Annotated in this window: 81 protein-coding genes and 1 tRNA gene (1 of these 82 cut by a window edge); 45 read left to right on the top strand and 37 right to left on the bottom strand. The window is 45.3% G+C overall.

Features of this window, described 5'->3' with window-relative positions; translation table 11 throughout:
• Positions 1-339: 339 nt before the first annotated feature.
• From QUA71_RS04990 to QUA71_RS04975, 4 genes are all read right to left on the bottom strand, one after another.
• Positions 340-687 (bottom strand): hypothetical protein, encoded by a 348-nt coding sequence (locus tag QUA71_RS04990; RefSeq protein ID WP_333282892.1) that lies wholly within the window; start codon positions 685-687, stop codon positions 340-342.
• Positions 688-722: 35 nt separating this feature from the next.
• A complete protein-coding gene (locus QUA71_RS04985; RefSeq protein WP_333282889.1) occupies positions 723-1916 on the bottom strand; it encodes a glutathione S-transferase family protein in 1194 nt (397 codons plus the stop codon).
• 235 nt (positions 1917-2151) lie between these two features.
• Entirely contained in the window at positions 2152-3033 is an 882-nt protein-coding gene (locus tag QUA71_RS04980) for a tetratricopeptide repeat protein (protein WP_445243750.1), read from the bottom strand.
• Between the two features lie 358 nt (positions 3034-3391).
• Positions 3392-6649: an ATP-binding protein gene (locus tag QUA71_RS04975; protein WP_333282882.1), complete on the bottom strand. Its 3258-nt coding sequence runs from the start codon at positions 6647-6649 to the stop codon at positions 3392-3394.
• 396 nt (positions 6650-7045) lie between these two features.
• Between QUA71_RS04975 and QUA71_RS04970 the strand changes: the two genes are divergently transcribed.
• From QUA71_RS04970 to QUA71_RS04940, 7 genes are all read left to right on the top strand, one after another.
• On the top strand, positions 7046-7981 hold the full coding sequence (locus tag QUA71_RS04970) for a circadian clock protein KaiA (RefSeq protein ID WP_333282879.1): 936 nt from the start codon (positions 7046-7048) through the stop codon (positions 7979-7981).
• A 188-nt stretch (positions 7982-8169) separates the two neighbouring features.
• On the top strand, positions 8170-8484 hold the full coding sequence (kaiB, locus tag QUA71_RS04965) for a circadian clock protein KaiB (protein ID WP_006632119.1): 315 nt from the start codon (positions 8170-8172) through the stop codon (positions 8482-8484).
• Positions 8485-8830: 346 nt separating this feature from the next.
• On the top strand, positions 8831-10393 hold the full coding sequence (gene kaiC / locus QUA71_RS04960; protein WP_190661008.1) for a circadian clock protein KaiC: 1563 nt from the start codon (positions 8831-8833) through the stop codon (positions 10391-10393).
• Positions 10394-10960: 567 nt separating this feature from the next.
• Complete coding sequence (locus QUA71_RS04955; RefSeq protein WP_333282875.1) at positions 10961-11245, top strand: hypothetical protein; 285 nt, start codon at positions 10961-10963, stop codon at positions 11243-11245.
• A gap of 181 nt (positions 11246-11426) precedes the next feature.
• Positions 11427-11645 (top strand): EAL domain-containing protein, encoded by a 219-nt coding sequence (locus tag QUA71_RS04950; RefSeq protein ID WP_333282899.1) that lies wholly within the window; start codon positions 11427-11429, stop codon positions 11643-11645.
• 115 nt (positions 11646-11760) lie between these two features.
• Positions 11761-12639, top strand: a complete 879-nt coding sequence (locus tag QUA71_RS04945; RefSeq protein WP_333282871.1) for an alpha/beta hydrolase — start codon at positions 11761-11763, stop codon at positions 12637-12639.
• A 14-nt stretch (positions 12640-12653) separates the two neighbouring features.
• Complete coding sequence (locus QUA71_RS04940) at positions 12654-14261, top strand: diguanylate cyclase domain-containing protein (protein WP_333282869.1); 1608 nt, start codon at positions 12654-12656, stop codon at positions 14259-14261.
• A gap of 70 nt (positions 14262-14331) precedes the next feature.
• Here QUA71_RS04940 and QUA71_RS04935 read toward each other — a convergent pair.
• Positions 14332-14404 (bottom strand) — tRNA-Arg (locus QUA71_RS04935).
• A 368-nt stretch (positions 14405-14772) separates the two neighbouring features.
• Here QUA71_RS04935 and QUA71_RS04930 point away from each other — a divergent pair.
• The 4 genes from QUA71_RS04930 to QUA71_RS04915 all read left to right on the top strand — a co-directional run bounded on the left by QUA71_RS04930 (position 14773) and on the right by QUA71_RS04915 (position 22195).
• Entirely contained in the window at positions 14773-17640 is a 2868-nt protein-coding gene (locus QUA71_RS04930; protein WP_333282866.1) for an ATP-binding protein, read from the top strand.
• Complete coding sequence (locus QUA71_RS04925; RefSeq protein ID WP_333282863.1) at positions 17633-19069, top strand: response regulator; 1437 nt, start codon at positions 17633-17635, stop codon at positions 19067-19069. The genes QUA71_RS04930 and QUA71_RS04925 overlap by 8 nt, the downstream gene beginning before the upstream one ends.
• Positions 19070-19196: 127 nt before the next feature.
• The gene (locus tag QUA71_RS04920; RefSeq protein WP_333282860.1) at positions 19197-19592 is read left to right on the top strand and encodes a response regulator; all 396 of its coding nucleotides are present in this window, start codon (positions 19197-19199) and stop codon (positions 19590-19592) included.
• Positions 19589-22195, top strand: coding sequence for a PAS domain S-box protein (locus QUA71_RS04915; RefSeq protein ID WP_333282858.1), 2607 nt, complete (start codon positions 19589-19591; stop codon positions 22193-22195). Before QUA71_RS04920 ends, QUA71_RS04915 begins: the two co-directional genes overlap by 4 nt.
• Before the next feature lie 102 nt (positions 22196-22297).
• Here QUA71_RS04915 and QUA71_RS04910 read toward each other — a convergent pair whose 3' ends face one another.
• The 6 genes from QUA71_RS04910 to tkt all read right to left on the bottom strand — a co-directional run bounded on the left by QUA71_RS04910 (position 22298) and on the right by tkt (position 31376).
• Positions 22298-23386 carry a response regulator gene (locus tag QUA71_RS04910; RefSeq protein WP_333282855.1) on the bottom strand — a complete coding sequence of 363 codons (1089 nt, stop codon included), beginning with the start codon at positions 23384-23386 and terminating at the stop codon, positions 22298-22300.
• A 125-nt stretch (positions 23387-23511) separates the two neighbouring features.
• Positions 23512-25014 (bottom strand): ATP-binding protein, encoded by a 1503-nt coding sequence (locus QUA71_RS04905; protein ID WP_333282853.1) that lies wholly within the window; start codon positions 25012-25014, stop codon positions 23512-23514.
• 91 nt (positions 25015-25105) lie between these two features.
• Complete coding sequence (locus QUA71_RS04900) at positions 25106-25255, bottom strand: hypothetical protein (RefSeq protein WP_333062812.1); 150 nt, start codon at positions 25253-25255, stop codon at positions 25106-25108.
• A gap of 305 nt (positions 25256-25560) precedes the next feature.
• Positions 25561-26007: a response regulator gene (locus tag QUA71_RS04895; protein ID WP_190660988.1), complete on the bottom strand. Its 447-nt coding sequence runs from the start codon at positions 26005-26007 to the stop codon at positions 25561-25563.
• Positions 26008-26055: 48 nt separating this feature from the next.
• Positions 26056-28854, bottom strand: coding sequence for a PAS domain S-box protein (locus tag QUA71_RS04890; protein ID WP_333282849.1), 2799 nt, complete (start codon positions 28852-28854; stop codon positions 26056-26058).
• Positions 28855-29360: 506 nt separating this feature from the next.
• Positions 29361-31376, bottom strand: coding sequence for a transketolase (gene tkt, locus QUA71_RS04885; RefSeq protein ID WP_333282846.1), 2016 nt, complete (start codon positions 31374-31376; stop codon positions 29361-29363).
• A 481-nt stretch (positions 31377-31857) separates the two neighbouring features.
• Here tkt and lysS point away from each other — a divergent pair, with 481 nt between their 5' ends.
• Positions 31858-33411, top strand: a complete 1554-nt coding sequence (gene lysS, locus QUA71_RS04880; protein WP_333282843.1) for a lysine--tRNA ligase — start codon at positions 31858-31860, stop codon at positions 33409-33411.
• A gap of 143 nt (positions 33412-33554) precedes the next feature.
• On the opposite strand, the gene QUA71_RS04875 is transcribed toward lysS, so the two are convergent.
• From QUA71_RS04875 to QUA71_RS04850, 6 genes are all read right to left on the bottom strand, one after another.
• Positions 33555-34154 carry a TerD family protein gene (locus tag QUA71_RS04875; protein ID WP_333282841.1) on the bottom strand — a complete coding sequence of 200 codons (600 nt, stop codon included), beginning with the start codon at positions 34152-34154 and terminating at the stop codon, positions 33555-33557.
• An 81-nt stretch (positions 34155-34235) separates the two neighbouring features.
• Positions 34236-35690, bottom strand: a complete 1455-nt coding sequence (locus tag QUA71_RS04870; RefSeq protein ID WP_333282838.1) for a TerD family protein — start codon at positions 35688-35690, stop codon at positions 34236-34238.
• 99 nt (positions 35691-35789) lie between these two features.
• Positions 35790-36362: a TerD family protein gene (locus tag QUA71_RS04865; RefSeq protein ID WP_190660974.1), complete on the bottom strand. Its 573-nt coding sequence runs from the start codon at positions 36360-36362 to the stop codon at positions 35790-35792.
• A 321-nt stretch (positions 36363-36683) separates the two neighbouring features.
• Complete coding sequence (gene def / locus QUA71_RS04860; protein WP_333282833.1) at positions 36684-37217, bottom strand: peptide deformylase; 534 nt, start codon at positions 37215-37217, stop codon at positions 36684-36686.
• Positions 37218-37304: 87 nt separating this feature from the next.
• The gene (locus QUA71_RS04855) at positions 37305-38546 is read right to left on the bottom strand and encodes an HhoA/HhoB/HtrA family serine endopeptidase (protein WP_333282830.1); all 1242 of its coding nucleotides are present in this window, start codon (positions 38544-38546) and stop codon (positions 37305-37307) included.
• Between the two features lie 149 nt (positions 38547-38695).
• Positions 38696-39796 carry an RNA-guided endonuclease TnpB family protein gene (locus QUA71_RS04850; protein WP_333282826.1) on the bottom strand — a complete coding sequence of 367 codons (1101 nt, stop codon included), beginning with the start codon at positions 39794-39796 and terminating at the stop codon, positions 38696-38698.
• A gap of 211 nt (positions 39797-40007) precedes the next feature.
• Between QUA71_RS04850 and dnaA the strand changes: the two genes are divergently transcribed.
• The 3 genes from dnaA to dnaN all read left to right on the top strand — a co-directional run bounded on the left by dnaA (position 40008) and on the right by dnaN (position 43084).
• Positions 40008-41375, top strand: a complete 1368-nt coding sequence (gene dnaA / locus QUA71_RS04845) for a chromosomal replication initiator protein DnaA (RefSeq protein ID WP_333282823.1) — start codon at positions 40008-40010, stop codon at positions 41373-41375.
• 157 nt (positions 41376-41532) lie between these two features.
• Positions 41533-41706 (top strand): hypothetical protein, encoded by a 174-nt coding sequence (locus QUA71_RS04840; RefSeq protein WP_333282820.1) that lies wholly within the window; start codon positions 41533-41535, stop codon positions 41704-41706.
• A 238-nt stretch (positions 41707-41944) separates the two neighbouring features.
• Complete coding sequence (gene dnaN / locus QUA71_RS04835) at positions 41945-43084, top strand: DNA polymerase III subunit beta (protein ID WP_190660964.1); 1140 nt, start codon at positions 41945-41947, stop codon at positions 43082-43084.
• Positions 43085-43192: 108 nt separating this feature from the next.
• Here dnaN and QUA71_RS04830 read toward each other — a convergent pair whose 3' ends face one another.
• Positions 43193-44632: an ATP-binding protein gene (locus QUA71_RS04830; protein WP_333282816.1), complete on the bottom strand. Its 1440-nt coding sequence runs from the start codon at positions 44630-44632 to the stop codon at positions 43193-43195.
• Positions 44633-45748: 1116 nt separating this feature from the next.
• Between QUA71_RS04830 and QUA71_RS04825 the strand changes: the two genes are divergently transcribed.
• The 9 genes from QUA71_RS04825 to QUA71_RS04785 all read left to right on the top strand — a co-directional run bounded on the left by QUA71_RS04825 (position 45749) and on the right by QUA71_RS04785 (position 56990).
• Entirely contained in the window at positions 45749-46828 is a 1080-nt protein-coding gene (locus QUA71_RS04825) for a permease (RefSeq protein WP_190660960.1), read from the top strand.
• Between the two features lie 186 nt (positions 46829-47014).
• Entirely contained in the window at positions 47015-47803 is a 789-nt protein-coding gene (locus QUA71_RS04820; RefSeq protein WP_333282813.1) for a TIGR03943 family putative permease subunit, read from the top strand.
• A gap of 185 nt (positions 47804-47988) precedes the next feature.
• Complete coding sequence (locus QUA71_RS04815) at positions 47989-49365, top strand: oligosaccharide flippase family protein (RefSeq protein ID WP_333282810.1); 1377 nt, start codon at positions 47989-47991, stop codon at positions 49363-49365.
• 20 nt (positions 49366-49385) lie between these two features.
• Positions 49386-50372 (top strand): hypothetical protein, encoded by a 987-nt coding sequence (locus QUA71_RS04810; protein WP_333282807.1) that lies wholly within the window; start codon positions 49386-49388, stop codon positions 50370-50372.
• A gap of 482 nt (positions 50373-50854) precedes the next feature.
• Complete coding sequence (locus QUA71_RS04805) at positions 50855-52420, top strand: hypothetical protein (RefSeq protein ID WP_333282804.1); 1566 nt, start codon at positions 50855-50857, stop codon at positions 52418-52420.
• 263 nt (positions 52421-52683) lie between these two features.
• Positions 52684-53250, top strand: coding sequence for a hypothetical protein (locus QUA71_RS04800; RefSeq protein WP_333282801.1), 567 nt, complete (start codon positions 52684-52686; stop codon positions 53248-53250).
• A 715-nt stretch (positions 53251-53965) separates the two neighbouring features.
• Positions 53966-55321, top strand: coding sequence for an ATP-binding protein (locus QUA71_RS04795; RefSeq protein WP_445243749.1), 1356 nt, complete (start codon positions 53966-53968; stop codon positions 55319-55321).
• Between the two features lie 108 nt (positions 55322-55429).
• A complete protein-coding gene (locus QUA71_RS04790; protein WP_333216123.1) occupies positions 55430-56806 on the top strand; it encodes an ATP-binding protein in 1377 nt (458 codons plus the stop codon).
• Complete coding sequence (locus QUA71_RS04785; protein WP_333282795.1) at positions 56781-56990, top strand: hypothetical protein; 210 nt, start codon at positions 56781-56783, stop codon at positions 56988-56990. The genes QUA71_RS04790 and QUA71_RS04785 overlap by 26 nt, the downstream gene beginning before the upstream one ends.
• A gap of 93 nt (positions 56991-57083) precedes the next feature.
• Here QUA71_RS04785 and QUA71_RS04780 read toward each other — a convergent pair whose 3' ends face one another.
• Positions 57084-57884, bottom strand: coding sequence for an ion transporter (locus QUA71_RS04780; RefSeq protein WP_333282792.1), 801 nt, complete (start codon positions 57882-57884; stop codon positions 57084-57086).
• Between the two features lie 25 nt (positions 57885-57909).
• On the opposite strand from QUA71_RS04780, the gene QUA71_RS04775 reads away from it, so the two are divergent.
• The 3 genes from QUA71_RS04775 (at position 57910) to QUA71_RS04765 (ending at position 60757) form a co-directional block, all read left to right on the top strand.
• Positions 57910-59505: a TerD family protein gene (locus QUA71_RS04775; protein ID WP_333282789.1), complete on the top strand. Its 1596-nt coding sequence runs from the start codon at positions 57910-57912 to the stop codon at positions 59503-59505.
• 310 nt (positions 59506-59815) lie between these two features.
• Positions 59816-60337 (top strand): hypothetical protein, encoded by a 522-nt coding sequence (locus tag QUA71_RS04770; protein ID WP_333282786.1) that lies wholly within the window; start codon positions 59816-59818, stop codon positions 60335-60337.
• A gap of 75 nt (positions 60338-60412) precedes the next feature.
• Positions 60413-60757, top strand: coding sequence for an NAD(P)H-quinone oxidoreductase subunit M (locus QUA71_RS04765; protein WP_333282783.1), 345 nt, complete (start codon positions 60413-60415; stop codon positions 60755-60757).
• Positions 60758-60976: 219 nt separating this feature from the next.
• Here QUA71_RS04765 and QUA71_RS04760 read toward each other — a convergent pair whose 3' ends face one another.
• Positions 60977-61360 carry a hypothetical protein gene (locus QUA71_RS04760; protein WP_190735248.1) on the bottom strand — a complete coding sequence of 128 codons (384 nt, stop codon included), beginning with the start codon at positions 61358-61360 and terminating at the stop codon, positions 60977-60979.
• 817 nt (positions 61361-62177) lie between these two features.
• On the opposite strand from QUA71_RS04760, the gene QUA71_RS04755 reads away from it, so the two are divergent.
• Positions 62178-64487 (top strand): protein phosphatase 2C domain-containing protein, encoded by a 2310-nt coding sequence (locus tag QUA71_RS04755; protein ID WP_333282780.1) that lies wholly within the window; start codon positions 62178-62180, stop codon positions 64485-64487.
• Positions 64488-64607: 120 nt separating this feature from the next.
• On the opposite strand, the gene QUA71_RS04750 is transcribed toward QUA71_RS04755, so the two are convergent.
• The 11 genes from QUA71_RS04750 to QUA71_RS04700 all read right to left on the bottom strand — a co-directional run bounded on the left by QUA71_RS04750 (position 64608) and on the right by QUA71_RS04700 (position 80413).
• The gene (locus QUA71_RS04750; protein WP_333282777.1) at positions 64608-65336 is read right to left on the bottom strand and encodes an LPS assembly lipoprotein LptE; all 729 of its coding nucleotides are present in this window, start codon (positions 65334-65336) and stop codon (positions 64608-64610) included.
• A 12-nt stretch (positions 65337-65348) separates the two neighbouring features.
• Positions 65349-65714: a DUF1823 family protein gene (locus QUA71_RS04745; protein ID WP_006632158.1), complete on the bottom strand. Its 366-nt coding sequence runs from the start codon at positions 65712-65714 to the stop codon at positions 65349-65351.
• Between the two features lie 150 nt (positions 65715-65864).
• Positions 65865-66893, bottom strand: a complete 1029-nt coding sequence (gap, locus tag QUA71_RS04740; protein WP_333282773.1) for a type I glyceraldehyde-3-phosphate dehydrogenase — start codon at positions 66891-66893, stop codon at positions 65865-65867.
• Between the two features lie 474 nt (positions 66894-67367).
• Complete coding sequence (locus QUA71_RS04735; protein WP_242728729.1) at positions 67368-67679, bottom strand: P-II family nitrogen regulator; 312 nt, start codon at positions 67677-67679, stop codon at positions 67368-67370.
• Between the two features lies 1 nt (position 67680).
• On the bottom strand, positions 67681-68652 hold the full coding sequence (locus QUA71_RS04730) for a sodium-dependent bicarbonate transport family permease (protein ID WP_190660925.1): 972 nt from the start codon (positions 68650-68652) through the stop codon (positions 67681-67683).
• A 203-nt stretch (positions 68653-68855) separates the two neighbouring features.
• Complete coding sequence (locus QUA71_RS04725; RefSeq protein WP_333282768.1) at positions 68856-69590, bottom strand: glutathione peroxidase; 735 nt, start codon at positions 69588-69590, stop codon at positions 68856-68858.
• Positions 69591-69818: 228 nt separating this feature from the next.
• On the bottom strand, positions 69819-70460 hold the full coding sequence (locus QUA71_RS04720) for a Uma2 family endonuclease (RefSeq protein ID WP_333282765.1): 642 nt from the start codon (positions 70458-70460) through the stop codon (positions 69819-69821).
• 42 nt (positions 70461-70502) lie between these two features.
• Positions 70503-72365 carry a tetratricopeptide repeat protein gene (locus QUA71_RS04715; protein ID WP_333282763.1) on the bottom strand — a complete coding sequence of 621 codons (1863 nt, stop codon included), beginning with the start codon at positions 72363-72365 and terminating at the stop codon, positions 70503-70505.
• Complete coding sequence (locus QUA71_RS04710; protein ID WP_333282760.1) at positions 72358-76449, bottom strand: tetratricopeptide repeat protein; 4092 nt, start codon at positions 76447-76449, stop codon at positions 72358-72360. The genes QUA71_RS04715 and QUA71_RS04710 overlap by 8 nt, the downstream gene beginning before the upstream one ends.
• Positions 76450-76473: 24 nt before the next feature.
• Complete coding sequence (locus QUA71_RS04705; RefSeq protein WP_333282757.1) at positions 76474-79278, bottom strand: tetratricopeptide repeat protein; 2805 nt, start codon at positions 79276-79278, stop codon at positions 76474-76476.
• A 277-nt stretch (positions 79279-79555) separates the two neighbouring features.
• Positions 79556-80413 carry a calcium-binding protein gene (locus QUA71_RS04700; protein ID WP_333282755.1) on the bottom strand — a complete coding sequence of 286 codons (858 nt, stop codon included), beginning with the start codon at positions 80411-80413 and terminating at the stop codon, positions 79556-79558.
• Between the two features lie 899 nt (positions 80414-81312).
• Here QUA71_RS04700 and QUA71_RS04695 point away from each other — a divergent pair.
• Positions 81313-81585: a transposase gene (locus QUA71_RS04695; protein ID WP_333282752.1), complete on the top strand. Its 273-nt coding sequence runs from the start codon at positions 81313-81315 to the stop codon at positions 81583-81585.
• 188 nt (positions 81586-81773) lie between these two features.
• Here the strand turns inward: QUA71_RS04695 and QUA71_RS04690 are convergent, their stop codons facing one another.
• Positions 81774-81953, bottom strand: coding sequence for a hypothetical protein (locus tag QUA71_RS04690; RefSeq protein ID WP_333282749.1), 180 nt, complete (start codon positions 81951-81953; stop codon positions 81774-81776).
• Between the two features lie 1633 nt (positions 81954-83586).
• On the opposite strand from QUA71_RS04690, the gene QUA71_RS04685 reads away from it, so the two are divergent.
• A complete protein-coding gene (locus QUA71_RS04685) occupies positions 83587-83784 on the top strand; it encodes a hypothetical protein (protein ID WP_006632170.1) in 198 nt (65 codons plus the stop codon).
• Positions 83785-84548: 764 nt separating this feature from the next.
• Positions 84549-84749, top strand: coding sequence for a hypothetical protein (locus tag QUA71_RS04680; protein WP_039886773.1), 201 nt, complete (start codon positions 84549-84551; stop codon positions 84747-84749).
• Between the two features lie 327 nt (positions 84750-85076).
• Here QUA71_RS04680 and QUA71_RS04675 read toward each other — a convergent pair whose 3' ends face one another.
• A complete protein-coding gene (locus QUA71_RS04675) occupies positions 85077-85826 on the bottom strand; it encodes a pentapeptide repeat-containing protein (RefSeq protein WP_190660906.1) in 750 nt (249 codons plus the stop codon).
• A 54-nt stretch (positions 85827-85880) separates the two neighbouring features.
• On the opposite strand from QUA71_RS04675, the gene QUA71_RS04670 reads away from it, so the two are divergent.
• The gene (locus QUA71_RS04670) at positions 85881-86393 is read left to right on the top strand and encodes a phosphoribosyltransferase family protein (protein WP_333282745.1); all 513 of its coding nucleotides are present in this window, start codon (positions 85881-85883) and stop codon (positions 86391-86393) included.
• A 229-nt stretch (positions 86394-86622) separates the two neighbouring features.
• Here QUA71_RS04670 and dxr read toward each other — a convergent pair whose 3' ends face one another.
• A complete protein-coding gene (gene dxr, locus QUA71_RS04665; RefSeq protein WP_333282742.1) occupies positions 86623-87813 on the bottom strand; it encodes a 1-deoxy-D-xylulose-5-phosphate reductoisomerase in 1191 nt (396 codons plus the stop codon).
• Between the two features lie 127 nt (positions 87814-87940).
• Here dxr and QUA71_RS04660 point away from each other — a divergent pair, with 127 nt between their 5' ends.
• On the top strand, positions 87941-89524 hold the full coding sequence (locus tag QUA71_RS04660) for a DUF2079 domain-containing protein (protein WP_333282896.1): 1584 nt from the start codon (positions 87941-87943) through the stop codon (positions 89522-89524).
• Positions 89525-89575: 51 nt separating this feature from the next.
• On the top strand, positions 89576-90976 hold the full coding sequence (locus QUA71_RS04655) for a DUF2079 domain-containing protein (protein ID WP_333282739.1): 1401 nt from the start codon (positions 89576-89578) through the stop codon (positions 90974-90976).
• Positions 90977-91141: 165 nt separating this feature from the next.
• Here the strand turns inward: QUA71_RS04655 and cas6 are convergent, their stop codons facing one another.
• Positions 91142-92272, bottom strand: a complete 1131-nt coding sequence (gene cas6 / locus QUA71_RS04650; RefSeq protein ID WP_333282736.1) for a CRISPR-associated endoribonuclease Cas6 — start codon at positions 92270-92272, stop codon at positions 91142-91144.
• Positions 92273-92572: 300 nt separating this feature from the next.
• Here cas6 and QUA71_RS04645 point away from each other — a divergent pair, with 300 nt between their 5' ends.
• From QUA71_RS04645 to QUA71_RS04625, 5 genes are all read left to right on the top strand, one after another.
• Entirely contained in the window at positions 92573-92935 is a 363-nt protein-coding gene (locus QUA71_RS04645; protein WP_333282733.1) for a ferredoxin-thioredoxin reductase catalytic domain-containing protein, read from the top strand.
• Between the two features lie 147 nt (positions 92936-93082).
• Entirely contained in the window at positions 93083-93490 is a 408-nt protein-coding gene (locus tag QUA71_RS04640; protein ID WP_333282730.1) for a DUF309 domain-containing protein, read from the top strand.
• Positions 93491-93795: 305 nt separating this feature from the next.
• Positions 93796-94266 (top strand): LptA/OstA family protein, encoded by a 471-nt coding sequence (locus QUA71_RS04635; RefSeq protein ID WP_190660893.1) that lies wholly within the window; start codon positions 93796-93798, stop codon positions 94264-94266.
• A 173-nt stretch (positions 94267-94439) separates the two neighbouring features.
• Entirely contained in the window at positions 94440-95168 is a 729-nt protein-coding gene (gene lptB / locus QUA71_RS04630) for an LPS export ABC transporter ATP-binding protein (RefSeq protein ID WP_190738078.1), read from the top strand.
• Between the two features lie 81 nt (positions 95169-95249).
• The gene (locus tag QUA71_RS04625; protein ID WP_333282725.1) at positions 95250-96416 is read left to right on the top strand and encodes an LptF/LptG family permease; all 1167 of its coding nucleotides are present in this window, start codon (positions 95250-95252) and stop codon (positions 96414-96416) included.
• Between the two features lie 189 nt (positions 96417-96605).
• Here the strand turns inward: QUA71_RS04625 and QUA71_RS04620 are convergent, their stop codons facing one another.
• Positions 96606-97976 carry a hypothetical protein gene (locus QUA71_RS04620; protein WP_333282722.1) on the bottom strand — a complete coding sequence of 457 codons (1371 nt, stop codon included), beginning with the start codon at positions 97974-97976 and terminating at the stop codon, positions 96606-96608.
• 476 nt (positions 97977-98452) lie between these two features.
• On the opposite strand from QUA71_RS04620, the gene pgl reads away from it, so the two are divergent.
• The 6 genes from pgl (at position 98453) to QUA71_RS04590 (ending at position 102716) form a co-directional block, all read left to right on the top strand.
• A complete protein-coding gene (gene pgl / locus QUA71_RS04615; RefSeq protein WP_190660887.1) occupies positions 98453-99172 on the top strand; it encodes a 6-phosphogluconolactonase in 720 nt (239 codons plus the stop codon).
• Positions 99173-99378: 206 nt separating this feature from the next.
• Positions 99379-100170, top strand: a complete 792-nt coding sequence (locus tag QUA71_RS04610; RefSeq protein ID WP_333282719.1) for an FHA domain-containing protein — start codon at positions 99379-99381, stop codon at positions 100168-100170.
• 97 nt (positions 100171-100267) lie between these two features.
• Positions 100268-100744 (top strand): FHA domain-containing protein, encoded by a 477-nt coding sequence (locus tag QUA71_RS04605; protein ID WP_445243748.1) that lies wholly within the window; start codon positions 100268-100270, stop codon positions 100742-100744.
• A gap of 55 nt (positions 100745-100799) precedes the next feature.
• Complete coding sequence (locus QUA71_RS04600) at positions 100800-101537, top strand: PRC-barrel domain-containing protein (RefSeq protein ID WP_333282713.1); 738 nt, start codon at positions 100800-100802, stop codon at positions 101535-101537.
• 169 nt (positions 101538-101706) lie between these two features.
• Positions 101707-102267, top strand: coding sequence for a hypothetical protein (locus QUA71_RS04595; protein ID WP_333282710.1), 561 nt, complete (start codon positions 101707-101709; stop codon positions 102265-102267).
• Positions 102264-102716 carry an FHA domain-containing protein gene (locus QUA71_RS04590; protein WP_333282707.1) on the top strand — a complete coding sequence of 151 codons (453 nt, stop codon included), beginning with the start codon at positions 102264-102266 and terminating at the stop codon, positions 102714-102716. Before QUA71_RS04595 ends, QUA71_RS04590 begins: the two co-directional genes overlap by 4 nt.
• A 137-nt stretch (positions 102717-102853) precedes the next feature.
• On the opposite strand, the gene QUA71_RS04585 is transcribed toward QUA71_RS04590, so the two are convergent.
• A protein-coding gene (locus tag QUA71_RS04585) for a DUF1997 domain-containing protein (protein ID WP_333282704.1) crosses the window boundary here: on the bottom strand, positions 102854-103065 show its 3' end. It continues 367 nt past the right edge of the window; the window shows 212 of its 579 coding nt (coding positions 368-579); the start codon falls outside the window, past its right edge — the gene reads right to left on this strand; the stop codon is at positions 102854-102856.

The following is a 103065-nucleotide window of genomic DNA, read 5'->3' as shown; positions in this document are numbered from 1 at the left end:
GTTTTAAGTCGGGAAGTTTTTCCATTCCTTTATCTAATGTCTATCTCGTCTTCTTGTCAAGGGGGTTGAGCAATTACAAGTGAGATTTGCGATAAGCTATATTATTTGGCTGAAATTACCGATCAGATTGATTCAGCAGCCACAGCTAAATATAAACTGGCACAGATTAATAAATGATTAAAAAAAAATGCAAAATAGTTAGAGTGTGTTTAGCTCCGTTCTAACCCAAAAAGTCATCACTAACCATGAGCCCAAAAGTTAATTTAACACGCGATCGCCCCAAACTCATACCCACGCTTCTGAAGCCATCTTGATTCTAACCTCAGTCAAAAGAAGTACCTACAAATCAGTATCTACGGGATTGATATCTTCCGGGGGAGCATGACGACCCCGTAATTCCTCTTGTGCCCGAATTGCCAACATAGTTGACCTATTCAAATCAAGGGCTTGCACTCTTGCTCGACCGATCGCCCTTAACCCGATCGCTTCCACAGCATTCCAAACAAAGTGAGTATTCCATCTCTGTTGACGAGGATTAAAAATATAGACAACCTCATCTTCAAGAGCGATCGCCAACTCCACCAGCCCAGTATTCTCCTCTTCAAACAGAACCCGATTAAAAATCACATCAACCTTTAGTTTCATCGATCGAGCAGATAGCAAGCTGATGAAGTAGAGCAGCAGCAACGCCCATTCCGTCTGATTCTGATCGCCCCAGAATCCTACACAAAATTAGCCGGATCTTGATCTCGCCGATGCTTCAGCAGAATCGGAGAACCTTGGCCATCACCCACCAAAGCCGCCGTTTCCTCCAAAGCTTCCCTCAGTCGCTTGGCCGCGTAAATCGACATATCCCGGGGCACATTCACCCGATCGCGCAAATACCGCAAAGCCGCATCAGAACCAGTCGGCGGCGTACAAACTTCGCCAGTCATCATCAAAGTTAAAGCACAACGCAAAGCCTCATCGAATAAGTTGTCATCGGCAGGATTGACTCGAACGATGTTGCGCTGGTGCTTAATGACGCGATGAAGTGCTTCAGCGCGCGAGGTTTCCGGTTCTGGATACATCACATCCGGCAGTCCAGCCCAAGGCCCATTATCCACGCGGGCTTTATTGAGAAGCATCTGAGGTTCGCCGTTTTCATAACACCCGCCCATCTGAGGCGGTAAATCGTGGACGTGGGTGTGAAAATCGCTTTGAGTGCCGCGATAGGTAGGGCGCGTTTCCATCGCCGCAAACCAGTCAGCAAAGCGCGGGTTTTCTTCCCGCATCGAGTAGCCTTTGTAGTAGTAAAGACTGGCATTCATCCGTTCGACGTAGGGCGTAAAGATCACATCCGCAGTGCCAAATTCATCGAGGAAATAAGGCCCCGGAGTGCTGCTGAGAGCCTTTTCTACCTGGGTGACGACGCTGATAAATTGGTTGCGGTTGTGCTGTTCTACTTTGGCTGAACTTGCTGGGTAGCACAGCCAAGAGCACCAGGCTCTAAACAGCAGTCGCTCTAACCGCCGCATGGGTATTACTGCGGGGTTTTCCATGCCCAAACCCAAGGGGCCATAGACTCGTTCCAGGGCGATTAAGATATCATCGCTTTCGGTGATGATGCGGCCGTCTAGTTCGATCGCCGGTAGCATTCCCGATGGCACTTTGCGCTTGTACCAGCTTTCCTTTTCCCCATAGCAGAACATAGTAACTTTCTCAATGCGGTAGGGGATTTGTTTTTCTTCCAGCCACAGCCAGATTTTTTGGCAGTAGGGACACCAAGCATGGTTATCGCGGTAGAGGATGACTCGCACATCCGATTCGGTTTTACCAAACAGGCGCAACCGGGCTTGGGCGTTCGTTGGCCCGTTGACGCGATCGATTTGAAAGTCTGTGAGGGCTTCTAATTCTGTCCAGCTTAGAGGGGTCATGCGATTTTAGATTTTAGATTTTAGATTTTAGATTGGAGAATTGAAGACAGCGACTGCTTCGTGGCAATAATAGAACTTACGCACAAACTCTATCTGTAGGGTGCGCTGTGCGCGCACCTTACCCCTACCCATAGCGCATTCAACTATTTTTTGGTCTTAGTCCTGAATAAGATAGTTGGTTATCCGTTAAAAAAGGCTTTGAGGACTTCAGTCCTCACTACCAACTTAACTACAATTAAGGCGACATTTGGGTAGGGGGTGGGGCGTCTTGAATTTTAGCCAGTGCTGCTTTCATTTCAGGAGTGGCTAGCAACTTTTGGGTATCTGCGATTAAACGATCGCCCCAGAGGTTTTCTTTGAGATATTCTACGGTAGCATAGCGTTTGTCGAGTTTCAGAGCTGCTTCTCCCATCGCTAAGCCTTTTGCTTGGTCGCCTTTGCCGTAGAGTGCTACTGCTAGAGCTAGCATTGCTTCTGCTGCTTTGTCGTCGATGGCGATCGCCTGTTCCCAGCGTTTGATGGCGCTATCAACATCTCCCATTTCGTATTTGACTAATCCGATATTGTTAATAGCAGGCCACAGGTTTTTTTCTAAAGCAAAGGCTTTTTCGTACTGGGCGATCGCCTGATCGAACCGCTTCAACTTATAAAAAGCATTGCCTAAATCGAATAATGCACCTGGAGTGTCGGGTTTTAACTTTAACCCTGCTTGCAAATATTCGGCTGCTTTCTCGTAGTTCGCTTTCCGAAAGTGAGCTTCTCCCAAGACAAATTTAATTGATGGATTTTCTGGCGACAGAGATTGAGCTTGCCCCAAAGCTTCAATACCTTTGTCAAACTGCTCGACTTGAAGGTACAAGCTGCCTAACAAAGTCCAAGTTTGAGCATTCTTGGGGGCTAACTGTGTGGCGAGTTCGGCTCTGGGTACCGCTAGTTGGTACTGCTGGAGTCTGGCTAGCTGGACAGCTTCTTCTGCAAGGCTCAAGGCTGTTTGTTCGAGTTGGGTCGAGTCGATTTGCAGGGTGTAAGGCAGGAGTGCCTGTGCGACAGCAGGCTCGGGCATTGTCCACAAACCGAGTGCGAGTAGCAGAGATATTAAAGGAATGCGATTAGGCACTGTACAGCCCCAGAAAAAAATATAAGGGTTTCTCGATCGCCTATAATAACTCATATTTTTGAGTTTTGATATTGCTTCTTGACTCGCAACACTTTGGGGTTTTCATTTAAATATTTCTCAAATTATGTTTACACTCAGGGTAGCGGTTTTTCTTCACTGTTTTATAGACGATTGAGAACCTCACTACAAATAGGCAAAATTATGAGTTATTAGAAACTTGAATGAGTTAATAAATAACGCTTCGCGGTTTTCCGTTAAAGAATTACCCAACTCTGTTCTCACTCAGAAATAATAGTTAGTCTTGACAGGTTTAGAGAGGAGTGAATTCCTCACTAAAAACCTGGTAATTGCTTCATTTTCAGGAATTGGAGTGAGTTAATAAAGTCTGTTGAATTTTGTCTAATAATTGTGCTGCCGATAAGGAAGAAGGCAAAATTTTGGCAGATACTTCTTGCAGTAGAAAGTCGATCGCCTCGGATTCCGAATTTACAGCAGACCGATAATCCCAGACTAAAATTGGCACTTTTACTGCCATTTGGCGCAGGTTCGATAGCGCCTGCAACATAGCGGGGGATTCTGAGGGGGCATCTCGCAAACACAGCAAAACTAAGTCAACGCTTTGATATTGCAACTGCTGCAAAACTTCTGTCCAGCAAGAAGCGATCGACCCTCGAAATCCTGCGGTGTGGATGTACTGAATCAAAGCTTGAAAGTTAGGAGTAGAAAACTGGGAATTGGGGAGGGGAATCTCGGCATTTGTCGATCGATCGCAATGTTCCAATTCTTCCGTCGGGTTCCCCCCAGAAGAGGAGTGCAAATCGGGTAAAGTCGAAATGTCTGCAAATAAAATGCTGGGCTTCCAACTCATGCCAGCAGCAACTTGAATCACTTGCCACAAAGCACTTGGTACCAACCCGGTAGGTGAAGTTTCACTGTCGCCAGGAGTGCTAGTGGCTAAACAGGGAAATACCGACAATCCTTTGACTTGATTTGCCAGTTGCGTAGTTGGAGGGTCTAAAGTCACCAAGGGGAGAGAACCCAAATTTCGAGACCGGCTTAACTGTTCGATAAAAGCTAAGGGGTTTTGCAGTTGACTTGTACCGTCCAAGACGATCGCGTCGGGCCGCCAAATTCTGGCCACGAGTTCTGCTTGGCCGAGGTCGTCTGCTTCTAAAACCCGGCAGTAGTTGGGGTTGAGCAGTAAAGCGGAACCTTGAGACGAACTGTTTTGCGGGCTGAGCCACAACACGGTTAAAGAACTCCTTACTTTGGGGCTACTAGCATTACTGTGACCGATCAAGTCTGCCAGCAGGCGGCGCAAAGCGGGTTCTTCCACCGGCAAGCTCAAAAAGCCTTCGGCTCTGTTGACACTGGCCCGTTCTTTTTCCCCTCTGGTGGCCGTGACGATCGCCGGAATCGATCGGGTATCCGGGTCACTCTTGAGGAGCGTCAGCACGTCCCAACCCGACAGCAGCGGCAGCAGCGGGTTGAGGAAAATCGCTTCGGGACTGAACCTGCGAGCTTTTTCCAGCGCTTCGGTGCCGGAACGGGCGACTATTACTTGGTAGCCGAAACCTGAGATGAGGTTGGTTAAATCTTCGATATATTTGGGAACTGCTTCGACTATTAATACTAAACGAGAGCGAGAATTGGCGCTCAGAGTCGGATATTGGGGTTTTAATAATTCTTCCTCAGCCGCTTCCTGTGCCGGGATTTCTTCGCTGCTGTTTCCCGGAGGATTTGGTGGCAGCAGCAGGGTAAATTGAGAGCCTTGGTTTTCTGAGGAAATAAACGAAACGTCCCCGCCGTGGAGCCGAGCTAGGCGTTGAGTCAGTACCAGTCCCAGTCCGGTTCCTTGAAAGCGCCTGGTGAGGGGGCTTTCTAGCTGTTGGAATTTCTGAAAGATCAGGTGCTGTTTGTCGGCGGGGATGCCGATGCCAGTGTCCCAAACAGTGAATGCGATCCAGCCTTCCCAAACATTTACTTTCAATCCGATTTTGCCGCCGAGTTCGGTGAATTTTAGGGCATTGGAAAGGAGGTTAACCAGCATTTGCCGCAGCCGCAGTTCGTCGGCAATTAAGTGGCTCAGTCCCGGTTCTATTTCGAGGGTAAACTCTATTTGGGCGGAGGGTTCTGCGTTTGCTGTACCGTCCGTTTTGCTGGGGGCGGGAGGGTTTTTTTCTTCTTGCTGTTGCAGTTGTTTTGCTTGTTCAAAGGCTCTGTGGCAGGTTGATGCTATTTCGACTGCTTCGGGAATTAGTTCTAGCTGCCCGGTTTCCATCCGGGTCAAGTCTAATATATCGTTAACAATTGTCATCAAATGCCGCCCGCTTTTATGGATTAGTTTGGCGTAGCGTGTTTGGCGGTCGTTGAGTTCTCCGATCAATTTATCTTTGAGGAGGCTGGACAAACCGAGGACGGCGGTGAGCGGGGTTTTTAGTTCGTGGCTGATGCAGGATAAAAATTCGTCTTTTAGTCGGTTGAGGTGGATTAAATCTGCGTTTTTCGCTGCTAGTTCTTTGGCGACTAAATGTTCTTCGGTGACATCTTGTCCCATTACTAAAATTAGCTGGTCTGAGAGCGGTTGTTTGACAAATTGCCAGATCCGTTCTTGACCTTTTTGTACGGGGCACTCGCAAATGTAGGTGTCTGGTTTGCCGGCCATGGGACACCAAGCTGGAGCGGTTAATGTTGAGGGGGAGGCTGCAGCGTACAGGGGCAGCGGGCAACTGGTGGCTGCGGTTGAATCGCGTGAAGCGAAGCTATCCCGCAGGGAATCGTCCGCTCTACTTGCTCCTACTAGGCTCCTGCAGTCTGTGGTGATGCCCTCTAACTGCACGCTCTTGTATTCGCTTGTTAAATGGCTTGGTTTGCGGGGCGAGTGTTTACCCAAATTTGCTGCTGGTTCTGGAACTGGTTCTGGGCCTGCTCCCAGCAAAATCCGCCACGCTGCGTTTTGGCTGACTATTTGTGCGGTGGGGGTTTGCAATCTCAGGGGCAGGGGCAGTTTTTCCAGTAGTTGGACTAGGGAGTTCAGGTTTTCCGAAGGTTTCAATCCTGCTTCTAGAAAGCGCACTTGAGCGTCTAGGGCGCTGGCGATGGCTTGGGAAATCGGCCTTAATTCGATTTCTTTGACTGCTGTGGCCTGCTCTGTGAGGCTGCAGAACGAGCTGCTGTTGAGTGCGGCGAATTGCAGCAGGCTCAGGCTGTCTAGCATTCCTAAAAATTGACCGCTGGCATCTGTCAGGGCGATCGGGTTGTTTGATGAAATGCCGGCGGTTTGGCGGTTTGGCCGGCCTGGGATGTTCTGTTCCTCTGTTTGCAGGTACTGCCAGAATTCGCTGACGCTCATAGCGGCTGGTAATGCCCTGACTGGTTCGATCGCGATCGGGCTTTCTGACAAAGGTTGCTGCCCGTCGTTTGTGCGATCGGCCGCCCGGGCCCAAAGGCTGCGGAGGTAAACTAATCCCACCGGCTGTAGCTGTTCGTTGACTACTGCGACTCGATCGCAGTTGCAGGAGCTGAAGATTGACTGCAGCGATTCTAGCGCTGCTGTTTGGAGGCACAGCGGCACTGGCTCGATAAAATTTTTGATACTGGGGCTGGTGAGTGGCATAACAAACCTGAGAGTCTGCTCGCGAGAGCAGTAATATTTTTGATTCTCAATGTAGCTGCGGATTTCTGTATCTTATTTGTTTTATATCAGTTCCCTATCAGGCTCGGGATCTGCACCGAAACCTGGGAGTTCGATGCCTACACCTGATTTGAGGCGACTAACAATTATTTTAAGGCTTAAGCTTAATTGCAGAAATCACGCTCAGGGTGCTTGACACAAAAACCACGGAGTAAACTTTGATTCTTCCTCTGGTAGAAGCGCATCACTTATTTTGCGGTTAAGATTGGTTAAAATAAATGTTGAGATGATTGTTAAAATGTTAAGTTTTTTGTAAAGGAGATATCAACTCTGAGCGAGCCAGCACTTTCAGGCAACTTAGGTGGTGCACCTACAGCTTTGCTTCCTCAACTTTCTATCGGTATTTTTGTCCGCTCTGAGGAAATCGCAGCCTCTGCGATTGAGCTTTTGAGGGGCGATCGCTATGCTTTAACGCACATTAAGTCGGCAGGGGAGTTTTTGGGGTTCCTCAAGCACAATTATCACCTTGATTGTTTGGTTTTGGAGGTGGATGGGGATCTGCGATCGTTTCTGGGCAAGCTGCAAGAACGATCGCTCTTTTTGCCTGCTGTGATTTTTTCGCCTCACGCGCAGGTAGATGGCAGGCCCGAAGCACCATATTCAGATGGTTTTGAGGCCGCCGCCAGTACCGCCAACAAGAGTCAAGACGAAAGCTGTGCTTTTTTTTATCACCCTGGTGAGGTGCAACTGGCAATCGCTCGATCGAGCGAAATAGCTGCCGGTATCGAGCGGGCGATCGCACAATTTCTAAAACTTTCAACTCCGGTTCCTGTCAATTACCAATCCGTAACGGTCGATGCGACAGCCCAATTGACTGCTCAAAGTTTGCTCAGCCGACAGCAGCGGCGGCTGGCGGAAAAATTACGGGAGCGATTAGGATACTTAGGTGTGTATTATAAAAGAAATTCCCAGATTTTTTTGAAAAATCTGTCGGGATCTGAGAAACAAAAGTTTTTGGAGCAACTCAAGTCGAGTTATCGCGACATCCTTTTGAATTATTTTTCTCAAGATACTGCGGTCAACAATCAAATAGATGAATTTGTGAATTTGGCTTTTTTTGCTGACGTTCCCGTGACTCAAATTGTAGAAATTCACATGGAATTGATAGACGAGTTTGCTAAACAGCTAAAAATAGAAGGGCGCAGCGAGGAAATATTGCTCGATTACCGCTTGACTCTGATTGACGCGATCGCTCATATGTGCGAGATGTATCGGCGATCGATTCCGAAAGAGACCTCTCCAGGTAGAATGTAGAAGGGATTCGGCATAATTTAAGAAAGAAAAGGTAGAAGGTAGAATCTAACAAAAAAGAAAGGAGCCGAGAAACGGCCGCGCGAGCGCGAGGCGGAAATTATTATAAAATAACAAAGAACAGCGGATTTAAGACAAATAACAACTACAACTAACATCTGGCAACTAATACTCAACATTTAAAAAAGTTCATGAGTCCTCTGAAGAAAACCTACGTTCTGAAGCTGTACGTGGCGGGGAATACTCCCAACTCCGTGCGAGCTTTGAAAACCCTAAAGGACATCCTAGAACAAGAATTTCAAGGCGTATACGCGCTGAAAGTCATAGATGTTCTCAAAAATCCTCAGCTAGCAGAAGAGGACAAAATATTGGCAACCCCAACCCTGGCCAAAATCCTGCCGCCGCCGGTGCGAAAAATTATTGGCGATTTGTCCGATCGCGAGAAAGTTCTGATAGGATTAGATTTGCTCTATGAAGAACTTCGCGAAGAAGACCTGAATTCATAAGATAATCAGGTGAGAGTCAGTCGATTTTAGATTTGAGACTTCGGTTTGGCGTGAAACGTTCGGCGAGCGCTCAGTCGAAGCGTCGAGTCGCGCTCAGTCGAACGCTTTTATATTTTAGATTTACTCAACAGATGAATCTGGGAGGTTGAACAAAAGTCTAAAATTTTTATCTTTCCACGACAGGAGTACGTGGCACGGTATCGGTTTTTGGGCGGGGGTCATTAGTCAGCAGTCAGCAGTCATTAGTTATTGAGCAAGAGCCAAAACTAAAAGCTGGGTACAAAGACTCATGATCGGCGGTTAATGAGTGACAACTAAAGAATACTGAGAGTTGACAAAAATCGACATGAATGAAATTAGTCAAACGGTTCAACGACAAGGATTGGGAACGGCAGGAGTTGAAAAAATTCGCACGATGATTGAGGGTTTCGATGACATCAGTCACGGCGGAATGCCGCTCGGCAGAACCACCCTAGTCAGCGGCACGTCAGGAACGGGAAAAACTTTATTTGCCGTACAATTTCTCTATAACGGAATTACCCATTTTGACGAAGCTGGAGTTTTCGTAACTTTTGAAGAATCTCCAGCAGATATTATTAAAAATGCTTGCAGTTTCGGTTGGGATCTGGCACAGTTAATCGAGGAAGGCAAGCTATTTATTTTGGACGCTTCCCCGGACCCGGAAGGTCAAGATATAGTAGGGAATTTTGATTTATCTGCCTTAATCGAGCGAATCCAGTACGCCATTCGCAAGTACAAAGCCAAGCGGGTTTCTATAGATTCAGTAACCGCCGTATTTCAGCAGTATGATGCTGCATCGGTGGTGCGCCGAGAAATTTTTCGCTTAGTTGCGCGCCTCAAACAAGTCGGAGCAACTACAGTTATGACTACGGAACGGGTGGAAGAATACGGCCCCGTCGCGCGGTTTGGAGTGGAAGAGTTTGTGTCGGATAATGTGGTGATTGTTCGCAACGTTTTGGAAGGGGAACGCCGCCGCCGCACCATGGAAATTTTGAAGTTGCGGGGTACAACCCACATGAAGGGCGAATATCCTTTTACTATGACTAATGACGGAATTAATATTTTCCCGTTGGGGGCGATGCGATTAACTCAAAAGTCTTCAAACGTGCGGGTTTCTTCCGGGGATAAAACTCTCGACGAGATGTGCGGTGGCGGTTTCTTCAAAGACTCAATTATTTTGGCTACGGGTGCAACGGGAACCGGCAAAACCCTGTTGGTGAGCAAGTTCTTGCAGAATGCTTGTATGAACGGCAATCGGGCGCTGCTGTTTGCCTATGAAGAGTCGCGTGCTCAGTTGTTCCGCAATGCTTATTCTTGGGGCATTGATTTTGAGGAAATGGAAGAGAAAGGACTGCTAAAGCTGCTGTGTACTTACCCGGAATCTGCCGGTTTGGAAGACCACTTGCAGACTATTAAATCTGAAATTGCTGAGTTCAAACCTTCTCGAATTGCTATAGACTCGCTGTCGGCCTTAGCTAGGGGTGTCAGCAATAATGCTTTCAGGCAATTTGTGATCGGAGTGACAGGTTTTGCGAAGCAGGAAGAAATAACCGGATTTTTCACAAATACAAGCGACCAGTTTATGGGTGCTCATTCGATTACGGACTCCCATATTTCTACGATTACTGACACGATTATCATGCTGCAGTATGTAGAGATTCGAGGAGAAATGTCGCGGGCAATTAATGTGTTTAAGATGCGCGGTTCGTGGCACGACAAAGGAATCCGGGAATACACGATTACTGAAAGAGGGCCGCAAATTAAAGATTCGTTCCGTGGTTACGAACGGATTATCAGCGGTTCTCCGAGTCGGATTACGATTAATGAAAAGAGTGAGCTATCGCGGATTCTGCAGGGTGTGCAAGGCCAAGACGATGAGGATATTTGAGATTTAACAGTCATTCTTTATTAAAAGAAGGTTGGGTTGAGCTAGGAAACCCAACTTTTTTAATTTGAGGAGTTTGTGAAAATTTATAGCAACCGCGACAAGGTTTTGGAGGTTCTTAATTGCTGGAATAGGAAGTTTTATTGCCTTTTGCATCAGCGCCTTCTGCTATAGCAATCCCACTAAATAGGTTTTGGTAAAAATCTAGGGGTAAGCTATTGTCCCTCTAAATTGTAGATTTCAATGATATCTCAAAAATCATAAAATCCTCTCTCTATCCGATTCTCGAACATAACAGAAAATCTTTCTGGCCTAGCAGCTTAGTGCCGCATCGTGCCTATCCCTACTAACCCTAGATTAGGGAAACTAGGGGGGATTACCTCTACAAAAATATTAAAAATAATTTTCTTCTCAAAAATCATTATTTACACCTCATCACCAGTATAGGCGTCTCCCTAGATCCACAAGATGAAATGAAGTTCGATAGCTTGCTCAAAAATGCAGATATTTCCCTATATTACGTTAAGGAATCGGGCCCAATACCTATAGTTTTTACACAGCCACAATACCTTGGGCCAAATCCAAGACCCTGGCGATCGCAAATCTCTTGAATTGTGCTTGGAAAGCCAATACTTGCTGTACGATAAACCTCAGCTCGATTGGCAAACAAGTAGCCTTGCTGGTGTTAAAGTTATAGTAGGAGGATATTCTCCTGAACGAGGTTGGATTCATCGCTATCGATGTATTCCCATCGCCAAAAAAACAGGATTGATTTTGCCCGAAGAGCAAATGGATTTTAGAGCAAGCTTGCTGGCAATATCAGCAGTGGCTAGCAGCAGGACTAATTCTTCCTAATATCGCGGTGAATCTGTCGGCACGTCAACTCAGCCAACCGACTTTAATCGCTAAGAGCGATCGCCTCCTTGAGCGCACCGATATGAAGCCAAAATATCCATAGCTAGAGATTACGGGAACGGCAATAATGCTTAATGTTGACATTACCTACAATCTTTTGAGCCAATGATCGGAGCATAATATTGAGATTTATGTCGATGATTTTGCGACTGCCTATGCTGCTTTCAACAACCTGAAAAATTTTCTGGTGAAGTCGCTCAAAATTGATCGCTCATTTGTCCGCGATTTAGCCAACGCTCCGATCGCTCGCAGAATTGCCCAACCCATAGTTGTAATCCCACATGGCTTAAATGTGAGCACAATTGCCGAAGGAATTGAAACCCCAGCGCAATTGCAATAGTTACAAGCGATCGCGTGTGAAATTGGGCAGGGTTATATGTTTAGCCAGCCTGTCAGTGCTGAGGTTGCCACTCAATTAATCCGACATCCTAAATTGTTGTCTACCACTATTTGGGATGAGCAATCCTCATAAAAGCGCGCAAAAGTCTTATAATCAATTTAATCCTCGTGTCGAGCAAATGACTCATAAAATTTTACGACGGAATAATATAAAACTGTTTGGACAAGGCACCCAGACGATGATGTTTGCTCATGGATTTGGGTGCGATCAAAATATGTGGCGTTTCGTAACACCGGCCTTCGAGAAGGACTACAAAATCATCCTATTTGATTATGTAGGTTCTGGACAGTCTGATATTAGTGCCTACAGTTATGAACGGTACAGCGACCTCAATGGCTATGTTCAGGATGTCCTCGATATCTGTCAAGAATTGGCGTTGACAAATGTGATTTTTGTCGGTCATTCGGTCAGCACTATGATCGGCCTTCTGTCCTCTATTCAAGCTCCTAATTACTTTGATCGCCTGATTTTCGTAGCACCTTCACCCTGCTACATCAATGATTTACCAAATTATTACGGAGGGTTTGAGCGCAAAGATATTGAGGATCTCCTCGATATCATGGATAAAAATTACATTGGCTGGGCAAGCTTTCTGGCGCCAATGGTGATGCAGAATCAGGATCGTCCTGAGTTAAGTGAGGAACTTGAGACAAGTTTTTGCTCCACCGATCCGGTGGTTGCAAGTCGCTTTGCCGAGGTGACTTTTTACTCTGACAATCGCACTGATTTAGCGAATGCCTCAGTACCTTCACTGATATTGCAATGCACTGATGACATGGTAGCTCCCACCGAGGTAGGGCATTATCTCCACCGCCACCTGCCTAAAAGTACGCTACGGCTGATGAAAGCTACGGGACATTGCCCGCACCTGAGTCATCCACAAGAGACTATCGACCTGATTAAGGAGTATTTGAGTGAACCTCATACTACCTGATTTGTATGGCAAATATGACCTACCAGATAGACGAGCTACTCAACAATTCACCCTGTGGATTCCTCTCGTTTGCTGACGATGGTACGATCCTAATGGTCAACGCCACCTTACTGCAATTACTCGGATACGAAACCGATGAACTGCGGGAACGGAAAATGGACTTTATTCTGCCAATGGCCAGCCGGATTTTTTTTCAAACCCATTTCTTCCCCCTGTTGAAGCTTGACGGTAAAGTAGAGGAAATTTACTTCTCATTAAGGTCAAAGCAGGGTAGTGATATACCTATGCTGATCAACGCTGTGCGTCGGGAGAAGGAAGGAAGCTCCGTCAACGATTGCATCTTGCTCTGTATCCGCCAGCGTATCCTGTACGAAAGTGAAATTATTAAAGCAAAAAAAGCAGCAGAGGCAGCTATTATCGCCCAAAAGCAAGCGGAAATAGCTCTGCGGAAACAGTACGACAAGGCGATATTACTTCAAGAAATTACTCTACACATTCGTCAATCTCTTGATTTGTCTACAATTTTTGAGATTGCTTCGCAGGAGATTCGCCTGTTTCTTGATGCCGAGCGCGTCGGCATATTTAAGTTCGCTCCTGACAGTAAATTTGGATATGGTGAGTTTGTTTCAGAATCCGTAGGCGAAGGATGTAAATTGGTAAGCAGAAATCAATTTAACGACCCATGTGCTGGTGAACAAGCTCCTGATTCATATCAAGAAGGGAGAATGCACGTAGTTCAAGATATCAATAAGATTGACCTTCAACACTGTTACCGCGCTCTTTGGAAACAATTTCCGGTTCGGGCTAATTTAGTTGCGCCGTTGCTCAATGGACAAGATTTGTGGGGGTTGTTATGTATTCATCAATGTTCTGCTCCTCGGCAATGGGAAGAATTTGAAGTTGACCTTGTTAAACAGATTGCTAATCAGTTAGCGATCGCCATTAAACAAGCGGATATTTTTCAGAAGTTGCAAAAGGAATTGGCAGAAAGGCAGCAGGCCCAAGCGCGAATGAGAGAAATTAATCAACAACTTGCACTCTCTAACGAAGAACTAGCTCGCGCTACTCACCTCTTAGAACAAGTGGTCAATATTGATGGATTAACTCAAATTGCTAATCGCCGCTGTTTTAATGACCGCTTAGAGCATGAATGGCAGCGGCTATACCGGGAACAAAAACCTCTTTCTCTTTTGTTGTTTGATGTGGATTATTTCAAACGTTATAATGATTGCTACGGTCATCTAATGGGGGATGATTGTCTGTTCAAACTTGCTCAGACTGTGCAAGAGGTAGTGTACCGTCCGGCGGATTTGGTGGCGCGTTACGGCGGAGAAGAATTTGCCATCATTTTGCCTAATACCGATATTGAAGGAGCGAGTTCGGTGGCCCAACGGATTCACGCTGCTATTAAAGCTTTACATATTCCTCACAAAACCTCTGATGTGAGTGATGTAGTTACTATTAGTATGGGTATCGCCAACTTGATTCCGATTTCGGAACTATCATCGGCTGACTTGATTGCGATCGCCGATCGTTCACTATACCGGGCCAAGCAACAGGGGCGCAATCAGTCTGCGATATGCGAGTACAGTGGCGATTCGATTTTTGACACTGACGCTTAAATCACAATAATTAAGACCGAGGACAAAAATTTGTCCTCGGTCTCAAAGTCAGTCATTCAATAAATTTCAATGAGCACGGAGGGATTTGAACCCCCGACCCTCAGGACCGGAACCTGATGCTCTATCCACTGAGCTACGTGCCCTCGACTGTTTACAGTATAACACGTCTTGCGGAAAATGGCGAGTGCCGATCGCAAATTTCCTGACCAGCCTCCAAACCGCTTGACCCCTGCGGGTTCAACTCGCCCGCGCGATCGAATATCAGGCTGTTCTCGAAGCCAGAGACTGCAACTTTTACTTAAATGGTAACAATAATACGACAATGGGTAAAATAATAGATTTTAATCGAGTAAACATTAGGTTCACATTCGATCGGGGTCGAGCATCTACCACAGCTAAAATAGCCCGCATCAATTCCCCCTACCTAAGCGCCAGTAAATAAATGGTGCTGTTATTAAGACCGGTTGTGCAAATACGGTTTTAGACTAAGTTCATCAAAACTCTCAATTTTATGGTTTCTAAACTTTTAGACAAATTACCGCTGCGAACTGTTCTCATAGTTCCATTTGTACTGCAAATCGTGGGAGCCGTGGGACTCGTAGGATATCTGTCTTTTAGAAACGGACAAAAAGCAGTTAATAACCTTGCCAGTCAGTTAATGAGCGAGGTAAGTTTGCGTGTCGAGCAAAACCTGCAAGTTTACCTGACAACTCCCCATCAAATCAATCAAAGCAAGCTGGATGCTGTCAAGATCGGGTTGTTAAAAATGGAAAAATTATCAGCTTGGGAGAAATATCTTTGGCGGCAAGTACAATTATATCCATATATCAATTTTACCTCCGTTGGCAACGATAAGGGAGATTATAGAGCCGGTGAACAACTGTCTAACGGCTCCCGAATGATTAATGTGATAGAAACATCTACTGGGTTAAATTTTAATTCTTACAGTACAAACGAGCGAGGCGATCGCACTACAGTTACCACCATTGCCAAAAACTATGATAATCGGCAACATCCTGCGTACCAAAAAGCCGTAAAAGTCGGTAAACCTACTTGGAGTTCGGTTTTTGTTTCCTTACTAGAACCGACATTACTTATCTGCGCTATCCAACCAGTATACAGCGAAAAAAATCAGCTAGAAGGAGTCTTATTTACTGCCTTGCGTCTAGACCATCTTGGGAGATTTCTCCACAGTCTCAAAGTGGGCAAATCCGGTCAAACATTTATTATAGATCGCCAGGGTACTTTGTTAGCAACTTCCACAACAGAAAACCCGTTTCGCACTAAAGGTAAGGAAAGACAATTGTTTAAAGTAGAAGAAAGCAGCAACCCTTTTACTCAAGCGACAGCTAAATATTTGACTGCAAAGTTTAAAAAATTAGACAAAATTAAAAAATCAGAGTTATTGAGCTTTGAAATAGATAACAAGCGACAATTTTTAAAAGTCTTGCCGTTCCAAGACGGCAAAGGTTTAGACTGGCTAATTGTCGTAGTTGTGCCCGAAGCAGATTTCACCAAAGAAATCGATGCTAATACCCGCACAGCGGTTTTGCTTTGTTTCGCAGCTTTAGGAGTAGCTGTGGCGATCGGCATTCTGACTTCTCGATGGGTAACAAACCCTATTTTGCGCTTAAATGCAGCAGCAAAAAATATTGCTAAAGGTGAATGGGACACAACCCTAGAAAGTGAACGCTCCGACGAATTGGGGGAATTAGCCAAGTCATTTAACAGCATGGCTCAACAACTGCAACAATCTTTTGAAACTTTAGAAAACCGAGTGCAAGAGCGGACGGCAGAATTGGCTGTAGCTAAAGACAAAGCAGAGGTAGCGAATCAAGCTAAAAGCACCTTTCTTGCTAACATGAGCCACGAATTGCGATCGCCTCTCAATGCCATTCTCGGCTTTTCCCAACTGATGACTCGCAGCCAAACTCTATGCCCAGAACATCAAGAAAACATTAGCATAATTAGCAGCAGCGGAGAACACCTGCTCACCCTGATTAATAACGTACTCGATTTATCTAAAATTGAATCCGGGCGCACCACCCTCAATCCCAAAAAATTTGACCTCTATCGCCTGCTAAACGACTTGGAAGATATGTTTGAACTCAAAGCAGATGACAAGCAGTTGCAGTTAGTTTTTTACCGGAGTACCGACGTGCCGCAATATGTAGAAGCCGACGAGGTAAAGTTGCGACAAATCTTAATTAATCTGCTCAATAACTCTCTTAAATTTACCGATGAGGGGGGTGTAGCCGTCAGAGTTAGCAAGCAGTCATTAGGCAGAAATCAGCAGGTAGAAGGGGAAAACTTTGCTCACCACGAAGTATCACAAAATACAGAAAGTCCAGCAATTAATGGTCTTAACATATCTCAATTCAGTCGCTCGAACAACCAGATTATTGCCACGCCAAATGACGATTCAGCGTCTACCTCTTCCTTCTTCCTTCATTTTGAAGTCGAAGATACTGGTCCCGGTATTGCTACCAATGAATTAGACGCTCTTTTTGAAGCTTTCGTGCAAACCAAGACAGGGAAAGATTCGCAAGAAGGTACAGGCTTGGGATTGCCAATCAGCCGCAAATTTGTGGAATTAATGGGCGGCAAAATGAGCGTCTCTTCTGCTGTGGGCAAGGGAACTAATTTTAAGTTTGACATTCAAGTTATTGCGGTCAATGCGGCTGATCTTGAAAGCCCAAAACCCAGCCGGAATGTTATTGCACTGGTTCCCAACCAACACACCTATCGAATTTTGATAGTAGACGATAAACCGCTCAACCGCCAACTGTTAATTAAAATCCTCTATCCTCTGGGTTTTGAACTAAAAGAAGCTACTAACGGTCAAGAAGCTATTGAGATTTGGGAGAGTTGGGAACCGCATCTAATTTGGATGGACATGAGAATGCCTGTGATGGACGGCTACGAAGCTACGCAATACATTAAAGGTACTATTAAAGGTCAAGCTACTGCGATTATTGCGCTGACTGCGAGCGTTTTGGAGGAAGAACGGGCAGTTATTTTATCGGCGGGTTGCGATGCTTTTATGAGGAAGCCTTTCCGGGAAGCCGATATTTTTGATGCTATGCAAAAACATATCGGAGTGCGCTATATTTATGAAGATCCGGGTCAAACTAATTTATCGGCAATCAAAGAGGGCGATCGCGCAATGACTGCGGCTGATTTCGTGAAATTGCCTGAGTCGCTGGTATCAGATTTAAAGCTGGCTATACTAAATGCAGATATGGATGTAATTGATAGCTCGATCGAGCAAATTCGATTAAAGGATGCAGTAACGGCTGGTGCGATCGCCAATTGTATAGAAAATTTCGAGTACGACAAAATTTTAAAGTTAATATCTCAAGCAATATCACATGAATAACGACCTTGCTAGCACCGATCGCGGTAATATTTTAGTAGTTGACGACACCCCAGCTAATTTGCGACTGCTAGCCGGAATTTTGAATGGCAAGGGCTATAAAGTTCGCCCCGTACCTAGCGGTGAGTTAGCGCTTTCTGCAGCAAAAGGTATGCCTCCAGATTTGATTTTGCTCGATATTATGATGCCGGAAATGAATGGGTATGAAGTTTGCGAAAAAATCAAAGCAGATGAACGCACTTGCGACATTCCGGTGATTTTTATTAGCGCGATTAATGACGTACTAGATAAGGTCAAAGCCTTTGCGGTGGGCGGGGTAGATTATATTACCAAGCCCTTTCAGGTGGAAGAGGTTCTAGTTAGGGTAGAAACCCATTTAGCAATGTGCCAGTTGCAAAAAAAACTTCAACAGAAAAATAATGAACTTACAGTTACTTTAGACCAACTGCAAGCTACTCAGAATCAATTAGTGCAATCGGAAAAAATGGCGGCATTAGGGCAACTGATTGCGGGCATTGCTCACGAAATTAATACGCCCTTGGGCGCGATTCGGTCGTCAATTGGAAATATTACCAGCTTTTTGGATAACAATCTCGAAAGTTTGCCAGTTTTTTTTAAAGAACTGTCTGCAGAACGCGAGCACGATTTCTTGTGTTTGATGTACCGTTCCAGCCAACAAACTTACTCTTTATCTACGCGAGAAAAACGGGGATTGAAAAAAACCGTGAAGCAGCAACTAGAGTCCGAAGGGATTGACAATGCTGACAGCCTTGCTAGCATTTTAGTCAATATTGGATTGCAGGGAAATTTGCAAGAATTCTTGCCGTTGCTCAAAGACCCGGACAGCGAAAATATTATAAAAACAGCCTTCGACTTTGCTAGCATTCACAGAAGCGCCCGAACCATCGCTACCGCTACTGAACGCGCTGCAAAAGTCGTCTTTGCCCTGAAAAATTATGCGCGTTACGATGTAAATGGGGAAAAAATACAGGTGAATATTACGCAGGGAATTGAAACTGTATTAACTCTTTATCAAAACCAAATCAAGCAGGGTGTGGAAGTAGTCAGAAATTATCAAGATCAATTGCCTGTGGTACTGTGTTATCCCGACGAACTCAATCAAGTTTGGACAAATTTAATTCACAATGCCTTACAAGCGATGGACAATCAAGGAACTTTAACAATTGACGCGGTACAACAAGATACCAGCGTCTTGGTAAAAATTACTGACAGCGGTAAGGGGATTCAACCGGAGATTATTCCGAAAATTTTTGAGCCTTTTTTTACTACCAAACCTGCGGGAGAAGGCAGCGGGTTGGGATTGGATATTGTCAAAAAAATAATTGAAAAACATCAGGGTAAAATTGATGTCGAGTCGGCACCCGGTAATACAGCATTTACAGTTTCTTTGCCGATTAATTTAACTGAGTAGGTAAAGCGTCGCAGACTGAAGTCGGGGGCTAAAAATTTGCAGTCTACCCGCGCGGAATGTAGAATTTGGAAAACGGTGTGCTTACCCATCGGGCTTCACCCTCCCAAACTAAAGAAGGAAACTAGCGATGTCTAAACCAGCAATTTTGTGTGTTGACGATGAAGTAGGGGTGTTGCAAAGTCTGGAAATTGAACTGCAACAGGCTTTTAACGGTAAATATCTTTGGGAATTTGCTGAAAGTGCTGCCGAAGCCCTAGAGATTATTGAAGAGCTATCTGAAGCTGAGGTTAAGATTCTAGTGATTGTCTCTGATTGGTTGATGCCCGGAATGAAAGGAGATGAGTTGCTAATTAAAATTCATCAAAAATATCCGCAAATTGTGACAGTGATGCTGACGGGACAAGCAGACCCAGAAGCCATAAAACGGACTAAAAGTCAAGCAAATCTTCATGCTTTCATAGAAAAACCTTGGCAAAATCAAGAACTAATTGAAGCGATTAAGTCTGGTCTAGCAAATTTATGAAAAAACCAGTCATTATTTGTGTCGATGATGAGCAGACTATACTCGATAGTCTGGAAATAGACCTGCTAAAAGCCTTTGAAGATAAATATTTAATTGAAACGGCCCAAAGTGGCGAAGAAGCTTTAGAGTTGCTGTCCGAACTTTTAGCAGAACAGTATGAAGTTCCTTTGGTTATTTCGGATCATATCATGCCTAGTATGAAAGGAGACGAACTATTAAGGAGCGTTCATGCTATCTCGCCGAGCACTCTCAAGATTATGTTGACGGGGCAGGCAGATTTGGAGGCGGTAGCCAATGCTATTAACTATGCTAAATTGTACCGATATATACCTAAACCTTGGCAATCTGATGACTTAAAATTAACTGTTACTGAGGCAATATATAAATATTTTCAAGATAAAGAGTTAGCTCAAAAACAAATAGAACTTCAGGAAATGAATCAGGAGTTGGTAAAATTAAACCGCAAGCAGGCTATGCTGATTGCCAAACTCCATGAAAACGAAAGTCGCTTGACCCAATATCTAGAAGCTATGCCATTGGGCGTATGTGTACTTGATGCAAACGGGCAATCTTTCTACGCTAACCAGAAGGCGCGAGATGTATTTGGCAAAGGCACTGTGCCGCATATTAATTCAGAGCAAAAAGCAGCAATTTATCAATTTTATAAAGCCGGGACTAATCAGAGATGCCCCGTGGAAGAATTGCCAATTATGCGGGCGCTTCGGGGCGAAAATGTCCGGACTGAAAGTGTAGAAATTCGTACAGCTAATAAGATTATTCCTGTAGAGAGTTGGGCAACTCCAATTTATGATTCTACAGGCGACATTTCCTATGCGATTATTGCTTTTAGTGACATAACTGAACGCAAGGAAGCTGAAGCGGCGCTAATTCAAGCTGAAGAGAAGTATCGCGGGATCTTTGAAAATGCTCTAGAAGGTATTTTTCAGACGACGCCGGACGGACATTTTATTAGTGCGAATCCTGCTCTGGCAGAAATTTACGGCTACGATTCCGCGTCAGAATTGATAGAAAGTATTAATGATACTCAGCAGCAATTGTACGTCCAACCCAACCGCCGTCAAGAGTTTCTGGCGCTGATGAAACAGCACGGTACTCTGTGTGAGTTTGAGTCTCAGGTTTACTGTCGAGATGGCAGCATTATCTGGATTTCTGAGTATGCGCGCACAGTTTATGATGCTAACGGTGAAGTGCTTTACTATCAGGGTTTTGCTAAGGATATTAGTTTGCAAAGACACGTTGAAGTGGAACGAATCAGGTTTACTAATGATTTAGAAAAAGCTTTGGCAGCCCAAGAAAAGTTAAATGAGGCACTGTCAGAAAACGAAAGCCGATTGACTCAATTCCTGGAAGCTATGCCAGTGGGAATATTTGTTGTCGATGGTAAGGGTAAACCTTTTTACATGAATTCTTGGGGGGAGAGGATACTAGCCCAAGGTTTAATTTTTGATGGGGGTAGTGACCAATTTCCTGAAACTTATCATTTTTACGACGCTGCAACTAATCAATTGTATCCGAGGGATAGCCAACCGATTGTTCGGGCGTTGCGGGGAGAATTTGTGCGTATGGACGATCTAGAAGTTCATGGGTCGGATCGGATTGTGCCGATCGAGGTTTGGGCGACTCCAATCTACGACGAACGGAAAAACATAGTTTACGCGATCGCAGCTTTTCAAGACATCACAGAGCGTCAAGAGGTAGAAACCGAGCGCCGGCAATTCACAGACGAGTTACAAAAAGCTTTAGCAGCGGAAGAAAAATTAACAGATGCTTACGGGCGGTTTGTGCCGCACGAATTTCTCCACTTTCTGGGATATGAAAGTATTCTGGAAGTAAAATTAGGCGATCAGGTACAGAAAGAAATGTCGGTGCTGTTTTCAGATATTCGCGATTTCACTTCTGTTTCTGAAACGATGAATCCCGAAGAAAATTTTCAATTTATTAATGCTTATTTGTCTCGGATGGAACCGGCCATTACTAACAATTTTGGTTTTATTGATAAATACATTGGCGATGCGATTATGGCACTGTTTGATGGCAGTGCTGACGATGCTGTGAAAGCTGGAATTGCTATGCTAGAACAGCTTAACGAGTATAATATTAGTCGGCATCAACCCGATCGCCCGCCGCTGCAAATTGGCATTGGAATCAATACGGGTTCTTTGATGTTAGGCACGGTGGGCGGCCAAAGTCGGATGGACAGCACGGTGATTAGCGATGCGGTAAACTTAGCCTCCCGCGTGGAAACTTTGACGAAAGAGTATGAAGTTTCGATGTTAATTACTCACAATACTTTTATACAGTTAAACGATATTTATCATTTGAGGTTGATAGATCGCGTAGCAGTTAAAGGCAAATCGCGAATGGTAACACTTTATGAAGTATTTGCGGCCGATCCGCCAGAGTTACGACAGAAAAAGTTAGAGACAAAGACAATGTTTGAGCAAGCTTTGGTACTCTACAATAGTGACAAGTGTGGCGAAGCTATAAGATTGTTTTCGGCCTGCTTGGAAATCAACCCTAATGATAAGGTAGCTCAAATTTATCTGCAGCGGTGTCTGAAAGGAGCGATCGCTCCTGCATAATACAATTTTAAATTTTAGAGTTTAGAATTGGGAATGATTTATTCCATAACGGTTGGGAGTTTGCCTACAGTTACATTTTTTTGAAACTGGTATAATCATTGTTTAGACAGGCAGGGAAACGCAAACTATGGTTTCTTGCTGCGGCAAACTTTCTATTTTAAATTCTCCTCCGTGCAATTCTACAAGGCGTTGAACAATAGCCAGACCCAATCCCAAACCTGCTTGTTGGTAAAGTTTGCGATCGAACTGCCTGTAAGCTTCTAGCTGTGCAATCTGATCGGTAGTCATGCCGCGGCCTTTGTCTTTGACAGACAGAATAAAAGTCTGATTTTCGACGAAAGTGCTTAATAAAACTGGCGTTCCTTCTAATGAAAACTTGAAGGCATTGTCCAATAATTCTTCAACAATTTTTGCTAGTCTGACAGAATCCATAGCTACCGACGAATCTTGCAAGTTTAATTGTAAATCTTCTGTTCTATTCGCGTGTTTTGCTTGCTGCCGCGCTTTTTGACTCAGCAAAGATTTTACACAGCTAAATTCGCTATTTCGCATCTCCTTTAGCAGTTCGGGATTGGTGGCTGCTATCTCCAGTTCTGCATACAGCAAAAAGTTCTGAATCAGTCGATACAAGCGATGACCGGAAGTTTGAATTTGACCGATCATCTCTAAAATATCTGATTCCTCTAAGACCTGATATTCTGACAGAATCAGCTCAGAAAAACCCAGAATTGCATTCAAAGGAGTCCGCAATTCGTGGGGCAGCGACATACTAATATTAGTGCGTAATTCGTCTAGCGTCTTTTGAGATTGTCGGCTAATTGTTTTTTGTTTTTCAAGTCTAATAGCAATGGCTTTTAGCAGTTCTTGCGGCGTACACGGCTTAGTAATGTAATCGTCAGCTCCCAGTTCCATACCCGTGCGAACGTCAACTTTATCGGCTTTGGCTGTGAGGAAAATAAACGGAATTGTGGCAGTCAAGGGTTCGGAGCGCAAAGCTTTGATGACGCCGTGACCGTCTACTTCCGGCATCATCATGTCGCACAAAATTAAATCCGGGATTTTTTCGATCGCCAATTTGATGCCGACTTTGCCGTTAATCGCTCCTATTCCTTCAAAATTCTCGGCTTCCAGCAACTCTAAAATATTCTCTCTAATCGCTTCTTCGTCTTCTATTACCAAAATCTTAGCCACGGTGATAGCTCCTTTTAGTCAGTAGTTTGTTGGAAAATTCTGGGTTCAGACACTTGATAAGTTTGTTTGTTAGGCGCTTAATTAATCGTTAAGTAGCGGATATGTATAGTTAATAATTCAGTTGGTTATTGATTGGGAGGGCAGATTAGAGGCAAGGTAATAGTGAAAGTTGTGCCTTTTCCTTCTTGACTGTCGATCGCTAGTTGGCCGCCGTGAAGTTCGACAGCCCTCTTCACAATTGCTAAACCGAGACCTGTTCCCGAAATATTGCCGACATTTGTAGCTCGGTAAAAAGTTTCTAATATCCGCTCGCGATCGGCTTGGGGAATGCCGATGCCCTGGTCTTGAACTTGGAAAACAGCTTCTTTGTTTTGACAGTTGAGGTGCAAGGAAACTGTACTGCCGACAGGGGAATATTTGATGGCATTTGAGAGGACATTTCCCAAGATTTGCTGCAGCAGTTTTTCATCCATTTGAGCCTCGCAGTTGCCGCCTTCATATTGAAAGGCGATCGGGTGTTGGTTGCTGTCGTTGAGCTGCTGCTCTTCTACCAGTTGACGGCAAAATTTTTCGAGGTTTAAGGAAACCGGTTGAAACTGCAAGGTATTGGCTTCGATTTTGCCAATTACGAGGATATCTTCTAATAACTCTGTCATGCGTTTAATTGCTAATTGAATCCGCACAAAATGAGTAATTTTTTTATCTTGGGACCACTGAGAACTGTAATCTTGCAGCAAGCCAGCGGAAAATTGGATGGTTGTCAAAGGTGTGCGGAACTCGTGGGAAACCATTGTGACAAATTTAGCTCGCAGTTCTGAAAGTTCTTTTTCTCGTGCGAGGGCTTTGAGAATTTCCGCTTCTGCTCGTTTGCGATCGCTAATGTCACGGGCTTCCGCAATCAGCAGCAAAACTTGTCCTGTTTCATTTTTAACAGGTTTCAGTGAGAAATCAACTGTCATAATTTGGCCACTTTTGCCTAACAAGTCGATTTCGCTGCGGAAAAACTCGCCGCGACTTGCTTTGCCGATCGCGCATTGCAATTGTTCGGAAACCTGTGGCGACTGGGCCCAAATCGCCATTTCCCACATCGGGCGGCCCACAATACCCTCCGATCGCAATCCGGCAAAATCGAGGGTTGTCTCGTTCACTTCCAGCACAATTCCTTCAGGAGTCAGCAGCTTGGTTAGCTGAAATGATGAGTCAAAAATCGCCCGAAAGCGGCGCTCGCTTTCCCGCAGCATTTGAAAGGTTTGAGAACGTTCGATCGCGTAGCGGATCGTCCGCACTAATAATTGAGTAGTAATTTGACCTTTAACAATGTAATCTTGAGCTCCCAAGCGAACTGATTCTAGGGCGATCGCCTCATCGTCCAAGCCTGTCATTACCACCATTGGCACATCAGGAGCAACTTCTCGCAGGCGAGTGAGCGTTTCCAAACCGCGGCTGTCGGGCAAAGAAAGGTCGAGCAAAACTACATCAAAGGATTGTTTGCACAGTTGTGCGATCGCCTCATGGAGGAACTCAACGGACACCAGTTCCCACTCGACGCCCACAGATACTTCTAACAGTTCTGCAAGTAAATCAGCATCAGCAGGATTGTCTTCTACTAACAGAATCTTAATCCACATAGCTTAGACGTTTTTGACTGTAAAATTTTTACTCTACCAATCTTAGGTTAAACTTTTCCGCTTTCCCATGCCATTTTCAACTTGAAAATTATTATTTGGGAACTATCACCACCAGCCACCAATCCTTAATCGATCTCACCAGCTTAGCGACTTGACTAAAATCGATAAGCTTAGTGATGTAGCACCGGGCTGACAGGGCATAAAACTTGAGCATCTCTTCATCGACTGCTGAGGTTGTCATAATTACCACCGGAATCATTTTTAACTTGAGTGCTGAGTTGATTTATATCAATATTTTCAACTGTTTTTTTTAGGCCAAATCAAGTTAAGCAGAATTAAATTAGGACGAGACTCCGAACAGAAAAGCCTGCTTATTCAATAAAATTATTGCTTCTACCATATCTTATACTATTTGCAAATGATTAAAATTTGGCTTGTCGCCAGCTTTTATAAAGTCCATTCAGCCTCGCTGAGCAAATCATCTACCAGCATAATTTCCCTAGGTTAAAAGTTTTTAGAAGGCTCATAAGCAAACCATCTGTTCGTTTAATTTAGAGGAAGTTTGACGACTGCCAGCCAGAATTCCTCAATTAACCTGACTACTTTAGTAAATTCTACGAAGTCTACCGGCTTGGTTATGTAACAGTTGGCGTGGAGCGAGTAGGACTTAAAAATATCTTCGGGAGCTGCTGAAGTGCTGAGAATCACTACAGGAATTAATTTTAAGGTTGGGTCAGTTTTAATTTCTTCTAGCACTTCAATACCGCTTTTTTTGGGCAGATGCAAATCGAGCAAAATCAAATCGGGACGAGGTACCCTAAGATAGGGTTCTTTTCGGCGCAAAAACTTGATTGCTTCGACTCCATCCTCCACAAAATGCAAGTTATTCAATATTTTACCCTGATTGAGGACTTCTATTGCCAAATCGGCATCGCTGGGAGAATCCTCAATCAGCAGAATCTCTATAGGTCTAACAGTGCTTCGATCGCTCATAATCGGCGTATCCTTTAAAGTATAAAAACAAAATGGAACTTTGAGGCTTCAGGTACTAATTATAGGAATAGTGAAGTAAAAAGTCGCTCCTTTTCCCTCCTGAGATTCCACCCAAATCCGACCGCCGTGGCGTTCAACAATGCGCTTGCACATCGCCAAACCTATACCAGTACCGGAATATTGGCGGCGGGAGTGCAGGCGCGCAAAAATGATAAAAATGCGATCGGCATACTGCGGATCGATGCCAATGCCGTTATCGCGGACACTGAACACCCATTCGCTCTCTTGCCTGCAGGCAGCGATATGAATCAACGGGATATCTTGGCGACAAAATTTGATGCTGTTGGCGAGCAAATTTTGGAATAATTGCACCAGTTGAAATTCATCCGCCATCACGGTTGGCATCGCGTCGGAGGTGATTACAGCTTTTGTTTCGGCGATCGCAATTTGCAAATTGCACATAGTTTGCTTAACCACAGCGTGGCAGTCCGCCTGCTCAAACTCCTGACCCCTCGTTCCCAGGCGGGAATACGCCAACAAATCGTTAATTAACTGCTGCATTCTGGTGGCGCCATCGACAATATAATTAATATACTTATCTGCGCGATCGTCCAAATTTCCTTGATAGCGCTGGGCCAGCAATTGAGTGTAACTGGTAACGGCTCGGAGCGGTTCTTGCAAATCGTGGGAAGCCACATAAGCAAATTGTTCTAATTCCTCGTTGGAACGCTTCAAATCTTCTGTAAGTTGCAGCATTTGCTGCTCTGCTTCTTTGCGGCCTGTAATGTTGTAAACCAAGGCGCAACAAGACAGCAGATTACCCTGAGAGTCCATGACTGGACTGGTAGACATATGAGTCCAAATATCTTTGCCGTCCTTACTTTTGAATTTAAATTCGTGTTGTTCAGCAATACCTTGCTTGCGCCGATCGACATTATCAAGAGCTTGTGGTTTTTCCGGTTCGTCCATGAAATCAAAAAGCGACCGCCCGAACATTTCTAATTCACTATAGCCGAGCATTCGCGCCATTGCATGGTTCACGTAAGTAGTGAGGCCATTTCTGTCAATTACCCAAATACCTTCTTCTGCTAATTCAACTATTTGCCTGTACTTGAATTCGCTTTCCTGCAAAGCTCTTTCAGTTAGTTTCCGCTCAGTGATATCTTTCATAAAACAGTGGTGGCCGTTAAATATCCCTTGTGCGTCGCAAGCTTTTACCATCGTTAATTGCTTGTAAAAAAACGAGCCATTTTTCCGAACGCCTCTAGCTTCAACTTCTACTTTGCCAGAAATTAGCATTTCCTGATAAGCTGAGATCATCATCTCAAGATCGCTCGGATGTACGGTGGGCTGCCATTCCATGCCAAGCATTTCTTCCGGTTCGTAACCGCATTTATGAGCGTAAGCTCGGTTAACCTTCACGTAGCGTCCCTCAATGTCCAGCCGCGAAATGCCTTCCACCGCATTTTGCATGGCACTGGTTAGGTCGCGCAGCTCTTTTTCAGCTTGTTTGCGATCGCTAATATCCTGACCGATACCCAAAAAACCGTTAATATTTCCGTTACTGTCAAATAAGGCAGTCACCGACAGCAGTACCGGAAACCGCGAACCATCTTTGCGAATGTAAGTCCATTCATTTTCGTCAGCGATTTTCCGGGACGGTAAGGCAAAAAAGGCTTCCATTCCCGGCTCTATTTTCACTCCCAATTCTTGAGAAAGAACTTCAGCTCTTTTAGCGACCTCCAGAGGATCGTGAATTATTGCTACCGTGACTTTCCCCACCACTTCTTCTTGCGAATAACCTAAAAGTTGCTCTGCCGCCCGATTAAATGTTTTAATTGTACCGTCGGGATCTGTAGAAATAATTGTGTAGTTAGCGCTATTAAGAATTGCATTTTGCAGTTGCGTCAATTCCAACAAAGTGAGTGCTATTTTTTCGCGGTAGGCTATTTCTTTTTGCAATGTCTGGTTAGAAATTTCAATTTGAGCAGTGCGCTCAGCAACTCGATGCTCCAGAGTTTCATTGAGCCGTCGATTTTCCTCTTCTACCTGCTTGCGTTCTGTAATATCAGTAATAGTACACACATAACTTTTAACCTCCCCATTTTCTCCGATTTGACCGACAGCTTGACCGAATACCCAAATGATTTGAGAGTGATTAATGCCTTGGAAGCGGTACTCAGATTTAAACGGCAATTTCTCCTGCGTGGGGCTATACCATTCAGTAAAAACCCGATCGCGGTCGTCTGGATGAATGCCTTGCAACCACCCTTTGCCCAAAGCTTCATCGCAGGTAATTCCCGAAATTTGACACCAGCGCTCGTTGACATACAAGCAGTCTCCTACAGCATCTGCATAAAATATTCCCACCGGCGAAGCTTCAGTTAAAGTTTGATAGCGAGCTTCCGTTTCTCGGCGCTCCATAATTTCTTTTTGCAGTATTGAATCGAGCATCCCTAATTGAGTTGGACTGAGGAGAGTTAATGCTTGGGGAACTAAAGGAATTAATGCAAAAGCGGTGTAAGCAGAAATCGCGGCGGTAATAATTTTCAGACTGCCAGAAACCCAATAAACAGGATGCCAAAGCGTCCAAACTTCCATTATATGAGTAGTGCCGCAAGAGATAATAAACGCTGCAAGCAGCCAAAAGATGTTACGGAAGGGCAAGTCTTTTCGCTGACCGATAAAATAAATTAGGGATAGCGGTATTGAATAGTAGGCCAGGGCAATTATAGAGTCTGACACTATGTGGAGCGCGACTAGCTCTCGCTGCCAAAGGTAACAGTAGCCTTGAGGAATATAATTCCCGGTGAATAACAGGTGATTTAAAAATTTCCAAATCATCATAAATGGAATGGGTAATCGAGAATTGGTAATTGGTAATTGGTAATTGGTAATTGGTAATTAGTAATTTAACCCAATGACTTATAACCTATCTCAAATTTTTGAAAGATACAGTCTTGAACGCACCGGGGGCTAAAAACCCGGTTTCTGGTTAGATGCCTTGTTGCCAAACCGAATATTGTCGTAGAAACTGGTTTTTCTTCCGTAACTCTTAATATAGCAATTCTCAATGATGCGCGAGCTGTAGCGAGCTCTAGGTTGGGTAGAACGAAGCGAAACCCAATATTCCCATTTTAGATTTTAGATTTTAGCTTTTCCTTCCTTCTTCCTTATCTTCTAGATAACTAAAGCCTTCTCTCCTAGATAACTAAAGCCTTCTCTCCTAGATAACTAAAGCCTTCTTCCATCCATCTGTTACATCTGTTACATCCGTTGCCGAACTTCTTCCTTCTTCTATAAAAAATGGGGCGAGCCAGAAGCCCGCCCCACCAAAAATTATGCTGCTGCTATTAACCCAACAGCGCCTGAGCCTTAGCTACCACATTATCAACGGTGTAGCCAAACTTTTCTAAAGCAACGGGGCCCGGTGCAGAAGCGCCGAATGTGTCGATGCTTATGCTGTCGCCTTCGGAACCCAAATAACGTCCCCAGCCGAAGCTACAAGCTGCTTCAACTGCCAACCGTTTAGTAACAGCTTTCGGCAGTACAGATTCGCGGTAAGCGGCATCTTGTAAGTCAAACAATTCCCAGCAAGGCATCGAAACTACGCGCACTTTATTGCCTGCGGCGCGCAATTTTTCAGCGGCATCAACGCAGAGGTATGTTTCGCCGCCGGTGCCGATTAAAATGATGTCGGGAGTGCCGCCGTCGTCAGACAAAATGTAAGCGCCTTTGGCAGTTCCTTCGATCGAGCTTCCAGCCAAGTTAGGCAGATTTTGGCGCGACAAAGCCATTAAAGTTGGGCGGGTGCGGCTTTCTACTGCCACTTTGTAAGCGCCGGATGTTTCATTTCCGTCTGCTGGGCGCATTACCAACAAATCGGGAATTACTCGCAGAGAAGCGATGGTTTCCACGGGTTGGTGAGTGGGGCCGTCTTCGCCCAGGGCTACGGAGTCGTGAGTCATTACATAAATAACTCCAGCTTCCGAGAGTGCAGAGAGGCGAATTGCTCCCCGCATATAGTCAGCAAATACCAAGAAAGTGGCGCAGTAAGGAATTAAACCGCCGTGCAGAAGCATACCGTTGGCGATCGCACCCATGCCGTGTTCCCGCACACCAAAGCGCAGGTTACGTCCTTCGTACTGACCTTTTTGGAAGTCTTTTTCACCCTTGAGCAAAGTCATGTTAGAAGATGCCAAGTCAGCGGAACCGCCGATCAATTCAGGTAGGACACCTGCCAAAGCATTCAAACATTTTCCAGAATGATTCCGAGTCGAATCTGCCTTATCTTCCGGGTTGTATGTCGGCAAAACTTTATCCCAACCTTCAGGAAGTTTGCCGGCAACCGTGCGCTCATATTCTGCAGCTTCTGCAGGATATGCTGCTTTATAAGCATCAAAAGCTTTCTGCCATTCTTGCTCAGCTTGAGCACCGCGATCGACTGCTTTGCGGAAGTGTGACAAAGCATCCTCAGGAATCTCAAACGGTGCGTGTTCCCACTTCAAGAAATCGCGAGTTGCTTGCACTTCATCGGTACCCAAAGCAGCACCGTGAGCGCTGTAGGAATTGCGCTTGTTTGGAGAACCGTAACCAATGACGGTGCGGACTTTAATCATGGACGGTTTGTCCGTGACTTTTTTGGCTTCTTCAATAGCTTTGTGAACTGCTTCTAGGTTAGTATCTTCGTCTAGAGCGGTATTGTCTACTGTAACGACGTGCCAGTTGTAAGCTTCAAAACGCTTGCCCACATCTTCAGTAAAGGCCAAGCTTGTGTCGCCTTCAATAGAAATGTGATTGTCATCGTACAAGGCAATTAATTTGCCCAGTCCGAGGTGTCCGGCCAAAGAACAAGCTTCGGCAGAAACGCCTTCCATGTGGCAGCCGTCACCCAAAATTACATAGGTGTAGTGGTCAACAATTGTGTGGTCGGGCTTGTTAAACTTAGCAGCGAGGTGAGCTTCTGCCATTGCCAAACCGACGCCATTAGCAATTCCTTGTCCCAGGGGGCCGGTGGTAACTTCTACGCCTTCGGTCATGAAGTTTTCGGGGTGTCCGGGGGTTCTGGATTCCCACTGGCGAAATTGCTTGATGTCGTCGAGGGTGACGCTATCGTAGCCGGTCAAGTACAGGAGGGCGTACTGTAGCATACAGCCGTGGCCGGCGGAGAGGACGAAGCGATCGCGATTAAACCACTTGGGGTTTTTGGGGTTGAACCGCATGAACCGATCCCACAGCACGAAGGCCATAGGGGCAGCGCCCATCGGCAGTCCCGGGTGTCCTGATTTTGCTTTTTCTACCGCATCGATGGCCAAAAAGCGGATAGAGTTGATGCAGAGTTCTTCGAGTGATTGAGTTGCAACAGCCATAATTCTGGTTTTTATATGTTAAGAGAGAGTGTGTGTGGTCGATTCTGACAGAGGTGCGATGAGCCGAGTTCGATCGCTCGCGTTTCTGCTGTTCAGTTTCTGTGGAACTGCCGTGAGGCTGCACTACTTATCATCTCACCAGTTGCGCTCGACAGACAACTTAATTTTTTAATGTTTCGGTCGCTTTGTGCACTCGATCGCAAATTGTTATCGGAGATATTTCTGGGGCGAGTGCGGCTCTGTGCGATCGGGTTACGAGAGGGTGTAACTTATTATTTGGCAAATTGGCTCTCAAAACCACCCTGTTATGATAGAGTTTGGTGTTTCTGACATCTTGCAGCTTTGTCACGAACAGGCAAGATGCCTGTTCCACAAAGAGTGAATTTTCTTGTGGGGCGTTGCTTTGAGCAACGCCCGATCGCACGATCGCCAGAATAGTGCAAGATGTCAGATATTTGTAATTTTAATCAGGCAATAACTAATGACTCTCAGTGAAGCCGAAGTCCGCAGTCAAAAAGTAGACGAACTGCGATCGCAAGGCATAGAACCGTATCCCAGTGAATCCTACGCGCGATCGCACACAGCCAAGCAAGTTCGCGAAATATTTAGTCAGCCGGGAAAAGAACTCGAAAACGGAGAAAGCGACCCCGAAGAAATTCCCCTGCGATTAGCCGGCCGCATCACTTCCAAACGAGACAGCGGCAAAATTGGTTTCATCGATTTAAAAGACGCCACAGACAAAATTCAACTCAAAATCGAGAAAGCAATCGTCACCGGCGAAGTCGGTTTGAGCTTTGAACAAATTAAAAAATTGCTCGATGTTGGCGATTTTGTCGGCGTCGAAGGTATCGGCTGCCGCACCCCCAGGGGAGAACTTTCTATTTTAGTGAGGGAATTAAAGCTTTTATCAAAAGCTACCATTCAATTTCCCGATGCTTATTACGGAATTAACGACCCCGAAGTTTGCCGCCGTCACCGCGAAATGGATTTGGCAAGCAACCAAGATGCGCTCAACCGTTTTATGCTTCGCAGCCGCATCGTTCAAAGCATCCGTTCCTATCTCTGGCAAGCCAATTTTTACGAAATAGAAACGCCAACACTGCAAGCTATTTACGGCGGTGCTGCTGCTAAGCCCTTCATCACTCACCACAATGCTTTGGATGTGGATTTGTATTTGCGAGTGGCTCCCGAATTATTCTTAAAGCGGGCAATTTGCGGCGGTTTTGAGCGAGTATTTGAACTAGGGAAAGCATTTAGAAATGAGGGCATTGACAGCACTCACAATCCCGAGTTTACCTCGTTAGAAGTTTACCAAGCTTATGCTGATGTTTTCGACATTTTAACAGTTGTCGAAGACGTGATGTGTTTCGCAGCGGCGGCGGTATTTGGGGATGTCAAGGAGATTGAAAATCAGGGGGAAACGATTAGTTTAGAACGCAAGTTCGACTACAGCGAAAAATATCCCGGTTTCAGCGGCAAACACTGGCAAGTGAAAACGATGGTAGAAGCTGTCAGAGACGAGTTTGGGCTGGATTTTGACAGTTTGGACTTGGAAAGTGCGCTCGCCTCTGCAACCAAGCTAGAATTGCACCTGTCTAAGTTAGAACAACAGAGTTTAGGCTACGTGCTGTATGCAGTTTTTGACAAGTTAGTTGTCCCCAAACTAATTCAACCTACATTCATCATCGACTACCCTGTTGAAGTCAGTCCCTTAGCAAAAGGACATCGCAGCAAGCCGGGATTTGTAGAACGTTTCGAGCTATTTATCAACGGTACAGAATACTCGAACGGCTTCTCAGAATTGAACGATCCGAAGGAGCAAAGAAAGCGGTTTGAGGAACAGTTAGCACAGAAAAATGCCGGCGATGACGAAGCGCATCCAATGGATGAAGACTTTATTCAAGCGCTATCTTTGGGAATGCCTAATTGTGCGGGAATGGGCATCGGCGTAGACAGATTGGTGATGCTTTTAACTAATACTCAAAGCATCCGCGATGCGGTGATGTTCCCGACAATGCGGCCGATTAAAGATTGATTGGAGTAGCTTTTTTGGAGATGTCTAATAAGTAAATGGGGATTTGTTAACCGCAGATATCAGCGGATTAACACAGATAAACGCAGATGGAATTTCATCTGCGTTTATCTGCGTTTATCTGCGGTTAACAAACATTTTTGATATCACCGCATAAACGAACCGACAACACCGTTTAAATCTTCAGCCAAAGGATTTCCCAAAGCCTTAAACTTCCACTCGCCGCCTTCTCGATAAACTTCTCCCATCAACATATTTAATTTTCCTTCATAAGAAGGGTCATTGGACAAGCGATAGCGAGCTATTTCTTTCCCGGTGGCATCTACAGCCCTAACAAAAGCATTTTGTACCAGACCAAAATGCTGTTTTCTCTCTTTCCCATCGTAAATATTAACTCCCAAAATTATTTTGTGATATTGTGCTGGCAAAGAACTCAGTTTCACCAATATTTGTTCGTCATCTCCTTCTCCCTCACCAGTGAGATTGTCGCCTGAGTGAACCACTGTTTTGTCATTTGACTCCAAATGAGAGTAATAAATTACATCTTCTTTGTAGTTCTTTAATTTGCCATTTTCTCCCAGCAGCAGAGCGTAGGAATCTAAGTCAAAATTTGCACCGCTGCTGCGGCCGAAAAGACCTTTTTTAGCTTGCGCTACATCCCAGCCCAAAGCCATTGTTAATCGGGATAAGTCGTATTCGCTTTTGCTGAGAACGATCGATTGTCCTTTTGTCAAGTTGATAGCCATAGTTTTGTGATTGTGTAAGGTTTATTGTGAAGTTGAATGATTGCCCTAAGCTAACATTTTGTTGGCTGGCCAAAGCTGTTTCTAGGGTAAGAGATTTTTGATTCGTGCTGATTTTACCCAATGCGGATATTCGGCGGTCAACAAATCGTATAATTCCTCATCGGCAATATGTTCCGGGTCTTCTAAACTAAAGAAATCGGCGTTGTCTAGGTAGCGAGCGCCCATTTCGTCAAGCTGTTCTAAAAAGCTAAAATCGCTGGCTACGGATCTTGCTAACCACCCTCGAACTCCCTTACTTTTGACATCTTTCTGCGACGTGCCGATCGCCATAAACTGCCAAAATATCGGCTCATAGGACGACCATTGTAGCTGCTGCTTGCTTTCCGACTCGTCCGCAGTTTCTCCATCCGTTACAAACATCACGTAGACAGGTCGATCGGCTTTAATAGCTGCGTAGCGCCTGCTACCGCGACCATCTGGAAAATAGAACTTTCTAATTTCCTTCATCACTTTACCGTAGTAAGTACCGGGTTCTAAAGGATACTGTTGCAGTATATGGTAGATGAAGTTTGAGAAATTGTCGATCGACATTTCTCCGGGATTGTGGGGGTTGACTCCAAACAAAAATATGTCGATCGATCCGTTGTCATCAAACCGACATCCCAAAGCCAAAATCTTCTCTGCCAAACGCTGAATTTTTCCTGAACGGTATAGGGAAGACATAGAAGCAGAAATATCGAGGCAAAGCGCTACTTGAGCATCGTGATTTGTGAGATTTGCCTTTTTTAGCGAGATATCGGCTTTCTTAGCCAGATTGAAAATGTGCGGCGCTTTTTCCTGAAGCTTTTTGTCTAATGCTATAGATTTCTGACTTTTTTGGCTGTCTTCAATAACTGGTAATTTAGGCAGTTCTACTGTAATTTTTGCTGGCTTTTCTTGCTGTTGAATCTCAGAATGATACTTGTCAACAAAACTCTGCAACCCTGCTTTATATCCTTGTCCTACGGCCTGAAATCTCCAAGCTGCATCTTTTTTATACAACCGTCCGAACTCGACTGCTGTTTCTTCTGAAAAACCTTCTGTTAAATCATAGCGGGCTAGTTCGCTGCCGGTTTGGCGATCGTACAATCGGATAAAAGCATTTCTGATTTGGCTAAAATTTTGATGTTTAGCTTGTGCGTCGTGAATCGTGACCACAAAAACCATTTCCTCAACAGCAGCCGTTACTTTTTCTAAGTCTACATAAATTGTCTCGTCATCCCCTTGAGTTTGACCAGTTTGATTATCTCCCGAATGGGCGATCGCTCCGTCCGGCGACTGCGAGTTATTGTAAAATACAAAGTATCTTTCATCGGGAATTTTGCCGTCCGAACCTAATGCAAAAACCGAGGCATCGATATCGCAGCTTTGCTGGTTTGAGTCCGATAAACTTCGTTCAGTTGCTATTTCCCATCCCAGGGCGATCGCAACTTTTGTTAAAGTTGGAGATGTTTTAGAAAGATTAAATCTTTCACCTTTCTTTAATTGAATTCCCATCTGGTTTATCACCTCATGAGTCTGATTGCTTAAAATCGAGGGAAACATTCCTGCTTCCGAATTTCCCCTCGATTTATTTAGCTAGGAGCGATCGCCTTTTTATGCGGCATACTTGTCTACAAAGCTTTGCAAGCCGGAATTGTAGCCTTGTCCTACAGCTTGGAACCTCCACTCACCGTCTTTCTTGTAAAGTCTGCCAAACTCTACCGCTGTCTCCCTAGAAAAATCCTCGTCCAAATCGTACTTCGTTACCTCTGTATTAGTAGTAGTGTCGTAAATCCTGATAAAAGCATTCCGCACTTGACCGAAGTTTTGCCTTCTCGATTCTGCTTCGTGGATAGTTACCACAAACACAATTTCTTCCACCGCCGGATCGACTTTAGTTAAATCGACGGTAACTGTTTCATCATCGCCAAATCCTTCTCCGGTTCTGCTATCTCCCAGATGTATTACAGAAGTGTCCGGCGACTCCTTGTTGTTGTAGAAAACAAAGTATTTTTCGCCAGGAATTTTGCCAGTAGCCCCCAACATAAACACGGAAGCATCTAAGTCAAATGCTGCGCCTGTGTCTGTAGCATTGGTATCCCATCCCAAACCAATCCCGGCATTTTTCAGCCCGGGTGCTTCTTTAGAGAGATTGATTCTCCCGCCTTTTTCCAAATTGATAGACATTCGCCCTCCTGCGTGCAAAATCTGTAATATTACTGATAACAATTATACAAACTGTCTGAGCAGCTTGACAAATTGCTGCTGGTAATCGTCATCGGTCAATCGATTTTAGATTTTAGATTTTGGATTTTAGATTGTAGAATTGACCCCACGGATAAATCCGGGCGCTTTGTACCCTGAATGCTTGCGGCTATAGCAGGTTGACAATTTGCTTTTGGTACTCATCTATCGAGTTTAGATTTTAGATTTTAGATTTTAGATTGGATAATTGAAGAAAGCGACCCTGCGGATGAATCCGGGGGCTTGTACGGTGGATGCTTTTGCTTAGAGTAGCTTGACAAATTGCTGCTGGTACTCATCTTCTGTCATCAGTTCGTGGGTACTTTCCACTCTGTCTAAAAACACGATTCCATCTAAATGGTCGTGTTCGTGTTGAAAAATTCGGGCCACAAAGTCTGTCAATTCTTGCCGGTGGAGTTTGCCGTCTCTACTGGTGTATTCTATCTCGATCGCCCTACTTCTGGGCACCAATCCCCGAATCCCCGGAATGCTCAAACAGCCTTCCCAGTCTTTGACTGTCTCTGTTGATGCAGCCACAATCCGGGGATTAATCATCGCTGTGGGTTCCATGTGGGGTGCGTGGGGATACCGCAAATTGGGACGGGATGCGACGATGAACAGGCGATCGGACTGAGCCGCTTGAGGGGCGGCAATCCCCACTCCGTTTGCCTGCTGTACTGTAAAGATTAAGCTGTCAATCAACTGTTGAATGCGATCGTCATTAATATTCTCGACCACTTGCGACTGGCGGCGCAGCACGGGATTTCCTAATTGTGAGATTTGTAAGAGTTCTGCCATAGTTATTGGTTAGTCGTTATTGGTTAGTCGTTAACTACTGACAAATTATTATTTCCTTCTTCCTTCTTCCTCCTTCCTTCTTCCTTCTTATCTAACTTTTTGAACCGGCAAACTTCCCGTTTTAACAGTCAAATTAACTATTTGCCCATTGCGGTTGATTTCCATTTGCAACAGCCCGCCAACCTTAGCATTTTGCACGAACTCCTGAACAGCTTCCGACTGAATAATTGGCTGATTGCTAATTTTTTGAATCACATCTCCAGCCCGCAAACCGGCTGCTGCTGCCGGAGAATTAGGAACAACGCTAACAATAGCCACACCCCGATCGACTGCAACTCGCAGGCTGCTGTTAGCGTTGCTGTTAATTTGCTCCTTAACATCGGGAGTCAGCGTCGCCATTTCAATTCCCAAATAAGCGTGTTCGACTTTCCCCGTCGCAATCAGTTCCTTCGCCACCTCTTGCGCCGCCTGAATGGGGATCGCAAAGCCCAATCCTTGAGCACCTTGAATAATCGCCGTATTCATGCCAATAACTTGGCCCGAAGCATTCAGCAGCGGGCCGCCGGAATTCCCCGGATTAATTGCAGCGTCTGTTTGAATAAAACCGACCCGCTTGTCGGGTACGCCCACATCAGAGCTCGATCGCCCCGTAGCGCTAATAATCCCCGCAGTTACGGAATTGTCCAAACCCAAAGGATTGCCGATGGCGATCGCCCATTCCCCAGACAACAGCTTATCCGAATTGCCGATCGCCACCACAGGCAAATTATTCGCCTCAATCTTCACCACAGCCACATCCGTTACCTTATCCGCCCCCAACACCCGCCCCTGATAGCTGCGGCCGTCCTTGAGAGTTACATTTACCGTATCGGCTCCCTCTACAACGTGAGCGTTAGTGAGAATCACCCCGTCGGCACCGATGACAAAACCCGAACCAGTGCCCCGTTCGATCCCGCCCCGGCCACCCGAATTCGGTTCTATGCCAAAAAAATCTTCCGGCGACAGGCCTCTATTTCCCGGTTTCACCGGGCGCGAAGCATCGATCCGAACCACTGCAGGGCCAACTTTTGCCACGGCAGCCACAATAAAATTCACATTAGTCCCGTCGCCCGACAAGGAAGCCGGCGGCAAGACTTTGCTAACTCGATCCTTTGTATTAGGAGGCAGTTGCAATTTAGGTTCCAGCGCCCTTTGTCCCGAATCGCCAGAATTTGCACGAAATTGAGAAACCGTCAGACGATCGCCCAACATGGCGGCCCCGGCTCCCGTTACCAGCAGCAATATGTAAATTGCCGGTTGCTTCCAAAATTTGCCAGTAGAACTCTTCATTGCCATGTTTTAAGGCTTTCCTGCCAAATCTAAATATTTGCCGAGCAGCTGCTGCGTAAAACTTACCTAAACTTATCTAAAGCCATCTTTAGTTCATCCGAGTTTACTTCCTACGCTATTGGGTAGTCGGCTATCCCAAGATCAGTAGGCTATCCCCCTCCAGCCGAGGGTTCCCATTTTAAAATGTTCAGGCTCGCATTTAAATCTCGGTCGATAGATATTCCACAAACCGGACAATCATAAATCCGAACGCTTAGCGGCATATCTTTTTTGCTGCCACAATTAGAGCAAGTTTTAGAACTGGGAAACCACTGGTCTACCAAGACTAAAGTTGCTCCATACATAAGACATTTGTAATTGAGTTGACGTTTAAACTCATAAAACCCAAGGTCGGATATTGCGCCCGCCAGCTTGTGATTTGCCATCATCCCTAAAACATTCAAATTTTCAATCTTGATTAACTTGAATGTTTTGGCTAAGTAAGTTGTTAACTTGTGCAGGAAATCTTTACGAATACAAGCTATTTGGGCGTGAAGCCGGCTAATTTTATTGTAGGTTTTGCGCTGGTTATTGGAGCCTTTTACCTGCTGGGACGCTTTTCGCTGTAAAGTAGCAAGTTTGGTTTTCGCTTGCTGCAGCGGTTTTGGTGCCTCAAAAACTTGCTGGTTTGACAGGGTTGCCGCATATTTAATACCTACATCGATTCCTACAGAGCTTTTGGGCTGTTGAACTGGTAAACGTTCTGCATCAACACAGAATGAAATAAACCAGCGACTTCCTTCTTTTGAGATAGTGAAAGTTTGAGACACGTAACCACATTCTAGTGGCTCATCAAGCCGAAACGTTCCCAATGTAGGAATCTTAATGGTTTTGCCAGCACTTAGCAGAACTTTCCCATGGGATGAATCTACTGTAAAAGATTGACCATTGCGACGGCTAGCGAATTTTGGATGACCTGCTTTCCCGGCACGATATCGACTAAACGCATCTTTCAAGTCAATTAAAGCGTTTTGGTAGACTCGGCTAGACAACTGGTTCATCCAAGCGAATTCAGGTTGCTTCTTGACGTGGTTGGTGAGAACTTTTTTAACTTCGTTGATCACCTTCGAGTCCGAAAGCTTGCCCTCACTATACATTTGAGTCCGCAAGCTTAACCCGAAATTGAAGACGACCCGCCGAAATCCTGCGTGTTTTGCCATCAAGGTCGCTTCGTTGTTATTCAATTTTAGCGCTCGTTTGACGGCAAACATAGTTAAGCTTACTTAGAGTTTATTGTTTGGTGAATTATAGACAAGTTTAGCCAACTATTTGGCGATTTAGTCTAACTCCCCGATACCTGGTTTGGGCTGCAGAGCCGCAAAAATTTTGGCGATCGGCAGACTCCCTTAAACTTTAGCATCTGAGGACTAAACTCTCTAGAGTAGAATTAATATCTTGAATGCCGATCGGCAGAGGTGAGCAGTGGACATTCCCCTCGAAAGTCTGTGGAATCAGATACTTGAACGTCTCCAGGTACAACTGAGCAGACCTAGCTTTGAGACGTGGATCAAAACTGCCAGGGCGGAACAGCTCGAAAATAACTGTTTGATTGTCAGCGCCCCCAACCCCTTTGCTCGCAATTGGTTGCAAAAATATTACGTCAAAACCATTGCCGATGCAGTCTACGAAATTCTCGGCTATCCCGTGGACATTTACTTGACCATTGCCGGAGGAAACGAAACAGGCGGCAGCAGCGATTCCGCCATGATTTGGCCCTCCCCCATCGCCGATATGGAAAGCCACTCGCTTCACCCCCCCAAACCCGCCAATTTAAACCCGAAATACGTATTTTCCCGCTTTGTCGTCGGTTCCAACAACCGCATGGCCCACGCAGCCTCCCTCGCCGTAGCCGAGTCTCCGGGCCGAGAATTCAATCCCCTATTTTTGTGCGGTGGCGTCGGTTTGGGCAAAACTCATTTGATGCAGGCGATCGGTCATTATCGCTTGGAAATTGATCCCAACGCCAAGATTTTTTACGTTTCTACTGAGAAATTTACTAACGATTTAATCGCCGCAATTAGGAAAGATAGTATGCAAACTTTCCGCGATCATTATCGAGCAGCCGATGTTTTGTTAATAGATGATATCCAATTTATTGAAGGCAAAGAATACACTCAAGAAGAATTTTTCCACACTTTTAATACTTTGCACGAAGCCGGGAATCAAGTAGTTTTAGCTTCCGATCGCCCGCCGCAGCAAATCCCACGCCTGCAAGAGCGTTTGTGTTCCCGATTTTCCATGGGATTAATTGCCGACATTCAATTGCCAGACTTGGAAACTAGGATGGCAATTTTGCAGAAAAAAGCCGAGTATGAAAATATGCGGCTGCCGCGAGATGTCATTGAATACATTGCTTCTAGTTACACTTCCAACGTTCGGGAATTGGAAGGTGCTTTGATTCGGGCGGTAGCATATCTTTCAATTACCGGTTTGCCGATGACCGTGGAGAATATCGCCCCGGTTTTGAACCAGCAAACTGAAAGCTTAGAGGCGACGCCAGATGCAGTAATTGCAGTTGTGGCTGAGGAGTTTGATGTTTCTGTTGAAGATTTGAAAGGCATTTCTCGCAGGCGAGAAATTAGTCTTGCCCGTCAAGTAGGGATGTATTTAATTAGGCAGCATACTGGTTTGAGTTTGCCAAAAGTTGGCGAAGTGTTTGGCGGCAAAGATCACACGACTGTGCTTTACAGTTGCGACAAAATTGCTCAGTTGCGGAACACTGACCCGAATTTGGCTCAAACTTTGCGTCAGTTGAGCGATCGAATTAATGTTGTCAGTCGCAAAACTTGAGAAGAAGTCATTAGTCAGTGGCCAGTTGTCACACCAATGACTCTATGCAGCGATTTCAAGATCCGCATCATCGAAGGGGTAACTCTCCGATAACAGACAATCTCTATGCGTAGCAGCTTGCCTGTGGAAAAACCTGTGGAAAAGTTGCCCTCGGTTTGTGGAAAACTTTACTCGATCGCCCGAAACAGTTTGTGTACAAAAATGGGCGGGCGATCGACCGCAACAGCTTTTCCACAAGTTTTCCACAGGTATTTATTACCTAGAGGTGATGCCCAGCCAGCAGTTAGCTGTTTTTTCCACAGTTTCCACAGGGCGATCGATACAAAAATAGTTCAATAAATTAAAAAAAACAGGCGATCCCTGCGTACCCTACACAGATAGTTCGCCACGCGCGCTGACATCAGAAACCCGGTTTCTACGAAGATTTCTCCTTTTTACAGACACAATTTTGCCTAGAAACCGGGAATAAGCGCCCCATGCTTAAGCCCTACACACAGAAAAACCGACCCGCTGGCTTTCTGTGATACGATTTGTTTCTGTTTCAAATCCGGTTAATTAACCTTCCTACCATGAAATTGGTTTGCACCCAAAGTGACCTCAACGCCAACCTCTCGTTGGTAAGTCGGGCCGTTCCCTCCCGCCCGACACATCCGGTACTAGCCAACGTGCTCTTAGTAGCCGATGAGGAAAATCAGCGGGTTAGCTTGACAGCTTTCGATCTGAGTTTGGGCATCCGTACCAGCTTCGCAGCAGAAGTGAGTGGCGGCGGCAGTTTTACAATACCCGCTAAATTGCTTAACGATATTGTTTCGAGACTCCCGGATGGAGAGATTACTTTAGAAGACGAAGCGGGGGACACCGTAGCATATCTCACTTGCAGTTCTGGCAGCTACCAAGTTAGAGGCATGGGCCCGGAAGAATTCCCAGAATTGCCCGCAATCGAAGCCGGAACAATCCTAAAATTGCCGCCGGAAGCCTTGATAGAAGGACTCAAAGGAACTTTATTTGCTACTAGCCCCGACGAGGCAAAACAGGTACTTGCAGGCGTGCATTTAAAGGTATTGCAAGATTGCTTGGAGTTTGCAGCTACAGACGGCCACAGATTGGCAGTAGTTCAAACTGCAAATGAAAAAGCTGAAGGCGAAGAAACCCAAGAAGAATTTGAGGTGACAGTCCCCGCTAAAGCATTGCGGGAAGTAGAAAGAATGCTGGTGATGCGCCAGTGGACTGAACCTGTCACCCTGCATTTTGAACACGGTCAAGTAGTGTTTGAATGGGCAGACCAGCGGCTGACAACCCGCACCTTGGAAGGGCAGTATCCCGCATATCGGCAGTTGATTCCGCCCTCCTTTGAGCGACAAATTACTTTAGAAAGGCGATCGTTCTTAGCAGCAGTAGAAAGAATTGCCGTTTTTGCAGACCAAAAAAATAATATTCTCAAATGCAGTATCGACGAGGAGAATCAGGAAATTACTTTGTCTGTAGATGCTAAAGATGTCGGCTGCGGTAAAGAGTCAATGCCCGCACAAATTTCTGGAGACAGCATAGATATTGCTTTCAACGTGAAATATCTGATTGATATCTTAAAAACGGCTCAATCCCCAGAAATTCAACTGCAATTAAACGGTGCTTTAGCCCCCGTAATTTTCCAGCCTTTGGGTGGAGTCAATGCTACATTCTTGGTAATGCCAGTTCAGCTTCGAGCGTAACCGATTAATAGGGGCGGGTTTTACAAACAATCTCCCCCTAAAATTGCTCGTCTAATAAACCCGCCCCCGCTTGAACGGTAAATCGATATCGACCAGTCCCCCAGACCTTCAAATCAATGGCAACAAAATTTCAAATTCCGTACCCGTACCGGGAGTTGAATGCAAATTTAACTTGCCTTTATGTTTTTCCGTAACAATTTGATGGGTAATTGCCAACCCCAAACCGGTACCTTTGCCTGCGGGTTTAGTAGTAAAAAACGTCTCAAAAATCCGCCGCTGAATTTCTGGCGGAATTCCCGGCCCGTTATCGGCAATTCTGATGGCAATCCAAGCGTTATTTTGATTTTTTTCCCCTGCTTCTGGGCTGAAACCGGGGTTTTGGGTGGCGCAGGATAGCTGTTTTGAATTTTGTCGATCGCCCATAACATAATTTTGAATTAATTCCGAATTCACGCAGTCTCCGTCAGAACTGTCTATTACCTCGGTTTCAATAGTAATCGCAGGCACAAAATCTTTTTCTTCTTTTACCTCTTCCAAAGCGTCGATCGCATTGCTGATGATATTCATAAATACCTGGCTCAACTGACCCGAGTAACACTTGACTAAAGGCAAATCACCATAGCTTTTAACTACTTCTATTTGGTACTTGAGACGGTTTTTCATAATTAGCAGCGTACTGTCAATACATTCATGGATGTTAGCTTGTTTCAAGTGGGTTTCGTCCATGTGAGAAAAGGTGTGGAGGCTGGTAACGAGTTCGGTCAGCCTCTGTGATGAAACTTTCATACTTTTGATAATTTCCACCCAATCTTCTTGCAAAAAATCAAATTCTATGTGTTTTTTGAGTTGGTTAATTTTTTCGTTTTCACCCACAATGTGTTCGTAAGCAGACAGCAAGTCCATGATGTCTTTCGAGTAGTTTGACAAAAAGCCTAGATTTCCGCTGATGCAGGTGACGGGATTTCTAATTTCGTGGGCGACTCCAGCTACCATCTGCCCCAAACTGGCTAGTTTTTCGGTTTGAATTAGTTGAGATTGAGTTTGCTGCCTCAGCAATTTTGTCGCTAGTTCGTGAATGTTGGATTGGGCTACTAACAGTTCGTGTACATCTAGCAAAGTATAAGTTTGAGGCGACACTTGAACTACAATCGGTTCGTAAAGCAGTTCTTTCGATCGCAACAGCGACTTCCTGGCTGCATCCACGATTAAAGTATTGCTGGGAAAAATTAAACTCTCAGTTTCGGCAAAGCGGTACAAAGCCCTCACAGGTCGCTTTAAAAATAATTCTCGCCCAAAAGGACGGCTGATAAATTCTAAAAATCTCCGCCGGGAAATCATACCAGCAAATTCACCTTGATGGGTCACAATGACTCCCGGTAACAGCGGATTAGCTTCTAACATCTGAGAAATTCGCATTCCCCAATCCGTAGCCTCTACATGAAAATCGTAAAGCGACAATTCTTGGAGAGTAGAGTCTAAACAAAGTGCTCCTAGGTCAGCCTCGGAGATGGGTGGAACTGGTCTTTCTACGCAGGAGGTATTCAACATAAATTCATCAGTACGCTTTTTTGGGGTTATATTGGCTAGCAGACATTCAGCTACCAAAGGTCAGCAGGTAAGTTGCTGAGTGCTTTGACCGGGATCATCCTGACAAACTGCTTTTTTAATTACACAAAAAACTGACTGTAGTAAATGGGATTTTACCACTTAAAGTATGAGGCAATATTAAGTATCACCGAGATAAATGCGCCCTGGCTATGCCTGACTTTATTTTAGACTGACTTGAGGGGTATTAACGCTTGGTTCGACTATTTAATTATTCATTAACCTTGAGTTATTTTTTTAACCTTGTGTTAATAAAATTATTAAGCTGAAAAATATCATTAATGGACAAGAGAGGAAAATCGGAATTGCCCGATCGCCCACCCGATGCACCCCGTCAGGAGACAAGTTAAAAGCAGAAATTGGGGCGATCGCGTCCCGGAGTTTTAGCTTGCAATCGCGATGGCGGGACGCCTTGCAAGCTAGGGCATTTGAGGCGATTTCATCCCATCTCCCCGATCCGGTACTCGCAACCCCCCGTAACGTTCAGCCAGCGACACACCTGCCAGTGCGCCCCCTATAGGTTTGTAGTGAAAACTAAAGTCATCGCTACAAACCAATTTTATAGCAATCGTTATATAAAACAGTTAGGGAGCATCTCATATTTGTAAAAACACTTCTTCTTCCTCCTTCCTTCTGACTCTTTCCTCCTGGCTCCTGGCTCCTGGCTCCTAACTCCAATTTTGGGCTTGGCTGCTTTCATTGAGATGTTCCCAAAAGTTACCCTCGCCCGCAATCTGCAAAATCTGCCTTGGCAGTTGTTCTACAATCAATTATTGTTAACCGAAAGATCCATCAAATCTGCGACAGTTTGCAGAGTCTATCATTGATTGGCTGTACGAGGCGGATATGAAGAAAAGTTCAGTCAAATTCAAACAAGTTTAACCAGTCCAAATCATTCAAGGCATCAGCATTGATTAAATTAGAAGGTCTACAAAATCCAGCAAAAAAAAGGCTAAAAAAAATTAACTGGCTGTTAACTTAGTGCTATGCTTTGGTATGATCTACAAGGAGTTCTACCAAAGACGTATAACTAAATAGCAATCTACCAGTAGGTGATCGATGCAACCCGCCCTCACGAACCAGTTAAACAATGCTTTTACCCTTTTTCTCAGCTTGTTAGTAGAAGCAATACCTTTTCTGCTGCTGGGAGTTTTATTCTCAGGTTTGCTGCTGGGGTTTGTAGACGAACGCAAACTCGTATCCCGCATCCCGCGAAACCCGCTACTGGGGGCTTTGATGGGCAGTTCGATCGGCTTTTTGTTTCCCGTGTGCGAGTGCGGTAACGTGCCCGTAGCCCGTCGGCTACTGATGCAGGGAGTGCCCGCACCAGCCGCGATCGGCTTTTTGCTCGCGGCCCCCACCATCAACCCCGTGGTAATTTGGGCGACTTGGACGGCATTTCGCGATCAGCCAGAAATTGTAGTTTTGCGGGTGGTATTTTCCCTAATCACAGCCACAATTATCGGCTGGGTGTTCAGCGCCCAAAAAGACTTGCGGCCTCTGCTGCAACCCTCTGTAGCCCGCGCTATCCCCCTGCCAAAACCAGAGTTTTCCGAAAAAAAACTCGTCCAAGCCAACACTCCGCTGCTGTTGCAGTCGGGAACTTTTATGCTGGGTCAGCCGGGTGGAGCGGTGCCGATCGAATCCTTGCTACAAGACGACTGGAAGCCATTACAAACAGACCAAACAGAAAAAACCTCGAAACGTTCCTCCATGTTCCACCGCGTTTCTAAAGAGCGTCTGCGCCTGCTTTTAGATACTATGGTACAGGAGTTGCGCGAATTGGGAGGAGTGTTGGTAATCGGAAGTGCGATCGCAGCCATCATTCAAGTTGGCGCCCCCCGCGAACTAATTCTCAACCTCGGCCAAGGCCCCGTTTCCTCGATTCTAGCCATGCTGCTCTTAGGGGCAGTCGTATCGATTTGTTCTACAGTAGATGCCTTTTTTGCCCTGTCTTTTGCTGCCACATTTACCAGCGGTTCGCTGTTAGCATTTCTCGTTTTCGGCCCGATGATTGACCTCAAAGGCATCGGTTTAATGCTGTCAATTTTTAAAAGTAGAGCCGTAGTTTACATCATTGTCTTGGCAGCTCAGTTAACCTTTTTAATGACCCTCGCTGTAAACTTGCATTTAGGTTAATAAATTAGCTGGGACAGACAACTAATACCCTTTTCGATTTGCGATTTTTAATTATTTTGAGCCACGACACGGAAATCGATATACAGATAGCTATTTTTCCCCTCTTCCTTGTTCCTTATTTCCTCTTCTTCTTCCTTTTCTCTTCCTGCAACGTTCTAGTTTCCAATTCTCAATGACTCTTAAAAAATGAATCTTAAAAAAATTAGCCCCTGGCTGGACGCCCTAGCTATCTTAGCGTGGGGAATACTGCTTCTTAAATATTGGATCACCGGCAAATTAAGCATTCTCATTCACCCCCATTACTTTGGCTTGACTCTAGCTGGAGGAATCGGCTTAATGGTTATTGGGGGTTTAAAAACTTGGGAACTCTTAAAACTCGATCGCACCACAAAGCAATCGCGGACATCATCAGCAAATAACTCTCTCAGAATTACAGAAGTTGAACACGTTACTTTGTTTCCCCCCAGCATCGGCAGCACCTTAATGTTGAGCGTCGCATTAATAGGTTTACTAACAACGCCACGCACTTTTACCAGCCAGACAGCATTAGAACGAGGCCTCACCGAATCTCTGCCAATCACCAGACTGCAACCCCAAGAATTTCGCAATACTACAAAACCCGAACAGCGATCGCTCGTCGAATGGGTGCGGCTGTTAAATTTCAACCCCGAACCGGATACATACAGAGGTCAAAAAGTCAAAGTTCAAGGATTTGTAATTCATCCCCCTAACCTAGCAGAACAATATATGTGGATCGGGCGTTTTATCATTACCTGCTGCGCGGCAGACGCCTATCCGATCGGGTTGCCAGTAAAATTACTCATCGGTCAAAGCCGCACCGCCTTTGCCCCAGACAGTTGGCTAGAAATAGAAGGAGAAACGATCGTAGAAGAACTGCAAGGCAAGCGCAAATTAATCATTCAAGCATCATCCCTCCAACCAATTCCCGAACCAAAAAACCCTTATGATTATTAAATCGGGAGCAAGCTGGAGATTAAATTTTACCTTTCTGATTTTGGGATGGGCATTCCGGGCCCGTCCTCGCTATGCAAATTAAGATACAGTAAAATTAGCTATAAAAGTGGCAGCAGCATCCTGTAACAGTTGCCAAGCGCAAATTCAGCAACTAGACTCGTAATTAGGAAATAAATTCTGAGTATATGTCATCAGAAAAAAAATTAGCTATCAAAGGTGCTGCCTGGACGATCGCCAGCTATGGAAGCAGTCAAATTATCCGATTTGGCAGTAACTTAATCCTGACGCGTCTGCTTTTGCCCGAATTATTTGGTCTGGTAGGTCTAGCCTACGTTTTCATCACAGGGATTAACTTATTCTCAGACATAGGTCTGGGCCCAAGCATAATCCAGAATAAGCGCGGGGAAGATCCTCAATTTCTCAACACCGCTTGGACACTGCAAGTTATTCGCAGCTTGTTCATTTTCATTTGTTTGATTGTAATTGCCCAGCCCGTTGCTAGTTTTTATAAAGAGCCCCGTCTTCTGTGGTTGATTCCAATAATAGGTATAAATTCCCTAATAGGAGGCTTTAAATCCACTGCCACTTCCAGCCTAGAACGCAAAATGGCAGTGAAGAAAGTAGTAATTTTTGAGTTGGGCATACAGATTGTTTCTACAACAGTGATGATTGTCTGGGCCTGGTTCGATCGCAGCATCGGGGCGATCGTTGCAGGCGGCTTGACTGGAGCTTTAATGGAGGTAGTATGGAGCCATTTTTTGATTCCCGGCAAGTCAAACCGCTTTGCTTGGGATAAAGAAGCAGCTAAAGAAATATTTTCTTATGGCAAATGGATCTTTGTGTCTACGGCTTTGTTTTTCTTGTGTTCTCAAGCCGATAGACTCATCCTCGGGAAAATATTTACTTTAACAATGTTGGGCATTTACGGAATCGCTTTTACCCTGGGGGATATGCCGCGCCAAGTCATCATCGCAATTAGTGGTCGGGTGATTTTTCCCTCAATTTCTATGCTGGCCGAGTTGCCGCGGGAGGAGTTGCGCGCCAAGATACTCAAGAACCGCAAGCTAATTCTAATACCATTAGCCGTAGGTTTAGCAATTTTTGTGAGCTTTGGAGATCAGTTAATTTTAATACTGTATCGGAAAGAGTATGAGGCTGCATCTTGGATGATGCCAATCTTGGCGTTAGGTATCTGGCACACCACCCTGCACAATATAATGGGTTCTTGTCTGCTAGCCGTAGGAAAGTCTCAGTACCCAGCTATGGGCAATCTGCTGACTTTTGTGAATCTATGTATAAGTATACCGCTGGGATACCACTTAAAAGGTAATTTAGGTGCCGTGATTGCTGTAGCTATCGGCGACCTTCCTACCTATGCAGTAACTAACTACGGTTTGTGGAAAGAAGGACTAAGTTGTTTTTGGCAGGATATTCAATTAACAGGGCTGTTTGTAGGGGTGCTGGCAACTCTACTTTGGTGTAGAGTCGCTTTTGGTTTGGGTCTGGCGATCGATAAAATATCACCGATGGATTTAGTTCCAATCAATCAACTGTTTCAGTAAACAAAAAGGAGATTGTCTATATGTCAGGCGAACACAATACAAGAAGAAAAGTAATGCACTTTATCTTTTTACAAATGGCTCTCTTACAAGAAATATCGCGAGTAGCCACGAGGTATACTAAACTGATGTTTTTTTATCAAAGAAATCGCATCATAAATTTATTCAAAGAAATAGAAGCCCCCCAAAAAGAACGCCCCAAAGTCTTTGCCGCTGTCGCACACATTACATCAGTTGAAGAATCTAACAATCCAGAAAAAGGCGCAGAAAAAATAGAGAGACTCAGGCAAACAATAGATGGACTGTTGACGAGTTTTGCTCATTGCGACCTGACAATTACTATCCAAACTCTACCGAACAGGCACATTACAGCCTACTTACCTGAATATCAAATTAAGTGCATTCAGATACAAGAAGGCCCTGAATGCGACCCCATGTTTGTAGAGTTTAGACTTCAGGAAGAATTTGTCGAAAGAGTAGAAAAGTTTGACTGGTTTTTATTCATAGAAGATGACATTGTTTTGTACGATGCTTTCATTCTAGAAAAATTAGAAAGTTTTAACCGACAAAGCGGGTATGAAAATGCTATTCTTTACCCAAACCGTTTTGAAATGTATCAAGGAACCAAGAGATACATTGATTTGACAATTGATACGGAGCTATCATGGAATCAGCTATCTAGTGTAGAGATAGAAGGTGTAAAATTTGCTGAGTTTAGCAATCCTCATTCAGCATTTTACTGTTTGTCAAGAAAGCAGATGAAAGAGTGGATGAAATCAGGTCGCCTCTTCAAAAATCAAGTAGTGAATGTCGGGCCTTTAGAGAGTGCAGCAACTTTTTGTCTTTTGGAATGTTTCTCGCTGTATAAGCCTCACCCGTCAAACTTAAACTATTTTGAGGTCAGGCATTACGATAGCAAATATTCTAAGCTACATCCAGAACCGGAATCTCCGTATACACTATCAGCGGTTAATAATAATTCCCACACACCAATCCTCAAGGGTTCGTGAAAGGGATCTAAGTAGGGGTCATGATTCTTAGTAGGATGGGTAGATCGCCAGGGTTACCCCTCAACCTATTAAAGAATTAGCGATTTGAGGTTTGAGATTAAATTAAAAATCTAAAATCTCAAACAGTGTTGGACACAACTGGCACAATGGTAGGGTGCTCTACTTTCCTCAAAGCCTCTCTCGATCGAGCAATTTTTAGCTCTGAGGCATCATAAAAGGTAAAATCTATAATTTCACATCTCCACTCGGTTGATACTGTTAGAAGTGCCGCATACTCGGCGTATTTAAGCTTGTGAGTTTAATTCAGTCTTGGAGACACCAACACTTTTAGAAACCGAGTTTTTTACCAAGATACTTCGCTGCATTCGTTTTCGCTGGTAAAAAAAACCGTTTTAGAGGGTCGGGAGTACGCCCAAGGCAGTAAAATTTAAGAGGGAAAATTTGGCAGTTAATTTTCAGCAGAAAGTAGGAGAGAAAGATTTGTGAGTATTTTTAAGAAAAAAATTAATCCTTCACCCTTCGCTAATCTGCCATTCAAACAGCCGATCGACCGCACGGCCATCTTCCTCATGCTAGTGCTGAGCGTCTTAATCGGACTGCTGCTGCTGAGCGGCGATCGCACAGCACCCAGAGTGCGAGAATTTACCTGGGAAAACAAACAAATCGGCGCCGAAGATACTGGCTTTATCCTCACATTCTTTCGGCCGATGAACCACTCCACCGTCGAGGAAAACTTAAAGCTAGAACCCCCCCTCCCCGGTAAATTTAGTTGGGCGGGAAGGCGCATGGCTTACACTCTCAAAGATCCAGCACCCTACGGCGTTACCTACACAGTCAAACTCGCCGGAGCAACCGACAAGTATTTCGGAGACAACAACCAAAATAAAGGAACGCCAATGCAACCGTTTAGCAGTTCCTTTCGCAGCCGCGATCGAGCTTTTGCTTACATCGGTGTCCAAGGCGAAACAGAAAGCAGATTAATGCTAGTCAATCTCACCAGCAGCGAATCGAAACCGATAGCGCTGACTCCCAAAGATTTAGTCGTTACTGATTTTAAACCGTATCCCGACAGCGATCGCATTTTATTCTCCGCCACAGATCGATCGATCGCCCGTACTCGCGGCACTCTAAATCAAGAACTATTCACAGTCACCACCGGCCTCAACCCCCAATCGGGCTCAGGAACTCAACAAAAATACCCAGCCGGTAGAATCGACAAAATCTTAGACTCCAAAGATTACCAAAACCTCAAATTCGACCTCTCAGCCGACGGAAAAATCATAGTTGTCCAGCGCGTCAACCGCAGCAATCCCGGCGATTTCAGTCCTTGGATTTTGGAAGAAAAACAGGCGCCCAGACCATTGGAAAACGAACAAGGCGGAGATTTTATGATTCGCCCCGACAGCAAATCGATGGTAATATCTCAAAAACAAGGATTAGCGATCGTCCCCCTCAAACCGGAAGCAGACCCAGTAGAATTTTTGCCAAAATACGAACAAGTATTGGGGATGGCCCGCGACAACTCGGCCGCCGCCTATGTTAAATACAACAGCGACTTTACTCGATCGCTTTTCATCTTAGATAACCAAGGTGTAGAACAAGAAATATTGCGTATTCCCGGCAGCATTATGGCCGTTTATTTCGACCCCCGCAAAAACCAAGACAACCAAGTTCAGCGTCTCTACTGTTTGTTAGCCCAACGCCTCAAAACAGAAAGCTACAAAGAACAGCCTTTCCTCGCCACCATCGACCTCAAAAAAGAGGGTACTCGTTTGGTAGGAACCATCAAACCGCTGCTGATTTTGCCCAACCAATTAGATACCCAAATCAGTTTATCTCCCGACGGGCTGGCATTAATTTTCGACCAATCAGTCACAGCAGCAACTCCCTCAGCAGCAGACAGTCCCCGCAACGATAGCGGACAGTCGATCGCCACCAGCCGCCTCTGGCTGCTACCCTTAGGAGACATACCCGCAGACGGTTCTCCCGCAAAATTACAGCCAGAAGAACTTCCCCTTGCCGGCTATCACCCCCGCTGGCTTCCCTAAATCGATTTTAGATTTTAGATTTTAGATTTTAGATTGACCGATATTGGTAAATATCAATAGGGTAAGGTGCGCCCATAAACACCAAGCGTTGAAATGTGCGCGGTGTACACCCTACTTTTACTAAATTGATTTGAGATTTGAGATTTGAGATTTGAAATTGAGTTGATACTAAGCCATACTGGTAAATATTACAAACTTTTGAAACAAACTCACCAGCCTGCAATTTCACATCTAAAACCTCAAACCTAAAATCTAAAATTCGCATGACTCCCGAAGAAATTAGCAATACCCTTAAAGACTTATTTGGTGACAGTGTTGAGATGCCTGCTGCCACTTCTTGGCAAGTAGAAACCCCCAATTTTCGCCTGTTAGTCCTCCTTTCAGAAGATGGGACTTGGCTGCGGATTTTGCTGCCGATCGCCGATGCCCAGGAAGCTCAACCATTTTTTGATAAACTCCTAGAAGCTAACTTCGACACCACCCTCGAAACTCGCTACGCCTTACATCAAAACGTTGTGTGGGGAGTATTTCAGCACAGTTGTGCCACACTCGCGGCCGCAGATTTCTCGGCCGCCGTCTCCAGAGTGCTGGCTTTGCAAGAGCGAGGTTTGTCCGACTTTTTCGGCGGTTTAATAGAAAGCCGCATCCGTCAAATCATCAAAGGTGCGAAGATGCAGGGACAGTCTGTGGAAACTACCCTTCAGACTTTAGACCGTTTCTACGCAGAAGGATTGATGGGTGAAATGGAACTAGGGCGAGAGTCTCGCGAAAATACTCTCGCGGCTTGGCGGTATCAGCTAGAACGCCTCTGGCCGGAGGTGGAACCCTAAGACGATTTGAGATGGCAGATGGGAGATGGCAGATTGCAAAAAACTGACTACGATCGAGGTTGGAAGTTGCCTAAAGTTGGATTTCTTTTGATTGGTATAGCAACCGCCAATACGGTGAGAAGGTTCTTAATTGCACAAACCCTTGCGGAACATTGCTTCTTCCTTCTCTCGCGACGATAACTAAAGCCTCCCATCCGTTACATTCGGTTACATCCGAAGAAAGCGAATCCGTTGCCGAACTTCTTTGTGCTGTAGAATCGGCAGATTGTTACCTGGACCCCAGTCTTGACGGTACCGTTGGAGCCTCAAGCCCCTTGGACGATGGCTAATCCGGGCCCTCCAACCCTCGAAGGATGCCCGTATATTCACTGATAACGCGCTCGCGGTTCTCCAATTCCCTTCTCTCACTAGAAAAATGGTATAATTTATCACAATAATTAGTTATAAATATTAAAAATTTTCGGAAAACAGGCGATCACAGGTATATCATGGTAAAAAGTTTAAAGCGCGTGCTCCGTAAGTTCCACAAAAGCTTCGATCGTTTAATATTGACTTAGAAACAAAATCTTTAGCAGACAATGCTACTGCGATCGGGTTTTCCCATCGGGTGCTGTTGAAATTTCACAAATTAGCAACTACCCGCTACCAATTACCCGTTACCAATTAATAGCAACTTAAGTTGTTAATGAATACAATTTTAACAGGGGTTTCATCTATGTTTGCTGTGCGTGAGACTAGCTCGGAGTTATCAGTGTTGCATATACCTGAAATTTGTACTTGGAACATCTCCTTAGAATCAACTCTCCTAGACCTGCCCCTCTACCACTGCCAAATTGAATTAACTCAACAGGCAAAAGAAGTAGCCCAGGCTTTTGAAGAAAATTCCATGCTTCCCGGCGTCATTTTGACAGAGGGGGGTAATTTTGTCGGCATAATATCCAGGCGTCTCTTTTTTGAAAAAATTAACCGCCGCTACGGATTAGAAATGTTTTTCAAGCGACCAATAGAGGTATTATACAAGTTTTCCAAGCCAGCTCCGCTGGTACTTCCCGGCAGTAAATTAATAGTAGAAGCTGCCCAGGAATCGCTTTACAGGTCAGGAGAATTAATTTACGAACCCGTAGTCGTGGAAATAGCCCCTCAGACCTACAAGCTGTTAGACGTACACCAATTAATGGTCGCTCAATCAAGAATTCACCAATTAACAAATAAGTTACTCCAAAAACAAACCCAAGCCAAACTCATCCAAACAGAAAAAATGGCTAGTTTGGGGAGAATTGTAGCAGAAGTAGCCCACGAAATCAGAAATCCGCTGAACTGTATTTGGGGAAATTTAACTTTTCTGCTGTCCTATTTTGAACACTTGCTTCAGCTCATGTCGGTTTATGAAGAAGAATATTCGGCACCGTGTCCCCGAATTGAGGCTCTTAAAAAAGAAATTGAATTTGATTTTTTACAAGAAGATTTGCCTATCACCTTAGAAGGGATGGAGTTGGGAGCCTCGCAATTGCTGAAAATAGTTAACGGGCTGCACCACTTCTCTCACATGGACGAGACAAAGCCAGTGGAGACAGACATTCACGAATGCGTGGAGATGACGCTGTTAATTCTGAAAAACCGCTTTAAAAACAGCATTGAAGTGGTTAAAAATTACGGCGAACTGCCGCTAGTTAGCGGCTACTCCGGTCAGTTGAGTCAGGTGTTTTTGAATTTGTTAGTTAATGCTCTAGACGCCCTGACAGAGTACGCAGCCGATCGAGAAATACACACCCCGTGCCCGGACAACTGGCAGCCCCAAATCGAAATTACCACTAAAGTGATAGAAACCGAACACGGCAAGCGGGTGGCCATTTGCATTGCCGATAACGGGCCCGGCATTCCTCCAGAAAATCACCAGCAGATATTTGACACCTTTTTTACCACTAAACCAGCAGGCAAAGGCAGCGGTATGGGGCTAGCTATCTGCAATCAAATCGTCACAGAAAAGCACGGCGGCCAACTCAATTTGCGATCGCAACCAGGCAAGAACACTGAATTTGAAATTCTCCTGCCCATAGTTCCCAAAACATGATTAACTCAAAAATATTCTCGGTTGTTCGCTCCTGTGGTGAAATGATAGGCTAGCTTAGTAGTACGTTCTCCATTCACTTTCCCAGCGTTTCGGCAACTAAAAGTTCCAGTGGCAAATAAATTCAGTTCCAAACTCATTGGCCCTTCAGTCTCCGAAGGCAGCCATCAAGACCTTTCCCTAGAGTCTACGCTCTGGGATTTGCCCCTGTATGACTTTCAGGTTAAATCGAGCTGCTTGGCTGTGGCAGTTGCCGAAATGTTTGAACAGCATCCTCTAGTGCCGGGAGTCGTATTGATGGAAGCAGGAGAGTTTGCTGGCATGATATCTCGCAGGCAACTGCTGGAATATTTGCTCAAACCCCAAGGCCCCGAGCTATTTTTGCACCTGCCGCTAAAAGTTCTCTACAGTTACGCTCGCCTCGAAATATTATTGGTTCCAGAGAGTACAACCATTTTGGCAGCAGCTCCACAAGCTCTGCGTCGATCGCCCGAATTGCAGTCAGAACCGATCGTCGTCCAAATAGACTCTCAATCTTACCGGCTCTTAGACCCTCACGCGCTAAACATCGCCTACTGGCAAATTCGCGGCATAGAAACTCAAGTCCGCTACGAAAGAGCCCAAACTCAAATGATTCAAAGCGAAAAAATGGCGAGTTTAGGGCGTTTAGTCAACGGAGTAGCCCACGAAATTTTAGATCCGGTGGGCTTTATCTGGGGGAATTTAACCTACGTAAGCGACTACAGCAAAAACTTGATGGAATTGCTCTCAGTTTACGACGCATACTGTACCGACCCCCCGCCGGAAATAGCACAGCTCAAGGAAGAGATCGACTATGACTTTTTGCAAAACGATTTCCTCCGAACTGTTGCCAGCATCAAATCGGGAGCCGAACGTTTGAGCAAGTTGGCAACCAGTTTGCAAAACTTCTGCCACATCGACGATATTTATCCCAAACCGACCGACTTGCACGCCAACCTAGACAGCATACTTTTGCTGCTCAAAAGTCGTTTGACCAGGGAAATTAAAGTAGTGAAAAACTACGGCTACCTGCCGCCAGTGCCCTGCTATGCAGGTCAACTAAACCAAGTATTTATGAATATCTTGACCAATGCTATTCATACATTAATTAATGAAGCAGTCGGTCAAGAATTGGCGAAAGAGTTCAAAGGTGGAGGACTCAGAGACGCCACTCGCCAGCCTAAAATTGAAATCACAACTCAAGTCTGCTGTCCCGAACCTGCGCCGGATTTAGATAAACTTCATGTTCGGTGGGTTTCGATTTGCATAGCAGATAACGGGCCAGGAATGTCACCTAGCAAGTACAAAAAAATCATAGAATCATTCTCTACTGAAAAACGCGCCCTCAAAGAAACCAGTTTAGCAGTTAGCTATCAAATCGTGACGGGCAAACACGGCGGTGCATTCAGAATGCGATCGGAATTAGGCAGCGGCACTGAATTTGAAATTTTGTTACCCTTGGCTTAAAGAAGGAAGAAGGAAGTTCGGCAACGGATTCTGTAACGGATGTAACGGATGTAACGGATGTAACGGATCTCAGGAAGAAGGAAGTTCGGCAACGGATTCTGTAACGGATGTAACGGATGTAACGGATGTCAGGAAGAGGGAAGAAGGAAGAGGGAAGAAGTTACAGTGTATTCCTGATTTATGAAGTATAGGACACGGCAATTCCGTCTCCCTACCTGTTATCTGTACTGCGCTCAACTGAAAACTGCTGTAACAGTCAACAGTCAACAGTCAACAGTCAACCATTATCTAATTGACTGCCGCACATTTTACAAAATCTAGCATTAGCATCGTGTACAGACCAACCGCAACCTGTACAAACAGCTTCTCCGTGATTAGCACTTTTAACTAATTGTTTAATCAAATCCCCCAATTGCCAAGGAATCAGAGCAATTCCTGTCAAAATCATCAAAATAGTCAGAAAACGGCCGGATTCCGAAATCGGAGTAACATCGCCAAATCCCACCGTCGTCATCGTGACAACCGAGAAATAAACAGCATCCAAAAAAGTTCCAAAACTTTCGGGATTGGCCGGATGTTCGACTTGATAAATCAAACCAGAATAAACAAAAATTATTGCCAGCAAAGTAAACAAAATCCGAGCAAAAATAACCCCATCTTCGCTGCTGATGCGGAAAATAGAAATTTTTAATTCCAGAAAGCGGATGAGTCGGAGAATTCTAAACCAGCGAAAAATTCGGATAAAACTAACGTTGACAAATCCCAGCAAAAATGGTAATATTGCTAGCAAATCAATAATTGAAAAAAAACTAAAAATAAATTTAACTCGATTTTCTGCACACCACAGCCGCAATAAATACTCAACTACAAAAACGATTAAAAGAACAGTATCGAGAGTTTGGAAATTAATTCTAACAGGCCCCGAAAGCGGGTAAGTTTCGGCGATGAAGCTGGCGGAAGATAAAAGAATGAGTCCGGTAAGAGTTAAATTGACGGTTCTGCCAATAGGGGTTTCGATGTCTTCGAGATAAAATCCAATTTGCGATCGGGTTAACATAGATAAGATAATTAATACCATTTCTCAGGTAAGGAAATTATCGCACATGAGCATCGAATTAACTAAGGGTGAAAGATTCAATCTTTCTAAAGAAACTCCTGATTTCAGTAAAATTGCGATCGCCCTGGGGTGGCAAGTCAGCCATAAAGCACAAAACTGCGACATTGACGCATCTGTTTTTATGTTAGCTGCGGACGGTCGCATTCCCGATGAAAAGTATTTTGTATTTTACAACAATCTGACATCGCCGGACGCTGCGGTGCGACATTCAGGAGACAGCAGGAATGGACAAGTTGAGGGAGATGATGAGACGGTTTATCTGGATTTGAGCAAAATCAATTCGGCGATTCAGGAAATTGTGTTTGTGGTGACTATTCACGACGGACAGGAAAAAAATCAAAGTTTTAGTCAAGTTGAAAAGGCTTTTATCCGGCTTTACAATTCAGAGAATCTTAGCGAATTGGTTCGGTACAATTTAAACCAAATATTTTCGCAAGAAACGGCTTTAGAATTTGGACGGCTGTATAAGAAGAATGGCGAATGGAGGTTTCAGGCTGTAGGACAGGGATATAATGCTGGGTTGCAAAGTTTTGTAGACAAGTATTATGTTGAAAATGCGGTTGAGAAAAGCTCGAATGCTGGTGAGAAGGTTGATGATGCTGAGGTTGTGAGGCGGTTTAGCGAGCGGGTGGACAAGCTATTGCGGGAAAAAGCAGCGGGAGAGTCTGTTGCTAATCCTGTGAATGCGGATAACTTGGAAGCTGATAAGGATGTTGATGATTCTGTTAAGGATGTTGATGATTATGTTTCAAAAAATCAGGAATTTGCTATCACTGCTGAGGAATTTTTACGGCGGTATAACCAGGGAGAACGGGATTTTACAGGGATTAACTTAGCAGGAGTCGATTTGAGCGGCAAAACTCTGGAATATCCCATTAGTTTCAGTCAAGCAAACCTGAGCAATGCCAACCTGAGTAATGCCAACCTAGTGAAGGCAAACTTGATTGGAGCTAACCTGCAAGGGGCAAACTTGAAATCCACAAACCTGCAACAAGCCGATTTAATTCAAGCTAATTTTAGTGGTGCAAACTTAACTAAGGCAAATTTGAATTATGCAAGACTCATTCAAGCGAATTTAAGTCAAGCAAAGTTGAGCGAGACACAATTGCATAGTGCGAACTTGACTACAGCCAATTTAAGCAGTGCCAACCTAACTCAGGCAAATTTAAATAACGCTAATTTGATAGGAGCAGATTTAAGTCAAGCCAAAGTAACTAAAGTTAGCCTATCTTATGCTGATCTAAGGGGGGTTAAGCTGAATGGGGTAAGTTTAGTTGCAGTAAACCTTGATGGAGCAAACCTGAAAAACGTAAATTTGAAAGCGGTAAGCTTGATCGGATCTAGTCTTGCTCAAGCTAATCTGAGCGGTCAAAACTTGGCAGGCTTAAACCTGTCTGGAGTTAGCTTTCAAAATGCTAACTTGAGTGGAGTAAACTTAACTTCAGCAAACCTGTGCGGAGCAAATTTGAGTTATGCAAACCTAGAGAAAGCTAACCTGAAAGATGCCAACTGGGTTGGAGCAAATATGACAAGTGCTAAACTCGCAGGTGCAATTATGCCAGACGGCACAACTCACGAATAAATGGAAGTGCGATTTTTGTACTAAGGACTTCAGTCCTTATATTTCTGGATTTAAGCGCTGTGACTCGGAGAAACCGGGTTTTTTATCGATCGCGCAAGGAAACCAAATATTGTCGCAAAAAACCCGGTTTCTGGCCCAGCGCGTACTGGATTTAAGGGCTGCGACTCGGAGAAACCGGGTTTTTGCCCGCATCGGCGCGCCCAAACGCAATATCTCGAAAAAACCCGGTTTCTGGCCTAGTGGGTACTAAATTTAAGCGCTGTGAGTTTGAGTATAATTAGGGTTAAATGTCCAATATTATAGATTTGAGATGAATGAATCTGACACGGAAATTATAGAATCGACCCTCAGATGGATGACGGAGTTTGTCGAGTTACCGCATCCAGTTTTCAGCGATTTACCGATTTGTCCCTTCGCTAAAAAAGCACGCTTGGCAAATCAAATTTTATTCAAAATCGAGCGGTTTTCAGCGCGGACTGAGTTCGATCGCGATTCTGCCATAATGAAATCGATTTATGAATTTTACAATTCGGAATTTGAAATAATGGTAGTAATTAATCCAGAAAAAACAGCAATTACTGCGCCAGAAACTAAAGAATTGATAGACAAATTGAATAATCAGATTTCAGAGTTGGGCTTGCTGGCTTTTCACATCCATCCCGAAGAAGATTTTAATATTGACGGGCTTCATACTAGGAGGATGCCCTATCCAGGCTTCACTGTTCAAGTAAATTCTAAGCTGAAGCCAGCTTCCGATTCTTTAGAGAAAACTGAATATTACAAAAATTGGACTGCCGAACAACTAAAATATTTGGGGATTCCGAGAAATTGACGATCGCCCGCCCTCCCCGCGTATCTCCCAGCCATTACAATTAATTCAGCAAAAAATCTTTACACATAAGAACTCATGCAGCTCAAGTCAACAACCCGCCATATTCGCATATACACCGCCATCCTCGAAGATAACGAACTCGTACCCAGCAATGACCTTTTGACCCTCGACATTGACCCAGATAACGAACTTAACTGGAATGACGAGTCAGTCAAACAGGTACAGGCCAAATTCGACCAACTCGTAGACGCATACGAGGGCCAAGATTTGACCGAGTACAACCTCCGCCGTATCGGTTCGGACTTGGAACACTTGGTACGATCGCTCCTCCAAAAAGGCCAAATCAGCTACAACCTCAACGGTCGCGCTGTCAACTACAGCATGGGATTACCTCAAGTTGATGCGAAAATTCACCTGTAAGCACGATCGGGCGATCGGCATTTGTGTCAACTTAAGAGTGAAACCCATAATAAATCTCGCTTGTAGCTGAGTTTCCATCCCCTCTTAGCTTGCCCCCGACTCCCCTAATTAAGGGGAGTCGGGGGTGCAAGAACTCATCTGCCTTAAGGGCGATTAAGGGGGCTCTAGACTTCGATAGAAAGCAAAGACTCAGAGGCGGAGAATTGGGAAAATCTGCTTTTATTCTTCTTCCTGCTGCTTTCTGACTCCTGACTCCTGACTCCTGGCTTCTTCCTTCTTTTTACCCTCAGCGGAGTCGAAGGGCCTTCCTCCTTCTTCCTTCTCCCTCGCACCCCCTGCATCAACTCGACAATTAGTAGGATGGCGATCGCGTTCCAAAAACTGTTTAACTGCAACTTGGCGGTTGGTCATAAACTGACCCCAAGCGCCGGGAAACATCCCATCCAAGGTTTCCACCAGCGCCCAAACCTCAAGATTCATCACTTTGTAATAATAACTGTGAGAATGTTGAATGCTAGTGAGTATTTCGTCTATTTCAACTGCAGGCAGTAGCTTCGGATCGGGCAAATTCTTGGGAAAGGCGCTGGGTTCATGTGGGGGCATGGTTAAATACTCAACAGCTTGCAGAGGCCGGTCAGTCGATTTTAGATTTTAGATTTTAGATTTTAGATTGATTCCACAGATGAATCTGGGGGCTTGAACTAATATCTAAATTTTTTTGCTCTCCACGACTACTGTCGCGGGCTGGCATCGGTCAGTAGATGTGAGATGTGAGATTGTAGATTTTATACTTGAGATGGATTCCACAGATGAATCTGGGGGCTTTTATCCGTCTTTGGGTCAGGTTAAATTTAACTTTACTTGCTAAACTCGGGAACGAGGTAACGAACACCCTTGGCGAGAAAACCGAGAATTGATATTTATTTATACCTGTCGGCTCAGGTGATTTCTACGTAGCTGCATCATACCATTATAGTTAGTCTAAAATTTCAATTCCCTTGAGTGCTGCGATTTCTTCGGAAATGGCCACTATCAGGAATATGCTGAAAACAGCGTGATTTCAAGCCGAGGACTTGGGCCTCGCGCGATCGTCTAACTCTGAAAGCTCCTAGCAAAATTCATCGGCGGGTTAACAAAATGGTAGACTATTTGTGTCAGTACAAGACATTAAAACCTACCCCTCGACAGGGGGAAAGTCACGCCTAAAACATTGTCAGGAGATATCACTACGCACACAACAGTGGAAACGTGGTGAGCCCGGGAACCTGAAAAATCAGGATATTAGGACTGCGAAGTCTTAAGAATCTCCGTCTGTTGAGAAAGCGGGGGTGTCAAATAATCGCCACGTATCAACCCGTCGAGGTTCAATCGCTAAAATAGTTCAGATCAGCACGCTTGCCCAAAGGCGTCAGGAACCCTTATGCAAAACTCTGTGGCAAAACACTACTTATGGGCTTTAGGTGAAGGGATCAAAGGGTGTAAGCCAGGCGATCTGATCGCTGGTCGCTACTTGGTCAAGCGCGATCGACTTCTTGTCGATACTCAACCCGAACACTTGCCGGAACTGCCCGAAGAGATTCCGAGTGTTGTCACTCCTTATCTGAGACTGTTTGCCTATCAGTTGCACGTACCTCAAGTATACGGCCTGGTATCGTCCAAGATGAGCAAGCTCTCGGGAGATATCTGGCTGCTGGAAAACGGGCCTATTTTGAAGGTGACGGAATCTTTAATGCCGGAATTGGCGGAATCCTGGAAAGGAGCCGCAGCGATGCGCCAGCTCAATTGGCTGTGGCAAATGGCCCAGTTGTGGCAGCCGTGTATCGCTCAGGGCGTGGCTTCGACGCTGCTGACTCCGGAACTGCTACGGGTGGAAGGGCAATTGGTGCGGTTTCTGGAATTGCAGCCCGATCGCAAACCGCCTCATTTGTCGCAGTTGGGCAAATTGTGGCAGCAGTGGCTCGAAGATGCTCACCCGGCTATTGCCAATTTTTTGAGGCAACTTTGCCAGCAAATGGTTGCCGGTCAAGTGCGCCACGGCGAACAACTGATGAGCCAGTTGGATAAAGCTCTGGCAAAGTGCGGCCGATTTTACGATCGTCACGTTGAAATTGCCACGGGCACGGATGTAGGCAGATCCCGGGCTCACAACGAAGATGCTTGCTATCCGCCCAGCGGTACGCTGTTCTCCGGAAACCCGGGTGCGGAAGCTTGCGCGATCGTCTGCGACGGTATCGGCGGACAAGACGGCGGGGAAGTCGCTTCGGAAGAAGCAATTGGTGTGCTGCGCGACAAGTTGCAGCAAATGCCCCTGCATCAGGCTAATTGGGACCCGTTGAGCCTGACTTCCAAGCTGGAACGGGCGGCTTGTGCTGCTAACGACAAGATAGCCAGTCGCAACGACAGCGAACACCGCCAAGGCCGCCAGCGGATGGGAACTACCCTAGTTATGGGTTTAGCCCACATTCACGAACTCTACGTCGCCCACGTCGGAGACAGTCGCGCTTACTGGATTACCCGCACCGGCTGCTATCAAGTTACTCTCGATGATAATGTGGCTTGCCGCGAGGTGCGTTTGGGCTTCTCTCTCTACCGGGATGCTTTGGAACAAGTGGCCGCCGGAGCTCTGATTCAAGCTTTGGGGATTACTTCGTCCAACACTTTGCACCCGACTGTGCAGCGTTTTCCGGTGGATGAAGACTGCGTTTTGCTGCTGTGTTCCGACGGTTTGAGTGATAAAGACCGGGTTGAGGAATGTTGGGAAGCGGAGATTTTGCCAATTCTCGACGGTAGCATTAATTTGGCTAAGGCGCGCGATCGGCTGATTGAGATTGCTAATACTAGAAACGGTCACGATAACGTCACTGTTGCTTTAATTCACTGTCAAGCACATTTGAGGGAAGACGGCAATACTTTGACAGAACTGTCTGTGGCACCTTTAGATACGCCGATCGAACTAATTTCCGACAGCGAGGATATGCCAACGGATTTGACCGGTATCACAACCTTGGGCGGTGGGAATTCTGAAGGAAAAACGCAGTTGTTACAGCCGGAAAAAAGCAAAAGCCCATTTTCGCTGCTGCTGAAAATTTTATTTTTATTAGGCTTGGGAGGTGTATTTGCTTATTTTTTCATCCCTCCGGTGGGTCGGGCGATCGATACTGCCGGGGAGTCGATTTTTGGGAAACGCGGTTTTATTAAAGCTGGAAGCACGCCAGAAAAAACTGTTGAATCTGTACCTTCTCCGGTCAAATCTTTAGAAATCGGCTCGTTTATAGAGATTAAAAGTTCTGGGGCTGGGGAAGGGGAAAAAGAGGGCGAGCGCTTGGATTTGCGAGCCGCAATCGGTGAGTTGACTGTCAAAGGAACAGTCCCAGCCGGTAGCGTTTTACAGGTGACAAACAAACAGCTTACGCCTCAAGGCAATTGGCTGGAATTGAAAGTTTGTTCGATTCCTGAAATAGTGCGATCGAACTCTCCCAAACCCGAGCCAAATAAAGATTTTTCTACAGTTTCAAAACCCGCACTGAATCCATCTGCCGCTGTGGCAACTCCGTCGCCTTCCCCGGCAGTTAAGCCAACAGTTGAAGTAGAAAGCGCCAAGCTGCAACCGGGGGAAATCGGATGGATTCAAGAACAAGCTGGCGTTTCTAAAGTAGTCTCTAACCTAGCATTAAACCCAACTCAAAAGGGAAAATGCGTTGATGCTGACTCAAATCCCAATGCTAATTAAACTGTTAATGCTTGAGTATGTTGAGCAAACTTGATAAAGTTTAGTCTAAAGGAAAATGCAGATTCCTAAACAAAACTAATATTAACGGGTACAATTGCAGGTCAAGGAGCTGAAAAATTTTTAACCTAATTTCTTAGAGACTTCTGCCAGTTTAGTCACCATTTGGGATACGGCTTTGTCAACGGCGTCGCTCAAAAGTGAGTCTTCATTGCTATTGCTGGAATTGCCGCCCATACCCCTAACGGAAACATTAGAAGCGCTTTGATCCGCTTCTCCTACTGCTTTGGCAGTGGCAAGAATATCTCCCGAATCTGTACCGATTAACCGCACGTCTATTTGAACGGTAGCTTTGGTTTTTTGCGAACCTGCGCCGATTCCCATGAAACTGCCGCCGCCTGATTGTTTGTCGATATTAAACTTGGTAATGGTGCCGATGAGTACGGCGTCAACTCCTAATTGTTTGCCAATTTCGGCTGCTGTGCCGGCATCCATCGCGCCGCTGCGATTTTGCTGTTTGAGCACTTGTTCGAGTTTGCTACGATCGACTACTGTATAAGTGCCGTTGTTGACGAGTTCGTTGATTAGCAGTTCGCTGATGCCTTTGGCGGCGCCGACTCCCCTGTAGGAAGTGTAATAGCTGTTAGTGGTGCCGTAGTCGAAGTCCATGACGACGAGGCGTTTTTTGGCAGTTGCTTGGGCGAGTTGGGTTGGGGGTTGGGTGGTGGCTGGTGTGGCGGTCGCACTTAATGAAACGCCTGCTAGCATTAGGGTAGCGAGGGAAATGCTGGTTTTCCTGCCAAAAAATCTAATATCTCTGTACTCTAAGGTGGGCAACAACCGCACAGCCATCCAAAATTGCTTTTACGCCCCAGCTTCCATAAAACCCATCAACCAATTAGCCATCGTCGCCCTGCGAGTCTGTCGGGGCCCAAATTCTCCAATTTTATAGCCTTTAAACCCCAATTTTTCCTTCAGCAACTGCTTGTTTTCTGGAGGAGTCGATCGAGTCAATTTCACCGTCGCCGGCCTAGAATCGATAAAATCGGGCGGTTCCGGGTACTCTTGACGCCACTCGGGTGCAACACCTGCACTGTTCCACTTGCCAGTCTCGGCATCGCAGCGGTACCCCAGATACTGCCAAACTAATCGGTTGACAGCAGCATCGTCTATCTCTTCGTTGAGGATAGCCCAAATAGTTTCGTTATTCAGCGGTGGTAATTCAGACATGAGCGCGATCGAATCGGAAACAAAAAAAGTTTAACTCACATGAGGTACTATTCTCAGGAACGGGTACGCGAACCCGTTCCACAAAAAATCATAGGAATTTGTTTGTGGGGTGGACACGCGAGTCCGCCCCAAATGCCACCTCACAAAAAATCAATTCAAAATTCCGTCTTTCTCGGCCATCGACAGCATTAAGTCAATCACGCGGCTAGAATAACCCCACTCGTTGTCGTACCAAGAAACGACTTTGAAAAACTTAGAATTCAGTTCAATTCCCGCACCTGCATCGAAAATGCTCGATCGCGCGTCGCCCTGAAAATCTGTCGAAACCACCGCATCCTCAGTATATCCAAGAAGGTCTTTGAGTTCGCCCTCCGAAGCTTTTTTCATGGCCTCGCAAATTTCTTTATAGCTAGTTTCCTTCGCCGTTTTGAAAGTAAGGTCAACTACAGACACGTCGGGAGTTGGCACCCGCAAAGCCATTCCCGTCAATTTTCCTTTCAATTCTGGCAACACCAAAGTAACAGCTTTCGCTGCACCGGTCGAAGATGGAATAATATTTTGAGCCGCACCGCGTCCTCCCCGCCAATCTTTTTGGCTGGGGCCGTCTACAGTTGGTTGAGTAGCTGTCATTGCGTGAACTGTCGTCATTAAACCTTCTTCCAAACCGAAGTTATCGTTGATAACTTTGGCAATTGGTGCTAAACAATTCGTCGTACAGCTAGCATTAGAAACAACCGTATCTTTTGCCGGGTCAAATTTGTGGTGGTTGACCCCTACTAGATATGTTGGTACTTTTTCCGGGTCTTTTGTCGGTGCTGAAAGTATTACTCGTTTTGCTCCTGCCGTCAAGTGTTTTGATGCGCCTTCAAAATCTGTAAACAATCCGGTAGATTCTACAACATAATCGGCGCCGGATTTACCCCAGGGCAATTCGGCAGGATTTCTAATCGCTGTACAGGGGATAAATAGTCCGTCAACGACAATCCCGTCTGGTTTGCTTTCAACTTCGCCGTCGTAAATGCCGTGGGTAGAGTCGTATTTGAAAAGATAAGCCAGGTTGTCTGGCGAAACTAAGTCGTTAATGCCGACAAATTCGATGTTGGGGTTTTTGATGCCGGCACGCATGACTAGCCGTCCGATGCGACCAAATCCGTTGATGCCAACTTTTAATGCAGCCATGTTTAAACTCCTATTGAAAATATCGTTAGTCGATCGGGCGTTAGCGAAGCCCTCGAAGAGGATCGCCTGTGGTGGCTTAGAATTTACCACGCTAACGGATTTTGGCAAGTGATTCTTTTCTATCTCTTAATAATTCTGAATTCTGCAGCGGGGAAGCGCAATTAATCCTGAAATGACCGCTGGCTAATGGCTGATGCCTGATGATTATAAACTGGTAAAAGTGCTATAAGAGACAGAAATTATTTTCAAAATCGCCTTTTTTAAATCACGCTAAAGTAATTAGAAAAAACTTAGGCAAAAGCAAAAACGGAGTGGCATTCTCACCAGCGGCTGTCCGGGCCCGCAGCCTAGGATTAAAGTCGCAGATACGCGCAAAGACACGGCAATGCCGTGTCCTTACACATATGGCGTACAATCTATATGCAGCTCTACTTTTGCGAATTGGTACAATCATCAATCACTAAGGACTAATGACTACCCGACGCACCTAGTAATTAGCAATTCCACCGCATCGGAAATAAAACACGACCCACCAAATTTATTTAGCACTGGTCTAATGTTTTCTGCAACTGCTGATACTTGAGCTGGTGAACAAAAAGCAAGCACGTAAATGTTATCCAGTGCCGTCATTGATGAACCACGAGAAACGTGATCCCGGGTGCTTTTTCCAGCGACATCACGAATCACCGAATAACCGGGTACGCCAGCTTTGTCTAAACCGTCTAAAATCTTGCCGAGCTCCACTGAGTGAGCTATGATTTCTACTCTTTTGACTGACTCCATCATCTCACCTCCAAAACATATTGATTCCGTATAGATACATGGGAATGCCTACAATGATATTAAAGGGAAATGTCACTGCTAAGGCAGTTGAAATGTAAAGGCTGGGATTCGCTTCGGGAACAGTTAGGCGCATGGCTGCTGGTACTGCTATATAAGAAGCACTCGCGCACAATACGGCAAACAGCAAAGTGTCTCCCTGTGGCATTCCGATTAATTTCGCTATTAGCAAAGCAATTACTGCGTTGAGTATGGGAATTAGGATTGCAAAGCCGATCAGAAAAATTCCTGCTTCTTGCAAATCTTTAATTCTGCTAGCAGCAACCAGCCCCATGTCTAGCAAGAAAAAAGTCAAAACTCCGTAAAACAAGTCTTGAGTAAACGGACTCATAACTTGCCAACCGTGTTCTCCTGTCATTATGCCCATAATTAGGCTGCCAATCAGTAGAAAAACTGAACTGTTTAGGAATGCTTCTTGCAACACTTCTGGCCAAACTATTTCGCGTTTTCCTTCTTCCCCCCCGAATACACTCACGAGGATTAGCCCGACTATAATTGCTGGGGATTCCATTAATGCTAGCGCGGCTACCATGTAACCGTCAAAGTCGATCCCCTGTGCTGTGAGGAAGGAGGTTGCCGTGATAAATGTGACGGCGCTGATGGAACCATAGGTAGCTGCGATCGCGGCGGCATTGTAGGAGTCGAGTTTGATTCTCAGTATGAAAAAAGTATAAATGGGTACTAGCATTGACATCAGCATCGCTGCCAAAATTGTCAGGGCGACTTGCTGGTCAATTCCGCTTCTGGACAGTTCGACGCCGCCTTTAAATCCGATCGCAAACAGCAGGTACAGCGAAAACAGTTTGGGGATGGGCGCTGGAATTTCTAAATCAGATTTGAGAAAAATTGCCAGCATTCCCATGAAAAAAGCTAATATGGGCGGATTTAAGATATTTGACGCTACTAAACTCAAATCCACGATGGTTCACTCCCATTTCTTGCGTTTTTAATATTACTTCCCCAGTAATTGTGGCACGAGAATGGATCAATAGACCGATCGAACTTTAGACGCGCAAGCTCGATCGGGCTAAATACCCCAAATACGGCAAAGGCGCACAGTACGCACCGTACAACGAGTAAGGTGTGGACTGTGCACCCGCAGGCTAAGTTATTGTTGTTTAACTAAGCAACTGCCAAATAAGACTCTAGGGCTTCGGAACCACCGATCAACTTGCCGTCGATAAATACTTGCGGCACAGTTGTAGCCCCAGTCATAGCCCGGAGCGATCGAGTTGTGATCTCCCGGCCCAAGACAATTTCTTCATAATCCAAGCCCTTTTGACTCAGCATTGCCTTAGCCTTAGCGCAGAAGGGACAGCCCATTTTTGTAAACAGCGACACTAGCTTCGGCTTGGGTGCTGCGGAGTTGATGTAGTTGAGCATCGTCTCGGCATCGGACACTTTGAAAGGATCGCCCGGTTCATCAGGCTCAATAAACATTTTTTCAACCACGCTATCTTTTACCAGCATCGAATAACGCCAAGACCGCTTGCCAAAGCCTAAATCTGTTTTGTCTACCAGCATTCCCATGCCTTCAGTAAATTCGCCGTTACCGTCGGGAATTAACGTCAGATTGTCTGATTCTTGGTTTTTGGCCCATTCGTTCATCACAAAGGTGTCGTTGACGGAAATACAAACGATCTCATCTACGCCGTTTTCTTTGAAAACTTTCGCCAATTCGTTGTAACCGGGGAGGTGCGTTGACGAACAAGTGGGAGTAAAAGCTCCCGGCAGCGAGAAGACTACTACCGTTTTACCTGCAAATATATCATCGGTGGTGACATCCACCCACTCGTTGTCTTGGCGAGTGCGAAAGGTGACTTTGGGTACTCTTTGACCTTCTTTGTTCGTCAGCATGATTTTAAATTCTTAGGTACTTGGCTTCAATTCCTTTGCTTATTATAGCGTACTCATAACGAGTATGACTTGTCAAGGGAGGCGAGTTTTTTCTCGGACTTGGGCGCGCGCGATCTCAGTTAATTGTCTTTGCGACGATAGTTTGAATCATAGTCCGAATCAATCTCGCGGCGCGCGCGAACTCAGTTCATTGTCTTTGCGACAGCTAGCAGATTTAAAACTTGCTGTTTAAGTAGGTCGGCAATTCTGTCTCCAATCCTTTGCTGCTGCTAACAGGTGAGGATTTTTTACACATTCTGTCAACACATCGATATCAATTCCTGGCAGCAATTCGCTTTGTGTGATTAATTCATAACCGCAGTTTGACACGAATTCAAGCGGAATTTCTTCTCGCAAATGGTAGATAGAAAATCGGTCATCTCGCCAGAACCAAACCTCTGGCACATTCAACCTTCTATACAGTTCTAGTTTATTGATGCTGCCACTGGTAACAATCACTTCAATTACCAAATCGGGGAATTCTTTATCTGTGCCAATACAGTAAGCTTCATCCGGTTCCGTACCGCCACTTTTTTCCTCTTGTCGCAGAGTTGTAGACCCAAAAGGAAAATATTCGATTTCAGCTTCTACAAAGTAAATTTCTAGCAGATTTCCAATGCCAGTTTTGCGACTTTCATGGCGGCGAGAAGGCGACATAATTTCCAAAACTCCATCTAAATAAGTAACTCGATATCCCGCTGTATCTCCAATCCGATCCAGCAGTGTCTCGTATTGTTCCCAGTTGGCGCTATCGGTAATGTAGCGATCTTCAGGATCTTGGCGTTGGAGTGCTTGTTCCTTAAGTAGCGTATCTAGCTCGCTCGTCAGCATCGGTATTACCTCCTTACAAGTTGTTCTAATCTTAGCTCAACTTTATTCCCAATCAAACTGCCTCCCCAAATATTGCTCTAATTCCTGATTGTAAGGTCGGAAATAATCGCTCAACCTGTCGCGAACCGATTCATTTACCCGCTGATAAGAACCAGGATTAGCATTTTGGTACTCAGACAATTGATATTCCGGCAAATCTAAAAATTCTAAAACCTGCTGGACTATAGCCGCCGCATCTGCATAAAAATCTTCGCTTTTCAAAATTAACAACTGTTCTTGGGGAAAGAAAGTCCGCCAGTTTTTTATAAATTCTATGTACCTACCGCGAGCTAAATAATTTCCGGGTTCCTCGCCGATGATGTATTCTGGATTTTGATTCAACCGTTCAATTTCATCGCTAATTACTCGATCGAGCGATCGCGCTTCCCAATTTAAGCCAGTCAAGCGGTAAAATTGAGAAATCGCCCGATCGACCGGATTTCGCAAAAGTACAATCAGTTTAGCCTCTGGAAACAGGCTGTAGAGCCGTGCCGGTGCTTCCCGAGAGTCAAAATAGCTCGGACTTGCTTCACCCGTCAAAAATTGCTCTCCTGGAGGAATTGGCGGAAAATGAGCCAAATACCAATCAATCCCTCTGTCAAAGTGCCACGAGAAAAAATCCATCTCCTTTTTAATCGGAGTCAAAATTTGCGGGTGTTGGGCTAAATAAGTATAAAGAGAAGTAGTGCCACACCGCTGAGAACCAATAATTATAAAGTTAGGAAATTGGACTGGTTTTAAGTTCCAATTTTGTAGAACAGGCATCTTGCCTGTATCTGCTTGTAGAACAGGCATCTTGCCTATTCTATTACTTATAATAGATGCAAAACTTTGTTTAAAACTGACTGTTCGATAAAAATCAATCGCCTCGGGAATTTTACCTTGCCTCGTCAAAGCTTCTCCCAAATTCAGATAAGGCCAAAAAGCCTCCGGTTTAGCTGCAACAACTTGGCGGCACAAGTTCTCAACTTCATCTAGCTTATTTTGCCTAACCAAAACTTCCCATAAATTGTAATAAAACCACCAAGGAAGATCGGGATTTATTTCTATTGCTTGGAAAAATGCCGCCGCCGCTTCCTCCCAATATTTTTGGTGGCTCAGAACAGCACCTAAATTGTAATAAGACCAGCAATCATCTGGTTTTTGGGCGACAGTTGCGCGAGATGAGGCTAATGCGCGATCCTCTTCGAGGGCTTCGGTAACGCACTTTTCTTGCTGCTGCAACAACTCCTCTAATTTTTCTGACATTTCTGCACAACTCGGCATATTTGTCAATAGCCATTTATAAAAAATAATTGCGCTTTTTGGGCGATCGTACTTGGCTAAATTCTTTCCTAACTGCAAATAAAAATCCCAATTTTCCGGTGTAATTTGCAATTGAGATTGTTCTAACACTAAGCTTAAATCCGACTCTGTTTGCCCAAAAGCGTATCCCAACTTCTCGTAAATTCCCGGCAAATTTCCGTCAATTTCCACAGCTTTTAAATACGTGCCGATAGCTTCATCCCACTGTTTTAGTTTAGTTAAAGCGTCGCCTAAATTGCAAAAAGACCAAGCAAAATCCGAGTTTAGTGCAATCTCGCAGCGGTAAGCAGCAGCAGCTTCTTCCCATTGCTGAAGTTTCAGCAAAGCATCGCCCAAATTGTGATAAGACCAGGAAAAATTGGGATTTAACTCAACAGCTTTTTTGTAAGCAGCGACAGCTTCCTCCCATTTTTCAAGTTTCAGCAAAACATCGCCCAAACTGTGATAAGACCAAGAAAAATTAGGATTTAATTCAATAGCTTTTTTGTAAGCAGCAACAGCCTCCTCAAACCGACCGCTTTCTTGCAGAGAATTACCCAAATTGTGGTAATCATTATCCATGCAAAACTCCTGCCATAGCTAGTAATTTTTCCAGCGAGTTCAAATCTAACTGCATATCTTTATGTAAAGGTTTGGTCTGAGTTCCATCATCAACCAAATCACCAATTAAATAGTAATGTTCCAAACCGCACAAATTGCTAATCATCCAATAACAATGCGGCACGTAAAGGGGAGAAAAAATCTCAATTACCTTAGTTCCCGGACTGCAAAAAACTAGATTTGTCAGCCCCCCTCCGTGGGGTGCGACAACTACTTTAGCAGCAGCCAAACACGATGCTTGTTCCGCTACCGACATCGTTTCCAGCTTGACACTGCGAAACCCTAATTTTTCTAAGTATTTAATTACCTCTTCATCGTTGACGATTCGCCGATAGGATGCTTGTTGGCGGCTGATATAAATTCGCTCTGAATAGTCTGTATTTAGTGGCTGCTTTTCATTTAAAAATGTCTCTTTTAGATATTCACACTTCCATTTAGAAACCGCCCCCGATCCGTCATAAGATATTGACGGCACTATTAATTTATCGGCTGTAATGTGTAAATTGCAGCGACTTTCTAAAAGTTTATCTTGAGAAATTCCTAAAGTATCTAAAGTTTCTGCTTGATAGGAAGAATCCGAGGCATTGACAACAAACTTATCTATAGTTTCTATCAATCCGCTCCGCTGCAAAAGGTCAAATCGCGTAATCACATCAAACATCCAATGAAAATAAGCCGCTCCACCCCAGCGAGCAGATAAAAAAGCTACATTTCCATCGACGTGTTCAGCGGGAGGCAATTTGTCCGAAGTGATTACCAATTCAGCACAACCCATTGAAATATCAGCAACAAGTTTATTGTCTGAAGTAATCACGGCGGTAGTCACCACATCTGCCCAAGCTCGTCCGTTTGGCAAGACGGCAACAAAAGCTTTTCTGGAATGACTTTGATGTTCCCAAAATCTGCGGCTGCTGTCGATTGTTTTGGAATCAGATAAATTGATTTGACTCGCAGGATGGATGTCAATGCAGGTGAGGTTAGGATTTGATTCTGCTGCCACGGTCAAATCTTCTGTAAACCCACAGTATTTTTCGAGAATACTTAAGGGTAAATTTTGATTACTGCATTTTGCCCGATCGCTCTCATCGCCTTCTCCTTGTTGTTCGAGAGCATAACCTATATTATCGTAAGCCTCAAACAAATCGGGTTTAATTTGCAGGGCTTGAACTAAATTAGCGATTGCAGGTTCCCACTGCTGTTTGGCAATTAAACTCAAACCCAATCCTTCGTAACACCAACAGGATTTTGGGTCGAGATTGATGCCTTTTTCATAAATAGCGATCGCCCTTTCCAATTCCCCTTGATTCCGCAGTGCATCACCCAACTTTTTGTACAGCCAACTATGCCCAGGTTCTAGCTCAATAGCACGACCAAAAGCAACTGCTGCTTCGGGCCAATTTTCTTGCGATTCCAGAACTTCCCCCAAACTATTGTACAACCAACAATCATCAGGATTTAATTCAATAGCTTTGCGGTAAGCCGCCGTCGCGTCCTCCCAATTTTCCAGTGCAACCAAAGCCTTACCTGATCTCTCGTAAGACCAACAAAAATCGGGATTCAGTTCAACTAACTTGCGGTAAGCAACAGCAGCTTCCTCCCACTCAGAAAGCTCCATCAGCACATCGCCTAAATTGTTGTAAGTCCAACAAAAATCGGGATTTAACTCAATAGCTTTGCGGTAAGCAGCAGCGGCTTCGTCGTATTCCTCAACCGCCTGTAAAGTTTCCCCCAAAAAGTGGTAAGCCCAACTAAAATTAGGGTTTAGTGCGATCGCCCGTTGGTAAGCGGCCCGAGCTTCGTCAAACAGTTCTTTCTCTTGCAGAGTTTTACCCAACTTGTGGTAAGTTAAGTAGTTGCCCGACTTAATTTTAATCGCTGTTTGATAGCGAGCGCTCGCCTCATCCAAATAACCCGCATTTGCCGCAATATCCCCCAACTTTTCCCAACCCAGAGACAACAGAGTTTGCTCTTCGCCCAAACTTTGATTGCCGATTTTTTTGACAATCAGTTGATAGCCTTTGTGTACTACTTCTAACTGACTTCCAAACATCTCCAAAAAAACATCTATCCCAATTTTAGTATCTTGCTCCGGGCTGTCGGGAAACGTAAACTCGTAATCGTCAAAAATCATCAATCCCCCAACTTTCACCAACCTCCAAGATAAAATCGCATCTTGCAGAGCACTGGTGGGTTTGTGACAGCCGTCAATGTAAGCAACATCGTAATATTCCGAAGCCAAATTAATTAACAAATCTTGAGAGTAACCTTCTAATTTAATTACCCGATCTGCTGCTCCCGTTTTAACAATATTGCCCTTAAAATGTTGTTGAAAATACAAATCAATACAAGTAATCTTTGCCGTCGGGTGAGTTAAAATATTATCCAGCAGCCAGCAAGCCGACATTCCCTGAAAACTGCCGATTTCCACCACTTGAAAATCCGCAATTCCGGTAAATTCCTGGAAATGCCGTTGCCAAATAGGAATATTGTGGGTAAACCAATCTTGGGTAAATTGATAATCTTTCGCCGCACACTCAGGCCAACCCCTCAATTCGCTTGCTTTTTGGTGGCAAATAATTGCTTCTTCTAATTCCCCTAATTGCGGTAAAATATTTCCTAAATCGTTGTAAGGCTTAGAATTGGTCGGATCGAGATCAATCTGGTGGCGGTAAGCGGCAATTTGTGCGTATAACTCCTGTTGTTTCGCCCGCACATTATCCAGTTGAGCGACAACTTCCGCAGCATTGGGTTCAATTTGCAGTGCCATGCTATAAAATACGATCGCACCTTCCAACTGCTTCTGTTTTGCTAAACTATTGCCTAAATTTATATAAAACTCTGCTCCATCTAACTCAATTCCCAGCAATTTGTGGTAAATTTTCCCGCTTGCAAGTACCTCAATAGCTTGACAATAAGTTTCGATTGTGCTGTCTAAACCCGATTCGCTGCGCTTCCGCAAAACATATCCCAACCGCTGATTAATTCCCGTCAAATTCGGCTCAATCTGAACCGCGTGCAGGAAAGCAGCCACAGCTTCATCCCAGGATTTTTCGCAGGTGAAGGCAATTCCCAAATTGACATAAAACCAAGGAATATTTGGATTTATTTCAATAGCTTTGCGGTAGCAACTAATAGCTTCGGGCCACAGTTGTTTTTGAGCCAAAGCGTCCCCTAAGCAATTGTATGCCCAGTAGGAATTATCATTAATTTCCAGAGTCTGACGGTAACATTTAATGGCTGCATCAAAGTCCTGTTTTTGGGCGAAAACATTACCTAAACCCACGTAAGCACGAGCGTAGTTGGGATTGATTTCGAGGCTTTTGTTGTAACAGGCGATCGCCCGCTCGAATTCCCCTCGCTCCGCCCAAGTTTTACCCAAACTGTGGTAAGATTCAAAAGAATCTGGATTGATGGCAATGGCTTGTCGGTAATTGGCGATCGCCTCATCCCACCGCTTCTGACCAACCAGCATTTCTCCCAAATTGTGATAAGCTGTTGCCAGCTTCGGGTTTAACGCAATTGCCCCGGAATAACACTCAATAGCGCGATCGAACTTTCCCAATTCAACCAAACTATTTCCCAGAGTGACTTGTTCCTCCGCAGTTGCCCAATTCGGCTCGATATTAAAAGCTTGATACCAACAGTCTGCCGCCTCTTCTCGCTTCTCTAACTGCGTCCAAATTCTCGCCAACTGCCGATAAACAGCAGCAAAATTCGGCGCTAGCGAAATTGCTTTTTCACAATTGGCGATCGCCTTTTCCCACTGTTTCCCCTGAGAATACAAAATGCCGAGATTAGCATAAACTTCCGGCAAATTTGGATTGCGATCGATTGCCGCTTCATACCACTGCTTAGCTTGCTCGATTTCACCTCGAAGCTGCATCACCTTTCCCAGCGTCTGGCAAGCTGTCGCCAAATTCGGTTCAATTTTCAACGCTGACTCGCAAGCAGCAACTGCCTCATTCAACTTTCCTTCGGCTAAATAAACTTCTGCTTGCCGACTCAAATCAACCGCTGCCTTTTCCATCTTCTCAATCGAGGGCATAATTAAACTTGCTCCAGACACCAACTAACCCAAACCCACCACCTCAACCATCCTTTTCAGCGAACTCACGTTCACTAAAATATCCTCAGTCAGCGAATTCTGATACATCAACTGTCTAATAGGATAGCATTCAAAAGCCTCGCCCGTTAAAAAGTAATGTTCCAACTGCAAATATTGACTGATTCCCCAGTAATAATGGCTGATATAGTGAGGCGACACCAACTCAATTACTTTAGTTCCCTGCCTACAAAAAATTGTATTTGTCAAGCCGCTGCCGTGGGCAGCCACTATCACCTCAGCGTGGTAAAAATGAGCAATTTGCTCTGCCAAAGACAGGGACTCAGGTAAAATAGAAACAAAGCCAAAGTTCTCCAAAACCTCAACCACATCTTCCTCGTTCAAAACTCGTCGGTATCTTGCTTTGCTGCGGCTGATATAAATGCGTTTTGGATAGCTCAAACTAGGTATAATTCCCTTGAGAAACTCCCGCCTCAAAAAATCCATCGCCCACCCAGAAGGCCAGCCCAAATATCCCGCAAAAGAAGGTACAATCAACTCGGTTGCTTGTATGTGAGGCAAGCGATCGCTCTCCAAGACTTTTTCTTCGGGAATGCCCAAAATTCTCAGACTTTCCCGCTGAAATTGGTGCTGACAACTATTCACCAAAAACCAATCAATTTCCGCCAAATCCCTACCGCTGTGCCGCAGCAATTCTATCCTGGGCAAAACATCAACCATCCAGTGAAAATAGACATTTCCCGACAAACCAGAAAGCACGGCCACCCTGCCGTCAATTTGCTTGAGAGACGGGAAGGATTCTAACTTAAACACGCTGTGTTTTCTAACATCATGCTTTTCGCATCCAGGTAAAAACCCCGGATAATCTCTCGACACATCAGCCAACAAATAATTGTCAGGAGTAATTACAGCTATCGCCTTGCAAATCAGCCAATAATTTTCCTGCGGAACACTCCAAACTCGCCCGTTGGGAATTGCGGCCACAAAAGTCTTGGGCGACTGCACAGGTATCGGTTGCGCGTTGGACAAACGGCAAACTCCCCAACCCAAATGCACAGGATCGAACCACTTAGAAAGTCGCTGCAAACACAGCCCGCAAGTTAACCCGGCACACTCGGAATTTGCCAATTTGGAATTGGATCTCGCAAATTGGGAATTCGGAATATTTTCTGCACTTGCTTTTGGTGCCGATTCCCAAAATATTTCCACATAATTATCAGCATCCAAATTAGCATTAACCAGCCAATCCCAACTCGATAAATAAATACCCTGAGGAGGTTTGAGAGAATTGTGAGCGGGCGAGATAAAACTCTCTTTTTTCCAGTGTTTCTGATCCCCATACCCGTGCAATTGCAGATCTAAAACCTTTTGATAATAATCAATCGCCCGTTCCCAGCGCCCCTGTTTTTCCAGCAGTTTTGCCAACTCAAAATAAACCTGCGGTAAAGCAGGTTGAATCGTCAAAGCCATGCGGTAAACTGCAATTGCTGCACAGAACCGCTTTTGCTGGGCTAAGGAATTTCCCAGCCGCCAGTAAATCTCTGCATTCTGTGGCTGAATTTGCAAAGCTTTTTGATAATAAGCGGCGGCAGATTCGTGTCCGCCGTACTCGGTTAAAGCATTTCCCAAATGCAAGTAAATTTCGGCTAAATTATCGCAAATTTCAGCAATTGGTAATTGGGCATTGGGCATTGGGCATTGGGCATTGGGCATTGGGCATTGGGCATGGGGAATAGTTTCTTTTTCTTCCTTCTTCCCTCTTCCTTCTTCCTTCTTCCTTCCAGTTAGTGCTGTGAGAAATCGATCGCACGCAGCGATCGCCCTTGACAATTCATCATCTTCTACGGCCGCAACTCTGCGACTGTCTCCCAAGCGGCAGTAAGCCTCAACAAAATCAGGCTTCAGAGCTATTGCCCGCTCAAAATAAGGCATGGCTTCAGCAATTTTGCCCAAAACCATCAAAGAAAACCCGGCGTCTGTATAGCCCGAAATATAGTCGGAATTGATCTCGATCGCGCGATCGAAACAAGCAACCGCCGCCGAATGTTCCCCCTGTAATTGCCACGCTTTCCCCAAATTGTAGTGAGCCAAAACCATGTCCGGCTCCAACTCAATAGCTGTGAGGTAAGATGCGATCGCCCTTTCCGGACTTTTGTCCAGCAAGGCTTGACCCAAATTATTGTGCAGCGTTGCCCAATCCGGCTTAATCTCCATCGCCCGCTGGTAAACCTCCATCGCCTCAGCAGCCCGATCGTCCTTTAGCAAAATCACACCCAGATTGCTGTAAGCTTCCACGTAATCCGGCTTCAGAGCAATCACCTGTCGGTAGGTATCCAGTGCCGCTTCGAGCTGGCTATTTTCATCTAAAACCACAGCCAGATTGTATAAAGCATCGAGATAATCGGGTTTTTTGGCCATCGCATTTTGGTAACAGTCGATCGCCCCCAACAAATTACCCTGCTTGTGAAAAATATTTCCCAAGTTATAATGAACTTCCGCCCAATCTGGTTTCAAATCCAGAGCTTGCCGATAGTGAAAAACCGCCTCATCTAGCCATGAATAGTCGCTGTAAAGTTGACCCAAATAAGCATGAGCCAGAAAAAACTGCGGCGAAATCTCCAAAGCTTGCACAAAAGCGTCTCTTGCCGCCGTCGGATCGCCTTGAGCTTCGAGAATTTCGCCTAAAGTCGTGTAAGCCGAGGGCGAAAACGGTTGAAGTTCGATCGCCCTTTTGCAAAAATCGATCGCCTCAGTTAACTTACCCCGGTTCAAATAAATTTGGGCTTGCCGGATATATTCTTCAGTGCTCATTGCTAGCCAGCAGTTGCGGTTTCTTTACCGCTTCAGAAAAACCTAGAAATTCTAATTTAAAAACTTTGTATTTATATTTTGCCCGATCGGGCGATCGATTAATTTTATCAATAACTGTCGCTCTATTTTTTTTAACTGCCTCTGCTTCTGTTCCTGCATTGAATATTTCAACCTCACCCCGCTTGTGGCAGAGTGAGGTTGAAATCCTTTAAAACTATCGGCTGTGTGAGAACCGCCCCGAATCTTATCCGGTGCTGCCCCACAACAGCCAGTTGTTTTAGAACAACTCGAAGTTGTTCGAGGTAATCGTCAGGCCAGGCTGCAACTGAGCCACAGTTAGCACTCCGTTGGTGCCGTTGAAGAACAACGTACCGCTTGTTTGGTCGTAGACCAACTTGTTCGTCGTGGTTGCTCCTGGGCTGGCTGCGTTGAAACCAGAAACTACGACAAACTCGCTTGCCTCGAAGCTGCTGCCCAAACCAGAGAACACACCACCCTGCTTCAAGCGGATCTTATCTTCGCCTGGGGTAAAGTCAGTGATCGTGTCTACGCCATAATCGCCACCGCTGGAGAAGAAGAAGAACGTATCGCTGCCAGCACCGCCCGTCAGGACATCACTTCCTCTGTCGCCAGTGATAAAGTCATTGCCACCGCCACCATTGACAGTATCGTTTTCTTTACCGCCGTAGACACTGTCGTTGCCCTCGCCGCCGTCGACAATATCGTTGCCTTGGCCACCGTAGACACTGTCGCTGCCCGATCCGCCGAGTACGGTGTCGTTGCCTCTGTCGCCAGAAACCAAGTCATTGCCCTCACCGCCATCGACGAGGTCATCGCCTTTACCGGCAAATATCCGGTCGTCGCCACTGCCGCCAGCTACCGCATCGCTGCCCGAACCAGCGTAGATGAGATCGTTGCCCTCGCCGCCGCCGACACTGTCATTTCCGCCACCGGAGAAAATGTTGTCGTTGCCAGCGCCACCGGCGATGACATCTGCGCCCCCAAAAGTCAGGATGAGGTCATCGCCGGAGCTGCCGTTCAACCTGTTATTGCCCTGGATGCCGGTAATGTTTGAACCACCGGCACCTCCAGATAGTGAACTTGCTGGTTGTGTTGGATTTGTTACCTGTGTCATTTACACTCCTCCTAAAAGATCAATCATTTTTCTACAATACACTTTTCCCTCCAAAGGGATTCAATAAATGAAACCGGACATCGGTTGAGACCCTAATTGACCCGGCTGCTATAAGCTGTCATGTAATTTAAATTGTCAGCAGCGAGCCTGGGAGCGCGAGTTGAATCCTGTATTCGTTGAGCAGCAAATATCGGTTGTTTCCTGCTTTTGACTCTCGACTCCACCACTGCCTCCTCTAACACGAAAATATTCCCGTTAAACGTTTGCGAGTTTACCATAATGACCGTCGGCGTGGCTAGTCATTATTAAAACAATAGCCGGAAGATACACAGAGACCATTTTTAATGGGAGTATGCTCTCAAGATTGAGAACTTGCACCGGGCCCTTGGCACTGTCGATCGCCGGAGAGTTCGATCGCCCGCAATGGGGCTGGAACTGAGCTGCGGTTTCTTTTAAGTACACTGTAATTGACCAGACTTTTGATTTTTGCTAATAGTTCCCCAGAAATCAAAATTTTTTAGCTGGCTTTGAAAGCAAGCCCGTGCACGCTGGAGGCCGGATTCAATCAAAAGTGCGTCCCAACACAGTCCCGGACAGGCTTTTGAGCCTCATCACCTTGATGTTTCCAGCCAAATCCCTGACGCTCAACGCAGGATTTTGGCTAAAAAACCCTGTTTTTCAACCACAATCCCTCATTTCAACCATGAGCCACATCCATCCGGACAATCAGACAATGCAGCGCTCGTCTTTTGGTGAAGTTGGGATGAACGGTGGGCCGGTAGATTTGTGAGGATACTGTCACTAGATTTTAGATTTTAGATTTAGTCCAGAGATGAATTTGGGAACTGGAACTAGGATATAAAATTTTGGGCTGCTGGCGAATCCTGCCCCAGTTATGGGTGGGCGCAATTGTAGTTATGAATAATTTACCTGTTGATAATGCTGAAGCCATCAGTTTTTTGATGGCATCTATCGGAGCCAAGGTAAAATTCTTACCTCCCTACTCGCCGGATTTATCTCCGATAGACTTGTATTGGGCCAAAATCAAAGCGATTTTCCGTTCTGAAGTATATCCACCTTCAAATGTTCTTGATGAAGCGATTACTCAAGCTATTAATGCTTTTACTGATGAAAATGCTTGGTCATCGTTTCATCACTCTGGTATCTTTTGAGAACTAATTAAATAGTTAAGTTTTGTGGTACATTCGATGGCTAATACCTGTGAGTGAAAATTTTATTTATTTTTTTCAAAAATACTTTTTTACTAAGTGTTGTTAACTTCGAGCTGATCATTAACGATTAGCAAATTTCCAGAATTTTGGTTCGGCATTCATTGAGATAAAATCTCTACAATTTATTCCTAGCGGTGTGCTTCTAGTTGCGCTGGTGACACGTTGGAATTACTCTGGCTGTCGTACTTGTAGATGTGAGCGTCACTCTCGAAAATATAATTGATGGAAGTAGCTGCATAGTAGCTCAGCGCTAGCAGCGACAATAGATTAAGAACTCTATAAATTGGTTTCTCAGATACTTCGTTCATTTTGACTCCTACTTTTTATGCAAATAACGAATTTGGATACCGTGACGGCACTTTTTTTTAGAAGTTCCCAAACATCTCGCACCTCTAAAAATTTAGCTGGCTCGCGTTATACACTCCTGATGCCCGATCGCCTAAAATAAGTCGTACTTGAGATTTGAAACAGTTTTTGTTGCCTATTTCATGTTGCAGTCTCTGCCTTGAATTGTCTATCTAACTGCGGTAAGAGTTAGGCAATTTGGGTATAAACGAACTCTACAATTTTCTGTTTAGAGCTGCTACGATTTGAAGAGAGGGCTCTGGAAAAGGTTACATACCAAAGAGCGTAGCTGTTTTTCAACGCCTAGCCAGGATTTTCCCACATTCGATTAATGGTACGCCGTGGCCGGAAGTAATAAAAATTCTTATGTTGGTCAGCGGCAGGCGAAAATATGTCTGAAGTTATATTTTTGCCAGGAACAAGCCCTGTTACATTACATATTAATTTTGAGCTTGGTTGAGGTTGTCGATAATTTTTGAGTAAAAAAATGTTGCTGTCGCTGTCCGACAATTTGCGTCTGACAATTTTGACTGAGCCCCACCCTTAAATCACGATGTGACAGAACAAAAGTAGGCATCAGTCGATTGGAGACTTCGGCGTGAGAGGTTCGGCTAGCGCTCAGTGAATCTCGCTGAGTTGAACGATTGGAGATTTGAGATTTATTCCACAGATGAATCTGAGAGCTTGAACAAGATCCCCTAAAATTTGGGGCTGCTGCCGACTCCTGTCGGAAACTTGTATCCGTTTTCGGGCGGGGTCAAAAAGCCGAAGGCAGAATTTGAGATCGGTAAAAAAATACTGTTTTAGGATTCAGAGTTTTTATTGAATTCTACCTTCTAGCTGCATTTTTACACTGAAACCAGCTCATTTACTCGCTGCCAGAAGCGATGCCTGCCGAATAATTTAGGACGAGATAACCAACTATGTTGAAGCCAGTTACTTCCACAATTTATTATAATTCTTGCTCGCATTGAGCTGTTTTTACAACAGACTTTTGGCTGGTAATTTGCAAAAGGGATAGGGGCACAACAACAGGCCAAAACAGAGGTCCCATTATTAAGGCTATCCAAGATATCACGTCTTTTTTAGATGTGGCTGTATCATTCCAAAAACTTTTGAACCAAACAAGAAAAACGATTAAGGCAATCAAAAAGTAGCTAATCATTATCATTTTTTTACCTGCCTGCCTATAGATGAGATAGAAGTATTTATAATTATTGTATCTCAGGCCGTGGCTCGCAGCTCGCAACTTTATGCCCTGAGCTGCAAGCTGCAAGTGTCTAAAACCCAAAGTTTCACAGCTCTCCGAGTCCAGAGCCTGCGATGTAGAGCGGACTTACTCCCGCTGCGCGGCGGTCTTGGGAACTCAAAGCCTTGATTTCAGGGCTTTTCGAGGTTTTGTCAAACCTTGAGGCTACCACCCCAATCATAGCTTATGCGATCGAGGTCTTTGGTTTTCTGTGATTTAACTCACGTATACTCGCAGACTTCGGTCACAAATCGAGCCAAGAAAGATCACACAGCTTACCCGACTGCAATCACCCTACTCTTTTCTCAAATGTTCGATATTATAATAGTCGAGTTCAACGAGATTTCATGCAAGCTCTGACTTTAAAATCCGATCGCGCGATCGCTGAACTGTTCTATCAAGTCACTCATTCAGGCAATCTGACTCGCACTGAAAGCCACGGGCTGCGCGAACTCTGCCAAAGCGCTCTCAGCGAAGACGCCCGAGATGCAGTCAACCGCCTGCTGCACGCCATCCGCCGCGGATGGGTCAGGATTTCCGATTAGTTCCCTCACACAAAAAGTTGAGATGAGTATTTCTACTGTCTCTCCTGTCAAGCTTTGCCAACAATAATTGCCAACAATAAGATTTTCGTGAGTAGGTCGCTCCATTAACCCTCTCCAAAAAAAATTGTACTGCGATCGAAAAGCTCGACCCGGTTTCTTGAAGAAGCCGGGATTTTTGATTTGAAGCAGTCAGTCGATTTTAGATTTTAGATTTTAGATTTTAGATTTTAGATTTTAGATTTTAGATTTTAGATTTTAGATTTTAGATTTTAGATTGACTTCACAGATGAATCTGGGAGCTTGAACTCGGGCCTAAAATTTGGGGCTGCAGGGGACTCCTATCGAAAACTTGTATCTGTCTTTGGGCGGATCATTAAGTATATACACGGAAACAAGAACACACCAAGAAACTAGGTAAATGTAGGTAAAAGCGGGCTTCTCAACACGCTTAAAGTTTTACGTTGAATTAAGCCGAGCGATTTCGCTAGCAGTCATTAGTAATCTCTTAATAGATAAATATTAATTTATTTGTCACCGTTTCTTAACCAAAAGTAGAGATGTGGGGGTTGCCAGAAGCGAGGAATCGGGACGGGGTTTGTGTTTCAAGTAGCAGGGCTATCGAGGAAATATCCGATCCCCTAGTTCGGCTGACACAAATCACTCATCAAGAGCCAATCGATCACATTTACTTCCGTAGTTGAATCACATAAATTTTGGAAAAATTAGTCAATACTGTCAAAAGCGAGTTCAAAAAAAAACACATGATGACAACCCAAACGCTTTTACCTCAATTTACTATTGCAGAGCTAGTCTTTCAGGTATATCACTCCGGTCTGCTGACTCCCACTCACCGACAACAGCTCCAGACAGCGCTCTTAAATGACTGTCTTACCGAAGAAGATCAAATAGCCATCAACCGCTTGCTCCACGCCGTTCGCCGGGGCTGGCTGAAGGTTGTAGATTAAATTATCGCCAATTTTTTTTGCCACTCTCTTTAAATGAACTGTCAGTCAATTTTGGATTTTAGACCTCCGCAAGCGCTCAGTCGAACCGTGGAGTCCCGGTCACTCTAGCAATTTGAGATTTTAGATTTACTCCACAGATGAATCTGGGAGCTTGAACAACACTCTAAAATTTTTGCCTCTCCACAACAGGAGTCCGGGGCTTCTCTCGATTTTTGGGCGCATGAGATTAACGCAGAATTAAATCCCCTTAAAAAAATCAGGCATTAGCCTAAATGTAGGGTGCGCCACAAGCACCCTGCGGTTTTAACTTCTATTTTCTCAGCTTATTTAGTCAGAGATTGTGCCGTCAGGCATCATGGCCTCTCTCAGATTCGCTTCATTCAAATTTGTCCCGCGCAAAGAAGCTTGATGTAAGTTTGCTCCCCGGAGATTTGCTCCCTTAAGGGAAACTCCGCTCAAATCTGCTTGATGGAGATTTGCACAGCTCAAGTTAGCTCCGCTCAAATCGGCTCCCTTCAAATCAGCTTTTTCCAGATTTGCTTCCGTCAAATTTGCCCAGCTCAAATTTGCTTGAGTTAAGTTAGCATGGCTGAGGTCAGCTTGTGTTAAGTTCGTATCGGTTAAATTGGCTTTGCTGAGGTTGATTCCGCAAAGCTTCACTTCTGTCAAGTTTGCACCTTGCAAGTTAGCGTTAACTGCATAAACTTGAATCAAAATTGCCCCCTGAAGGTTTGCATCTCTCATGTCTGCACCCCTGAGACTCGCCCCCGTTAAATCGGCCCCGCTGAACAGGACACTCCGCAAGATGGCTCCGCTCAAGTTCGCTCCCACCGCCTCGCATTCCCCAAAATTAGCGGACATGAGGTTGGCTTGGGAGAGGTTGGCTTGGCTGATATCTGCTTGATACAGATTAGCTCTGTAGAGGGTGAGACCGATCGAATTTGCACCTTTTAAATTAGCGTGACTCAGGTCAATATCGCGCAAGTTTGTCCTTGACATATTGACCCCGGCCAGGTCTACTTTGTGAAAAACCCGTTCTCCGGCTGCATAGCGTCTGAGAAGTTCCTCTGCATCCATGTCATTTTCCCCAAAATATTTAATAATACCTTTGATATTTCAATAATATTAGGAATGAGTGACCTTTACGTTTCTTGGCCTGAGTACCATCGGAAAATTGAGGATTTGGCTGTAAAAATTGAGGAATCTCAGTGGAAATTCGATCGAATTGTCTGTCTGGCAAGGGGAGGGCTGCGGGTTGGAGATACTCTGTCGCGGATTTTCGACAAGCCATTGGCGATTTTAGCGGCCTCGTCCTATGGTGGGACCGAGGGAAATGTCCGGGGTGCGATCGAGTTTGCCCGCGATTTGACAATGGTGGGCGATAATTTGGGGACCCACATTCTCTTGATTGACGATTTGGTGGATTCGGGAATTAGTTTAGATCAAAGTATCGCTTGGCTGAAGAGTCGCTACGGCGATGATATTCAGGAAATTCGGACTGCTGTACTCTGGTACAAGGCTTGTTCTGTTGCAAAGCCGGATTATTATGTAGATTATTTGGCTGACAATCCTTGGATTCACCAACCTTTTGAAATGTACGAAAAGATGAGTGCGGCTGATTTGGCGGCGAAAGTTGGGAGTTAGTCAATAAAAGGCTAACATCAGGTCAATTTTTTATAGGGTTTTGCCGATATCTTGCACTTTTTGGCATAGTCCGCCAGGGGTTAAAAACCCCTGTCTCATAGCTAAAGTCCTCTGAAAGAGGACTGGATATTTATCAAGGTTGGGCAGTCGGTTTCAACCGACTTTAGCTATGAGACGGGGAATTAATTCCCCGGCGGGCTTGTGGGTAAGTGCAAGTCTGCTGATACAATTAGCGAACCGAAAGAATACGATCCCCCAATTCCATACTATCTGCCAAAACTTCCTGCCGCGCCCACCTATCGGCGGCCAAAATATCGTCTAAACCAGGACTTTCACAGTTATCGGTTTGATGTTTGTCGCACGCCTTTTCAATCAACTTGGGAATATCCAAAAACTGAATCTTCTCCTCCAAAAATAGCGCTACTGCCTGTTCGTTTGCCGCATTCAGCACCGCAGGCATCGAACCGCCCGCACGTCCCGCCGCATAAGCCAACTGCATACAAGGATACTTTTCGTGGTCGGGTTCTCGGAAAGTTAAATCCCCAGCTTTTACCAAATCCAGCCGTTCCCAATCTGTATGAATTCGCTCCGGCCAAGACAAAGCGTAAAGCAGCGGCAAGCGCATATCCGGCCATCCCAATTGCGCCAAAACAGAGGTATCTTGCAGCTCAATTAACGAGTGAATTATGCTCTGAGGATGGATGACAATATCAATGTCGTCATAATCCATTCCGAACAAGTAATGAGCCTCAATTACTTCTAATCCTTTATTCATCAAAGTAGCAGAATCGATCGTGATTTTCTGACCCATCGACCAATTCGGATGTTTCAAAGCATCGGCTACTGTTACTGCGGCTAATTTGTCGATCGGCAAATCTCGAAAAGAACCCCCCGAAGCCGTGAGAATAATTCGCCGCAACCCACCAACCATAACACCTTGGAGGCACTGAAAAATTGCTGAATGTTCCGAGTCAGCCGGCAATATTTTAACGCCGTATTTTTCGATTAAGGGGTTGACAACGGGGCCACCTGCTATTAATGTTTCTTTATTGGCTAAGGCGATATCTTTGCCTGCTTTGATAGCAGCAATTGTTGGCAGCAAACCGGCACAGCCAACTATGCCCGTGACGACGGCTTGAGCGTCACCGTATTGGGCAACTTCGACAACGCCTGACTCGCCAGCAAGTAAAATAGGTTGAGGGTCGAGATCTGCGATCGCCTCCTTCAATTCCTGTAATTGATCTTCGTCGCAAATCGCGACAATTTCCGGTCGAAACTGGCGAATTTGCTGGGCCAGCAACGTTACATTTCGTCCGGCGGTTAACCCGACAATCCGAAATTGATCGGGGTATTGAGCTACAATATCCAGAGTCTGAGTGCCGATGGAGCCTGTGGAGCCGAGAAGAGTTATTGCTTTCACAATTGTTTAATGTTTTGTGGATTATTCTAATATTACGATTGCGGGGATAAAAATTAGTGGTTAACTATTGCGTGGAAAGCACATTCGATGGAATCATATTTTGAGTGACCACCTAGTGCCAGATTTCATGCAGAATAGGGAAAATTTTGCTGATTCCAGTGAGGACATCAGTGTCTCGATCGCCGAAAATATAGAGGAAGGTCGATCGCAGCTACCGTCGAGTTTGGTTTGGGCGATGGCTACTGCTGCGGCAATTTTCTTTGTGTGTAGCAGTTTACGGCACGCTTTATTCCAATCAACTGCTTTCGATTTGGGAATTTTTGACCAAGCAATTTACTTGATCAGTCAAAACCAAACGCCTTTTTCTTCTTTAATGGGGATTCATATTTTGGGCGATCACGCAGCGGTAATCTATTATCCGCTAGCTTGGCTGTACAAAATTTCCCCGGATGTGCATTGGCTGCTGTTGGTACAAGCAGTTGCTTTATCCCTAGGGGCTTGGCCTACGTGGAGTTTAGCGCGTTTGGCAGGTTTAAATCAAGAACAATCGCGTGCGATCGCATTGATTTATTTGCTCTATCCGGTGGTATTTAACATTAATTTATTTGATTTTCACCCGGAAGTAATCGCTTTACCCGCACTTTTGGCAGGAATTTGGGCGGCGCGTTTAAATAAAATTGTGTGGTTTTGTACCGCTATTGTGTTAGTTCTCAGTTGCAAGGCGGTTTTGTCCCTAACCGTTGTTGCTATGGGTTTGTGGCTGTTTTTTTGCGAAAAAAAGCAACGGTACGGGGCGATCGCACTTTTGCTAGGTGCAGCTTGGTTTTTGATAGCTTCCCAGAAAATCATCCCCTTCTTTAGCGGCAGCGAAGTCGCTGGAGTCGGGCGCTACAGCTATTTAGGCAAATCCGTACTAGAAATCATCATCAATCTCATCTTAAAACCACAGTTAGTATTAGGAAAAATCCTTTCCTTCGATACATTCAAATATTTATTTCTCCTCACCTTACCTGTGATTTGGCTGCTATTGCCATTTTCCGGCAAACTACGCCTACAATATCTAACAGCGCTAATTCCTGCCATCCCTACCCTGCTCATCAATATCCTCTCTGACTTGTCATTTCAACGCAGCTTAGCCTATCAGTATTCAGTGCCTGTAATTCCATTTTTATTTTTAGCAGTAATCGCGAAGGAAGAAACAAGGAACAGGGAAGAAATAAAAGGCAACCAGGAAGAGGATAAAGCAAATAAGCAACACTTTTTAACATGGGTCAATCGGCCACAATTTAAAAACTTCCGAATTTCTCAACTTTGGCAGGGAATTCAATTGCCGAGAATCATGATAATTTGGTCATTACTAATTTTCCTAGGTGTGGGCGAATATAAAGATTTTTATCTGTACCTAAATAGACTAGATACCTGGCAAGCTACACGCGAAGCAGTCGCACAAGTTCAACCCCAAAGCAGTATTTTAACAGATAATAGACTTGCACCTCACTTTGCCCACCGCCCAATAGTAAAATTGCTTTCACAAATTTCGCCCCAAACAAATTTAGCTGAATTTCAATACATATTATTAAACCTGCGCCATCCCTGGCCTGATACGGAAAAAATTGGTGATACCTTAGCAAATCAACTTAAAAACTCTCCCGATTTTAAATTAACTTATAAAAAAAACGAAGTTGTCCTATTTAAACGAAGGGCTGATTAAACCAATAAAATGCTAACTTTCAAATCCCTAAAATCTCATCCAGTATTTTTAATGATTGTCGTGACAACGATAGTCTTATTTGCCGCTAGCAGCGCGCGGCACGCTTTGTTTCATTCAACTGCATTCGACTTAGCAATTTTTGACCAAGCAATTTATTTAATCTCCCAAAATCAAACGCCATTTTCCTCTTTTATGGCAATAAATATTTGGGGCGATCATGCCGCTTTTATTTTCTATCCACTAGCTTTACTTTACAAAATATATCCAGATGTTCACTGGCTTTTTTTAGTGCAAGCTGTTTCCCTAGCTTTAGGCGCTTGGCCGAGTTGGAGTTTGGCACGTCAAGCCGGATTAAATAATAGCATATCTTGGGCGATCGCCTGTATTTACCTCCTCTATCCATTAGTATTTAATGTCAATCTCTTCGACTTCCACCCAGAAGTCATTGCTTTACCAGCACTGCTAGCAGCAATCTTAGCCGCGAGGCTGAATAAAACCTTGTGGTTTTGTGCTGCTATTGTATTAGTTTTGAGCTGCAAAGCCGTGCTATCTTTAACTGTGGCTGCGATGGGTTTGTGGCTGTTGTGTTTTGACAAAAAACGCAATTGTGGACTCATAGCTCTCTTTCTAGGCGCGGGTTGGTTCCTGGTAGCTACTCAGGCAGTTATACCGTATTTTAATCAGGGAAGAGAACACGCGGGAATCGGGCGATATCAATATTTGGGAAACTCGGTTTTTGAAATTGCTATTAATTTAATAGTTAAACCCAATCTAGTTTTAGGGCGTTTGTTTTCTTTAGAGACTTTTGAATATGTAGCGTTATTGGTATTACCTGTAATTTGGTGGCTGTCCCCGCGTCATCTGTCATCTTTAATTAGTGCTGTGCCGATGTTGGCGATGAATATTCTTTCCGATATCCCCGCTCAGCGGGATTTAATTCATCAATATTCGGTGCCGATATTGCCGTTTTTGTTGGTTGCCGTAATTTCGAGTTTAGCATATAGGAATCAGCAAAAGGGAAAGACAATATTTGATAGATTGCCACTTCCTAATTATCCATTGCCTAGAGTCATTGTAATTTGGTCGTTTATTGCTTTCTTAGCTTTAGCGAAATACGGCTATTTTTGGACTATTTATTTAAATGGGATCGACACTTTGCCAGCTACCAAAGAGGCACTTTCTCTTGTTGAAACCAAAGGCAGTGTTTTAACAAATGCTCAGATTGCTCCGCACTTAGCGCACCGCCCTGTAGTAAAATTAACTCAGGCTAACGCGCCGCCTGCAAATCTCCCAGAATTTGATTATGTATTGCTGAACCTCAGATATCCTGGCTGGATGAGCGATCGAGAATTTGTTAAAAACCTAGTAACTAAACTAAAAAACACCCCTCAATTTCAACTAAAATATCAGCGAGACGACATATACCTATTTACCCAAAACGCTAACAAATAAATCATCTTCTCCTCCTTTAACTGGTTTAACTGGTTACCAGGCAGAGCCTGGGAATCTATGTCTAGAGGCTCTGCCTCGCTTGCGGAGGAAAATTGGAGGCAGAGCCTCCGGATCTGTGTTCCCAGGCTCTGCCTGGTAACCAGTAATTTACAAATCGATTTAACCTTAATCCTCCACTTTTAAAGCCCTTCTTGCCAACTTCACGTAAGTTTTCACAGTTTCATAAGGCATTTCCAAATCAGCAGCAATATCAAACAAAGATTCCCCCAATTCCCGGCGCGCCAAAATCGTCGCCCAAGTTTCAGCAATCTCAGCAGCGCGACTTCCGCCTGTACGCTTTCTGTGCGCCATAAACTTCTGTGTCAATTCATCTATTCGCGCCGCCAATACGCTTTGTATCGACACTTCAGGTAGCGCTTCTGTCAACCATTGTGCTCGCGTTTGTCCCAATCCAAAAGTTGTTTTGTGGCCAGTGCCGCAGTAAGGCGCTAACCGCCCCAAAGCATAAAATAATTGTACAAAATCAGGGCGATTGTGAGCCGATCGCCCTAGCCCAAATTCCACAGCCCCAGTGAATCCCGTTACCATGCCTTTTTTGCCCGCCGCTACCTTTTGCGACTCCAATTTGTGGCGGCTAATAATTGCATTTTCATCAATCCAATTCAAAAATTCTGCTTGGTCAAAATTTACCCCCGAAAAGTTATTCCAGCGGCGCAAATAGCTGTGAAAAACATTTTCGGGAACTGGCAAAGGGAAGTGATGGCCTTTGCTACGAAAGCTTGTAGGAGTCACAAAACTAAGTTTGATGGTGGGCGAAAATGGGGGTTCTCCTGTTAATAATTGCTGGTAAGTTGTGGGAGCAAAAGCAATATCCCAAGAGCGAATTAGCAGCGGAGCATTTCGCAAATCTATCTCTTCGGGCAAATTTTGCAGCCACTGACTCAGCCACTGCACTACTGGCTTTGAAAGTCCTGTTACGTACCAGCGATAAATTCGATCGCCCAAAAGCTGAAATTCTTTGCCGCCGGGGAGCAAATCACCTTCCAATCCCGAAATAGTAAAGGCTTTTTCTGACTGTTCATCGTGCAAAAGTTTCGATAAATCCGGGTCAGTTTGGTGTACTTGACCTAAAAACCAAGCGTGCAAACCTATAGCATACTGCGCGTACAGATAGCTAGCAGCGCCGGGAGTCAATTCAAACACTAATCCGACTAACTCGGTGTCAGCCGGCCAAATCAGCCCAGACGGAGGAGATTTTCGATCGCGGGTGCGGGTGCGGTTCGGGGAAGTTGCCATCAGATGCCACTAACAAGGACAGCGCTGTGCTATATTATCCGATTTTTATCCCCTTTGGGGGATGATTGTTGAGGGCGATCGATCGCCCAAATCTTTTGGCTGCTTCAAAAACCGGGTCTGCCACCAGTTTCCCGCGCCCTCCCGGATAGACAAAAACCAGTAAAAAACCAACAACCTAAAACTAAATCTTTGTCAAGGTTTTCCTCCTTGTAAGTAAACAGAAATATACAAGTGTTTAAAATCACATTCTGCGCTACAATTGTTAAAAGCTCGTAGCATCCTCAACTCCGATCCTTAACTATGAACACAACAGAAAAATCTAAACTCTCCAACGAAAAAACTTTGGAGGCGATGAAGAATTTCTCCGAAACCTATGCCAAGCGCACGGGAACTTACTTTTGTTCCGAGCCTTCCGTCACTGCAGTCGTGATAGAAGGACTAGCAAAACACAAAGATGAACTAGGCGCTCCCTTATGCCCTTGTCGCCATTACGAAGATAAAGAAGCCGAAGTAAAAGCCGCCTACTGGAACTGTCCCTGCATTCCCATGCGCGAGCGCAAAGAGTGTCACTGTATGTTATTTCTGACGCCAGATAACGATTTCGCTGGAACTAATCAGGAAATAGGAATGGATCAGATTAAAGCTGTCAGAGAGACTATGTAATCGGTTAAGTAGGCGGTCGTTAAATGGCAGTAGTTGTGAAAAGAGGTCGTTATTTTTCCTATTTTTAAGACTTAGCTATTTAAAAAAAATCGATCGCCGCCTACTCACAGACACATCCGCAATCGAAAATCCCCAATCTCCAATCGAATGATAGAGGAAATCCCGCTCGACTTTTGGCAAGGTATCGAACAGTTTAACAGCCAAGAATTTTACGCTTGTCACGATACTTTAGAGGCTTTGTGGATGGAAGCCGGCGAGCCGGAAAAAAGGTTTTATCAGGGAATATTGCAAATTTCGGTCGCGCTTTATCACTTAGGAAATAAAAACTGGCGCGGTGCGGTAATCTTGCTGGGAGAAGGAATAAATCGGCTCAGTTATTATCAGCCGAGTTATGCCGGAATTGCCGTTGAAGACTTGCTCGGACGAAGTGCTAAACTTTTGAGCGCTTTGCAACAAGCTGGCCCGGAAGAAGTAGCTAAATTTCAACAGTTGTTCGCAGGTACAGAAGTTGCAGGCTTGCAATTGCCGCGAATTATCAAACTACCAAAAAGTTAAATAAATGTTTGTATTAGGGTGTGCAGTATACTTGGCCTCTACACAGAGGAGGGCTGGCTTTCTTGCCGGCTGCCCAAGTATATTAATTTGCTGTGGAACGAGCCTCTTGCCCGTTCCCGGTTAAGACAGTTGCAGCCACTCAGCAAAATAATCAATTAAATTCGCTGTTGTCTTGCTAGGATAATTGGTTGAGACTCTCGGGTCAATCGATCGACCTCACGGGAATCTTTCTGGCCGTTAAGATAAAATACCTAACTGGAGAGAATGCCCTTCAGCAATTTCACAAATTTTGAGGCTCCAAGCTTATGATGCCCTCCGCTAAACTACTCAATTCCAGAATATTCAAAGGATTATCGCTGCTGTTGCCCCTGACTCTGGCAGGCGCGATTGCCTCTCCCACTTACCCGCAAGCCGGGCCGCCCCGCACTCTCAGTGTGCGATCGGACATTCAAGAAGCCGACTCCAAAACCGGCATCGTGACAGCCCGCGGCAACGTCCAAATCAACTATCCAGCCCGCCAAATACAAGCAACCGCAGCTCAAGCACAATACTTCAGCCGCGAGCGCCGGATCATTCTCAGCGGAGATGTTTACGTATTGCAGCAGGGCAACAGCCTGCGCGGCGAAACCATAACATACCTCATTGACGAAGGGCGGTTTATTGCCCTGCCAAACAACCCAGGACAGGTAGAATCTGTCTATCTGGTTGCCCCGGAACAAGATGCAGCAGCCCAAAAAGCAGTGGGCTCCCCACGTCCAACTACAGCCCCCCGGTAAAAGCGGCTCGCAGCAGCGAAATTTCGCCTCAGCCAAAACATACTACTTGGGATAGATGCGAAATTTCGTCTTTAGAAAAGTAACAAACTTGAAAAGGTAAAATTTAAATTAGAGACTCGATCGCACAAAGCCGCAGTCTGAAATTTAGCTTGTAGAGGTTGCCGGGAGCGAACATGAAAATTGTACTCGAAAATATTCACAAATCCTACGGAAAACGCAATGTAGTCAGTCGCGTCAACCTTTCGGTAGCCCAAGGAGAAATCGTAGGACTGCTAGGCCCCAACGGTGCCGGCAAAACCACCACATTTTACATAGCAACCGGATTAGAAAAACCAAATCAAGGCACCGTTTGGCTAAACGATTTAGACATCACTAAATTGGCGATGCACCAGCGAGCGCATTTGGGAATTGGCTATCTCGCTCAAGAAGCAAGCATTTTCCGAAACATGAGCGTGCGCGACAACATTTTGTTAGTCCTAGAACAAACTCAAGTACCGCGCTGGGAATGGCGCGATCGAGTCGATTTCCTATTGCAAGAATTTCGCTTAGAAAAAATAGCATCGAGTTTGGGAATTCAAATATCTGGGGGAGAAAGGCGGCGGACTGAACTGGCCAGAGCATTAGCCGCGGGACGAGACGGGCCGATGTTCCTATTTTTAGACGAACCGTTTGCAGGCGTCGATCCGATCGCCGTAGACGAAATTCAAACCATTATTGCTAAATTGCGCGATCGTAAAATCGGCATCCTCATCACAGATCACAACGTCCGAGAAACCCTCGAAATTACCGATCGAGCCTACATCATGCGAGACGGCCAAATTTTAGCCTCCGGGGCAGAAGAAGAACTCTACAGCAACCCTTTGGTGCGGCAGTATTACTTGGGCGACAGCTTCGTGCGATAGTCTTTTGAATGCCTTCGGCAAACCGTCGAATTTGAGATTTTAGATTTTAGATTGAGGAACAATCTGCGACAACGCGCCACTATGAAAATAGCAATATCCAATTCTTTGAATCCCATCAACTGGCTGCCGAGAATTTCAGTAATGGACTGGTACATTACCAAAGAACTAATCGGGCCATTTCTCTTTGGCGTCGGACTCTTTACATCCGTCGCCGTCACAGTTGGAGCCTTATTTGAATTAGTCCGCAGAGTAACAGAATCCGGCCTCCCCTACACCGCCGCCATAGAAATTTTTCTCCTGCAAATTCCCTACTTCGTAGTATTGGCTTTCCCCATGTCAATGCTGCTAGCAACCTTAATGGCCTACAGCCGAATGTCCAGCGACAGCGAACTCATCGCCCTCCGCAGTTGCGGAGTTAGCGTTTACCGATTGATACTGCCTGCAGTGATTATGAGTTTAATTGTTGCCGGCTTCACCTTTGCTTTGCAAGAGTTAGTTGTACCCGCCGCCAGCTACAGAGCTACTCTGACTTTAGACAGAGCCCTGAAGCGAGAAAAACCGATATTTCAAGATAGAAATATTATCTACACAGAATTTCGCAAACCAGAAAAAGGCGGCGACGAAACCCTGGCCCGTTTTTTTTATGCAGAACAGTTTGACGGCCAGCGAATGAAAGGTTTAACAATTATCGATCGCTCCACCCCAGGCCTCAATCAAATCGTTTCTTCAGAATCAGCTACTTGGAATCCCTCAGAAAATACCTGGGATTTTTTCAACGGAACCGCTTATATAGTTGCTCCTGACGGTTCTTACCGCAATATAGTTAGGTTTCAACACCAGCAGTTGCAACTCCCCCGCACGCCCTTAGATTTAGCTGCTAGAGCGCGGGATTTCAAGGAAATGAACATTGCCCAAGCTTTAGAGCGTTTGGATATCCTTAAAAACAGCGGCGACGAACCGCAAATTCGCAAATTAAAGGTGCGAATTCAAGAAAAATATGCTTTTCCTTTCGTGTGCATGGTATTTGGTGTAGTGGGAGCCGCTTTGGGAACTCAACCACGCCGCTCCGGCAAGGGTACGAGTTTTGGTATTAGCGTGGTTGTGATTTTCACTTACTATGTATTTTCTTTCATGACCAGTTCTATGGGCGTGAAAGCTGTTTTGACTCCGATTCTGTCGGCTTGGCTGCCGATCCTGTTTGGCTTGGGAATCGGAGGATTGTTGTTGGTGCGGGCCGCGGCTAGGTAAGTTTTACCACTAACATTGGGAATGGGTAATTGGGAAGTTGTACTGCCCTTTCACTGCCTTCGGCTCCCTGCCCTTCGGCTACGCGAGCCCTTCGCCTACGCTGAGGAGAACCTAAGTCCAAGGGCAGGAACCGCGTAGCCTAAGTATTGGGAATTGATAATATCGTTTTCTTGGCCGAACTTCCTTCATTTAAGGATTAGAAAAAGTATTGATTTCGCCACCGCCAATATAGCGTCCCGGACGCAGGGAGCGGGGTGTAGAAAAAGGTTGAGGTTGAATGGGCTGCACGCCCTGATTTGTATTTTGGGGAACCACTCCAAAGTTAGGTGGCTCCGGCAAATTAAGCTGACTCGGTGGAGCTGTTTGAAATTGAGAATTCGCTGAATTGGGAGAGAATTGAGGGCTAATTATCTTGCTTCCCCCAATCCCACTCGCAAAGGGAGATTGACCGACATTTGGAAGTAGAGGTGTTGGTGAAGGTGTGGCTACTGGAAGAGCCACAGGTTGAACTTCAGGTGCGAAGCCTGAGCCAGATAAATTAGTTTGGTAGGGATTTTTCGGCAAAGCCACCGTTGGAGCCGCTGCATTAATTTCGGGGAGGCTCGGTACTCGGGAATTTAACCCAGCCAAGGGTTCAGGGACTGTAGCTGTGGGGTTTAAGAATTCTTGAGATTCCTTGCTCACAGTAGTTGTTGGAGCCACAGGTGGGGGAAGTGCTGTGGGAACACTCACAGGATTTGCTCCAGCTTGAGCTTTAGCGGTCGTTGGGAGCAAATTTGTCGCATTTACAGCAGCCGGATCGGAAGCCGGTCGATCGAGCAATTTAGGCAAGTTTCCAGTTTTCTCAGCCTCCGCCACCGTTGCCGAAGTGTTAGCAACGACGTATTTTTTCATAGCTGCTTGCAGCGGACTCAAAGGCAGAGAATTGTCGTTTTTTTTATCTGAATTAGCATCACTCGACCCCTGCGATAAAGTTGCTGTCGCTGTACCCCCAGACTCAGGCTCGATCGTTTTTATCCCGGAAGTCAGTCTCCCACTGCCAGATAAACTCAATGCTGATGTTGCGTTTGAACTTGGCAAGCTGGAATTTTGAGGGTTATTGTTTCCGGCATCATCGACAGCAGGATTTGCTAAATTTGGCACAGGCAAAAATCCGCCGCTTCCTACCCGCTTGGGGGCTGAAGATGGCTGAGGAGTTTCTAAGCCCCGAGCTCGAAGTTCCTCGAATAAACCTTTGCTTTTTACTACTGATGAATTTAACAAGTTCACTTCAGAAGCAGTAGAGCCATTAAACTGATTGACTAGCACTGGTAAGCTGTCGATTTCAGCCGCAATGGCGGTATCTTCAGCAGATAGCCCCGATAGCGAAGCTGGAGAGTTTGAGGCTGGTACTTCTTCGCCATCTATGCTCAACCTTTCGGGATTTACAGATACCTCCCAGATAAATAACCCCCCTGCACAGAGGACGGCTAGGGGAGCCCAAACCGCCGGTTGGATCCAGTGGCGCAACCGCGCTATTAGATAGCGGGCAGATGTAGGAAATCGCTTAATAATTGACATAGTTTTGCTTCCATCCGAGCGTGCGGATTTAAAACTATTTTTCCTAGTCTACCACATCAATCTTGATTATTTTTGCTATGCCGGGGTAAGTGCGATCGGGAGGATCTCGGTTTGGCTTTTACTGTCGGCGTGCGATCGTCCGGCTCGCTATATTTATAGACTTTGCTGTGCGGGACAGCTCGGACTCCCAAAAAACGCTTTTTACTTTCTGCAGAGATGCTCCGAGTAGGCTCAAACTTTTGATTGAAAGTTGCGAAAGCTCAATGCAACGGGTGAAAATCCATAAAGCACTGGTAGAAATATGTCTTGCTTTCGTCAAATCAAGGGGCATAAGATGATAAAATGTTATGCGATGCGGTGCCAGGTCTGCCGGGTCTGTCAGCAGCTCGACCTCAAACCAAAATGTCAAACCAAAATGTCAAGGTAAAATTGGCAATTGCTGAGAATAACACCCAAGGAAAGTTGAGAGGAAATTAATGAAAAAAGTAGTTGAAGTATTAGCAAATCGGGAACAACTAATAGATCGATCGCTGGAGATTGTGCTGTCGAAAATCTCAGAAGCCATAGCAGAACGCGGACTTTGTACGATCGCCGCAGCGGGCGGAAGCACACCGGAACCCCTCTACAGAGCGATCGCAGCCCAAGACCTGCCTTGGGACAAAATTCACGTATTCTGGGGGGACGAACGCTACGTTCCCCCAGAACACCCAGACAGCAATCAAAAAATGGCGCGCCTCGCGTGGCTCGATCGAGTGAATATCCCCGCCAGCAACATCCACCCCATGCCCACAGGCGCCGGCGACCCCGCAGCCGACGCTGCAGCGCACCAAACCGAATTACAGCAGTTCTTCAAAGTATCCGAGGGCGAGTTTCCTGCCTTCGACATCATTTTATTGGGCATAGGAGACGACGCCCACACAGCCTCTCTATTTCCTGGCACAGCAGCCTTGGAAGTCCGGGATGCCCTAGTAACTGTCGGCAACAAAGACGGTCAACCCCGCATTACCTTTACAGTCCCCTTAATCAACCGGGCCCGGTGCGTCATGTTCATGGTCGCAGGAGCCAGCAAACAACCCGCCCTAGCTCAAATTTTTGCCCCCGCAGCCGACGAAATGACCTATCCAGCCAGACTCGTTCAACCAGAGGGCGAACTTTGGTGGCTGCTCGATGCGGCGGCTGGCGAAGCAGTAAAATAGCCGACAGAGCCACAAGCGTGCCAACACAGTCAGCATTATCACTAACTCAATCTTGCCCATCACAGCTAACGTCACGGCGTCAGCTCAGTTGCTAGTATTAGCGAAGCAATATAAGAATTGTGGCGGTTAAAGTTAAAATTTGACCATATACACGAGTATTTTTATGAGGCTGATTTGAAAATCTGGCCGATAGCAAGGAGAAATCGATGATTGTCTGTCCCAATTGCAATCACCAGAACCCCGACGGGGCCAGCCAGTGTGAGGCTTGCTACACGCCTTTACCTGTTACCGCAAGTTGCTCGAACTGCGGTGCAGCAGTTCAGACAGATGCAGCATTTTGCGGCCAGTGTGGCTTTAACTTGCGTCCGGGTTCCATAGTTCCAGAAGTTGAGGTGACAGTACCGTCCCTCTCGCCTGTAGGCCCCACAGTGGTATCGTCACCGGCGCCGGATTTAGTCCCACCCGATCCCCTGATGGCAATGGAACCTCTAGTTACCCTGAATAAGGGGCTCAACTTGGAAAAAACTCCCGCCAGCATTCCGACGATTCCCGATCCCCCGCCATCGCCCTCGGTTCCTGTTACAACTGAATCGGTGGCAACACCAGTAAATATCTCTCCTACGGTTCCGGGCCCACAGCCAGCAGGTGTAGCTAAAACTCAACTGCAACAGCAGTCGGCCCGCCTGCTACACGTTCAGACAAATACGCCGATGGAATTGCCTCACAGTCTGTCTGTGGTTCACATAGGCAAGCCAAATGACTTAGTACCGCCGGATATTGATGTTTCGGGATTTGCTAATTCTGAGATAGTTTCTCGGGTACACGCAAATCTCCGGGTGGAGGGAGATGCTTGCTACCTAGAAGATGTAGGCAGTTCCAACGGCACTTACGTCAACAATACTCCGCTACCCAAGGGAAACCGCCACCGGTTGCGACCGGGAGACCGCATCTCTCTGGGCAAAGGAGACCTGGTTACCTTTTTATTTCAAATCTCTTAGAGCGAGTTTGGATTGGGCGATCGAAAGTCTAAAATCTAAAATCGCATCTTGAGGCGCTCTACCAAAACTCAATGCTGCCAATGTGATTAAGCTGACCTTGCTACATCCACTCCAGTCTATACCCGTCCGCAGTTGGATCTTTGAAGACGAGCAGGTCGTCCGGATCGGGCGCTCGACCGAAAACCACGTCGTTCTTTTTAGCGCTGTGGTTTCTCGTCGCCACATCGAATTGCGGCGCAGCGGCATAACTTGGGAACTGATCAATTTAGGTACCAACGGCACTTACCTCGATGGTAAGCCGATCGCTAAGGTTCCCATTGTGGACGGTCTGATCGTTCACTTGGCTCGCTCAGGTCCGAAAATTCAAATCAACGTAGGCCCGAATCAGTCCTCAGTCCAGTTAGGACAAATTAGCGTCAAGCCAAGGGAGGCTAAGGAAATTCACGCTCCCTCGGGCGCCGTGCAAATTAGCACGATTCCTGTTCCCGACCAAAAAGAAGTTGGCACTTCCAGGGAAGAGGAGGAGTTAACGGAGGCAGATCATACTCGCCATTATTCGGAAGAAGAATATTAAACCGGCTTCTTTGGACGATCGACATTTTTCAAAGGCGGCACTCAGGAGTTTATTTATGAGTACATCACCACAGATTGTTAGGCGCAGCGAACTGCTCAACCGCCGCACGATCGACCGCAGAACGGCGGAAGAGGTCGGCAGGGTAGATCGGGTTTGGCTCGATGCTCACTCCCAACGGGCGATCGGCTTTACTTGCAAGTCGGGACTTTTGGGCAGCAAAAAAACTTGGTTCGCTTGGGCGCAAGTTGATACGGTGGGGGAAAATGTTTTTGTCACCATTAACCCGGAACTGCCAGAATTGCATCAGCCGGAACAAGCTGTTTGTCCGATCGGGCTTGAGGTGCTCACGGACGCTGGGAATCAGGCAGGTGCAGTGGTTGACTACCTATTCGATGTCCGCACGGGTTCAGTCACCCACTACCTATTTAAATCGAGCGGCTGGCGCGGTGTTTTAGACGACATTTACTTGTTACCTGTGGCAGCTATTTCGACCATCGGCAGCAAGCGGGCGATCGTCTCTGAAGCTGCTGTATCGGAGCCAGTGCAGTACGCGGAGGGACTGCACAAAAAAGTCGGTCTGGTAGCAGAGTTTTTACATGAAGATTTCGACAGAACGCTCAAAAATGTGGCAGGTGTGAAGCGGGGCGCTCAAAGTCTCGCGGAAAAATTCCAAGATAAAGCTCTAGAAGTCAGGGATGTAGCTCAAGAAAAAGTTGCACAGTTGAAGCGGCAAAGACAAGAATCTGTCCCGCCAGAGCCGAACCCGGAGCCGCCCGAGTCAGATTTGAGCTGAAGTTTGGCCTTCCCGCTCGCCCTGCGACTAATTGCCGAGCGCATTTTGGGCCGACGCGCGCGAGGAAGGTCGATCGGTATTTTCGCTATGAGAGATTGATGTGTTGTCCCTCAAAATTCCAGTGCTGCTCAAAGCATTGTATTTTAAAGGTATCGCATCAATAAGGAAAATGTTAGCAACTCAAAAAGACCTATGCTGTTTGATACAACCAACAAGTATTTTATGTAGAGCCCCCAGCATTAATAATTGGTTAACTTCTTTCTTTACAAACAGCGATTCCTCGATCGTTGACTGTCGCCCGATCGAGAACTCGAATCAGCGCTGCAACCAGCGCGGGTCTGAGTTAAATTCTCTGGTTCGTCAGCGGGAAAAGGGTGATTTGGCCGATCGAATTGAGCGGCTCACCCATGCGAACAATCGTTCCCTCCCAGACCACATTAATCAAGCGGTTAAGACCGCTGTCAATCACTGGGACGTTCACCCGATTAATAACATCGTGTTTGGTTGTTACCGAGGACAGCAAAAATTTGCGTCTGCGCCAAAAGCTAACCATCAAAAGTTGGTTCAACTGCCTCAAGCAGCCAAAAGTTCAAATTTTACGGCAGAGCGAGGGAATCATGGCGCACTGACGACGCCTTTAAAAATCAAATTTTTTGCAGTTTTCTCCCAAAAAATCTCTCTGGAAGTATCCCCGTTTCTGTCTGGCGGTGGAGTGTCAAAACATCAGTGATTACCTTAACTCTTTTACATCCTATCCAGTCTGTAGCGGTTCAAAGTTGGTGTTTTGAAGCTGAACCGGTGGTTCGGATCGGTCGATCGAACGACAATGATGTAATTATTTACAGCGCTGTAGTTTCCCGCCACCATGTAGAGCTGTGGAATCACGCCAATGGCTGGGAAATTATTAATTTTGGTGCTAACGGCACTTATGTAGATGATAGACCGATCGCTCAGGTGTCAGTTGTGGACGGGATGACAATTCGCTTGGGCAACTCCGGGCCAAAAATCAGGATTGGGGTGGCCGCCACGAATCAACCGGGCAAAATAATCAAGCCACCGCAGCAGGACCTCCGTCAAAAGGAGGAAGTTTCAAAAAACAGGTCAACTGCTTGGCCTGGGGTCGTGGGAATAATCGAAGACGATGAACATGGAGGGCTCACTCAAATCGATCTGGACTGATCGGCAGCTATCTATTGCAGGCTAGTTCAAACAAAGCTCAGAGGCCCAATTCGAGCGTCTAACTAATATTGTGGTAAGTGGCCTCATTGGTGCCTAAATATCCCTATACATTAATTAACAGGTTCTCTAGTAGGATTTCACCCTTCTAAAGATAGGATTGGGGGGATCTCTATCGATGTTACCTCAGTTTCACTGCTTGCCCACCGGCGGTAATCCGAGAGCAACTGGTGCATCAACCGCTGTTTGACGCTCAGCAGTACGCTCTTGAGCAAAGCATTCCCCGTTGCTTCTAAAATGGGTTTGGGCGTCAGCCAAAACGGCGGCGGTAACTCTACTTGCACTTCCAAAT

The sequence above is a fragment of the Microcoleus sp. MON1_C5 genome (genome assembly GCF_036701875.1).
GTDB lineage: Bacteria > Cyanobacteriota > Cyanobacteriia > Cyanobacteriales > Microcoleaceae > Microcoleus.
This window is presented reverse-complemented; position numbering and strand designations above follow the sequence as displayed.

Excerpts from the sequence above, each read along its gene's own strand:
- QUA71_RS04985 (WP_333282889.1), bottom strand. The coding sequence starts at position 1,916 with ATGACCCCTCTAAGCTGGACAGAATTAGAAGCCCTCACAGACTTTCAA.
- QUA71_RS04975 (WP_333282882.1), bottom strand. The coding sequence starts at position 6,649 with ATGCCACTCACCAGCCCCAGTATCAAAAATTTTATCGAGCCAGTGCCG.
- kaiB (WP_006632119.1), top strand. The coding sequence starts at position 8,170 with ATGAGTCCTCTGAAGAAAACCTACGTTCTGAAGCTGTACGTGGCGGGG.
- kaiC (WP_190661008.1), top strand. The coding sequence starts at position 8,831 with ATGAATGAAATTAGTCAAACGGTTCAACGACAAGGATTGGGAACGGCA.
- QUA71_RS04945 (WP_333282871.1), top strand. The coding sequence starts at position 11,761 with ATGAGCAATCCTCATAAAAGCGCGCAAAAGTCTTATAATCAATTTAAT.
- QUA71_RS04940 (WP_333282869.1), top strand. The coding sequence starts at position 12,654 with ATGACCTACCAGATAGACGAGCTACTCAACAATTCACCCTGTGGATTC.
- QUA71_RS04930 (WP_333282866.1), top strand. The coding sequence starts at position 14,773 with ATGGTTTCTAAACTTTTAGACAAATTACCGCTGCGAACTGTTCTCATA.
- QUA71_RS04925 (WP_333282863.1), top strand. The coding sequence starts at position 17,633 with ATGAATAACGACCTTGCTAGCACCGATCGCGGTAATATTTTAGTAGTT.
- QUA71_RS04920 (WP_333282860.1), top strand. The coding sequence starts at position 19,197 with ATGTCTAAACCAGCAATTTTGTGTGTTGACGATGAAGTAGGGGTGTTG.
- QUA71_RS04915 (WP_333282858.1), top strand. The coding sequence starts at position 19,589 with ATGAAAAAACCAGTCATTATTTGTGTCGATGATGAGCAGACTATACTC.
- QUA71_RS04905 (WP_333282853.1), bottom strand. The coding sequence starts at position 25,014 with ATGTGGATTAAGATTCTGTTAGTAGAAGACAATCCTGCTGATGCTGAT.
- QUA71_RS04900 (WP_333062812.1), bottom strand. The coding sequence starts at position 25,255 with ATGACAACCTCAGCAGTCGATGAAGAGATGCTCAAGTTTTATGCCCTG.
- QUA71_RS04895 (WP_190660988.1), bottom strand. The coding sequence starts at position 26,007 with ATGAGCGATCGAAGCACTGTTAGACCTATAGAGATTCTGCTGATTGAG.
- QUA71_RS04890 (WP_333282849.1), bottom strand. The coding sequence starts at position 28,854 with ATGATGATTTGGAAATTTTTAAATCACCTGTTATTCACCGGGAATTAT.
- tkt (WP_333282846.1), bottom strand. The coding sequence starts at position 31,376 with ATGGCTGTTGCAACTCAATCACTCGAAGAACTCTGCATCAACTCTATC.
- lysS (WP_333282843.1), top strand. The coding sequence starts at position 31,858 with ATGACTCTCAGTGAAGCCGAAGTCCGCAGTCAAAAAGTAGACGAACTG.
- QUA71_RS04875 (WP_333282841.1), bottom strand. The coding sequence starts at position 34,154 with ATGGCTATCAACTTGACAAAAGGACAATCGATCGTTCTCAGCAAAAGC.
- QUA71_RS04870 (WP_333282838.1), bottom strand. The coding sequence starts at position 35,690 with ATGGGAATTCAATTAAAGAAAGGTGAAAGATTTAATCTTTCTAAAACA.
- QUA71_RS04865 (WP_190660974.1), bottom strand. The coding sequence starts at position 36,362 with ATGTCTATCAATTTGGAAAAAGGCGGGAGAATCAATCTCTCTAAAGAA.
- def (WP_333282833.1), bottom strand. The coding sequence starts at position 37,217 with ATGGCAGAACTCTTACAAATCTCACAATTAGGAAATCCCGTGCTGCGC.
- QUA71_RS04855 (WP_333282830.1), bottom strand. The coding sequence starts at position 38,546 with ATGAAGAGTTCTACTGGCAAATTTTGGAAGCAACCGGCAATTTACATA.
- QUA71_RS04850 (WP_333282826.1), bottom strand. The coding sequence starts at position 39,796 with ATGTTTGCCGTCAAACGAGCGCTAAAATTGAATAACAACGAAGCGACC.
- dnaN (WP_190660964.1), top strand. The coding sequence starts at position 41,945 with ATGAAATTGGTTTGCACCCAAAGTGACCTCAACGCCAACCTCTCGTTG.
- QUA71_RS04830 (WP_333282816.1), bottom strand. The coding sequence starts at position 44,632 with ATGTTGAATACCTCCTGCGTAGAAAGACCAGTTCCACCCATCTCCGAG.
- QUA71_RS04825 (WP_190660960.1), top strand. The coding sequence starts at position 45,749 with ATGCAACCCGCCCTCACGAACCAGTTAAACAATGCTTTTACCCTTTTT.
- QUA71_RS04820 (WP_333282813.1), top strand. The coding sequence starts at position 47,015 with ATGAATCTTAAAAAAATTAGCCCCTGGCTGGACGCCCTAGCTATCTTA.
- QUA71_RS04815 (WP_333282810.1), top strand. The coding sequence starts at position 47,989 with ATGTCATCAGAAAAAAAATTAGCTATCAAAGGTGCTGCCTGGACGATC.
- QUA71_RS04810 (WP_333282807.1), top strand. The coding sequence starts at position 49,386 with ATGTCAGGCGAACACAATACAAGAAGAAAAGTAATGCACTTTATCTTT.
- QUA71_RS04800 (WP_333282801.1), top strand. The coding sequence starts at position 52,684 with ATGACTCCCGAAGAAATTAGCAATACCCTTAAAGACTTATTTGGTGAC.
- QUA71_RS04795 (WP_445243749.1), top strand. The coding sequence starts at position 53,966 with ATGTTTGCTGTGCGTGAGACTAGCTCGGAGTTATCAGTGTTGCATATA.
- QUA71_RS04780 (WP_333282792.1), bottom strand. The coding sequence starts at position 57,884 with ATGGTATTAATTATCTTATCTATGTTAACCCGATCGCAAATTGGATTT.
- QUA71_RS04775 (WP_333282789.1), top strand. The coding sequence starts at position 57,910 with ATGAGCATCGAATTAACTAAGGGTGAAAGATTCAATCTTTCTAAAGAA.
- QUA71_RS04770 (WP_333282786.1), top strand. The coding sequence starts at position 59,816 with ATGAATGAATCTGACACGGAAATTATAGAATCGACCCTCAGATGGATG.
- QUA71_RS04765 (WP_333282783.1), top strand. The coding sequence starts at position 60,413 with ATGCAGCTCAAGTCAACAACCCGCCATATTCGCATATACACCGCCATC.
- QUA71_RS04760 (WP_190735248.1), bottom strand. The coding sequence starts at position 61,360 with ATGCCCCCACATGAACCCAGCGCCTTTCCCAAGAATTTGCCCGATCCG.
- QUA71_RS04755 (WP_333282780.1), top strand. The coding sequence starts at position 62,178 with ATGCAAAACTCTGTGGCAAAACACTACTTATGGGCTTTAGGTGAAGGG.
- QUA71_RS04750 (WP_333282777.1), bottom strand. The coding sequence starts at position 65,336 with ATGGCTGTGCGGTTGTTGCCCACCTTAGAGTACAGAGATATTAGATTT.
- QUA71_RS04745 (WP_006632158.1), bottom strand. The coding sequence starts at position 65,714 with ATGTCTGAATTACCACCGCTGAATAACGAAACTATTTGGGCTATCCTC.
- gap (WP_333282773.1), bottom strand. The coding sequence starts at position 66,893 with ATGGCTGCATTAAAAGTTGGCATCAACGGATTTGGTCGCATCGGACGG.
- QUA71_RS04735 (WP_242728729.1), bottom strand. The coding sequence starts at position 67,679 with ATGATGGAGTCAGTCAAAAGAGTAGAAATCATAGCTCACTCAGTGGAG.
- QUA71_RS04725 (WP_333282768.1), bottom strand. The coding sequence starts at position 69,590 with ATGCTGACGAACAAAGAAGGTCAAAGAGTACCCAAAGTCACCTTTCGC.
- QUA71_RS04720 (WP_333282765.1), bottom strand. The coding sequence starts at position 70,460 with ATGCTGACGAGCGAGCTAGATACGCTACTTAAGGAACAAGCACTCCAA.
- QUA71_RS04715 (WP_333282763.1), bottom strand. The coding sequence starts at position 72,365 with ATGGATAATGATTACCACAATTTGGGTAATTCTCTGCAAGAAAGCGGT.
- QUA71_RS04710 (WP_333282760.1), bottom strand. The coding sequence starts at position 76,449 with ATGCCCTCGATTGAGAAGATGGAAAAGGCAGCGGTTGATTTGAGTCGG.
- QUA71_RS04705 (WP_333282757.1), bottom strand. The coding sequence starts at position 79,278 with ATGAGCACTGAAGAATATATCCGGCAAGCCCAAATTTATTTGAACCGG.
- QUA71_RS04700 (WP_333282755.1), bottom strand. The coding sequence starts at position 80,413 with ATGACACAGGTAACAAATCCAACACAACCAGCAAGTTCACTATCTGGA.
- QUA71_RS04690 (WP_333282749.1), bottom strand. The coding sequence starts at position 81,953 with ATGAACGAAGTATCTGAGAAACCAATTTATAGAGTTCTTAATCTATTG.
- QUA71_RS04685 (WP_006632170.1), top strand. The coding sequence starts at position 83,587 with ATGCAAGCTCTGACTTTAAAATCCGATCGCGCGATCGCTGAACTGTTC.
- QUA71_RS04680 (WP_039886773.1), top strand. The coding sequence starts at position 84,549 with ATGACAACCCAAACGCTTTTACCTCAATTTACTATTGCAGAGCTAGTC.
- QUA71_RS04675 (WP_190660906.1), bottom strand. The coding sequence starts at position 85,826 with ATGGATGCAGAGGAACTTCTCAGACGCTATGCAGCCGGAGAACGGGTT.
- QUA71_RS04670 (WP_333282745.1), top strand. The coding sequence starts at position 85,881 with ATGAGTGACCTTTACGTTTCTTGGCCTGAGTACCATCGGAAAATTGAG.
- QUA71_RS04660 (WP_333282896.1), top strand. The coding sequence starts at position 87,941 with ATGCAGAATAGGGAAAATTTTGCTGATTCCAGTGAGGACATCAGTGTC.
- QUA71_RS04655 (WP_333282739.1), top strand. The coding sequence starts at position 89,576 with ATGATTGTCGTGACAACGATAGTCTTATTTGCCGCTAGCAGCGCGCGG.
- cas6 (WP_333282736.1), bottom strand. The coding sequence starts at position 92,272 with ATGGCAACTTCCCCGAACCGCACCCGCACCCGCGATCGAAAATCTCCT.
- QUA71_RS04645 (WP_333282733.1), top strand. The coding sequence starts at position 92,573 with ATGAACACAACAGAAAAATCTAAACTCTCCAACGAAAAAACTTTGGAG.
- QUA71_RS04640 (WP_333282730.1), top strand. The coding sequence starts at position 93,083 with ATGATAGAGGAAATCCCGCTCGACTTTTGGCAAGGTATCGAACAGTTT.
- QUA71_RS04635 (WP_190660893.1), top strand. The coding sequence starts at position 93,796 with ATGATGCCCTCCGCTAAACTACTCAATTCCAGAATATTCAAAGGATTA.
- lptB (WP_190738078.1), top strand. The coding sequence starts at position 94,440 with ATGAAAATTGTACTCGAAAATATTCACAAATCCTACGGAAAACGCAAT.
- QUA71_RS04625 (WP_333282725.1), top strand. The coding sequence starts at position 95,250 with ATGAAAATAGCAATATCCAATTCTTTGAATCCCATCAACTGGCTGCCG.
- QUA71_RS04620 (WP_333282722.1), bottom strand. The coding sequence starts at position 97,976 with ATGTCAATTATTAAGCGATTTCCTACATCTGCCCGCTATCTAATAGCG.
- pgl (WP_190660887.1), top strand. The coding sequence starts at position 98,453 with ATGAAAAAAGTAGTTGAAGTATTAGCAAATCGGGAACAACTAATAGAT.
- QUA71_RS04610 (WP_333282719.1), top strand. The coding sequence starts at position 99,379 with ATGATTGTCTGTCCCAATTGCAATCACCAGAACCCCGACGGGGCCAGC.
- QUA71_RS04600 (WP_333282713.1), top strand. The coding sequence starts at position 100,800 with ATGAGTACATCACCACAGATTGTTAGGCGCAGCGAACTGCTCAACCGC.
- QUA71_RS04595 (WP_333282710.1), top strand. The coding sequence starts at position 101,707 with ATGTTAGCAACTCAAAAAGACCTATGCTGTTTGATACAACCAACAAGT.